This is a genomic window from Microcoleus sp. FACHB-831 (assembly GCF_014695585.1).
Taxonomy (GTDB): Bacteria; Cyanobacteriota; Cyanobacteriia; order Cyanobacteriales; family FACHB-T130; genus FACHB-831.
In genome coordinates, this window is sequence record NZ_JACJON010000010.1 from 1 (window position 1) to 115,343 (window position 115,343).

At 45.2% G+C, this 115,343-nt stretch carries 102 protein-coding genes and 1 pseudogene (1 of these 103 running past the window's edge); 45 read left to right on the forward strand and 58 right to left on the reverse strand.

Going from position 1 to position 115,343, the window contains the following annotated elements; all coding sequences use genetic code 11:
- The first annotated feature begins 150 nt into the window (after positions 1–150).
- From H6F77_RS00720 to H6F77_RS27680, 3 genes are all read left to right on the forward strand, one after another.
- Positions 151–315 carry a hypothetical protein gene (locus tag H6F77_RS00720; protein WP_190484317.1) on the forward strand — a complete coding sequence of 55 codons (165 nt, stop codon included), beginning with the start codon at positions 151–153 and terminating at the stop codon, positions 313–315.
- A 407-nt stretch (positions 316–722) separates the two neighbouring features.
- Positions 723–2,633, forward strand: coding sequence for a methyl-accepting chemotaxis protein (locus tag H6F77_RS00725; RefSeq protein ID WP_309228778.1), 1,911 nt, complete (start codon positions 723–725; stop codon positions 2,631–2,633).
- Positions 2,634–2,816: 183 nt separating this feature from the next.
- Complete coding sequence (locus tag H6F77_RS27680; protein ID WP_242021804.1) at positions 2,817–3,230, forward strand: hypothetical protein; 414 nt, start codon at positions 2,817–2,819, stop codon at positions 3,228–3,230.
- 129 nt (positions 3,231–3,359) lie between these two features.
- Here H6F77_RS27680 and ilvC read toward each other — a convergent pair whose 3' ends face one another.
- The 3 genes from ilvC to H6F77_RS00745 all read right to left on the reverse strand — a co-directional run bounded on the left by ilvC (position 3,360) and on the right by H6F77_RS00745 (position 5,938).
- Positions 3,360–4,376, reverse strand: a complete 1,017-nt coding sequence (gene ilvC, locus H6F77_RS00735; protein WP_255515676.1) for a ketol-acid reductoisomerase — start codon at positions 4,374–4,376, stop codon at positions 3,360–3,362.
- 74 nt (positions 4,377–4,450) lie between these two features.
- Positions 4,451–5,137, reverse strand: a complete 687-nt coding sequence (locus H6F77_RS00740) for a hypothetical protein (RefSeq protein WP_190484591.1) — start codon at positions 5,135–5,137, stop codon at positions 4,451–4,453.
- A gap of 24 nt (positions 5,138–5,161) precedes the next feature.
- Positions 5,162–5,938, reverse strand: coding sequence for a hypothetical protein (locus H6F77_RS00745; RefSeq protein ID WP_190484325.1), 777 nt, complete (start codon positions 5,936–5,938; stop codon positions 5,162–5,164).
- A gap of 218 nt (positions 5,939–6,156) precedes the next feature.
- Here H6F77_RS00745 and H6F77_RS00750 point away from each other — a divergent pair, with 218 nt between their 5' ends.
- The gene (locus H6F77_RS00750) at positions 6,157–7,116 is read left to right on the forward strand and encodes a DUF4349 domain-containing protein (protein WP_190484328.1); all 960 of its coding nucleotides are present in this window, start codon (positions 6,157–6,159) and stop codon (positions 7,114–7,116) included.
- Between the two features lie 36 nt (positions 7,117–7,152).
- Here the strand turns inward: H6F77_RS00750 and H6F77_RS00755 are convergent, their stop codons facing one another.
- Positions 7,153–7,689 carry a pentapeptide repeat-containing protein gene (locus H6F77_RS00755; RefSeq protein ID WP_190484330.1) on the reverse strand — a complete coding sequence of 179 codons (537 nt, stop codon included), beginning with the start codon at positions 7,687–7,689 and terminating at the stop codon, positions 7,153–7,155.
- Between the two features lie 251 nt (positions 7,690–7,940).
- On the opposite strand from H6F77_RS00755, the gene H6F77_RS00760 reads away from it, so the two are divergent.
- Together H6F77_RS00760 and H6F77_RS00765 are read left to right on the forward strand one after the other, a co-directional pair.
- Positions 7,941–9,494: a SagB/ThcOx family dehydrogenase gene (locus tag H6F77_RS00760; protein WP_190484574.1), complete on the forward strand. Its 1,554-nt coding sequence runs from the start codon at positions 7,941–7,943 to the stop codon at positions 9,492–9,494.
- A gap of 318 nt (positions 9,495–9,812) precedes the next feature.
- Complete coding sequence (locus H6F77_RS00765; RefSeq protein WP_190484332.1) at positions 9,813–10,631, forward strand: ribonuclease III domain-containing protein; 819 nt, start codon at positions 9,813–9,815, stop codon at positions 10,629–10,631.
- Between the two features lie 120 nt (positions 10,632–10,751).
- On the opposite strand, the gene H6F77_RS00770 is transcribed toward H6F77_RS00765, so the two are convergent.
- Positions 10,752–12,356 (reverse strand): alkaline phosphatase D family protein, encoded by a 1,605-nt coding sequence (locus H6F77_RS00770; protein ID WP_190484334.1) that lies wholly within the window; start codon positions 12,354–12,356, stop codon positions 10,752–10,754.
- A 338-nt stretch (positions 12,357–12,694) separates the two neighbouring features.
- Here H6F77_RS00770 and H6F77_RS00775 point away from each other — a divergent pair, with 338 nt between their 5' ends.
- The gene (locus tag H6F77_RS00775) at positions 12,695–13,060 is read left to right on the forward strand and encodes a response regulator transcription factor (protein ID WP_190484337.1); all 366 of its coding nucleotides are present in this window, start codon (positions 12,695–12,697) and stop codon (positions 13,058–13,060) included.
- Positions 13,061–13,071: 11 nt separating this feature from the next.
- Here the strand turns inward: H6F77_RS00775 and H6F77_RS00780 are convergent, their stop codons facing one another.
- Both H6F77_RS00780 and mnmE read right to left on the reverse strand, forming a co-directional pair.
- Entirely contained in the window at positions 13,072–13,695 is a 624-nt protein-coding gene (locus tag H6F77_RS00780; RefSeq protein WP_190484340.1) for a class I SAM-dependent methyltransferase, read from the reverse strand.
- A 174-nt stretch (positions 13,696–13,869) separates the two neighbouring features.
- Positions 13,870–15,255, reverse strand: a complete 1,386-nt coding sequence (mnmE, locus tag H6F77_RS00785) for a tRNA uridine-5-carboxymethylaminomethyl(34) synthesis GTPase MnmE (RefSeq protein ID WP_190484343.1) — start codon at positions 15,253–15,255, stop codon at positions 13,870–13,872.
- A gap of 84 nt (positions 15,256–15,339) precedes the next feature.
- Here mnmE and H6F77_RS00790 point away from each other — a divergent pair, with 84 nt between their 5' ends.
- A complete protein-coding gene (locus tag H6F77_RS00790; RefSeq protein WP_190484345.1) occupies positions 15,340–16,326 on the forward strand; it encodes a mechanosensitive ion channel family protein in 987 nt (328 codons plus the stop codon).
- A 49-nt stretch (positions 16,327–16,375) separates the two neighbouring features.
- Positions 16,376–17,410, forward strand: a complete 1,035-nt coding sequence (locus tag H6F77_RS00795; RefSeq protein WP_242021805.1) for a mechanosensitive ion channel family protein — start codon at positions 16,376–16,378, stop codon at positions 17,408–17,410.
- Between the two features lie 69 nt (positions 17,411–17,479).
- On the opposite strand, the gene dndE is transcribed toward H6F77_RS00795, so the two are convergent.
- The 3 genes from dndE to dndC form a co-directional block, all read right to left on the reverse strand.
- Positions 17,480–17,884: a DNA sulfur modification protein DndE gene (dndE, locus tag H6F77_RS00800; protein ID WP_190484351.1), complete on the reverse strand. Its 405-nt coding sequence runs from the start codon at positions 17,882–17,884 to the stop codon at positions 17,480–17,482.
- Positions 17,885–17,908: 24 nt separating this feature from the next.
- Positions 17,909–19,888 (reverse strand): DNA sulfur modification protein DndD, encoded by a 1,980-nt coding sequence (gene dndD / locus H6F77_RS00805; protein WP_190484354.1) that lies wholly within the window; start codon positions 19,886–19,888, stop codon positions 17,909–17,911.
- Between the two features lie 126 nt (positions 19,889–20,014).
- A complete protein-coding gene (gene dndC, locus H6F77_RS00810; RefSeq protein ID WP_190484357.1) occupies positions 20,015–21,589 on the reverse strand; it encodes a DNA phosphorothioation system sulfurtransferase DndC in 1,575 nt (524 codons plus the stop codon).
- Between the two features lie 87 nt (positions 21,590–21,676).
- Between dndC and H6F77_RS00815 the strand changes: the two genes are divergently transcribed.
- The gene (locus H6F77_RS00815) at positions 21,677–22,834 is read left to right on the forward strand and encodes a DNA sulfur modification protein DndB (RefSeq protein ID WP_190484360.1); all 1,158 of its coding nucleotides are present in this window, start codon (positions 21,677–21,679) and stop codon (positions 22,832–22,834) included.
- 26 nt (positions 22,835–22,860) lie between these two features.
- Here the strand turns inward: H6F77_RS00815 and H6F77_RS00820 are convergent, their stop codons facing one another.
- From H6F77_RS00820 to ndhC, 8 genes are all read right to left on the reverse strand, one after another.
- Positions 22,861–23,352, reverse strand: coding sequence for a DNA phosphorothioation-associated protein 4 (locus tag H6F77_RS00820; RefSeq protein WP_514131581.1), 492 nt, complete (start codon positions 23,350–23,352; stop codon positions 22,861–22,863).
- A gap of 171 nt (positions 23,353–23,523) precedes the next feature.
- Positions 23,524–25,479, reverse strand: a complete 1,956-nt coding sequence (locus tag H6F77_RS00825; protein ID WP_190484363.1) for a DUF3370 family protein — start codon at positions 25,477–25,479, stop codon at positions 23,524–23,526.
- Positions 25,480–25,798: 319 nt separating this feature from the next.
- The gene (locus tag H6F77_RS00830) at positions 25,799–27,859 is read right to left on the reverse strand and encodes an AAA family ATPase (protein ID WP_190484365.1); all 2,061 of its coding nucleotides are present in this window, start codon (positions 27,857–27,859) and stop codon (positions 25,799–25,801) included.
- On the reverse strand, positions 27,856–28,029 hold the full coding sequence (locus tag H6F77_RS00835) for a hypothetical protein (RefSeq protein ID WP_190484368.1): 174 nt from the start codon (positions 28,027–28,029) through the stop codon (positions 27,856–27,858). The genes H6F77_RS00830 and H6F77_RS00835 overlap by 4 nt, the downstream gene beginning before the upstream one ends.
- Before the next feature lie 187 nt (positions 28,030–28,216).
- Complete coding sequence (locus H6F77_RS00840) at positions 28,217–29,617, reverse strand: DNA phosphorothioation system restriction enzyme (protein ID WP_375335908.1); 1,401 nt, start codon at positions 29,615–29,617, stop codon at positions 28,217–28,219.
- A gap of 334 nt (positions 29,618–29,951) precedes the next feature.
- Positions 29,952–30,452 (reverse strand): NAD(P)H-quinone oxidoreductase subunit J, encoded by a 501-nt coding sequence (locus tag H6F77_RS00845; protein ID WP_309228779.1) that lies wholly within the window; start codon positions 30,450–30,452, stop codon positions 29,952–29,954.
- Complete coding sequence (locus tag H6F77_RS00850; RefSeq protein ID WP_242021807.1) at positions 30,445–31,191, reverse strand: NADH dehydrogenase subunit K; 747 nt, start codon at positions 31,189–31,191, stop codon at positions 30,445–30,447. Before H6F77_RS00850 ends, H6F77_RS00845 begins: the two co-directional genes overlap by 8 nt.
- A complete protein-coding gene (gene ndhC / locus H6F77_RS00855; RefSeq protein WP_190484380.1) occupies positions 31,188–31,550 on the reverse strand; it encodes a photosynthetic/respiratory NAD(P)H-quinone oxidoreductase subunit C in 363 nt (120 codons plus the stop codon). Before ndhC ends, H6F77_RS00850 begins: the two co-directional genes overlap by 4 nt.
- A gap of 217 nt (positions 31,551–31,767) precedes the next feature.
- Between ndhC and H6F77_RS00860 the strand changes: the two genes are divergently transcribed.
- The 6 genes from H6F77_RS00860 (at position 31,768) to H6F77_RS00885 (ending at position 34,068) form a co-directional block, all read left to right on the forward strand.
- Entirely contained in the window at positions 31,768–32,103 is a 336-nt protein-coding gene (locus H6F77_RS00860; protein WP_190484382.1) for a rubredoxin, read from the forward strand.
- An 80-nt stretch (positions 32,104–32,183) separates the two neighbouring features.
- Entirely contained in the window at positions 32,184–33,188 is a 1,005-nt protein-coding gene (locus H6F77_RS00865; protein ID WP_190484385.1) for a photosynthesis system II assembly factor Ycf48, read from the forward strand.
- A gap of 150 nt (positions 33,189–33,338) precedes the next feature.
- Positions 33,339–33,587, forward strand: coding sequence for a cytochrome b559 subunit alpha (gene psbE, locus H6F77_RS00870; protein ID WP_190484388.1), 249 nt, complete (start codon positions 33,339–33,341; stop codon positions 33,585–33,587).
- Between the two features lie 48 nt (positions 33,588–33,635).
- Positions 33,636–33,770, forward strand: a complete 135-nt coding sequence (psbF, locus tag H6F77_RS00875) for a cytochrome b559 subunit beta (RefSeq protein WP_190484390.1) — start codon at positions 33,636–33,638, stop codon at positions 33,768–33,770.
- A gap of 9 nt (positions 33,771–33,779) precedes the next feature.
- Positions 33,780–33,902, forward strand: a complete 123-nt coding sequence (psbL, locus tag H6F77_RS00880) for a photosystem II reaction center protein PsbL (RefSeq protein ID WP_190484393.1) — start codon at positions 33,780–33,782, stop codon at positions 33,900–33,902.
- A gap of 46 nt (positions 33,903–33,948) precedes the next feature.
- Positions 33,949–34,068: a photosystem II reaction center protein J gene (locus H6F77_RS00885; protein ID WP_190484396.1), complete on the forward strand. Its 120-nt coding sequence runs from the start codon at positions 33,949–33,951 to the stop codon at positions 34,066–34,068.
- 102 nt (positions 34,069–34,170) lie between these two features.
- Here the strand turns inward: H6F77_RS00885 and psaI are convergent, their stop codons facing one another.
- From psaI to H6F77_RS00920, 7 genes are all read right to left on the reverse strand, one after another.
- Positions 34,171–34,287: a photosystem I reaction center subunit VIII gene (gene psaI, locus H6F77_RS00890; RefSeq protein ID WP_190484399.1), complete on the reverse strand. Its 117-nt coding sequence runs from the start codon at positions 34,285–34,287 to the stop codon at positions 34,171–34,173.
- Positions 34,288–34,464: 177 nt separating this feature from the next.
- Positions 34,465–38,217 (reverse strand): hypothetical protein, encoded by a 3,753-nt coding sequence (locus H6F77_RS00895; protein ID WP_190484402.1) that lies wholly within the window; start codon positions 38,215–38,217, stop codon positions 34,465–34,467.
- Positions 38,218–38,458: 241 nt separating this feature from the next.
- On the reverse strand, positions 38,459–39,742 hold the full coding sequence (hisS, locus tag H6F77_RS00900; protein ID WP_190484405.1) for a histidine--tRNA ligase: 1,284 nt from the start codon (positions 39,740–39,742) through the stop codon (positions 38,459–38,461).
- A 30-nt stretch (positions 39,743–39,772) separates the two neighbouring features.
- Positions 39,773–40,102 (reverse strand): hypothetical protein, encoded by a 330-nt coding sequence (locus H6F77_RS00905; RefSeq protein WP_309228780.1) that lies wholly within the window; start codon positions 40,100–40,102, stop codon positions 39,773–39,775.
- 59 nt (positions 40,103–40,161) lie between these two features.
- On the reverse strand, positions 40,162–41,292 hold the full coding sequence (locus H6F77_RS00910; RefSeq protein ID WP_190484407.1) for a hypothetical protein: 1,131 nt from the start codon (positions 41,290–41,292) through the stop codon (positions 40,162–40,164).
- Between the two features lie 193 nt (positions 41,293–41,485).
- Entirely contained in the window at positions 41,486–42,262 is a 777-nt protein-coding gene (locus tag H6F77_RS00915) for an RNA polymerase sigma factor SigF (protein ID WP_190484410.1), read from the reverse strand.
- 473 nt (positions 42,263–42,735) lie between these two features.
- Positions 42,736–43,569 (reverse strand): photosystem II manganese-stabilizing polypeptide, encoded by an 834-nt coding sequence (locus tag H6F77_RS00920; RefSeq protein ID WP_190484413.1) that lies wholly within the window; start codon positions 43,567–43,569, stop codon positions 42,736–42,738.
- 337 nt (positions 43,570–43,906) lie between these two features.
- On the opposite strand from H6F77_RS00920, the gene H6F77_RS00925 reads away from it, so the two are divergent.
- The 3 genes from H6F77_RS00925 to rdgB all read left to right on the forward strand — a co-directional run bounded on the left by H6F77_RS00925 (position 43,907) and on the right by rdgB (position 46,593).
- Positions 43,907–44,260 (forward strand): hypothetical protein, encoded by a 354-nt coding sequence (locus H6F77_RS00925; protein WP_309228781.1) that lies wholly within the window; start codon positions 43,907–43,909, stop codon positions 44,258–44,260.
- Positions 44,261–44,422: 162 nt separating this feature from the next.
- The gene (locus H6F77_RS00930) at positions 44,423–45,868 is read left to right on the forward strand and encodes a phosphoglucomutase/phosphomannomutase family protein (RefSeq protein ID WP_190484419.1); all 1,446 of its coding nucleotides are present in this window, start codon (positions 44,423–44,425) and stop codon (positions 45,866–45,868) included.
- A gap of 140 nt (positions 45,869–46,008) precedes the next feature.
- Positions 46,009–46,593: an RdgB/HAM1 family non-canonical purine NTP pyrophosphatase gene (gene rdgB / locus H6F77_RS00935; protein WP_190484422.1), complete on the forward strand. Its 585-nt coding sequence runs from the start codon at positions 46,009–46,011 to the stop codon at positions 46,591–46,593.
- 248 nt (positions 46,594–46,841) lie between these two features.
- Here rdgB and H6F77_RS00940 read toward each other — a convergent pair whose 3' ends face one another.
- The 3 genes from H6F77_RS00940 to thiD form a co-directional block, all read right to left on the reverse strand.
- Positions 46,842–47,180 carry a P-II family nitrogen regulator gene (locus H6F77_RS00940; RefSeq protein WP_190484426.1) on the reverse strand — a complete coding sequence of 113 codons (339 nt, stop codon included), beginning with the start codon at positions 47,178–47,180 and terminating at the stop codon, positions 46,842–46,844.
- Positions 47,181–47,355: 175 nt separating this feature from the next.
- On the reverse strand, positions 47,356–47,967 hold the full coding sequence (locus H6F77_RS00945) for a hypothetical protein (RefSeq protein WP_242021809.1): 612 nt from the start codon (positions 47,965–47,967) through the stop codon (positions 47,356–47,358).
- Positions 47,968–48,078: 111 nt separating this feature from the next.
- Positions 48,079–48,906, reverse strand: coding sequence for a bifunctional hydroxymethylpyrimidine kinase/phosphomethylpyrimidine kinase (gene thiD / locus H6F77_RS00950; protein WP_190484430.1), 828 nt, complete (start codon positions 48,904–48,906; stop codon positions 48,079–48,081).
- Positions 48,907–49,225: 319 nt separating this feature from the next.
- On the opposite strand from thiD, the pseudogene H6F77_RS00955 reads away from it, so the two are divergent.
- Positions 49,226–49,822, forward strand: a pseudogene (locus H6F77_RS00955) (DUF4291 domain-containing protein).
- Between the two features lie 80 nt (positions 49,823–49,902).
- Here the strand turns inward: H6F77_RS00955 and ftsZ are convergent.
- Together ftsZ and H6F77_RS00965 are read right to left on the reverse strand one after the other, a co-directional pair.
- Positions 49,903–51,189, reverse strand: a complete 1,287-nt coding sequence (gene ftsZ / locus H6F77_RS00960) for a cell division protein FtsZ (RefSeq protein WP_190484432.1) — start codon at positions 51,187–51,189, stop codon at positions 49,903–49,905.
- A 194-nt stretch (positions 51,190–51,383) separates the two neighbouring features.
- Complete coding sequence (locus H6F77_RS00965) at positions 51,384–52,226, reverse strand: cell division protein FtsQ/DivIB (protein WP_190484436.1); 843 nt, start codon at positions 52,224–52,226, stop codon at positions 51,384–51,386.
- A gap of 754 nt (positions 52,227–52,980) precedes the next feature.
- Between H6F77_RS00965 and H6F77_RS00970 the strand changes: the two genes are divergently transcribed.
- Positions 52,981–54,330, forward strand: a complete 1,350-nt coding sequence (locus H6F77_RS00970) for a P-loop NTPase fold protein (RefSeq protein ID WP_190484439.1) — start codon at positions 52,981–52,983, stop codon at positions 54,328–54,330.
- A 373-nt stretch (positions 54,331–54,703) separates the two neighbouring features.
- On the opposite strand, the gene H6F77_RS00975 is transcribed toward H6F77_RS00970, so the two are convergent.
- A complete protein-coding gene (locus tag H6F77_RS00975; RefSeq protein WP_190484442.1) occupies positions 54,704–54,847 on the reverse strand; it encodes a hypothetical protein in 144 nt (47 codons plus the stop codon).
- Between the two features lie 90 nt (positions 54,848–54,937).
- Here H6F77_RS00975 and H6F77_RS00980 point away from each other — a divergent pair, with 90 nt between their 5' ends.
- Positions 54,938–59,857, forward strand: a complete 4,920-nt coding sequence (locus H6F77_RS00980; protein WP_190484445.1) for a WD40 domain-containing protein — start codon at positions 54,938–54,940, stop codon at positions 59,855–59,857.
- A gap of 59 nt (positions 59,858–59,916) precedes the next feature.
- Positions 59,917–61,041: an ABC transporter ATP-binding protein gene (locus H6F77_RS00985; protein ID WP_190484448.1), complete on the forward strand. Its 1,125-nt coding sequence runs from the start codon at positions 59,917–59,919 to the stop codon at positions 61,039–61,041.
- Here the strand turns inward: H6F77_RS00985 and H6F77_RS00990 are convergent.
- From H6F77_RS00990 to mtnA, 5 genes are all read right to left on the reverse strand, one after another.
- Positions 61,033–61,587: a type IV pilin-like G/H family protein gene (locus tag H6F77_RS00990; protein ID WP_190484451.1), complete on the reverse strand. Its 555-nt coding sequence runs from the start codon at positions 61,585–61,587 to the stop codon at positions 61,033–61,035. The two genes, H6F77_RS00985 and H6F77_RS00990, sit on opposite strands and share 9 nt — an antisense overlap.
- A gap of 107 nt (positions 61,588–61,694) precedes the next feature.
- Positions 61,695–62,279: a type IV pilin-like G/H family protein gene (locus H6F77_RS00995; RefSeq protein ID WP_190484453.1), complete on the reverse strand. Its 585-nt coding sequence runs from the start codon at positions 62,277–62,279 to the stop codon at positions 61,695–61,697.
- 61 nt (positions 62,280–62,340) lie between these two features.
- Positions 62,341–62,856, reverse strand: a complete 516-nt coding sequence (locus H6F77_RS01000) for a rhodanese-like domain-containing protein (RefSeq protein WP_190484456.1) — start codon at positions 62,854–62,856, stop codon at positions 62,341–62,343.
- 231 nt (positions 62,857–63,087) lie between these two features.
- Complete coding sequence (locus H6F77_RS01005; protein ID WP_190484459.1) at positions 63,088–63,864, reverse strand: sterol desaturase family protein; 777 nt, start codon at positions 63,862–63,864, stop codon at positions 63,088–63,090.
- Between the two features lie 40 nt (positions 63,865–63,904).
- Positions 63,905–64,966 (reverse strand): S-methyl-5-thioribose-1-phosphate isomerase, encoded by a 1,062-nt coding sequence (mtnA, locus tag H6F77_RS01010; RefSeq protein ID WP_190484461.1) that lies wholly within the window; start codon positions 64,964–64,966, stop codon positions 63,905–63,907.
- A 154-nt stretch (positions 64,967–65,120) separates the two neighbouring features.
- Here mtnA and H6F77_RS01015 point away from each other — a divergent pair, with 154 nt between their 5' ends.
- Positions 65,121–65,450 carry a VOC family protein gene (locus tag H6F77_RS01015; RefSeq protein WP_199321112.1) on the forward strand — a complete coding sequence of 110 codons (330 nt, stop codon included), beginning with the start codon at positions 65,121–65,123 and terminating at the stop codon, positions 65,448–65,450.
- Positions 65,451–65,476: 26 nt separating this feature from the next.
- On the opposite strand, the gene dxs is transcribed toward H6F77_RS01015, so the two are convergent.
- Both dxs and H6F77_RS01025 read right to left on the reverse strand, forming a co-directional pair.
- On the reverse strand, positions 65,477–67,381 hold the full coding sequence (gene dxs, locus H6F77_RS01020; RefSeq protein WP_190484464.1) for a 1-deoxy-D-xylulose-5-phosphate synthase: 1,905 nt from the start codon (positions 67,379–67,381) through the stop codon (positions 65,477–65,479).
- A 47-nt stretch (positions 67,382–67,428) separates the two neighbouring features.
- Positions 67,429–67,665: a hypothetical protein gene (locus tag H6F77_RS01025; protein ID WP_190484467.1), complete on the reverse strand. Its 237-nt coding sequence runs from the start codon at positions 67,663–67,665 to the stop codon at positions 67,429–67,431.
- 397 nt (positions 67,666–68,062) lie between these two features.
- Between H6F77_RS01025 and H6F77_RS01030 the strand changes: the two genes are divergently transcribed.
- On the forward strand, positions 68,063–69,157 hold the full coding sequence (locus H6F77_RS01030; protein WP_190484470.1) for an ATP-binding response regulator: 1,095 nt from the start codon (positions 68,063–68,065) through the stop codon (positions 69,155–69,157).
- A gap of 179 nt (positions 69,158–69,336) precedes the next feature.
- On the opposite strand, the gene H6F77_RS01035 is transcribed toward H6F77_RS01030, so the two are convergent.
- Positions 69,337–69,990, reverse strand: coding sequence for an HD domain-containing protein (locus H6F77_RS01035; protein ID WP_190484473.1), 654 nt, complete (start codon positions 69,988–69,990; stop codon positions 69,337–69,339).
- A gap of 131 nt (positions 69,991–70,121) precedes the next feature.
- Between H6F77_RS01035 and H6F77_RS27685 the strand changes: the two genes are divergently transcribed.
- Positions 70,122–70,340 carry a transposase gene (locus H6F77_RS27685; protein ID WP_242021811.1) on the forward strand — a complete coding sequence of 73 codons (219 nt, stop codon included), beginning with the start codon at positions 70,122–70,124 and terminating at the stop codon, positions 70,338–70,340.
- A gap of 70 nt (positions 70,341–70,410) precedes the next feature.
- Positions 70,411–70,656: a hypothetical protein gene (locus H6F77_RS27690; RefSeq protein ID WP_242021812.1), complete on the forward strand. Its 246-nt coding sequence runs from the start codon at positions 70,411–70,413 to the stop codon at positions 70,654–70,656.
- 259 nt (positions 70,657–70,915) lie between these two features.
- On the opposite strand, the gene glcD is transcribed toward H6F77_RS27690, so the two are convergent.
- The 3 genes from glcD to miaA form a co-directional block, all read right to left on the reverse strand.
- Entirely contained in the window at positions 70,916–72,391 is a 1,476-nt protein-coding gene (gene glcD, locus H6F77_RS01045) for a glycolate oxidase subunit GlcD (RefSeq protein WP_190484476.1), read from the reverse strand.
- Positions 72,392–72,500: 109 nt separating this feature from the next.
- Positions 72,501–73,157: a carbonic anhydrase gene (locus H6F77_RS01050; protein WP_190484478.1), complete on the reverse strand. Its 657-nt coding sequence runs from the start codon at positions 73,155–73,157 to the stop codon at positions 72,501–72,503.
- A 143-nt stretch (positions 73,158–73,300) separates the two neighbouring features.
- A complete protein-coding gene (gene miaA / locus H6F77_RS01055; RefSeq protein ID WP_190484480.1) occupies positions 73,301–74,209 on the reverse strand; it encodes a tRNA (adenosine(37)-N6)-dimethylallyltransferase MiaA in 909 nt (302 codons plus the stop codon).
- 153 nt (positions 74,210–74,362) lie between these two features.
- On the opposite strand from miaA, the gene gyrB reads away from it, so the two are divergent.
- From gyrB to cobW, 3 genes are all read left to right on the forward strand, one after another.
- Positions 74,363–76,324 (forward strand): DNA topoisomerase (ATP-hydrolyzing) subunit B, encoded by a 1,962-nt coding sequence (gene gyrB / locus H6F77_RS01060; protein WP_190484483.1) that lies wholly within the window; start codon positions 74,363–74,365, stop codon positions 76,322–76,324.
- A gap of 184 nt (positions 76,325–76,508) precedes the next feature.
- Entirely contained in the window at positions 76,509–77,225 is a 717-nt protein-coding gene (locus H6F77_RS01065; protein ID WP_190484486.1) for a biliverdin-producing heme oxygenase, read from the forward strand.
- Between the two features lie 173 nt (positions 77,226–77,398).
- Entirely contained in the window at positions 77,399–78,442 is a 1,044-nt protein-coding gene (cobW, locus tag H6F77_RS01070) for a cobalamin biosynthesis protein CobW (RefSeq protein ID WP_190484488.1), read from the forward strand.
- A 325-nt stretch (positions 78,443–78,767) separates the two neighbouring features.
- Here the strand turns inward: cobW and H6F77_RS01075 are convergent, their stop codons facing one another.
- The 3 genes from H6F77_RS01075 to mfd form a co-directional block, all read right to left on the reverse strand.
- A complete protein-coding gene (locus tag H6F77_RS01075; RefSeq protein WP_190484490.1) occupies positions 78,768–79,049 on the reverse strand; it encodes a cupin domain-containing protein in 282 nt (93 codons plus the stop codon).
- 20 nt (positions 79,050–79,069) lie between these two features.
- Positions 79,070–79,399: a Mo-dependent nitrogenase C-terminal domain-containing protein gene (locus tag H6F77_RS01080; RefSeq protein WP_309228782.1), complete on the reverse strand. Its 330-nt coding sequence runs from the start codon at positions 79,397–79,399 to the stop codon at positions 79,070–79,072.
- Between the two features lie 635 nt (positions 79,400–80,034).
- A complete protein-coding gene (gene mfd / locus H6F77_RS01085) occupies positions 80,035–83,577 on the reverse strand; it encodes a transcription-repair coupling factor (protein WP_190484494.1) in 3,543 nt (1,180 codons plus the stop codon).
- Between the two features lie 353 nt (positions 83,578–83,930).
- Here mfd and H6F77_RS01090 point away from each other — a divergent pair, with 353 nt between their 5' ends.
- The 6 genes from H6F77_RS01090 (at position 83,931) to H6F77_RS01115 (ending at position 91,077) form a co-directional block, all read left to right on the forward strand.
- Positions 83,931–85,190, forward strand: a complete 1,260-nt coding sequence (locus H6F77_RS01090; RefSeq protein ID WP_242021813.1) for a hemolysin family protein — start codon at positions 83,931–83,933, stop codon at positions 85,188–85,190.
- Positions 85,191–85,475: 285 nt separating this feature from the next.
- Positions 85,476–87,167: an MBOAT family O-acyltransferase gene (locus H6F77_RS01095; RefSeq protein ID WP_190484498.1), complete on the forward strand. Its 1,692-nt coding sequence runs from the start codon at positions 85,476–85,478 to the stop codon at positions 87,165–87,167.
- A gap of 1 nt (position 87,168) precedes the next feature.
- Positions 87,169–88,236: a hypothetical protein gene (locus H6F77_RS01100; RefSeq protein ID WP_190484500.1), complete on the forward strand. Its 1,068-nt coding sequence runs from the start codon at positions 87,169–87,171 to the stop codon at positions 88,234–88,236.
- Between the two features lie 154 nt (positions 88,237–88,390).
- Positions 88,391–89,071, forward strand: coding sequence for an alpha/beta hydrolase (locus tag H6F77_RS01105; RefSeq protein ID WP_199321113.1), 681 nt, complete (start codon positions 88,391–88,393; stop codon positions 89,069–89,071).
- Positions 89,072–89,332: 261 nt separating this feature from the next.
- The gene (locus H6F77_RS01110) at positions 89,333–90,115 is read left to right on the forward strand and encodes an ABC transporter permease (protein WP_190484502.1); all 783 of its coding nucleotides are present in this window, start codon (positions 89,333–89,335) and stop codon (positions 90,113–90,115) included.
- Between the two features lie 89 nt (positions 90,116–90,204).
- Complete coding sequence (locus H6F77_RS01115) at positions 90,205–91,077, forward strand: aldo/keto reductase (RefSeq protein WP_190484504.1); 873 nt, start codon at positions 90,205–90,207, stop codon at positions 91,075–91,077.
- A gap of 99 nt (positions 91,078–91,176) precedes the next feature.
- Here H6F77_RS01115 and H6F77_RS01120 read toward each other — a convergent pair whose 3' ends face one another.
- The 4 genes from H6F77_RS01120 to H6F77_RS01135 all read right to left on the reverse strand — a co-directional run bounded on the left by H6F77_RS01120 (position 91,177) and on the right by H6F77_RS01135 (position 95,719).
- Positions 91,177–93,183, reverse strand: a complete 2,007-nt coding sequence (locus tag H6F77_RS01120) for a serine/threonine-protein kinase (RefSeq protein WP_190484506.1) — start codon at positions 93,181–93,183, stop codon at positions 91,177–91,179.
- 174 nt (positions 93,184–93,357) lie between these two features.
- A complete protein-coding gene (locus tag H6F77_RS27700) occupies positions 93,358–94,311 on the reverse strand; it encodes a YsnF/AvaK domain-containing protein (RefSeq protein WP_190484508.1) in 954 nt (317 codons plus the stop codon).
- 64 nt (positions 94,312–94,375) lie between these two features.
- Positions 94,376–94,582 (reverse strand): acetyltransferase, encoded by a 207-nt coding sequence (locus H6F77_RS01130; protein ID WP_190484510.1) that lies wholly within the window; start codon positions 94,580–94,582, stop codon positions 94,376–94,378.
- Positions 94,583–94,798: 216 nt separating this feature from the next.
- A complete protein-coding gene (locus H6F77_RS01135) occupies positions 94,799–95,719 on the reverse strand; it encodes a DUF2382 domain-containing protein (RefSeq protein WP_190484512.1) in 921 nt (306 codons plus the stop codon).
- A gap of 130 nt (positions 95,720–95,849) precedes the next feature.
- Between H6F77_RS01135 and H6F77_RS01140 the strand changes: the two genes are divergently transcribed.
- Positions 95,850–96,488: a bifunctional 4-hydroxy-2-oxoglutarate aldolase/2-dehydro-3-deoxy-phosphogluconate aldolase gene (locus H6F77_RS01140; RefSeq protein ID WP_190484514.1), complete on the forward strand. Its 639-nt coding sequence runs from the start codon at positions 95,850–95,852 to the stop codon at positions 96,486–96,488.
- Between the two features lie 324 nt (positions 96,489–96,812).
- Positions 96,813–97,358 (forward strand): L,D-transpeptidase, encoded by a 546-nt coding sequence (locus tag H6F77_RS01145; RefSeq protein ID WP_190484516.1) that lies wholly within the window; start codon positions 96,813–96,815, stop codon positions 97,356–97,358.
- A 64-nt stretch (positions 97,359–97,422) separates the two neighbouring features.
- Here the strand turns inward: H6F77_RS01145 and H6F77_RS01150 are convergent, their stop codons facing one another.
- Positions 97,423–99,018, reverse strand: coding sequence for an Hsp70 family protein (locus tag H6F77_RS01150; RefSeq protein WP_190484518.1), 1,596 nt, complete (start codon positions 99,016–99,018; stop codon positions 97,423–97,425).
- 354 nt (positions 99,019–99,372) lie between these two features.
- Between H6F77_RS01150 and H6F77_RS01155 the strand changes: the two genes are divergently transcribed.
- Positions 99,373–99,600 (forward strand): hypothetical protein, encoded by a 228-nt coding sequence (locus H6F77_RS01155; RefSeq protein WP_190484520.1) that lies wholly within the window; start codon positions 99,373–99,375, stop codon positions 99,598–99,600.
- Between the two features lie 156 nt (positions 99,601–99,756).
- Here H6F77_RS01155 and H6F77_RS01160 read toward each other — a convergent pair whose 3' ends face one another.
- The 3 genes from H6F77_RS01160 to H6F77_RS01170 all read right to left on the reverse strand — a co-directional run bounded on the left by H6F77_RS01160 (position 99,757) and on the right by H6F77_RS01170 (position 102,699).
- Entirely contained in the window at positions 99,757–100,227 is a 471-nt protein-coding gene (locus H6F77_RS01160) for a hypothetical protein (RefSeq protein WP_190484522.1), read from the reverse strand.
- Positions 100,228–100,850: 623 nt separating this feature from the next.
- Entirely contained in the window at positions 100,851–101,639 is a 789-nt protein-coding gene (locus H6F77_RS01165; protein WP_190484524.1) for an ABC transporter permease, read from the reverse strand.
- 73 nt (positions 101,640–101,712) lie between these two features.
- Entirely contained in the window at positions 101,713–102,699 is a 987-nt protein-coding gene (locus H6F77_RS01170) for an ABC transporter ATP-binding protein (protein ID WP_190484526.1), read from the reverse strand.
- A gap of 260 nt (positions 102,700–102,959) precedes the next feature.
- On the opposite strand from H6F77_RS01170, the gene H6F77_RS01175 reads away from it, so the two are divergent.
- From H6F77_RS01175 to H6F77_RS01185, 3 genes are all read left to right on the forward strand, one after another.
- Positions 102,960–104,339, forward strand: coding sequence for a VWA domain-containing protein (locus H6F77_RS01175; protein WP_190484528.1), 1,380 nt, complete (start codon positions 102,960–102,962; stop codon positions 104,337–104,339).
- Complete coding sequence (locus H6F77_RS01180) at positions 104,321–105,307, forward strand: ARPP-1 family domain-containing protein (RefSeq protein ID WP_190484530.1); 987 nt, start codon at positions 104,321–104,323, stop codon at positions 105,305–105,307. Before H6F77_RS01175 ends, H6F77_RS01180 begins: the two co-directional genes overlap by 19 nt.
- Before the next feature lie 430 nt (positions 105,308–105,737).
- On the forward strand, positions 105,738–106,388 hold the full coding sequence (locus H6F77_RS01185; RefSeq protein ID WP_190484532.1) for a class I SAM-dependent methyltransferase: 651 nt from the start codon (positions 105,738–105,740) through the stop codon (positions 106,386–106,388).
- A gap of 71 nt (positions 106,389–106,459) precedes the next feature.
- Here H6F77_RS01185 and H6F77_RS01190 read toward each other — a convergent pair whose 3' ends face one another.
- The gene (locus tag H6F77_RS01190) at positions 106,460–107,434 is read right to left on the reverse strand and encodes an aldo/keto reductase (protein ID WP_190484534.1); all 975 of its coding nucleotides are present in this window, start codon (positions 107,432–107,434) and stop codon (positions 106,460–106,462) included.
- Positions 107,435–107,591: 157 nt separating this feature from the next.
- Between H6F77_RS01190 and H6F77_RS01195 the strand changes: the two genes are divergently transcribed.
- Positions 107,592–108,053: an acyl-CoA thioesterase gene (locus H6F77_RS01195; protein WP_242021814.1), complete on the forward strand. Its 462-nt coding sequence runs from the start codon at positions 107,592–107,594 to the stop codon at positions 108,051–108,053.
- 255 nt (positions 108,054–108,308) lie between these two features.
- Here the strand turns inward: H6F77_RS01195 and H6F77_RS01200 are convergent, their stop codons facing one another.
- The 4 genes from H6F77_RS01200 to H6F77_RS01215 all read right to left on the reverse strand — a co-directional run bounded on the left by H6F77_RS01200 (position 108,309) and on the right by H6F77_RS01215 (position 113,185).
- Positions 108,309–108,518, reverse strand: a complete 210-nt coding sequence (locus H6F77_RS01200) for a hypothetical protein (RefSeq protein WP_190484536.1) — start codon at positions 108,516–108,518, stop codon at positions 108,309–108,311.
- A 448-nt stretch (positions 108,519–108,966) separates the two neighbouring features.
- Complete coding sequence (uvsE, locus tag H6F77_RS01205) at positions 108,967–109,890, reverse strand: UV DNA damage repair endonuclease UvsE (protein WP_190484538.1); 924 nt, start codon at positions 109,888–109,890, stop codon at positions 108,967–108,969.
- Between the two features lie 413 nt (positions 109,891–110,303).
- On the reverse strand, positions 110,304–112,151 hold the full coding sequence (gene ftsH3, locus H6F77_RS01210) for an ATP-dependent zinc metalloprotease FtsH3 (protein WP_190484540.1): 1,848 nt from the start codon (positions 112,149–112,151) through the stop codon (positions 110,304–110,306).
- A 137-nt stretch (positions 112,152–112,288) separates the two neighbouring features.
- Positions 112,289–113,185 (reverse strand): aminotransferase class IV, encoded by an 897-nt coding sequence (locus H6F77_RS01215; protein WP_309228783.1) that lies wholly within the window; start codon positions 113,183–113,185, stop codon positions 112,289–112,291.
- A 235-nt stretch (positions 113,186–113,420) separates the two neighbouring features.
- Here H6F77_RS01215 and H6F77_RS01220 point away from each other — a divergent pair, with 235 nt between their 5' ends.
- Both H6F77_RS01220 and H6F77_RS01225 read left to right on the forward strand, forming a co-directional pair.
- A complete protein-coding gene (locus H6F77_RS01220) occupies positions 113,421–113,729 on the forward strand; it encodes a ribbon-helix-helix domain-containing protein (RefSeq protein ID WP_242021816.1) in 309 nt (102 codons plus the stop codon).
- Between the two features lie 88 nt (positions 113,730–113,817).
- A protein-coding gene (locus tag H6F77_RS01225; protein ID WP_190484546.1) for a hybrid sensor histidine kinase/response regulator crosses the window boundary here: on the forward strand, positions 113,818–115,343 show its 5' portion. The gene runs 577 nt beyond the window's last position; the window shows 1,526 of its 2,103 coding nt (coding positions 1–1,526); the start codon lies at positions 113,818–113,820; its stop codon lies off the right edge, out of view.

Consider the following 115,343-nt stretch of genomic DNA (forward strand, 5'->3'; position numbering starts at 1 on the left):
GTTGCTGTGGAAGAAATTCTTGCCCAACTTAGCCAAACAGTAATTGCTTCGGTGACGGGATGGGATTTTATTCTGGAAGCTTTATCTGTATCAGGAATTTAGTGAAATGGTATTAATAGTCCCACCATCAACGCACAATTGCTCAATCGCATGCGCCCCAATCGGATCGGCAAACGGCTGAAGATGCAGCAAGTGCTGTTGGGTTTTGGCAGAAATACGAATGCCCCTCAGCTACTCGATATGTCCGTTGTGCTTGTTCATAGGACACACTTGCACTTAAACGCACACAATCGTTCTCTAGATGTTGACTCCTAAATTTGCTCAGTGACGGGCAACTCGATTTCTTCGAGCGTTTTCATTGCTTGTGCCTCGCTGTGGTCATATAAAATTTAAGCGCTCGCTTTGAGGTGGGCTTGGAGACTTTGTGCTTTATCAACAGTCCTAGCGGCAGTTGCTATAACTTAATACTTATATCCTTACCGCTCTCGCCTTACCTCCCAAAGGTGAAACGCTCCCGTAATAGGTTTCTTTGCAAGTTGGATGATCCCTTGCTACTTGCGGGTGGAGTTCGGGGCGAGGCGAGTATGATTTTGGTTTTCTGCAACTATACTTTAGTTTGATACATAGGTTGGCATATGTTTAACAAAAAAAATATTACTGACAAATATTCACATTTTAAACCAACAGGATCTATTACGCGGAAAACACTTTCCCAGATCGGAGTGAGTGTTACTATCGTGGTTGCTTTTGCTACGACAATAAATTATTTTCAGCTACTTTCAACCTTGAAAACTCAGAAATTAGAGCAACTAAAAGAGTATGTAATCGAACGGGTTGAAAGAGAAAAATTTATTTTTGCTCTTGCAGCAGACAATGAAGCAATCCTCAACCAAGAAATTATCCGAAAATATCAACAAAGGAGCAACGTAGATCCAAAAGTTCAATTCGACAATTTATTTGCTAGATCAACAGATGGAGTCATTCGCAATCGACCCGAAAGATTTGATGGTAAACGGCAAGCCGGGGTGTATATTGGCAAGTCATTAACTATTACTGCTGATATTCGCCGTCGCGTACTCGATTTGAAAGCTTTGTTAGAATCTTACGGGCCTGCATGGCGCAACCGTTTTCAAGATCTCTACGTTATGACTCCTGAGAACATCATAGTTATCTATTGGCCTGAAATTCCTAACTGGGTTCAGGATGCACCTGCTAATCTTTATATTCCTAAAGAAGAATATTACTTTGTTGCCGATCGCGAACACAATCCAGCTAGAAAAACTGTTTGGGCTGGTCTTTATTATGAGGAAATTAGTAAAGTCTGGATGGTGTCGTGTCTAACGCCTGTAGATATAAATGGCAGGGAAATTGCAATTATTGGCCAAGATGTGATGCTCAATGACTTGATGCAACGAACAGTTAATGACCATATTCAAGGTGGATATAACCTGATCTTTCGGGGAGATGGTCGCTTGATAGCCCACCCCAAGTTAATGGATAAAATTCTGAAACAAAAGGGGAAATTTAATATAGTTAATTCTGATGACACCCCCCTAAAAAATATTTTCCAATTAGTAAAAAATGCGCCAAATGGTAAAGTCATCATTGATAACATCAATGATGAAGAGTATTTAGCGGTAAGAAAAATTCCAGGCCCAGATTGGTATTTTGTAACAGTTTTTCCCAAGTCTTTATTGACAAAACAAGCAAGGGATTTAGCTGTATCCAATTTGTTGATGGGTATTGGCGTACTCTTAACATTGGTAGCAGTGGTATTTGTGGTTTTAAACAAGCAAGTTGCTGCACCCTTAAGACAACTGATAAATGCAACTAACCAAATTGCTGGAGGAAATTATAATATTTCTGTTGAAGATAGCAGGCAAGACGAACTAGGCTGCCTTGCTCGATCGTTTAACATCATGGCTTCTGAGATAGCAACCAGAAGTAAAGAATTGCAGAACGCACTTGAGCAACAGGCGATTTTAGTGCAACAAGTCACCACCACACTTGAGCAACAGGCGATTTCAGTGCAGCAAGTCACCACCACAATGGATGAATTAAGTGCCTCTTCTGGTATTTCAGCAGAGCAAGCTAAAGCTGCTGCTGCTGGAGCTAAACAGGTATTGTTTTTGATAGAGGGCGATACAGATAATTCAGCTATGAAGGGGAAGTCTAGCCTGAGAGAAAAAGTTGGGCAACTAGCTCAAGAAATATTACGTTTAAGTGACCAAACCAGTCAAATTGGTACGATTTCAACACTGGTTAGCGATCTGGCTAATCAAACGAATATGCTAGCCCTTAATGCTGCTGTTGAGGCAGTTCGGGCTGGTGAACATGGAAAAGGCTTTAATGTTATAGCCACTGAGATTCGCAAACTGGCAGATCAAAGTAAAACATCAGCACAACGGATTAATGCTTTGGTTCGCGATATTCAGAGCGCTACTAATTCTACAGTAATGGTTACGGAGGAAAGTAAAAAGAACGTTGAAAGTGTTGTAAATGCTGTTCACAAAATTACTTTAAACTCTCAACAGATTTCGCTGAATGCTAACCAGCAAGCTATTGCTATTGGGCAGGTAGTGGCGGCGATGAACAACCTCAACGAAGTGGCAGCACAATATAGGAAAAAATAGCTGTTGGCAGAATTAGGGGTTAAGAGGATATCAGGTTAGCTCGCCAATTAGCCCGTTGAGGTAGGCAAAGGGAAGCGCTAGCACTTGAGGGACCTTTTCCGCGATCGCTTGCGTTCGTCAGATGCGAACTCCTAAATTTGTTGATGATGGTCAACTAGATTTCTTCGAGCCTTTGGATTGCTTGTGGCTCGCTTGGAGCATATAGAATTTGAGCGATCGCTTCTAGATCGGCTTGCAGGCTTTATGCTCAATCGGCAGTCCTTGCAGCAGTTGTTGCTTTCGGCTTGCGTCCCAAAGGTGACATACTCCCTATTGCTGGGGACAATATTAGTAGTCAATCAATACACTTATCCCGATTTAGCTATGCGTGCCAAAACATTTTTTACGCTTTGCTTTATTCTGTTTCTGATCTTTGTCTTTATCGGCGATAAAGTTCTACCCAAACCCCTCAGTACCGCCAGCCTGCAAACCCGCACTACGATGAATAACTTCTTATTGGGCTTGTTTCCCACCAAGAGTAAGACAAAAGACCTTACTCAGGAAAGGGAAAAAAAGCTAGAGCAACAACTAGAGCAAAGCGGCAGCAAGAAGAAGTGATATCAGGTCATTGAAAATGGGGCATTGGGAAGAAGGAAATTGGGGTATGGGTATTAGGAATAGGGAAGAGGAAAGAAATCCATTCTACTCTTCCCTATTACCAATTACCCATTACCAATTCACTAATAACTAAACCTTCTTCAGCCAGCTGAACATGGCGCGTAAATCCTTACCAACTTCCTCAATGGGATGTTCTGCTTCCTGACGGCGCATTGCTGTGAATCCTGGTTTGCCAGATTGGTTTTCTAACACAAATTCACGGGCAAATTGACCTGATTGAATTTCCGTGAGGATTTTACGCATTTCAGCGCGGGTTTGGTCGTTTACGATGCGGGGGCCGCGAGTATAATCTCCATATTCGGCAGTATTGGAGATACTGTCGCGCATTTTGGCCAAGCCTCCCTCAACAACCAAGTCAACAATTAGTTTGACTTCATGGAGACATTCAAAATAGGCTAATTCTGGCTGATAACCAGCGGCGACGAGGGTTTCAAATCCAGCTTTAATTAAGGCACTCAAGCCACCGCACAACACTACTTGTTCGCCGAATAAATCTGTTTCTGTTTCTTCGCGGAAGCTGGTTTCTAGGATACCAGCTCTCGTGCCGCCGATACCTTTAGCGTAGGCCATAGCGCGATCGCGTGCCTGTCCAGACGCATCCTGATAAACGGCAAACAGCGCAGGAACGCCTTCCCCCTGTTCGTAAGTCCGCCGCACCAAATGCCCTGGCCCCTTGGGTGCAACCATCACCACATCTACATTAGCAGGGGGGACTACCTGACCAAAGTGAATGTTGAAGCCGTGAGCAAAAGCTATTACCTTGCCATCGGTCAAATTCGGCTCAATTTCGTTTTTATAGACAGTTTTCTGCACCTCATCTGGCAGCAGTATCATAATGAAGTCAGCCGCCTTAGCTGCGTCAGCCACATTATGCACCTTTAAACCAGCGCCTTCTGCTTTCTGGGCTGACTTACTGCCGGGATACAGCCCGACAATGACGTTAAGGCCACTATCTTTGAGGTTGAGGGCGTGGGCGTGACCTTGAGAACCATAGCCGATGATGGCTACTGTTTTTCCGGCTAATAAATCTAAATTGGCGTCGTTATCGTAATACATCCGAGCCATAAATGCGTCTCCTTCCAGCAAGCGTCGCGATATTCTGCAAACTTTTTATATTACCCCAAAACCCCTGCAAGACTCTAGCTGTTTAAACTCTATTGCTATCTCAAAGCAGTCCAATATCCCAATCCCAGTCCTAAGCCGCAAGTTGCAGCCAAAATTAGGAAGGTGTGGAACTTAGTGAAAGATTGTTTTAGTTTTGCGCCTGCGATCGCGCTTGGTACAACAAAAGCGGCAGCTAGAATCACTTGCGCTATAACATACACTAAAAATCCACCAAATATAAGAAATTTTTGCTCTTTTATAGTTATATTGATTCCCCAATACAAATAAAGTGCAGTAAAGATGATGATGCTGGCAAAAACAGGTGCGATCGCCAAGATTTTTTTATAATTTCCTTCCTGCTGTCGCCAAGGTCGTGTAACTGCTACGCATACGACTCCGCCAAGCTTAGAAAAAACCAAAATAGCAATTACTTTAATAATCTGATTAATACCTAGCCACTCATTTATTATGGAGGAGCCAGTTTGTTGCAAATAATACATGGCTATGCAAGTATCTGCCACAGCTAAAATAAGTATTAGCCACCAAAACGACATCAAAATAAAAGAACTTTTAGGTCTGGCGTTAGTACCGTAAAAAGCCGCTATTAAGCCAACTGGTAGTAGTAAAAAGTTTGGTACAGACGCAAATTTGACTAAAATAAAACTAAATAGTGTATAACTAAAAAATAATAATATTAGCCAAATGTTGGGAAATTGCGTAGGGCGATCGCTTGGTGCTGGCATATGATAAAACTCCTTGGCTAATCTCTATGGATAGATTAAATTTAGCAACCATCCCCCTCCCAATCCTAATCCTGAAATTACAGCCAAAATCAGAAAGGTGTGGAACTTAGTAAAAGATTGCTTTAGCTTTGCCCCAGCCCTTGCAGCTGATACAACAATTGGGGCAACTACAAGCACCTGCACTATGCTGTAGATGAAAGCCAAAGCAGTTGCAGTAACAGCTACCAAAGTTAACTGTCTAATAGCAGTAGAGGAAAACAACGTAGCTTGATAAAGTTCGGGAAAAAGATGCCAATGCCAAGAAGCGGCTGCTGCTGTAGGTATAGCAACTAAAAAAGGAATAACCCAAACTAAAAGCCGTATAGGTTGGGAGGTAAGCTTTGATAATTTAGAATAAATTACCCTAGTTATAGGAAAAAATACAATCATAAAAAACTTAACCACAACTAATATTGCTAAGCCGATAATAACAGGCGCGAGATCGAATAATATAGAACCAGTACTAGGGCGGGGCCAACGTAGAGGCTTGCTGTAATATAAAATAGTTGAAGCAACAAAAACTTCTACTAAAGATTCTAAAAACAACAGCCACCAAATTGTGTAAAAGCTGAAAGACCATTTAGGTTTAGCTAAAATACTGTAAAAGCCTGTGGCTATGGCAATTAAAAAATACCAATAAGGAGCGATAGCTAGTATTTTTCCTACTACCGCATAGCTCGCCCATAGCACTATAAACCAAATCCAAGGTATCCTTCGGAACGGTTTGCGAAATTGCGAATCTCGATCGCTGGTTGATGGCATAGTTTCTTTGTTTTGGACAGCTAGTAGCTGTTTAATTCCCAGATTGTTTTAAATTTAGCCCTACATTAGGTAGGGAACGCAGCTTGTTACATTTCCTCCAGCCAAAGCCTGAAATTAGCCTCTGAGCGATCGCATTTGTTGCCGATTGTGCAACAACAAGCGCATCCCCTTTCCTCTGAGACATACTAGCAATTAACTAAAACTACTGGGGCTATGCGATGAACGGCTCTGATCGTGCAAAATTCAAACCATCTTTATTTTTAACTGCTGTACTGGGAAGCCTAGTTTTGGTAAGTTGTTCCTCTTCTTCTCAGCAAGCTGAACCCGAACAGCAGATGGAGGCAGCACCTCAACTTAATGCAGCGCCAATGGCAAGTCCTGCAATGCGGCCACCTATAGTAGCCGCGATGCGAAGCGCACAACTGGAGGCATCAGATGCAGCAGTTGCTCAAGTGCCTAAACAGCGCCCCCAATTGATTAAAAACGCAGAACTATCTCTTAGTGTCGCGTCGATTGATAAGCTGGTTCCAACAGTATTGCAAATCGTCAAACAAAAACAAGGGGATTTGTTTAGGTTTGAAGATAATAAACCTGAAGATAACACCACGCGACACACCGCATCTATGGAAATCAAGGTTCCTCAACAAGAATTGGAACCTACTCTCGATAAGTTAGCAAAATTAGGAACCGTACAGCGTCGCACTCTAACTGCTGAAGATGTAACCGATCAGATTGTTGATAGCGATGCGCGTCTGCGAAACTTGCGGAAGCAGGAAACAACTTTACTCAAAATTATGGAGCGTTCCGGGTCGGTTAGAGATGTCCTCAGCGTAGCTCAAGAACTCAGCAACGTGCGGCAGAATATCGAGCAGATTGATGCTCAGTTGAAAAGCTTAAAAAATCGAGTGGCTTACTCTACTATTAACCTCACAATGGAAGAAGCGATCGCTCTTGCACCCACTGGGCAGCCTGTTGGCGTACAGGTTCAGGACACTTGGAACCAAGCTAGCGACTCGGTTGGCAAATTCACTGTCAATTTAATTCGTTTGAGCGTTGCGTTACTTGTCTGGAGTCCGTATTTACTACTTTTGGCAGGTGCAGCCTATGGCTTTAATCGTATTAGAAAGCAAAAATTCCGCTCTTTGCCTCCACAATCTCAACCACCCAAGGAACATTAATTGGTAAATTTCCCCATCTACTGTGCCTCTCTGCACTTAGCGATTATCCCAGCGGTGTCCGTCTGGATAAATTGTAGTGCGATCGCACTCAGCCGACGATAAATTAATCTTCTGTGCGCCAAACAAGTTCGCACCCTTTAGATTGGCACGCTCTAGATTAGCTTTATCCAAAATAGCCTTACTCAAATCAACATCGCTCAAATTCGCTTCAGTCAGATTTGCATTATATAAGTTGGCTCCCTGCAAATTAGCACCAGCTAAATTAGCTCCGCGCAAATCAGCATTACGCAGATTCGCTCTAAACAAATTTGCTTTCTCAAGGTTCGCGCTCGACAAGTTAGCCTGGTAAAGTTGGGCATCGCTCAATTCTGCTGACTGAAGTTGGCACGAGCGCAAATTCCCCGCACTAAGATTGGCGTAAGGCAGGTAAGTTTGCCTCAAATTGCCGCCGCTAAAGTTAATTTCCCGCAAATTGGCAGCAAACAAATATGCCTGGGTAATATCAACTGCGCTAAAGTCTCTTTTACCGCTAGCGTATTCAGCTAGTAATTCCTCCGCGCTTAACTTCTGCATTTTGGCCTACGTTTCTGGAAGCTTCCACTGCCGCTAGTCTGACTTGAGTATTTATGCTTACCTACTTTTAAAATGTAAGGCTTTGTAGCGTCAGGCACACTTGCTATAATCCTTTTTTAAGATTTGTAACTATAAGGGTGGGTTTTCTGGAGAGATTATCGATTTTCTCACACGGATATCTGCGATCGCCCGCCCCTATAGGACAGGTAATGTCAAAATCGATATCGAAGCTAGTGCCTATTGAGACTTATATGCCAGAACTGCAATTATCGATTGCCCAGCACTACCACGAACGGACGAAATATGACCCCCAAACTATAGTGGCTAAAAGTCAGGGTTTGGACTTCAGCCGTCAGCCAGTGCCTTTCAAGGAATACAAAGTAGGGGCTACCTTTGACATGAAGCCCTACATGAGAGAGAACCCAGAAGCGGTTGCCTACGAACAGGAGGAATTTTGGTGGCGGCGGCTATCACGGCTGCTGTCGTGCAGCTATGGGCTGACAGCACGGGTGCCGACGATGGGAATGCCGATGTATCTTAGAACAGCACCTTCTGCGGGTGGACTATATCCGGCTGAGGTATATTTGATTTCGCGCGGTACGCCGTTATTGCCTTCGGGCTTGTATAACTATCAGCCTCATACTCATACCCTAATTCATTTTTGGGATAGCGACCTTTGGGCAACTTTGCAAGCCGCCTGTTTTGGTCATTTAGCTTTAGAAAATACATCTTTGGCGCTACTGACAACAGCTATTTTTTATCGATCTGCTTGGCGTTATCAAGATCGCGCTTATCGGCGGATTTTTCTAGATACGGGGCATTTGCTGGGCAATATTGAATTAGCCTGTGCAATGAGCAAATATCGCCCTCATTTAATTGGTGGCTTTGTGGATGAGGCGGTTAACCAAATGCTTTTTGTCGATCCAGAGCAGGAAGGCACCATTAGTGTAATTCCCCTAGAAGATTTGTTAGATAGTAATCTCAACAAATCGGTGGGTACAACTGCTTTGCCCTCGGCGACACAGACAGATTATCCCCGCATCCCCGATGGTGAACTGCTGAATTACTTCCACAAAGCAACGCAGATTCACACATCCAATCAGCCGCCAGCTGCGGGAGTGTTGGAGGGAGAAACATCTCTTGATGATAAATACAATTTTCCTTTCTGTTTAAAGGTTTCGACTGCTACTGCACCAATTCTTTGGGGAGAAATTCTTACAGGAGCTTCTGAAAAACCTTTAGAAGCCTTAGAAGGCACAATTCTCCAGCGACGATCCACGAGGGCTTACACTGGTGCAAATCTAACATTCGATGAACTCAAGGCTTTGCTTGATTTCACATATCAACCCCAGCATTATACCCACCAAGGTTTGGATGGTTCGCCAGATTATTTTGACCTAAGTTTAATTGAAACTTTTATCGCCGTATCGGGGGTAGATGGGCTGGAGGAGGGGTGCTACTATTACGCACCGAAAGCTCAAGAGTTGCGACAAATTCGGTTTAAGAACTTCCGACAGGAGTTGCATTATTTGTGTTTGGGACAAGAATTGGGGCGAGATGCGGCGGCGGTGCTGTTCCATACGGCTGATTTGAAGACTGCGGTGACGAAGTATGGCGATCGCGCTTACCGCTATCTTCACATGGATGCGGGTCATCTGGGGCAAAGGCTTAATTTAGCTGCTATTGGCTTGGGGTTGGGTGTTAGCGGTATTGGTGGCTTTTTTGACGATCAAGTAAATGAGGTTTTGGGCATTCCTGCTGATGAGGCGGTTCTTTATATTACGACGCTGGGGCGCCCTCGATGAGTTTTGAGTTTTGAATTTTGAATTAGAAGCACAAATTTAACTCAAGATTCATAACTCACCACTTAAATAAAGTTATTTAGTTTGAGCCTATTCGGGATGCGGGTAGTTGGGAAAACACCATTTTACAAAGAAAAGATTTATCTAAACGATCTTAGTTATACCAATTTACTAAAAGCTTGCTACGCATCCTGTTTTTGTAGAGACTAGCGATCGCTGTCTCTATAAGTTAAGTTGTAGCCGAATTAAAAAAAGCAGTATTAACCTTTGACTAAAAATAGTTAGTCGAGAATGGTTGAGCCGCAATTTCAGGGTAAAAATATGATATGGAATTCTGACAAAATCGAAGATAAAATTGGCTTTAGCTTTAGGGATAAAAATCTGTTACGTTTAGCTCTAAGCCATCGTTCTTATGCTAAACAATCTGATAACCCAAACCAGCATAATGAGCGGTTGGAATTTCTGGGCGACGCTATTATTGATGTGGTTGTTGCTGATTATCTTTATGAGAATTGTCGTTATTTGGAGGTAGCGAAAGTTTTACGCTTGCGAGATAAAGTTGTAGGCGATCGCATGCTTGTTACTTTTGCTCATCAGCTCGATCTAAAAGAGTTTATGTTGCTGGGACGCTCAGAAGAATCTAACGATTTCCGCAATGCGTCTAAGAATGTTCTGGGTGACGCATTCGAGGCGCTAGCCGGAGCGATTTATCTGGATGGGGGTTTTGAACGGGCGCGTAATTGGTTGGTTAAAAAATTCATTAATCCGCTACTGGCACGCGATCTGAAGAATTTTAAGGCTCGCCCGTCACCAAGTATGCATCTGCAATTTTTAGGCGATATTATTCTTAAGGCTGTTGTTAGCGATTTCGTTTATTCTCAGCTACCCGCTGCGGATGAAGGTAAGCTTTCAAAGGTAAGGGAGCAGTTTGTATCTTCTCCTAGTTTGGCTGAATTTCAGTCGGAAATTACACCCGAAGATTTGAATTTGGTTGGGTGGGATAGTGATAAGCTGTCCGGCTTATCTTTTAAGGCGTTTTTGGCTGAAATTTACCTAGCGCTGGAGTTTGAAGAAACTTGTAATTGGTGGCGCGATCGCTTACCGACGCCGACGCGCGATCGCAGTTTGAGAAATTTATAAATCAGGTTGTGGGGATGGCTATTTTGGGTTAAGCGTGGTGGCGATCGCAAGTTTGGTTGTGGAACTTATAAGCCCTGGTTTTCAACACGCTTCGTTTCCTCAATACCAATCCAAAATCCTCTAAGTTTCTGGCGGCAAATCCACGCTGTAGATAATTTTACCTTCTAGGTTGTGCAAGGCTACTGTCATTAATTGAGTTGAACTATCAATTTTAACAGTGCCAAAGTACTGCATACCTGCTGAAGGAGGCTGGTTGCTTTTCATTCCTGGCGTTGCAGTTTGAAACTTCACTTGTGGCCCAAAGGTATTATCGAGTGAATTCGGCCCATAATTTCCAGCATGGAGCGGCCCTGCGACAAATTCCCAGAAAGGTTTAAAATCGGTAAACTGTGCTTTGCCAGGATCGTAAAAGTGGGCGGCGGAGTAATGCACGTCAGCGGTCAGCCAGACAAGGTTGCGGATGTTGTTTTGTTTGATAAAGCGCAACAAATCGGCAATTTCGAGTTCTCGTCCCAAGGCTGGCCCATCTCCATTGGAAGCATTTTCATAGGCGGTTTTTCCATCCCGAATCACCAGTCCAAGCGGCATATCGCTGGCAATTATTTTCCAAGTTGCCTTAGAAGCGAGTAACTTATTTTTTAGCCACCGCACTTGCATACTGCCCAAAAAAGCTGTTTCTTCGCTTGCCACTGTCTGGCGATTGGCGGTGTTTGGCCCCCGGTAGCTGCGCTCGTCGAGCATAAAAACTTCCAAGCTAGGGCCATATTGATAGGAGCGGTAAATCCGTTCTGGATCGTTGGCATCAAAGCGAATTGGGGTGTACTCAAGGAATGCTCTTTTCGCTCTGGCCGCAAGAAGATCGCAGCTTTTGACTATTTTGTAGTTGGGATCGTCATCGGAGAGCATCTGACCGGGCGACCAGTTGTTCCTCGTCTCGTGGTCGTCCCACTGTACTAACTGCGGTACTTGGGCGTTGAAGCGCCGCACGTTTTCGTCTAGCAGGTTATAGGTGTAGTTACCCCGAAATTCGGCTAATGTTTCGGCTACTTTTGATTTTTCTGGTGTGGTGATGTTTTTCCAAATGCTGCCATCGTCCAGTTTGACTTCAGCTTTGATGGGGTTATCGGCGTAAATATAATCGCCGGAGTGGATGAAGAAGTCTGGATTTAGCCGTCGCATTGCTTCGTATATTTTCATACCGCCCCATTCTGGATTGATCCCCCACCCTTGTCCGGCTGTGTCTCCTGACCAAGCAAAGAATATATCTCGGCTGCGTTCTGGTGCGGTGCGGAAGGTACCGAGGTAGGGGGCGCTGTAAGTGTTTGTATAAGCGAGATCCTGAAAGATAACGCGGTAATATATTTGCTGTCCTGGGGGCAGATCGGAAAGGTAAATCCGTGCTGTAAAGTCGCTGTTTTCCAGGGCTGCTGGGCCAACTACACGCTGTATGTCGCGGAAAGCTTCGCTTGTGGAATATTCTACGATCGCGCGTGCGGGGCGATCGCTACGACTCCAAATTACTGCACCCGTATTTGTGATATCGCCGCTGGCAACTCCATAGGGTATTGCTGGACGCATCTTGTCTGATGTGACAATACCTGGAGTTACAGCTTTTGCTAGTAATGATTTGGACGCTATTTCTGTGGCAATGAGTCCGCCCCCAGTCAAGGCAGATCCCAGCAAAAACTGACGACGGTTAACGCGCTGTGAAAATTTTCGTTGCATAAGTTTAAAAACACTAGGTTTCACCGCAGCCTAGATCTTAAATTGATTAAGGGGATGTTTTGGGCAAGTTTGTTTCTGCACCAATATAGCTTTCTCGACAGCGATGGTGTCAATAGATAAAAATTAATAAAAATATAGGCAGAGTTGACAATAGATTGCGCCAAAACCAGGTAGCTAACAAATTAGGTTTATGTCAACTGGGATTTTGCGGATATTTTTGATATGGTGATAAGAAACCGCTCGGATGTGGGTAAGCTCCATTTAACGTAGAGCAATTCCCATCGGGATAAACTATCCTTTGCCCTTAACATTTAAACCCAGTAATTAGGTAGGGAGTTATGACTACGGTTCTGGTTGTGGAAGACAGTCAAACGCAGAGGGAGATGATCTCAAACCTCCTGCGTGGCAGTGGGCTAATTGTTAGTGTGGCTTGTGATGGTGTGGAAGCCCTAGAGCAAATTGAGGGTAATTGTCCCGATTTAGTGGTTCTGGACATCATTATGCCCAGGATGAACGGTTACGAAGTCTGCCGCAAGCTCCGCTCTGACTCCAAAACCCAGAAGGTAGCCGTAGTTATGTGTTCGGCGAAGAAAGAGGAATTCGATCGCTACTGGGGTATTAAACAAGGTGCAGATGCGTATATTGCTAAACCCTTTGAGCCTCACGAGCTAATCGGAACCGTTAAGCAATTGCTGCGGGGGTAGCCGTCTGTGAACTATTTTTCGTTTTCACTATATCTAAGTTTATAAAATCTTGCCCGCACGCGGTTATATATAATCTCGTCGAGGCAAATCCATCCCCATTCTTCTCTTAAGTGAGGACGCTTGTTAGGTGTAAATATCGCCATAGAGTGTGTAATTAGGCTCAGTTGGTAGAGGAGTATGGGGAGACGTGACTCGGCTACTAAATGCATAGCAAAGCTACAAATGATTAAACTATAATTCCTGCCGCAGAGTTGTCCTGCTGCAATGTCCTCGAAGGTGTAGGCTTCAGCTTGCTTTCCCGTCCGTTTCAAATATGCGTTGTAGGTGTATGGATCTATGCCATCAATGTTGACGCATCCCAACTTTTGCAAGGCTATTGTGATTTCGCCGCTTCCACACGCTAAATCTAATACTTTGTCTAAATTTAGTTTCCAATTTTCGACAGCTAGTTGCAAAATTTGCCCAATTTCCTGTTCGTGTGGGTTGCTATATTCGTCCCCAAATTTTTCATAAAAACCTTGGACGCTATGTTCTTCGTATCCTTTTCTTATGGAGCGATCGCTAGCCCATAACTCTGATTTTGTTGGTGTAAGTCTGCTATTAGGTATACGCTGATGTACCGATATTTTTTTCATTTGACGGGATCTATATTAGTTTTTAATGCATTAATGATGTCTATCTAGTGTATTATTTAAATAATAGGAATATTTTGACTTGTTGATGAACGCCAATATTTTCCTTATTAGATTAGTTTAATAGTATATTTATTTATGCAAATAAGTATACCAAAAAAAGCCGCGCCGCAACAGCTATTTACCAATGCAAAATTGACTAAAAATTCGGTCGAGTACTGACTCTGTAAGTTCTTCCCCGGTGATTTCTCCTAGTGCTTGAATTGCACCGCGCAAGTCAATTGTCCAGAAGTCGAGGGGGAGTTGATTGGTAATTGTAGCGATGACTTGATCGAGAGAACCTTTAGCGCGGGTTAAGGCGGCTGCTTGTCGCTGATTAATTGCTAAATCGAGATCGGCTGCGGTGAGTTTTCCAGCGCGGGCGGTATCTAGAATAGCTTGTTCTAAGGCATCGATGCCTTGATTTATGGCTGCGGCTGTGCGTACAACGCTGTTAATATTATCGGGTAGCGACAATTGATGAATTTCCCCCACAAGATCGATTTTGTTGATGACGAGGATCAGCGGGCGATGCTGCACTTGTTCGTAGATTTCGCGATCGCCTGATGTCCAACCAGCTTCGGCGTCGATAGTTAATAGAACTAGATCTGCGGCTTGGGCGGCACTGCGCGATCGCTCTACTCCTATTTTCTCTACTCTGTCTTCTGTTTCGCGAATTCCGGCGGTATCGAGAACGAGTATGGGAATTCCGCCTACAACTAGCTGCGATTCTACTACGTCGCGGGTGGTTCCGGGCAAGTCGGTAACGATCGCGCGATCGCTCTTACTCCACGCATTTAATAAGCTGGATTTGCCCACATTCGGGCGCCCGACGATTGCAACTTTTAACCCAGTTCTTAATAGTTCTCCTTGAGCAGATGTTGACAGTATTTTTGTTGTTTCTGCCAATACATCCTCAATTTGAGCTATTATAAATTTTTCATTTAAGGGGGGCAAATCTTCTTCAAAATCAATTCTCGCTTCGATTTCTGCGAGAATATTTAAACAGCTAGCGCGTAGCTGACGAATAGGTTGCGCTAACTTACCTTGCAATCCTGCTAAAGCAGCTTGTGCGGCGGCGGGAGATTTTGCACCCACCAAGTCAGAAATACTCTCAGCTTGGGTTAAATCGAGACGCCCGTTGAGGAAAGCGCGGAGGGTAAATTCGCCGGGTTGAGCTAGTCTAGCGCCGGATTCGAGGCAAAGCTGCAATACTTGTTGCACCGCCATGATACCGCCGTGACAGTGGAATTCTACAACATCTTCGCGGGTATAAGAGCGTGGGGCTTGCATGATTAGCAAGAGGGCTTCATCAACAAGTTGTTGAGTTTGGGGATGGCGGATGTAGCCGTAAAGAATGCGGTGACTTTCCCATTTTTGATGCCCTGGAGAGTGGAAGAGAGTACGAGCGATCGCTATTGCTTCTAATCCGGATAATCGCACAATGCCAACGCTACCTTGTTGCGGCACAATAGCGGTAGCGATCGCGGCTATAGTTCCTCCCTGTACGAACATTTTAGACATCTTTGGATTTTATATTTTGGATTAGTTTGCCCACCAATTAGCTAGCATTTTGCTACAGTATCAGTTGATCGAGTGGAGCTTACAATGGGTGATTCCTTTCTGGCGCGTGTAATTTCTCCCCAAGTAGAGTCAGCATATCAGAAAGTCGTTAAGCCTTACGAGGGATTGCTCGGGGTTGTGGTTGGGCTGGCTGCAATTGACGCTGCCATACACTTAATTACTGTAGATCGACGTTCTAATATTATAGAAATTCCAGTTAGTTTAGGGCTGGCGATCGCGGCTAGCTGGCTAGGCTCCCGTTGGTTCAAACAAATTTTTGATATCTATATTTTAGATGCTGCGATCAACAGCGGACGCAAACTCAACAGCGAATTTCTGATTCTCGCTAAATTGCTGGCAAATTTACTCATTGTTGTCCTCGCGATCGTTATCTTCGCGGAAACTCATAAAATTAACATTTTTGGATTAGTAGCCAGCTTAGGAATTGGGGGTTTAGCAGTAGCCTTTGCGGCTCAAAAAACCTTAGAACAATTATTAGGCGGAATTGTTATTTATCTAGATCGTCCCTTTGTGGTCGATGACTATATCGGCTTGCCAGACGGAACCTTTGGCAGAGTCGAGTCAATCGGCTTGCGTTCTACCAAAATTCGTACTTCTGGTAAAGGAACGCTGGTAATAGTACCCAATAGTTCCCTTACCCAAGTGAACATTGAGAATTTTACCGGAGCGGGAAAAGTAATGGCTCTAATTTATTTAAATTTTTACCAGAAAATCCAGGACGAAGAACGCGCTTTAATTCGTCAAGTCATACTCGACAGTACGGAGGACATTTTTGGCATAGACTCCCGCAATACAGATGTTACGTTTAGAGATTTTACCAATAGTTTAGGAAGTAAAACCCAAGCCCAAGTTACCTTTTTTATACTGAGTTCTAGCGAAGTCTCGATGGAATTGCGCCGTCAACTCCTAAATCTCGCCAGTGAGAATATTAAAGATAAGCTGAAGGAGTATGGTATTGCCTTCAATATTGAAGAACCAACTATTTATGTGGATTCCCCCATTACTATCTAGTATACAAATTGCGGATATTCCTAAACCAGCCATATTTATACTATTTGTAATGCTGTCTGTTCTGCTTGGTAGATATACTCCAAGTGTGGCTAGATTAGTTATCCTCCGCTTGGCAAAAGAGCAGGTGACAAGTATTTATGAAAACCTGATTGAGCCAATAAAAAATCTGTTTAGAGTCGCGGGGACGTTAATCCTCATATCTCTTTGTTTAACGTGGCTTGAAGAATACGAATTTTTATATAAACTAATCAAGCCTTTTATAGATTTAGCTGTAGTTATTAGCGTATCTTGGCTAGTTTCGCGATTATTTAGACTATTTTTACGCGAGTATGGAGTCGATCTATTAGGGAAGTTTGGGCGGGAATTTAACGAACTGATCCTTGTATTCGAGACTCTGGCTAATATTGTAATCGGGTTTATCGCGATTTTGGCTTTTGCCCAGAGCCAGCAATTTAATTTGATTGGATTGATGACAAGTTTGGGAATTGGCGGTTTAGCTGTGGCGTTTGCTGCTCAAAAGACTTTAGAACAGCTTTTGGGTACGATCGTATTGTATTTAGATCGCCCTTTTGTTCCTGGAGATTATATCCGTCTGCCTTCAATTGGTAACGTGCCTGGAGGTTTATTTGGGCGCGTTGAGTCTATTGGGTTGCGCTCTACTAAGATCCGCACTGCGGCTAAAAGTACGTTGTATATTGTGCCTAATTCCACGTTGGCGAATATGGAAATTGAGAACGTGACGATGGGTAAGAAGGTGATGGTGTTGCTGTATTTGGATTTTAGTAAGCTGTTGGAAGAACGCGATCGCGCTTTGGTTGAGCAAGTCATCAATGAAAGTACAGAGTCACTTTTTGGTATAGATCCAGGCAGTACAAATATAAAGCTAACTAGCAATTTAGATAAGCAAACAACGAGAGCCAGAGTAACGTTTTTTATATTGGGTTCTAGCGAAAATTCTATTCAACTCCGAAAGCATTTGTTGGAATTAGCTAATGAAAAAATTTCTAAGCAGTTAATGGATTATGGAATAGAATTTATCATGCAGGAACCCACCATCTATGTTGAATCACCCGTCACTCTTTAATGTAGTAAAGTGAGCAAATTGCCCTTTTTGCTACTAAAGAAGCAGGTGGAGGTTAGGTTTTTTATCGATTTATTTAGCGGTGACTGTTGGTTCGCGCACGGCAATTTCAATCAAATCCTCAATCTTTTTGATATTAGGATCTCCAGCTAAATAACCAATGCCCCGATGTAAGTGTAGCCGAAATTGTAAGGCAAGAGTTTCGCGATCGGTACCGAAGCCATCATTGTGACAGCGTTGCTTCAAAGCTAATAGCAAAATATCCGATATATCTCCACCAAAAACGCGCCAACTCATCTCTACATTACTATCAGCAGGGATGGGCACTGGCGAGGGTGTAGTTGGTTCTGCCAGCGAACGACAAAACGCCCAGCGACATAAAATATTCCACTGCTCAATTTTGGTGATGCGCTTGAGCTTTGTTAGCTGCTCTTTGGCAGTTTGCGAGAGTTTAATGCGATCGATTGGTGATTCCATACACAAAGAAGTAAAGATATTGTATTACCAGAAGTATCCGGGCTGTACTGTTGTCTGGCGATCGCTAGTGTCATACTTGAGCAGATATTCCCGCGCGATCGCTTCATTATCCCGCAATTTATCCACTTCCTTTTTCCCTATTTCGGTATCTGTAGAAAGTAATATTACCTGATGGCTGGCAGAGGGAAAATATCGTTCTACTAAGTTAGCCCGGTGTGACGAATCCAAACGCCCTAATGGTGTATCGATGGCTATGGGCAATTTGCGCCCAGATACGCGGGCTAATCCCCAGAGAAACGCGATCGCTAGCAGTTGTTTCTCTCCAGCAGATAATCTGTGTTTCGGAACTGGTTTCCCTTCATTATCGTAGAGCGAAAGGCTGAATGTTTTGGCATCAATTATCACCCGATGGACTAAATCGGATTTGTGCAGGAGATATAAGAAAAATTCTGTGACGACTGACTCTAGTTGGTTGAGTTTGCGGAGTGTCAATCGCTCTCGGAATAGCTTAATTGTCGCTTGAACTTTTGCCGTCGCGGCGATAATATGCTCGTCATTTTGGCGGGCGATATTGCGATCGCTAAACTGTTCTAATTCTTTTTTAGCGTTAGCGATCGCATTAGCTAATCCATCACATTTACGCTTCGCTGTGTCGTAGGCAGTTTGAGCGTAGGCTAAGTCCAACCGCGACTGGTTAAGCGATTCTTCTAATTTCTCATAAACTTCGGGTGACGGTGCCGCCGCTAGTTGTCTCTCCGTAGAGATAATATCTTCTTCTAAGTTTTTTAAATTTGCCAGTTTTTCTTGTGCAGCTCGTTTCTGAGATGACAGTTGTTGGTTCAGGATAATAGACAGTTGATTCAAGCTTTCTACATCAGCCAATAACCAAGATTCATGGGAAGAAGCTTCTTGCTCTAGCTGTTGATTTTCCTCTTCTAGAAAGGATTCAATTTTGGCAATTTGTTCAGAGTGAATATCGAGATGAGCGATGCAATTTAGGAGACGTTTATCTCGATCTACCAATAAATCTCGCGCAATTTTTGCTTGTTGACAACGAGCCTCATTTTGTCCTTGGGTGAGAGTTTCACTTAACAGCGGTTCGATTAAAGTTAGGGGTAAAGCACTGGCACCTATTTCGCTAATCGACTGGCGTTGTGCTGCGGTATCTGCATTTAGCTGCCAAAGTTTTTTTTCTAGTTGGCTGCGTTCCGCTGCAATTTTGCCACCTTCTGACAGGAACTTTTCCTGCGCTTGATGGTGCTGTTCATGAGCAAATTTTAATTTACTACCTGAGTTTTCTAGCTGCTCTCTGGCGAGATTGCTTTCCTCTTGTAGCTGCTTTTGCTTTTGTTCAAGCGCTTCTATACTAAGGAGTTCTTTAGCATCAGCGATCGCTTTTCGTTTGCGGTTGACTAAAATATCCAAATCATAAGATAGACGTTCTGCTAATTCCAACCCTAAAAGCGATTCAATAGCGTTGACTACGACGGCTGGCGGTACATCCTGTTCTGCTAATTCTTTAACCTGTTCCCCATCAAATAGGAACAAGTTAGAAATTCCCAAAGGTAGCATATTTTCGATATGTTCATCCCATGTTTTAGTCAAGACGTCATTCGGCCAATTATCCACCATAACGCCTAAAAGATCTTTGCCGTCTTTAGGGTATTTATTCCAATACCGGACAATACGAAATTCTACAGCCACATCGTTGAGTATATTTTCAAAAGCCAGCTCGATGCGTGTATCCTCAGTTGGTGGGGTGTGTTTGTTAATCGATTGAATGAGGAACTCTCCATAACCTAAATTGCCCCTAGTAGAACACTGGGCGCGATGTCCGTAAAGTGCTAGGCGTATGGCATCTATTAAAGTAGTTTTGCCGCCACCATTCATCCCGCCAAATAGAATAATCGGTCGCGGATTATCATCAATTTGAGGAGTAAGATTGATTACTTGATGCCCGCGATAGGGGCCAAAATTTTGCAGTACAAGTTCGCGAAAAATCATGTTAATTTTTTATATCACTTCACAGATGCCCTGGCGAATCTAATTTGCGGCTGAACAAATGAAGTCCGCCTGCGCGGACTTCATTTTAAACCTACGAGGCGGGTTTTGTCTGTATAGCCGCGATTTTTAATCGTCTGGTGATGTATCCTCTGAATTTTTAGCTTGGAATTTGTAGTTTGCCCAAGTTAGTTGTTTAACTGCTGCAACGTCGCCAACACCCGCTGCATTTTTTAAGTCGCGTTTGTAATGGGCGTTAGCGATCGCTTCTTGCTTGGTGCGAGAACTTGTCTCAAAGCACTTCTCCAAAGCATCATAAATGCCATTTCGCCGCGCCCTTGTCCGATATTGGCGTTCTGTATCTAAAAGTTTCGCCATCAATTCTAGATGCATGGCATCATCGTTGCAGATTTCTTCTAGTACAGTCCATTCATCCCAGCCTAGTAGACTGTCGCCAGCACCAGGGCGCGGATCTCGGAAAACATTACCAGTTACTTCCCTATAAATGCGAGGCAGACTATCATCAAACTCGTGTTTGTCTTCTAGCCAAATGCGACGAATTTCACTAAGTTCTGCTGTGGTAATTAGGCTAATATCGCGCACATATTCTGGCCCATTTCGCTGGATTTCTGTTTGAGCTTCCAAAACTTTTTTAAGCCAAGTTTCCCGCCATTCTTTAGTATAAGGGCCAGGAATTGGTTCAACTTTGGTTTCACCATTGACATTGCGGTTAAAAAGTTGGACACTACCCCATATACGGCGGAAGTCTCTCTTGTCACGATCGTCCTCAACATCTAATTCATTGCGGATATCGAGTAGAGGCTGCATCCATTCTTTCTCCTCGTCATTCTGGATCATCGCCTCCATAGATTTATCCTGGTTCACCAATGTGCAAACCCAGCACCCAAAGCGAGAATCGCCACAGCTAGGGGTAGAGGTATCGACAACTAATGGGCATTCATTATCTGCCGTCGCACCCCGATACATGGCAAATAAGTCTTTGTTATTTTGTCCCCAAGGGTTCTGCCACTGCATTAAATAAATCCATACTTCATCATTACGCCAATCTTCGATAGGAGTGTATATGAGCGAGTTGGGCAAGCTGGAATTAGGGCTAAGGCGCTCGCGCACCCTACCGATTCTATGCTTTTCCATGGTGGCAGCCCGTTTGCTGCTTTCAGCCTTGCGAGTACCTAGCACAAGAATTGTTTCACCACTAGCTCGAACCATCTCGCGGATGAAGCGATTAGCTGGATTAATCTTTAAGCGCTGCGTACACCAACGAAACTGGTTCCGAGGTGCTGGGTAGCCCTTACCTATAAGGTTTACCCAGAAGGTATCTTGAATTTCTGGATAAAGCAGATGGGGTTCAATCGGCATTTCTTGCTCTTGAGCAGCAGTCTTCATCCGCTCTAATGACTTGCGTACCCATGCCGAAACTATGGGGTTTTCTACTAGCGTGTCTGTTGTAATTACATGGATGGTTTTGGTTCTTTTTTCTGGTGGAAGGGCGGCGATCGCATCCCATATTAGCTGCAATACTGTGCCACTGTCTTTCCCTCCACTCCAGCCGATTAGCCAGGGTATATCATCTAGACAGTATAATTCTTGGATTTCTTTTGTTAGTGTTTGTATATCTTCCACTAGCTCGTTAACGCTACGCTGACTCCGATTTTTATCGTTTGCCGCTTGTTCTGTTGTCATGACTAATTCCCAAATATACAATATTAGCTTATAATATTTGATTGACTTTATAACTGTCTTCAGTTTATTTATACGGGTAAACTTTGTATGGATGAAACTAATAAGTCGAGATATCCGCTGGATGGCTTGCTCGATCCGTACTTCTCGAAATATTACCGTAAAGCTGGGTGCTATCCAGGGCTGATTTTTCAGCAGGGGATGCGGACTATGCTGCAAATAAATATACCTGCTAGAGAATTGATCACCTTTTTGCAAGCCACTCCATCGACTGCCAACGATCCCAATTCCGGCAAAAATCGTCCTATTCACAAGCCTCATGTGGAGCAAATTAAAAAATATGTTCTTGAACGTGCTAGAGCAGGAAAGCCCTGGATTTTAGGCACAATTACAGCCAATGTAGATCCTAAACTTATTGAAGTTATCGATTTGGGTAGAGGTATTTGCTTAGTTGTTATTCCCAATGACGTGTCACTAGATATTACTGATGGGCAGCATCGTCATAGTGCCATCGATGATTTGGCAAGAGGAAGTGAAAAGCACTTAATTCTTGATGCTGAATTTCCTATTACTCTAGTTTTAGATGGGAATGAGCGACAGTGCAAAACAGATTTTCGCGATATGGCTCAAACCGAACCTTTACCTAAATCTTTGTTAGTGTCTTTTGGGGTTGTGGGTTGTGATTGGATTACTCAAGAGTTAATCGAGCGAGTGCCAATGTTTCCGGGAAAAACTCACAAAATAAAAGCTTCTCCTGGCGCTGATTTCATTTACACAAGCAAATATGTAGCAAAAGCTGTAAGTTGTGCTTTCACAAACGAGCCAAGTGCTGAACTTTTAGAGTACGACATTGAGTCATCAGTGGGGGCATTGACTGAGTGCTTTAATCAATTTTTCTCAGAATGCAGCCATACAAAGTACATTTTTGAGAAAGAGGCTAAGGAGTTAAAGCCGGATGAGATTAGTGCTTTTAAAGATAACTGTGTACTTGGCTTGAGCGTTGGGCTAGAAATTTTGGGTAAGTTGTTGTACTGGGCTTACGACAAAGACAAGAATTATTTTGATACTGAGAAAGTCTCAAAAATTGCTCAACTTGATTGGACACGAGAAAGCGCTCTCTGGCGTAATAATATTGTTAGAGTTGATCCTAACCCTAGAAATCCAGCCAATCCCTACAAAATATCTGCTGTGGCAAGTGCTGTAAGAACAGCAGTTAATGCAGCTAGAGATGAACTGGCATTTATGTAGAGCGTTACTTTTGATTCTAAGTAAATTTAAGACAGGAATTTGCTTAGATCAAACTCATCTTCTTGCAGCTCTTGCTTTTCTCGCTCCAAACTTAGAAGCAAGAGCATTCTCTCTGAATAATCTGCTGCCCCGATCAACTCTTCTCGCAAAATTTCCAGCCCCCCGTTAGCATACTCCTCAAAAATTTTGATACGCTCCTCTTCACTATTTTCGTCATACTGTAAAATTTGAGTATCTTTGGTATTTATAACTGCTAACAAATTAATTATGTAATCGTATCTCTTTGCAGCAAATATATCTTGTCTAATTGGATCTATACTTTTCGCTACTTGCGTTAGAGAAATACGCTTGTTATGCTTCGCTCCTAATGCAGCAGCAAACACCAGCACATCAGCATAAGTCTGGAAAGGCCCAGTTGTGTCAGATGAAACTATTAAAGCTTTTACCAATTCAGCCTTATCTTTAGCAACCTTAATCCTGCTATTGTCAGCCATTATTTTAATATCTAATTTATTCAACTACTGTATAAATTTTTTCAGCTCTCGCGAGCGCTCTTACAATCCAAAAATTTACAGTTTAGGTACATTATACTTAAACTGTAAATATATGGCTATATAAACCATAGCTCAATAAGCTTTTAAAGGAAAAGCGATCGCCGAGCTTTGCAATTAATTATTATTGATATCTGGCTAGGATGATTTTGCTGTTTTCACAGTTAAAACCTGTGGGGGAGTAGAGTCAGGAGGATAAAGAAAATCGACCTGTACAACCCTGCGATCGCCGGGGGGCATATTAAGCGTAACTAATGGCGATCCTGGTTGTCCGCGTCGCTGTACGAAATGCACCATTGATGTTTGCTCTTGTCCCTTATCATCTTGATAACGCACCCTCACAGTACCTCGAAAAAATACCTGTTTATCGCGCGGATTTAAGAACAAAAGTCTATCAGTTCCCCCCTTATCTTTTAAGGGTGTTTGTATCGACAAAGTAACTGTTTGCTGCTGATTGGTATCGTTCTTTAGTGGTAAAGTTAGATTGTACTCCACACCATAGTTACTATGGGCGAAATAAGCAGTATCGGCATACCGCTTTAGCATCTTAGCACTTTGAATTTGACCCGTACCAAGCGTAATTAAATGCACCGTACCTATAGGATAGGAAAATGCGCTTTCCGGCTGGGGAATAGTTAGATTATCCGCATTAGAATTATCTGTAACTAACGCTTTCCACTGCGCCCCTTCAGAGACACCAGCCACGCGGCCAAAAATCGTCGGTTCTGTGGGAGGCTCGAGAGGAGTCGGAGTTTCACCGCGAGGTTTTGCTAAACCACCCGCATCTAGCAATCTTTGCCATTCATTTAAGTTGGGTTCCCTGTAAGTACCATTGCTATTTTGGGGTGCTTTCATCGCCAAATTAGCAACATAAACCGCTCCATCGCTTGACAAGCGCATCATCGTGGAACGACCGTTAGAAGCAGGGGCGCTAGCAATAGGAATCGGCTGATTCATTAACATCTGGCTTTGCTTTGGTGGAATCACCAGTTGAGCCGGAAATTTTTCTTGCCTGACTCCCCGCATGATATTATTCATAGTGCGATCGCCAGGGCCAGAATAAACTGTACCTCTGGAATTTTCCACCATATCCGGCAATGAAATAAACGGCGCTTCCGGAGTACCAAGATAACTGGCAGCCTGCAATACTTGGACTGTAACGGGTTTATCATTGGGATTGTGTACGATAATTCCCTGATAAAGCGGGCGCGTTTGCGATGCATTTTCTGCTCTAGCAATGTGGTGAGAAAATAGATCGAATCGTCCCTGGAAGGGGAAGTTTAAATGCGCTTCCGGTACTTGTTTACCTGTTGGCGGGAAGGTAGAAAGTAAAATTCCTTCGCTTTGTATTAATTCTGGATTATTACTATTAAATGTAGGAATTGTATCGAGTTTTCCAGGCAGACGGCGCACTTGTTGGGGGTGTACTTCCACTCCAGCAATGTACTGCGGCGGTACGGCATAAATGTTTAAGGCGCGACACATTAATGTTGCCACTTCGCCTCTAGTAGCGGTTCGATTTGGATTGAGTTGTTTGATGTTGGGATAGTTGACAACCATGCTAGCAATTGATGCCGCCGCGATCGCATTCTTTGCATAGCCAGGAATCTGCGCTGCATCGTTAAAATATTGCCCCAAAACCGCTGTAGGATTTTCCGGTATGCTGTAATTCATCGCACCAGCTAGGACGCCTATAGCTTGCGATCGCGGTATTGGCTGGCTTGGTTGGAAAAGCCCGCCTGGATAGCCTGAAAAAAATCCCCGTCTGTATGCGTCTTGAGTCGCCTTGTAAGCCCAGTGAGTAGCGGGCACGTCTTTGAAGCTAGCCGCGCTGCGCTTTATTGGCGCGTTAGGAAACGCATTCAGCATCAAGACGGCAAACTCAGCGCGGGTGATGGTAGAGTCGGGACGAAAGCTGCCATCCGGGTAGCCACTTACTAGCTTTCGCGGTGCCATCTGGCTGATGCACTCTTTCCCCCAATGGCTTTGAATGTCAGTAAAGCCGGGAGTGCTGGGCGGTGAGAGACTCACTAGGGAAACAAACAAAATTGAACTAACTGACGGGTTTGCCAAAACTGTGAGAGATTCCACCATTAAAAAGCTTCAATGTCAACGAAATTCTTTGAAGCATTTTTGGGCAAATTTGTTGCCAGATGCTTTTTCATTGGGTAGCGACTGTTCCAGCAGCGATCGCTCCTACTGTAAAAAAGCAACAAGCTTGGTAAATTTTACCAAGCTTGTCAATTTAATATTTATATTAAACCATAATTAATAGAGAGTGTCAAGCAAATTTATAGGCAATCTTTTACAAACATTTCTATCGCTCATAGCCCCCCTTTTTAAGGTAAATCTCTCAAAAGCCTCCGTTAATGACGCGGTTGGGGGGACTTCAGCTTCCCCCAAAAACACACAATCAAAAATCTGAAACTTCCTGAATTTCAGTATATTCAAAATCATTAGGGCTTTGCTTCACCAAAGGATAGTTATTGCCAAATCTCTCAATAGAATCTTCCTGGCAATCAGCCTTAGAAGAATAATAAGTTAACACATACTCCTTACCAATTCTATTCTCCATTTCATCGGCAACTTCGCCGCGCCACTGAGTCTTAGTCACCAAAACCACCAACTGATTCGCCAATTCCGGAATAGTCTTAGCAATTTGCCGCCGATAAAGTTCATCCAAACTACCAAACGGAGAATCCATCACAATCGGAAACGTACTGCTATCAGGAACCATCATTTCCTCTTTACTCCACTCGCGCACCCTGTCAATAATGCCACCAATAAACGATAAACTGAGGATCTGATTCTCCCCCGTACTTGCTGCAACCTGCGCCTCGTATCCTGATGTATTTTCTATAAGTGTAAGCTCGTATTTATCGCTTAATTTGGGTAAATAAGGCTTAAAAGAGATAGAGGAAAAAATTTCTTGCACGCGCTTCTCCAACTGCACGCGAAAATGTTTATCTAAGCGCAATCTAAATTCAGTTAACCGCTCAATAGCATCCTGAGTTGCAGCAATGCGTCGCTGGGTAAGTGTTTGCCTTGCCTCGTTCATTTCGTGCTTAGAAATTTGCTTGCCAAGCAAGTCAATTTCGCTCTTAGCGTCAGCAATTTTCTGCTTATTTTCCCCCTCCTCTAAAGTTAGCTCCCGGATTTTTGCGTCGATTTCATCTAAGCGCTTTTGTAGATTGCGAATCTCCTCGCTCGGATCTTTTCTTAGCTGCTCCCGAATGTTATCCAACTGCGTCTCAATTTGAGAAATTTCTTGTCTTAATTGTTGGATGTTAGCTTGCTCGCGATCAACTTCTTCCCAAAATAAGGGCGCTTGTTTATCTATTTCATCAACCTGTGCGCTCATGCGTATAGCTGTTTCTTCGACTGCGGCTATCCCGGCTTTATCTAGCCAGTTTCTTACGGTTTCGTGGGGGTGGGTTCCCTCGTGCAACTCCGATCCGCAAATACAACGTTGTTGGTTTAGCAATTCGCTGACAAATTCTCGCGAAATTCCAGTAGTTAATTGCCCTTTCTGTTTTAAATCGTTGACGAGCAAGCGGAATGCTGATGTTGTATCTGAAAGTAAAACGGTATATGCTCTTGTAGAAATAGCGCGTTGCAGGGTTTCTTTACTTTGTTTGAGTTTATCTCGATTTGCTGATTTCTGCGCTTCTAGTTCTTTGCGTCTTTCTTCTAAATCTTTAGCGCCGCTGAGTTCTCGCAAACGGTTGCTAGTTTCTTTTTTAAGAGTTTCTTGGTTAGCTAATTCACCGCTTATTTCAAGTTGACGATTGGATAAGCGATCGCTCTCTTTTTCTAGTTTATCTTTACTATTCAATAATTTTTGAGTTTGCACATCGCCAATTATCTTTAATTCCTCTTCCAGGATTTTCTTAGTATCTCCCAAATGTCGGATAGAACGATTTACAACTTCAACCCCCAGCATGGTTTTAGTAGCTTCGGCAATTTCAATTTTATTATCAGAGCGAACAATCCGCTCAATCCGCTCTCCATCAAAGAAAAAATACTGATGCAGACTTTCAGGTAAAATTCTGCCAATAATATCATCTGGCTGTTGTTGTGGTAATTTCCACTTACCATCATCTCCAGCAATCTGCATATATAACTTACTTTCGCCTTGCTGGAGGGTTTCGCCTTTGTAACCCAAACACTGGCGTTTAGCTCGATAGCACTTGCCATCATGCTCCCAAATAATTTCCACCCAACATTCAATAGTATCTCCGGGTTTTGCTTCGGCGATCGCTCTCTTATTTACCAAGTGTTCTTCTGAAGCAAAAGCAGCACTAAATTTTTCATAAAGCACCCAAGTAAATGCATTTAAAAGCGTCGTCTTACCCGCACCATTATTACCGTGAATAATAGTAGTATTGCGCTCCTCTCCCATAGACAGCAAAATCTCAGGAGTCTTGCCATAAAAACAACGAAAATTACACAGCTTGATGGAAGTTAGCTTCATCGCACAGCTTCCTTAACAATAGCCAGAATATCATCATTAATATAGCGGGGAATCTTCATATAAAGCTTATCCTTTTCAGCCTGTTTTACCCGCTCAATAATTTGCCTCACCTCTGGCGGAGCAGAAGTAATCGGCTCTTGTACATAATGCATATTGAGTTCGTTACTCATTGGTTAACACCCCGCAGCTTCTCTGGATTTTATCTAATTTAGCGATAAACTCACATCTTGTAACAAACCTAACCTCTCAACCCTCTTAAGAGCAAGAGAAGAAAATGAAATTCTCGACTCCATCCTGCAAATCTTTACCTGGTAAGCACTAGAGGAGGCACAACCTCCCCTTCCTCGTTTTCCCCCATCAAATACCCAACAACCCATACCGCTTCTGTAAATCCAATAGTTTTACCCTAGCTTCTCCAGCGTTATCAGCTAAATCTGCAAACTCCACAAATCGCCGCAACTCCTTTCTGAGCAAATTTCGCTCTACTTCCAAAGCTTCTCTATCTAACTCTGGTGGTAACACTATCATGTCAAATAAAGTAGCGCGTTCCTTACCAGGATGAGGACGCAAAATTCTTCCCCGCCGCTGAATAAATTGGCGCGGATTGCTACTACTTGCCAAAATTACAGCAGTTTTAATTGCTGGAATATCCACTCCCTCATCCAAACAGCGAATTGCTACTAATCCCTGCAACTCTCCTGTTTCAAATTGCTGCCGCAATATCTCTCTTTCTGCTAAAGGTGTCTGCGCTGTATATGTACTAACTCGATAACCTAGTTCAACATCTAAAATATCTGCGACTGCTTTTAATTGTCGTCGCGCTTCTACGGAACCATCCCCGCAATAAAATAGGGTGTGATTAGTATCCAGCCGCTTGCTCATTAACTGTTTTAATGCTGTTAGTTTATTAGCGGCGGCGGCGATTAATCTAGAGCGCTCAATTAACAACGGTTTGAGTTTTTCACTCGTGTCGCCGTCTAGCTCGATTTCAGCTCCATCTCGTTTTTGAAATAGCAGCGCCCTGCCAATTTTTCTGGTTAACTTTATGTATGCGCGGCTTTCGGTTTCTGTTAATTCTACCAAAATGGGATAGTAGAGATAATGCACTAACGCACCTTGTTTAATGGCGTCCCCAAGGCTGAATTCTGGTTTTAATATTTCGCCAAAATAATCAAATAAGGCTTGCGTACCATCTTCATCAAAATGTCTTTCTGGCGTTGCTGACAACCCCAGCCGCAACCCTACATTTCGCGGTAAACTTTCTTCGGGACGCCGCGCCCCTAAATTATGCGCTTCGTCCCCTACAATTAGAGTTTTTTCTGGTAAATATTTCAGTTGAGATTGCAACCCACCGCTCATCAATGTACTGTTAGTGGTAACGATTGCTAAAAACCTCTGCTTGCCAGAACGCACGTTGTACAGTTGCGTTGATAGCTGACTCTGCCAAGTGCGTAGATTTTCAAAGGCTAATACTGGCTGTATGCCAAATTTTTCACATTCTCTCGCCCACTGCGCTACTAAATGTCGGTATGGGCAGACTACGAGCAATACTTGCAAGCCAATTTTATTGTAGAGTTCCGTAGCGATCGCCAGCGCCGTTATAGTCTTCCCACTCCCCGTCGCCATCTTCAGCGTACCCCTGCCTTTGTTAGCAAACCAGCTTGCTATGGCTTCGTGCTGATATTGCCTTAACTCAAGGTATGGCGGCATTTTGGGATATCCAACTGCGTCGCTATTCACTTCCCCCAGATGCACCATACAATCCCATTATCTTCGCAGGTAAGCATCTATTGTATTAGGGGGGTGCATCGCTTTTTATCGTATTCACCCAAGCTTTATCCAATCTTCTATTTATTTGTCTAATTAATTTACAACTGACTATATATGGGCGCACCTTCTCCATTGTTCTATTATATGTAAATAACAGAGTAAGAAAAGTAATATTTTATACAAAATATTTTATTTAAAAAACTCTAGCGATCGCGTGTTGTTGCATATTACGCATTAAAAAATTAAGCACCCACTTAGAAAAGTGAGTGCTTAAGCGAAGTAAAAATTGTTTCTTTTGCCTTTTGCCTGCTACATTCTGCCTTTAATAAGCATCCTGCAACTCGTAGAAGTCCGGCGAGACATAATCTTTCCGCAAAGGATATCCCATCCAATCTTCCGGCATCAAAAGCCGCTTCAGATTCGGGTGCCCTTCATAGACAATGCCAAACATATCAAAAGCTTCCCGCTCTTGCCAGTCCGTCGTCTTCCAGATCCAGTACAAAGAAGGCACTCTCGGATCTTCTCGCGGCAAAAACACCTTCACCCGAACTTCTTCAGGACGATCAGCATTATCGCTTAACTTGATCAAGTGGTAGAAGCTGACCAAGTTATCTCCAGGGCCAGCATCATAGCCACCTTGACACTGAAGATAATTGAAACCGTAGGCATAGAGGGCAGTAGCGATAGGAATCAAAAAATCCCGATCGACTTTAATTATCTCAACGCCAGAACGATCGGTCTCCAAAGACTCATGCTCAAACTCGTTTTCCGTCAGCCACTTGGAAACATTACCTGCTGTAACGATTTTAGCTTCTTCAGCCACGACGATCCTCCTGTTTTTCCTGTGCAGCAAGAGCCGGAGGAATTGGCATACCTACAGCCGCAGCAAGTTCAGCAGGCGGTGCTTGGCGGGATTCTGACTGTAAATATTTGCCAGTCAGGATGTCTGGCACAACTTTCATTTTGTGAGTAGTGCTGTAGTAGCGATGCGTTTGCTTCATGCGATCGCGCTCCTGCATGGAATCGTTGCCGATTTTCTTCCGCAGTTTAATAATCGCATCCATGATCGCTTCCGGGCGTGGGGGGCACCCAGGCAAATACACATCAACGGGAATCAGCTTATCCACGCCGCGCACCGTTGTAGGCGAATCAGCACTAAACATACCGCCAGTGATCGTGCATGCTCCCATAGCAATCACGTACTTAGGATCTGGCATCTGTTCGTACAGACGTACCAGTGCAGGCGCCATCTTCATCGTGATCGTGCCAGCGGTAATAATCAGATCCGCTTGCCTGGGGCTAGAACGCGGAATTAAACCAAAACGGTCGAAGTCAAACCTCGAACCAATCATCGCCGCAACTTCAATAAAGCAGCAGGCAGTTCCAAACAACAGCGGCCAGAGCGAAGAAAGGCGCGCCCAGTTGTAAAGATCGTCAACAGTTGTCAAAATGACATTTTCCGCCAAATCTTGAGTGACCTGTGGCCGCTCGCTCGGGTTGATAATCAGCTCTTTGAGCTGCCCGTCAGCGGTCACGTCTCCCGTCGTAATTTTAGAATTCATGACCATTCCAAAGCTCCTTTGCGCCATGCGTAGACAAGAGCGACCACGAGAATTGCAATAAAAATCAGGGCTTCAATAAAAGCCAAGAGTCCCAGGCGATTGAAAGCAACGGCCCAAGGATAAAGGAATACAGTTTCAACATCAAAAACTACAAATACCAAGGCGAACATATAGTAGCGGATGTTGAACTGAATCCACGCTCCCCCAATGGGTTCCATACCGGATTCGTAGGTGGTGCGACGTTCCGGGCCGCTCCCACTGGGTCGGAGTAGTTTGGCGGCAGTCAGCGCCAGGAAAGGAACGAGGCTGCAAGCAAGCAAGAAGCCTAGAAGATACTCATAGCCACTGAGGACAAACACGATAGTTAACTACCACTCAGCTGAAGGACTTGTGTTACTGGTTCTTTACATATTATAAAGGCGCACCTCTGCCACTCTTCTTCGCAGGGCACATATTTTACCTATAGCTTTGATATTCAATGCCAATGTGGGTTGACAGGCACGTAAAGAACTCTCACACTTATGCGATAATTTTTAACATAGATTTTAATATTGGCTTCTCAATTCTTTACAAGCCATGAGCAATCAAGCAGTTGATGCCAAACCGCTGGATCGGCACGAATGTCGAGCCTGTGGCTATATTTATGAGCCAACAAAGGGCGATGGCAAGAGCCAGGTTCCCGCCGGGACGCTATTTGAAGAATTGCCCGCTCGTTGGCGCTGTCCGATTTGCGGTGTGCCGAAATCGCAGTTTACAAACATTGGTGTGTCGGGTGCTCCCTCCGGATTCAAGGAAAATTTGAATTATGGGCTTGGCGTCAACCGCTTAACGCCAGGGCAGAAGAATATCCTGATATTTGGCGCTCTGGCTTTGGGTGTCTTGTTCTTTCTCAGTCTTTACGGCTTGCAATAAAACAGCCGGAGGCATGACAAACAGCCGACTTAGCACCATACCCGCCCGTTCTTCATTTCAAAGTGCCAGTTCTGGAGTTCATGGATTCAATTGTGAGATTTCTGAAACAAATTGTAATATTGCTGGTCGTTGCTCTATTTTGTGCCAGCTGTAGCAGCACCCCCTCAATGAGCAACAATCCCTGGCAACTCATTCAGGTGCCCACAAGCGCCAACTTGCAAGACATCGCTTTTACCTCAGACCCCAATCACGGCTGGTTGGTAGGTAGTGATTCCACAATTTTGGAAACCAACGATGGCGGCAAAACCTGGCAGTCTCGCGCCCTGGAACTGGAAGATCAGAAGTACCGCTTTACTTCCGTGAGTTTTAAAGGTGAGGATGGATGGGTTACTGGGGAGCCATCCATTTTGCTCCACACCACCGATGGTGGTAAATCCTGGTCTCGCATCCCCTTGAGCAGTAAGTTACCCGGTGCGCCCAATACGATTGTGGCTCTATCCGCCAACGAAGCTGAGATGACCACAAACGTTGGGGCAATTTATCGAACGGCTGACGGTGGTAAGACTTGGAAGGCGCTGGTGCAAGACGCAGTAGGCGTGTTTCGCAACCTAGATCGCTCTGCTGATGGTAAATATGTTGCGGTTTCCGCTAAAGGAAACTTCTACTCTATCTGGGAACCCGGTCAAAATTCCTGGGTACCGCATAACCGCAATAGCTCTCGCCGGGTCGAGAATATGGGATTTGGCTCAGATGGGCGGCTGTGGATGCTAGCGCGGGGTGGCCAGATTCAATTTAATGACCCCGAAAAACCAGATGAGTGGTTGGAGGCACAATATCCAGAGGTCTCCACTAGCTGGGGTTTACTAGATGTAGCCTATCGCACACCATCTGAGCTTTGGGTGACTGGTGGCAGTGGCAATTTACTGGCTAGTTTTGATGGTGGCAAAACCTGGCAAAAAGACCGCAATGTTGAGAATATACCTGGCAACTTGTACAAGATTATTTTTGTGACGCCCGAACAAGGATTTATCATTGGACAGCGCGGTATTTTGCTCAAATATGAAGGGGCAACGCAAGCAGCTTGATGGATAATATTTAATAGTTATTTGTCAGTTGCCCGTTGTTAGTTGGCTGTTGAGTGTTGAGTGCTGCCCCCAACAAGGAAGCACTATATAGCTAACCCCAACTCCACCCATGAATTTTGACCGCTAAGTGTTAATAGAGGAGGAATCTGAATGTCAGGTACTACTGGAGAGCGTCCGTTTTCGGATATTATTACGAGCATTCGTTACTGGGTGATTCACAGCATTACAATTCCAGCTTTGTTTGTTGCAGGCTGGCTATTTGTTAGCACAGGTTTGGCCTACGATGTTTTTGGGACGCCCAGACCCAATGAGTATTTCACGCAAACTCGCCAAGAATTGCCGATCGTGCAAGACCGTTTTGAATCTAAGCAACAAATCGAGCAATTTATCGAAAAGTAGATACGCCGATTTAACCCCTTGTGTGTCGTTTAAAAGTAGTGGCAAATTATGACTAGCAATACGCCAAATCAGCCGATTTCATATCCAATTTTTACCGTTAGATGGCTAGCAGTGCATACTTTGGCTGTGCCAACGGTATTTTTCTTGGGGGCGATCGCGTCCATGCAATTTATTCAACGTTAGGAGAAAAATATGGCAGAGCGTCCTCGCAACCCTAATGCCCAACCGGTTGAACTAAACCGGACTTCACTATTCTTGGGCTTATTGTTGGTTTTTGTTCTCGGCATCCTGTTTTCCAGTTATTTCTTTAACTAACTGGGTTTGACTGCATTAGCGTTTCAATAATTAGGAGGGAAAAGCTGTGTCTGGAGGTGGAAGAATCCCATTGTGGGTGGTAGCAACCGTCGCCGGTTTGGGTGTAATTACAGTGCTAGGCATTTTCTTTTATGGTGCCTACGCTGGTCTAGGTTCATCTTTGTAGTAGTTCTGACTGCTCCCATCTGGCGCCAAACATAATTTGTAGCCAAAGAAAAACGACCTGTCTGCATGAGACAGGCCGTTTTTTAGTTAAGTCAGTTTACGGTTAAATCCCTCTGGGGTCTTCGTGTTCGACGTAAAGGAAAAGGAAAGCCATTGCTAGCGCAGGGAACACCAACCCAGTCAGGGGAACCAAAATTGAAGGTAAAAATGAAGCTGCCATTACAAAATTTCCTATTTTTATTGGACAATTTCAAGATTGACTGTACCCCCCAAGGCGCCCCAAATAACTGACTTCTAAAAATTTGTAACATTTCCCACCCCTGTAGGGGATAGTGGGGTTCGGTACAAAGTTAGCTTTCGATCCCCACTTCCCAGGGCTGCTTTTAAGGACTCTCAGTTAATCCTCAAACTCATCAAGGTTCATTCCAGGCACGTCGGGGGGAAGAACTACACGGTAAACGCTGACTTTATGGCTTTCCCGCTGGTTGTATATATCAACCGCGATCGCCTCAAACCCGATCTCCACGCTGCCAAAGGGTACGGGTAACTGAGTCACCGTCTCCATATAGCCTGAAGTATTGGGCGTAAAATCCATCAACCAGCGCGGCCCATCGAGGACAGAGCGAGATTGTCGGTCTTGAATCCACAGTTTGACACCAGTCCTAGCAACAGTTGCAGGCAATTTTACCCATACTGTCACCTGTTCCCCAGCTGTGAGTTCGCCAGACGGCACCATAATTTCCGGTGTCGGTACGGGGATATATTCAAACACCTGGATAGGTAGCGGTTGTGATAAGGGTTGCTGCATCTGAGGTTGCCCCCCAGAAGCTTGTAGAGCTGGCAAAGACAGATCGTCGTCTACCACAATTTCACCACCCCATAAGTCCGCGCTGACATCACCTAGAGGCAGCGGTTCTGGTTCCGCCGCGATCGCTGTTTCCCACTCTTCTGCTGGCTCCAGGTCCTCTGTAGACCCAGAACCGTAATCTAAATACCTATCTGGAAACAGCTCGCTAATCAATGCCTCAGCGTCACCTAAGTCGGTATCAGGAAACATATCGTCTGCGGTGGGATCGGCCTCATCTGGCTCCTGCTCCTGCTCCTCCATCAATAATTCAGGTTCAGGTTCAGGTTCAGGTTCAGGTTCAGGTTCAGGTTCAGGTTCAGGTTCAGGTTCAGGTTCAGGTTCAGGTTCAGGTTCAGGTTCAGGCTGCACTTCCGGCTCTTCTATACTGTCCGCATCAGCTCCAAAAGCCTCACTAAAAAATGATTCGCTCTTGAGCCATTCTGACAACTCAGCATCGGTTGCTATAGTATTAAGCCGCCACCAAAAACGATCTTGCAGCCTCAACGCTTGAAACGAGTCCTCAACCGTACCAGGCTCCTGTGCAATTGGCTTGGCTACATCCTCTTGGGGTAGTTGAACCGAATCTTCAGAGCCTGCTGACTCCTCAACCAATTGGCGATCTAGGGCGCTAACGCCACTCTCAACCGCTTGTCCTTTCTCGTCGTATTCTGGAGTTTCAACCCCAACCGCTCCCACTTCACGCTCGCCTAACCCATCTCCTGATGCCGTATCCGCGCTTAGTGGCCAATAATTTGTATATATAGAGGCGGCTTCATTAGTAATTTGGTTTTCCCAAGGAGATTCCCCCAGAGCCTCCTCTACAGGTCTAGGCGTAAATTTAGGATCGAATACTCTGCCCATACTCGGGTAGGTTGTTCCCACATTTTGCCCGTTGGCTCCAAACTCTGAGGGAGGCTCAACTAAACTGTCTGTAGTATCTAATGAGTTTTGATTTATCCCGTCAGTGGGGAGCAACTTCATACTCTCCTCGACTGAAGGACTCCCCGCCTCTAAAGACGCGATCGCCTGCGGCTCCTCCTCCAAAGCTGGCGTTAGAGCTGGTGGATGCACTCCATGCTCGTTCCGCATTTCCATCGAGCCAAGGTCATCGTAGAAATCAACCATCTGGTTCCAGTTGTCTGGTGTAATCTCTGGCGCTTCAGGCTGGGGAATACTCTCGCTCGACTCTGAAACAAGGGTAATTGGTCTAGGTTTGGGAAGTTTCGGCAGTTGCAGAGATTTGGCTGCTTTTCTGATAGGAGCGGATTGATAAATTTGAGCTGGTAACGGCTTACTGGGCGCAGGCTCAAAAGATGGAGTATTTTTGGTTGCTTCTTCCAGGTTAATAAGATCCAGGTTCAAGCGTGTAGGTTCTTCATTCTCGCCCTGTAGTGATTTTTGCAGTTGAAGAGATGAGTTTTGTAGGGAAGAAGCATGGGCAGTAATATTTTGTAAGGGCAATCCATTTGTATCTAAATTTCTGGCTGAGGCAATAGCGTTTTGTTGCAAATCCTTCACCCCTTGAGTTAATGACGAAGAACTTTTTATGGTGATGGGGTCTGCTATTACCTTCTTTTTTTGTTTCGGTATGGTGCTGTCTGTTTTGGGTGCAGAGATCGCTCCGAGTAATTGCTGCAAATCAGCTGTAATGCTGAAGGGTTGCGTTGCCAATGACCTCCCGCGATCGTCTGCAAGCGTAACTTCTGCCAAAATCAAACGGATGCCGCAGTTTGCGGGAAGCTCAAAGCTAAAGCTAAACGGAAACGGCGGCACAGAGGGCGTTAATGGATGCCAACCTTCTAACAAAATTTGTGAGTTCTGCGGATCTCTTAACTTGTAGCGCAGCGCTCCTTTAAAAATAAAGCTACTAACGCTTTTATTGGCGCGATCGCCCACCCCATCAACATCCAAAATATCTACTTGCCCGCTCAATGTATGAGCCTCTCCTTGACGTGCCATGAGGTTTCCCTCATTTAAAGTCAAAACAAAGGCATATTGGCTGGCGTCTGATGTTGTTGATTGGTGAGGGTGAAATTCATCTAGTTTCTCTGCGGCTGTTGCACCTGTTAAACTTGTTCCTAAAAAGGCGTTTGTGGTAGGAGTAACAAGTTGTTTGGGCATTCCCTCAACAGCAGCAGATGCCAGATTTTCTCCGCGAGAAAATGAATCTGAATCGGCAGGTGGAGTTAACTCAAACTCTTCCCATACCGGGTCCATCAATTGCTGCAATATTTGTTCGGCCATCTGTCGCGATTGCTCCATCAGCTCGTTTGCTGACAGAAAAGGTGCTTTTTCGGGCACTTTCGCGAGTAGATTGCCTGTTTCGATGGTTTCCCCCTCAGTTGCCATGCTTTCGAGGGTTGTTTCTCTCATTTCAGTGCTATCCCCAGCAACTGATAGCGGTAGATTTGAGCGAAGTGACGGTAGATGCACTCCTCGCTGATTAGGAGCGATCGCCCAATTTTTTTTCTCTTGGAATGTTACCTGATTGTCTGATATTTCCTGTGAGGCAATTGCGGGCGTCTCATCCACATTATCCACACTCTGATTAGGAGCGATCGCCCAATTGTCTTCCTGTTGGAATGTTACCTGATTGTCTAGTATTTCCTGTGAGACAATTGCGGGTGTCTCATCCACATTATCCACACTCTGATTAGGAGCGATCGCCCAATTGTCTTCCTGTTGGAATGTTACCTGATTGTCTGGTATTTCCTGTGAGGCAATTGCGGGTGTCTCATCCACATTACCTTTAAGCTGATTAGAAGCGATCGGTTCCAACTCTTGCTCTGTCGAGCTTAGATCCTGGGATTTTTCATTTTGCTCTGGGGCGAAATTAAGTATAGTTTCAGACGCGATCGCCCCAGCTTTTTGCTCTTTCGATCCCTCAGCCGCCTGGTTTATCTCCTGTGCATCTGCTGGCGAGGCAACTGTTGGGGGCAAGGTCTCTCCGGGCTTTGGTAAAACCCGCAGCTGAAGGGCTTGCTGCCAAGCGTCGCCTAGCATATCAGACATGATATCGCCAGAGCAACGCAGATCCCAGATACCTGGTTTGATGTAGGTAAAGGGTACGATCGCAATTAAACCATCTGGGTTAGTGCGGCGCGATCGCTTCTGAGAACGGCGCTTGGGTGGATCTTCGTCTGTTGACTGATGGGTGATGCGAATTTCCACATCTGTGTTGGCACGGCTAGTGTGGCCAACTACCCGATATCGGCCTTCTTCAATTTCAACACTCGATGACGATTTTATGGAGCGCCAGGAGCGATCGCCCTCTCGCTGTAGTAAAAATTCCCAGGTATCCATAGGCTGACCGGAGTTGGTGAGTTTGGTAAGAGCCGAGTTACTTCGCCCTTAAAGATTTTTGGAATTAACTATAGAATTCCGTAAGGATAGCAATTTAGCAATCCTACACGCAAAAATCCCTCTCAGGCCTATTGTTTTAAGTTTTATATTGGATATTTGTTAGCGCTCGAGAGCCTGACAGCTTCTGTATTAACAATTATCAACACATCAGCTTAATGCGCTCTCCCATCCCCAATAACTCCTAGCGCCTACTATCTATCTGCTGTCGCATTTCCACAGTTTTATCCAATAGGTCAGCGATCGCGAGCGCTTCTTGTTCTTTTGTCGCCATCCACTTCAGCTTGACTGTTTGACTTGCTGCCTCTTCATCTCCCAAAATCAAGCAAGCGATCGCTCCACTTTTATCTGCCCGTGAAAATTGCTTCTTAAACGCACTGCCACTCAAGTCTAATTCCACGCTAAACCCAGCCCCTCGCAACTTTTGAGCTAAAACTAGGGCAAGAGACTCAGCGCGATCGCCCCTCGACACTAGATAAAAATCTAATTCGGATGTCGGTGCATTTGCTGTCTGTTGCAGCAATATAATTAAACGCTCTAGGCCAATAGCCCACCCGACAGCGGGGGTATCCGAGCCACCCAATTCTGCCACAAGCCCATCGTAGCGTCCGCCACCGCAAACAGTACCCTGGGAACCCAAGTTATCGGCATCGGAGATAATTTCAAAAGCTGTGTGGGTATAGTAGTCCAAACCGCGCACCAAGCGGGGATTAATTTTATAGCCAATCCCCAAATCGCTCAATAGCTGTTTTACTTGTTCAAAGTGCCGTTTAGAGTCGTCTCCGAGATAGTCCAAAATACTGGGAGCATCCCCGGCAATTTCCTGAGTGCGTTTATCCTTACTATCCAAAATCCGCATTGGGTTGCGAGTCAGACGATCTTGTGAGTCTTTGTCTAACTCGTCTTTATAGGGTGTAAGGTAATCTACCAAAGCTTGCCGATAAAGCTGTCTATCCTGCTGCTTTCCCAAAGAATTGATATTGAGTTGCAGATTTCTAAGACCGAGGGTTTGCAGGATATCCGTAGCGATCGCTATTACTTCTGCATCCGCCCGTGCAGCGCCACTGCCTATAACTTCTACCCCAAGTTGGTGAAATTGTCGCTGTCGCCCTGCTCCGGGACGCTCGTAGCGGAACATTGGGCCAGTATACCAAAGACGCTGGACGCCGCCTGCTGCAATGAGATTCTGTTCAATGACCGATCGCGCTACTCCAGCAGTACCTTCAGGACGCAGGGTAATGGAGCGATCGCCCCTATCCTTGAAGGTATACATTTCCTTTCCCACTACGTCTGTGGCTTCGCCAATGCCCCGTTCGTACAAATCCGTCTGCTCAAAAATCGGGGTGCGAATTTCCTGATAGGCGGCTTTGCCGAGAATTTCGCGTGCTACTGATTCTACCCGTTGCCAATAACCGACTTCAGAGGGCAGAATGTCCCGCGTTCCTCGTAAAGCTTGGATGGTGCCCATTGTCTTACTTTAGATTTTAGATTTTAGATTTTAGATTTTAGATTCTAGTCCATTATCGAAAATCATGGTATCAGCAATTTCTTCGCAATCCTGCCAAGGTTGATAGCGATCGCCGTAATAGGCCAAAATCTGATTTACGCGGTTTCTAGATTTAGCGTCAGCAGCTTTAGAATAATCGAGCCACAAGCCACCTACTTGGCTTTCGTTGTAATCAAACTGTTGCGATCGCGTTTGAATCAGACCGACTTCCATGCCTTGGACTTGCCGCAAATGGGCTGCCACTTCGCGATATATGGCTAGTGGCAATCCAGGAGAGCAAATATGCGATCGCTGCTTTTCTCCAGTTATACAAATTTGCACCCAATAAGCTCCTTCTTTAGCTACATGGGTACATTTTACGCTTCAAGCAACTGTTGATGTCACCCTTGCGCTGGGGGAAGAGCAGCAGTGGGCGCACCCGGTTGAGTTGGATCTGTGGGCGCTACTTTTTCCCCTACCCGTTTTGCTACCTCAACGCCGTATTGTTCGAGAATTACTACAGGGCTGGAAGCATCAGTCATTTCAATCCGCTTGACTAGCACCTGACCATTTGATAACCGCTCTCCCGGTGAGACATATCGGCTTGTTGTTTCATTCGGTGCTTTCACAATAGCCTGCGCTACATTACCCACTTGAATCACCCCTGAAACTTCGACGCCACGAGCCAGAGCTGGGTCTGGTAGCTGTGGCAGTTCTGGCCTAAATATTTGGGGGCCTGCTGCCAACGAAGGTGGCGAAATAGGAGGTGGTGTAATTGGACGAGCAGCGATGGTAGTTTTCGAGGGCGATTTTTTAGCGTTGTTTGGGGCTTTGGCAATAACACGCGGATTTAATGTGCCGGGTCTTCTAGCAATAACACGCGGATTTGACGTGCCGGGTCTTCTAGCAATAACACGCGGATTTGACGTGCCGGGTCTTCTAGCAATAACACGCGGATTTGATGTGCCCGATCTTCTAGCAATAGTGGGCTGACTTGTTGTGCTAGGACGAGAGCGACTTGGAACGCCAGCTTTTGGCGTCCGCGAAGATGGAGACGATATGTTCTTCCTAGTTTGCGCCGATGTCTTGCCTGTGGTTTGCCTATTAACTTTAGGCTGCTGTGGTATCCTCGGCACGGGCGGCACTCTTCTCGGAGTTGTAACCGGGCCTGGCCCTGCGCTGGGGCTTCCAGCTGGAGGTGTATCCGTTGGTTCAACGGTCAAAATCGGCTGCACGGGAATTACAGCAAAGGGGTCTTTGCGCCCTTTTTGAATTCCTACGCTACGCTGATCGCTGTTAGTTGATTGAATCAACCCATTAATCGGTACTTCAGTCCCTGGTTGCCTAGCAACCACTGGTGTGTTAAAAGAAGGCTGAATTTTAGTAGCTGTGGTTGGTGTTGCTGCTGGGGAGGCGACCGGCGTAGGAGACGGCGTAGCGGCAGTTGGTGATGGAGGAGACTCCTCGCCCGAACAGCTTCCCAGCAAGATAGCCAGCATTCCCACAAACCCAATTAATGAAATTTTTCGCATAACCATTCACCCAAGGTTTGACCTAATTACGCCGCAGACTTACCCTTTGCAATAACATCCTGATTTCGGCCAGATGTTAGGGTATATATGATAATTTTAGTCTTTAAAGCCTAGCGCTTCCAAATCCGAAAATTTACTGACTTTTATAGTTTGCTTCTCTTGGGTGAATTTACCGAATATTCCCTCTTGCCATTTAATTTTCAGCGCCTACCATTAGCTGCTTGAGGGATTCCAGCCCTTTTTTGACGCGACGCGAGACTGTGACGACACTGATATCTAACTGCTGTGCAACTTCCTTTTGTGTTAGGTCGTGTAGAAAAACATACTCTAAAATTTCTCTGGTTCGCTGTTCTAGCTGCACTAGAGCCTGTTGCAGGCGAATTTGATCTTCTTGGGCTAACTGGAAACTACGATAACGGTTATCTGGTACGATTTCGCTTAACGAAGTGGTGCCTTCCTCTCCCTCACTTACTGGCACGTCTAAGCTTAGAGGCTCACGATTTTGATAAGCTAGTTTAATTTCCTGCCATTGCGATTCGGAAATATCTAGAGCCTTAGCTAGCTCTGCATCGGTCGGGTTGCGGTTGAATTGCAACCGTAAATCGTGAGTAAATTCCACAGCTTGTCGTTGTAGGGTCTGCCATTGACGAGGAATGCGGACAGAGCAGCTCTTATCGCGTAGATAATGCTGAATTTCACCCCTAATGTAAGGAATGGCGAAGGAACTAAATGCAGTTCCCTTCGTTATCTCGAAACGTTCAATTGCTCTAATTAAGCCGATAGAGCCAACTTGCAGCAAGTCTTCGTAGCTTTCGGTACATTGGTTGACCCAGTGATGCGCTTCTTTTCTAACCAATCCGAAGTTAATTTGTACCAAACGATTACGGACATCTGCCGAAGGCGATTGCTGATATTCTCGCAATAGTTGCCAGCTTTCATGCTTCAGTTGGTTGGAGACGTTGGTAGACATAGCTAAGTTCAGTTAGGAGAGCAACGAGTGCTATAGGCTTAAGACTGTGCTTTATCTCTAGGTGGGATAAATAAAGATAAAGATTTACAGGAAGTAGTCTTATCCTCACCCTGGTTTAGGAGGAAGATCTATGAGGTTTGTTTCCTTTGTGGGGATTTTGGCCTTTTTCTCCCATAAGTCTATAATTTATCTACGTCTACCACAACAGCAATTCCACTAGGTCAACCTAGTGTTTCGATAACTAAATTAATACTGAAAACAGGCTAAAGGTAGTCAGCAACAAGGAAAATGACCTAACCTAGCCTTGTACAACCAAACGGGGCAATCGAGGTACTAAAAGGGTTTGTGGGGGGGGTCTTGAGTTTGGCAAAGGCAAAATATCATAAAAAAAAGGGGCAACAAGCCCCTCTTCTTTACGCCAGCATTCTTAATGAATTAGGCGTGTATGCATAAGTTAGTCTGATTCAGACTGCTTAACCTTGTGCTGGTTCAAGCCGTCCGTAGAAAATACCCCGAATCTTGACTTCTTCTGGCTCGTCAGCGCCCAAGTCGGTATCTGAGGGCTGTTCGCTCTCAAATGTACCTGCAATTTCCCCGGTGCTACTATCTACCTTGGCGACTTGTAGGGAAATCTTACCCTTTAGAGTTTCAGCACGCTTGATGTTGGCACGCGATAGCTCTTCGCTATCGGCTTCGGCGGGGAGTGCTACAGCATTGTCATAGCCACTGGCGACACCACGACCTTTAGGATCGAGGAAAACAGCGCCCCGGTAGGATGGGACGTAGAAATCTCCTTCAAAGTCGGTAGAAGTGTTGAGACTGTCCATACCAGCCTGGCTTTTGGCAACAAGACCTTTGATTGTGAACATAAAAGGTACTCGTTCGCCACCAGGGAGCTGGACGGTGATGGCTTGGAAGTCCAAACCATCTTTTTCAGTAAAGATCAGGCTCTTTTTATTGTCGATTTCGACAGTACCGCTGATCTGGTCCAGGGTGGAAGTATAACGTGTCAACAACTTGCCCTGAACAAATGTTGGCGCTTGCCGTTTATTAACCGATTCTTCTTTAACAAAGAAGGTGGTCGGCTGAAAGCACACGTCCTTCAGGGTATAGGACTGATTGGAATCTAGGGGTATGGAACCCCGTGTCGTTTCTGATAGGGATGGGCAGTTATTAGCTAGTCCGGTGCCTTTGATCTGGTCGTAGCTGAGTGGGGCACTGGTGGCATTTGCGGGTCCATCACTACAAGCGGTTAGCACCCCCAAGCACAAGGCCAAGAATGCAACAATTAAAGCGCGATACCTCATGGTCAACCTCAATCCTCAATATCTCATCTCAAATTCACTGCTGGGGTTATCTTGAAGCTGACTCTACCCAGGCAGCGTTAACTGCTGCTGTCCTCGATAAATGTCGAGGGCGGGGAGATTCTCAGGCGAACAAGACGCCCATGTTATATTGTCAGGCAAGCTATCGCTAAATGAGGGCTAAACCCCCATTGACGGCTGGCAGACTGAGCCAAGTTTTTGATAATGACACCGAATGCTTCGGTCAATCTCTAGAGAGCATTTTACATGGTTAGAGTCGCCTTTCCGCTGACCTTGTTGACCAGAGTCGGGTAAATTTAATTGAAACTCAATAATCAAAATGGATTGCATGAACCGCGACACAGATTTGGAGCTAGGGCAGCTACAGCCAGAATTGCAAGCGATCGCCTCGTCTGTACTGGCTGTAGCCCACACGCAGCAAAACAATACCTTAGCGCTGTTGGCCTTGCTGCGAACTTTGGAGCGGCTGCATCGGGAGATCTGCTGTGGCTTGTTTCAAACATCTTTACCCGATAACCGACAGGATCTTTATGCTCTCTTAAAAGATATTGAAGAAGAGGGAGGCTGGCCCTACATTGACCGCATGAAGCTGCGATCGCTCTTGGCAAATCTACCAGATGACTCGCCACCACCTGAGAACTCAGGCTCACTAACTCAGACTGAACTGAAATAGCTATGTGACTTTTCTACTTAATACACTAGGCACGGGTGATGTTAAAATCCTCCCGTATCCTCCCAAATAAATTGGAAACGATTTTAGATTTTTCGTTTGCACTAAACCTAAAATCACCAATTTCCACTCTCAAATCCCCAATTCCACCCACCCCCTTCTTTTATGTCGCTTGCTTCTCTCCCGATTAAGTTTGGTACAGATGGCTGGCGAGGTCTTATTGCCGCTGATTTCACCTTCGACCGTCTGGCTGTGGTTGCACCATTGGCGGCTCAAGTCCTGGCAGATGTCTATGGTGGCACGGCGGCAAACCGCACAATAATTGTCGGTTATGACCGCCGCTTCATGGCGGAAGAGTTTGCCCGCAAGACGGCTGATGTCGTTTGCGCTGCTGGGTTTGATGTTTGTCTGAGTCAAAGCTATGCGCCTACACCCGCCTTCAGTTGGGCCGCTTATGAACAGCGTGCCTTGGGTGCTTTGGTGATTACTGCAAGTCATAATCCTGGAGGGTATTTAGGGCTAAAAGTAAAGGGTGCGTTTGGTGGCTCTGTTGGCCCTGAAGTCACTTCGCAAATTGAGGCATTGCTGAGCCAAGAACCGACGCTGGCGACAACGCCTGGAAGTATAAAGCAATTCGACCCTTGGCCAAGTTATTGCGAAGCGCTACAGGCGAAAGTTGATATAGCCCAGATTCGGGATGCCGTAACTGGGGGAAAACTTACCGTCTTTGCCGATGTGATGCATGGCGCTGCTGCGGGGGGTCTAGGTCAATTGTTGGGAGTTCCTATCCAGGAAATTAATAGCGATCGCGACCCTTTATTTGGCGGCGGTGCGCCGGAACCCCTACCCCGTTACCTTTCCCAACTGTTCCGGGTAATGCGGACTCATCGACGTACCAGTGACGCTAAGTTGTCAGTTGGATTTGTTTTTGACGGCGATAGCGATCGCATTGCTGCTGTCGATGGACAAGGCAATTTCCTCAGTTCCCAAATTTTGATCCCGATATTAATCGAACACTTAGCAACTCGCCGAAAATTTAGTGGCGAAGTTGTCAAAACTATCAGCGGTTCCGATCTAATGCTTCACCTCGCAACCGCTTACAACCTACCTGTATTTGAGACGCCAGTTGGCTATAAGTACATCGCTGACAGAATGTTAGAAACAAAGTCGGTCATGCTGGGTGGTGAGGAATCAGGAGGCATTGGCTACGGAAATCACATTCCAGAACGGGACGGACTTTTATCAGCACTTTACGTGCTAGAGGCTATCGTTCAATCTGCTATGGATTTAAGCGATTCATATCGACGGTTGCAGGATCAAACTGGATTTAATTCAGCTTATGACCGGATTGACTTGCACCTAAGTGGGATGGAAGTGCGATCGCGCTTGCTCGAACAATTGCAAAATCAGCCATTGACAGAAATCAACGGACGTGGCGTAATAGATTGCTTGACTATTGACGGCTATAAGTTCCGCTTAGAAGATAATAGCTGGCTGATGATTCGTTTTAGCGGCACGGAACCAGTTTTACGACTTTACTGCGAAGCACCTACCCTGAAGCAAGTGCATCAAACGTTAAACTGGGCGAATGAATGGGCAAACAGATTTTAGATTTTACATTGTTAATTTAATACCAAGTAAAATCCAAAACTACCAATTTCTAGGTAATTAATAGTAATGTCATTCCTGCGATCGCAAGCAGGAAAATACACTACTACTGCTAACTAAAAACTCACAACTAAAAAGTACTAATGACATTGCTAGTCGTAGCAACAGGAAATCCAGGTAAACTGCGAGAAATGCAGGAGTATTTAACTGGATTGGACTGGGAGTTAACCCTAAAACCAGATGAACTGGAAATAGAAGAAACGGGCGAGACTTTTAGCGAAAATGCTTGTTTAAAGGCATCTCAAGTGGCGATCGCAACTGGAGAATGGGCGATCGCGGATGATTCTGGTTTGGAAGTGGATGCCTTGGATGGCGCTCCTGGCGTCTATTCAGCTCGTTACGGTAAAACTGACAAGGAGCGAATCGAAAGGTTGCTGTTTGAATTGGGCAACGAATTGAACAGACAAGCGCAGTTTGTATGCGCGATCGCTCTAGCGCGTCCTGATGGTTCAATTGCTGCACAAGCTGAGGGTAAATGTCAGGGGGAAATCATTCACGCTCCTCGCGGTAGCGGTGGATTCGGCTACGATCCTATTTTTTACGTTCCTGCGGGGCAAAAGACATTTGCCGAAATGACAGCACAAATGAAGCGATCGCTAAGTCATCGCGGGATGGCTATCAAAGCGATAATTCCCCAGCTAAAGAAAGTTAGGAATAACGAGTTATGAGGCGGGCACGATTTCCGCACAATTAAGATTTTTCATTGATGAGTAATGAGTATACTATTACCGATTTCACTCAAAACTCAAAACTACAAAGTTAGGAAGGATGACTAATAAGGCGGGCAGTTATTTCCGCACCATTAAGGTTTTCCGGTGATGAGTAATGAGTATACTATTACCGATTTCACCCAAAACTCCAAACCGGAGGCGGAGCAACTCCTGCTCCGCTCAAAACTCAAAACTCCTAAAATTTGTTATACAGCTTCGAGATCCTTTTCGCCTGTCCGAATTCGCACCACCTGATCGATAGGACTGATGAAAATTTTGCCGTCCCCAATTTCTCCAGTCCGGGCTGCGGCGATAACTTTTTCAACCACCATATCAACTTGGTTGTCCTCAACAACAATTTCTACCTTAAGTTTTTGCAAAAACTCAACGGTGTACTCAGAACCGCGATAGCGTTCAGTCTGACCTTTTTGGCGCCCGAATCCGCGGACTTCAGAAACTGTCATCCCCACAATGCCAGCATTCACTAAGGCGATTTTCACTTCGTCTAGTTTAAAGGGCCGGATAATTGCTTCTACCTTTTTCAATCTCTTAGCTCCTCACTGTCTTGTTTTATCTATCTGTTTCCAAACCAGCATGACACTTTCTAGCACCGTCAAAAGCTAGTTTTCGTAACTTTTAATACATTAGCGGCTTCTGTTGCCAATGCACCTGCTTTGATGAGCCGAGGGTGAACTGTTAGGGTTCAACCCAAAGGTGGTTCTAACGACCACCATTTAAAAGTGGGCGCACAATCAAAAAGCCAGTTCCAAATGCCGTCGCCACAATTAGAAAGATGGCTGCAACTAACCACAAGCCACTAATATCCCCTGCACGTTCTGGCGGAGTAGGGCGGCGATACCGTCCTTGTTCCTGTTCTGTAAACAATTTTTCAACAACAGGCGTGCCCTTCTCAGCTTCAACGGGATACGCAGGTACTGGAGGCGGAAGGACTTCAGCTGCTGGGCTGGGTACCGGTGGGGGTGGGGTACGACGCACATTTGCGGAGGGTGTAGGTTCGGGTCGAAATTCCGGCACAACTGGGGCTGCTTCGCTTCGACCAACTGGCTGCCAGGAAGCGACGACTTGCTGCGCTTGCATTGCCGACTGAATAACGCGGTCAAATTCTTGTCGCAGGTGTTGATTTTGTTTACTTAACTGCTGATTTTGAGCGTTCAGCGAGTCCAACATTGCCTGTGCTGCCTGCAACTCTGCTGCCAGTTCTCGGTAAACCGAAATGGGTACAGAGGGGCAGTAGGCGTTGGGTGTCTGCGGGGTCTGTGTGGGAGGGGTGACATTTCGCATGGGTGGTTTGATGCTGGGATTGTATGTCATGGGTTTCGCGCTTTGTTATGTTAGGCAAGAATAGTGGAAATTCAGGGGATATGGGAGCAATTATTCAATAAATTTGCTTTTTAATTTACCTCGAAATTGTCTGCATAAACATTAGTTGCGTGGGAATTGCAACAGGGGAAAAAAGTGCCCCACTGGCCCTTGGCCTTGGCCAATGTGTAAAGCGTACCTCAGCGCTGTTGTGACGTAATCTTTTGCGTGTAGGACAGCATCGAGGGGGTTTTTACCCAAAGCTAGATTAGCAGCGATCGCGGCTGCAAGCGTACAACCCGTTCCGTGAGTGTTGTTGGTATCCACAGTATCCGTTTTTAAGGTTTCCAGCCGATTTCCATCAAACCAGATATCGACACCCCGCAAGCTTCCCTCCATTCCCCCTCCCTTTACTAAGACGGCTTTCGCCCCTAGTTCATATATACATTGGGCAGCGGCTCTCATATCATCTAGATTATTAATCTGCAACCCCGCCAAGAGCTGCGCCTCGTACTTGTTAGGCGTCACAATATTTGCTTTTGGGATCAGCCTGTTCCGCAAAGAGGCTATGGCGTCATCATCAATCAATACTGCACCCGTGCGCGATACCATTACCGGGTCAACCACCAAATTTTTTAGACCTAAAGCTTCTACCCCCTCTGCTACGGCGTCAATAATCTCTCGGTTGAGCAACATCCCAGTTTTAGTAGCTGCAACGCCAATATCGCTAACTACAGCCTCGATTTGAGCGATAACTGCTTCTGGCGGTAGGGCGTCAACCCGCGTCACTCCTAGAGTATTCTGAGCAGTGATACAGGTGATAGCGTTGGTTCCGTGAACGCAGTGAAAGGCGAATGTCCGTAAATCGGCTTGAATACCAGCACCACCGCCGCTATCGGAACCTGCAATGGTCAAAGCAACGGGTACGCTTGATGGGGATTTTACTGTCATAGCTTTGTCGATGCATTGGCCAAGTAACAGAAGTAGGTAGAGATTCTTAATATTTACCAAATTTACCAGTTTGGCAAATTTGCTGTGCGTAGTTTTGCGCGCGATCGCCTCTAGCCGACAAATGCTAAAAAATTATGCATTTAGCCCGATTTGAGCGTGAGGAAAATTTGGCTATTTAAATAAACAATTGGGAACTTATAAATTTGCCAAGCTCTTAGATTATCAGCGAGTATGGGGAGACATTAGCTATCAATTTCCATAAGTCTACAAAGGCTTGAAGATTTTTACTTTTTATTTTTGTGCTACAAATGTAATAAATATGTCGCGCCAAATTTTTGCGAGTTATGACGCCGAAGGTATTTTTGTCTACCAAGCCTTCAAACACTCGATAGCTGATGAAGCGATTCGTCTGGGAAGGTTCGGAAAAGGCTTCAACATGGGGCGGATGACATAGATAAAGCCTTCCTTCGGCTGGATGCTATACAGATCTAAGTACGCAACTCAACACAGACAAGAGCGCATTCTCAAAATCAAACTCAGCCATGAGGGTTTTCAGAGAATACTTTCTGCGGGAATATCTACTTCATTTGAACCGAGCATATTCCCTACAGAAGAAGAGTGGCGTAAAGCGCTCGATAGTTCTCTAGTGCGGTATCAATGGGACCCGGATCGGGATATATGGCTGAGACGTTTGGAGAGACGTGCTATACAATTAGGCATTCGGGGCAGTGTTGTCAGAGACTATGCGAACGTTTGGATTATAGGAATAGAGGATGTTACTGAATTAGCGCAGGCGATCGCTACATCCGTCAAGAACCGCACAAAAGATAGTTCCTTAGCGCCCATCGAACAAATCTATCAAGTTAACACCCAGATTCAACAAACTTTAGCAATGATAGAAACAGCCAGCTGCTGATAAAAGCGGAGGCAAACTTAATAGTACCCTTGGGTTACTAATAGCTTTTGAGTGCGACCTTACTTAAGGAAAACCACCTACTATTCTCTACGAGGGGTACGTCGTCCGCGCAGAAACTCAGGAATATCCAACCCCGGTCTTTCATTTGGGTCAAAAGTCGGTTGCGGTGTTGGTGTTGTAGATTGAGGAGGAGGAGGCAGTGGCGTTGTTGGTCGCTTGGGAGGCGGAGCTACTCGTGCTGCTGGCGTAGCTTGAACTTCACCTGTAAAGCCAGTAGCAATAACAGTGATTCTCACCTCGCCTTGCATCCTGTCATCAATCACGGCTCCAAAAATAATATTGGCGTTGGGATCGACGACTTCATATATTGTTTCCGCAGCGGCATTGACTTCGTGCAGGGTGAGGTCGCTGCCACCAGTAATGTTAAATACAACCCCTCTAGCTCCTTCAATAGAAGATTCTAATAGAGGAGAGGAAATAGCAGCTACAGCTGCTTCTCTGGCTCTCGATTTCCCAGAGCCAACACCAATTCCCATCAAAGCCGAACCAGCATCTGCCATCACTGCTCTGACATCGGCAAAATCCACATTTACCAAGCCTGGGATAGTGATGATATCAGAAATGCCTTGAACACCCTGACGCAGGATGTCATCGGCAAACCGAAACGCTTCTTGAACTGGCGTGGTTTCTGAAATTACAGACAGCAGCTTATCGTTAGGGATAATAATCAGCGTATCCACACGACTTTGTAAAGCGGCAATGCCTTCATCTGCTTGGTTAGTGCGTCTCCGTCCTTCAAACATGAAAGGGCGGGTAACGACGCCTACTGTCAACGCTCCCATTTCTTTAGCCACTTCCGCAACAATTGGTGCTGCGCCCGTTCCAGTCCCGCCGCCCATCCCAGCGGTAATGAACACCAAATCTGAAGTTTCCAGGGCAGCCGCGATCTCGTCGCGGGATTCTTCAGCAGCTTTCTGGCCAATAGCAGGATTGCCACCCGCACCGAGTCCCCTAGTCAACTTTTGACCCATTTGCAAGCGTTTGGGGGCAGCTGACTGGGCTAGCGCTTGGGCATCGGTGTTGACAGTCCAAAATTCAACCCCACTCACGTCGCTGGCGATCATGCGGTTAACGGCATTGCCCCCACCCCCGCCGACGCCAATGACTTTAATTCTGGCAACGCTACCTGGCACGATGTTGTCACTCCTGGATTCTTCCCTGGGCGTTCCCTTGGTATCTTGAGCTTGGTTTAAATGTAACCCTGAGTTACTAAAGGGATTTGAGTTATCCACTGCAAGTGAATTACCCGCATATGTTGCGGTTTGGGAACTTTGATGGGCAAGCCCTAGTTTACTATTGAGCGTCATTGCAATAGGGAAGGGTCAATAAACAACTTTTCAATTTTAGGTAGCGATATGAGTCAACTATAGGGTAAGTTGATCGAAAAACCAATGAGCGCGATCGCGACGTTAATGTTCTTGAAGAGGTAATCAGCCAAAGGGCTAGGTACTAGGGATTTTAAATGATTTAATGTAATCTTCATAGTACTCCTTGCATGATTTTAAGGATTGCGCCGTTCTACTGTATCATTGGCTTTTGTCATTTGAATTGAAGGGAACTCTGGGTTTTTAAGGTCGATATACGCAATTTGGCTGGCTTTTAGATGGGTTGGCAATTCTCGCATTCTATCGAGAACGGTGAGTTGATAAGCAAATCGTGAACTGTAAGCACCAAAATGTACCTTTCCCAGCTCGGTTTTGAGAATTAAATTGGCTGGATCTTGGCAATCAATCTCTAAAACTTTGATGGGACTGTGGCTCACCGCCTGATAAAGTTCAGGCCAATAGGGGCGATATAGTTCGCTCAAGCCAATAACTTTTAGTTTCGGCAATGCCATAGAACTATTTAGAGCGGTGTAGCTATGTATTGGCATCCATACACCCTGGCGATCTAATAGTCCCACTTGCGAGGAACGAGATGAAGTTTTAGGGTTGGGCATACTTTGGGGCTGAGCGATCGCCACTGGCTGTCGCTCTTTCACTTGTATTGTCAAGCTCGGAGGTACGAGTTGGCGGGTAACTGTAGCATGGGCAATCGGAGCTTGAGACTCCAGCAATTCAGCAATTTCTTGCGGTTGCATCCGCCATAAAGACTGTGGATAAGAGAGGGTAAGCATCGACCTAATGGCTGATGCTCCTAAAAACTTATTGCCCTCAATGGCAATTTGCTCTGGTTTGCGGATCACCCAGCCGGGTAAAGTTGTCACCCAGACTACGCTACCTGCTAACCCCGTAAGAGCTAAACTTCGCCAAACCGCCTGAAAAGATTTAATCTGGCGCTGGCGACGCAACTTTTGACGCCGACTCGTCAATTCTGCTTGAGAGACTGATGCAAAGCTTGTCATCCTAAAAAAGTCAATTATGTGACTGTAAAGTTATGAATGGCAGTTGTACTTGTAGAAAAACCTAATAAAACTGCACAAAACCTGTGTTAATAACTCGCCTGTCTGCTCATAGCCAGCTATTTCCGAAATCAAAACCTGTCTTAAGGGTACTCCTACATCGGACAAGTGGAAGTATTAATTTGCTTTCCGGTTTGTGTGGAATTATTAGTTTTTCCCTAAGTGTTGTTTCTTTCATTCATCCTCAATCCTCACCCATCGGGAGGGTAATGCTGCCCCATATGTTCTAGCCGCTAGTCTAAATTCTAGAGTTTAAAGCCTAAAGTACCTTCTGTGCCCACGTATGCTTGATTTATCTTTAATTTGCAATGTTGCACGAATGCAAGCACTTCCCTAGCTAGCGTACTTTTGCATTTCGAGGCAAGCAGCCTGCGCGGATTGGGGTTAGGGCAATATCTGATATTAATAGTGGTACCAGACTGAGTAATTATGCCAGATGTTGTCAGTTTCCTGTGGGGGATTGACACCCCTCTTTAAGGGCAAGGTTTGTGGGTTCACCGCACAATAAGGATGTTCAGCTTGCCTTTAAGCTAGGAGAAATTTAAGCAATAGGCCAGACAGCTAATATAGCGATCGCTAATGTAAAATTTGCAACAGTCTTTCGCGCCCATAGCGCGAAGAGCAGTTTCTCCCAGTATCAGGACTGGGAGAAACTGGCCACCTGGGAACAACCAGACTCAAATCTATTGAGGGATCAATGAAACTGCATCTACCTTCCTTTTTCAAAGCGTGTAACCCCAGTAAAACCCTAATTTTCGGTAATCCAGAGGATCGTCAGTACTATATCGATTTTTCTGACGTGCGAGGTGGCAAAATTATCGAGGCTTTAGGGCGAACTATAGTTCGCATTTCACCCGATGAGCCTACCTGTCAGCTATTTACAGGACATATTGGCTGTGGCAAATCCACAGAACTTCAGCGGCTAAAAGCCCAGTTGGAGCAAGAGAAGTTTCATGTGGTTTATTTTGAGTCAAGTCAAGACTTAGATATGGCTGATGTCGATATCAGCGACATTTTGCTCGCGATCGCCAAGTCGGTGAGTGAAAGCTTGGAAGCCATAGGAATTATCCTCAAACCCACCTACTTCAACAACTTATTCAAAGAAGTCAAGGATTTTTTGCAGACACCCATCGAGCTTTCGGGCGAAGCTCAGTTGTCGGTTGGTATCGGCAAAATTACTGCCAAAACAAAAGAAAGCCCCAAACTACGGGATCATCTTCGTCAAATATTAGAACCTCGAACCGAAGGCGTGTTAAAAGCCATTAATGAAGAAATATTGGCAAAAGCACGCGAGCAACTGAAGTTACGCGGTCAAAAAGGTCTTGTAGTGATTATAGATAACCTGGATCGCGTTGATGCTCGACCGATGTCTGGTTCTGGGCGTACTCTCCCCGAGTACCTATTTATCGACCGGGGCGAACAGTTGCGCCGTCTGAACTGCCACCTAGTCTACACTCTCCCGCTGGCGTTAAATTTTTCAAACGAATACGAAGCCCTCAAGAATCGCTTAGGGGGTGGTGTGGCTCCCAAAGTGTTGCCAATGGTGCCGATTCAACTGCGTCATGGGGGTGACTATCCAGAGGGAATGGCTCTGCTGCGACAGCTTGTGCTAACAAGAGCTTTTCCAGATGTGGAGGCGACAGAGAGGCTGGGGTTGCTGCCAGAGCTTTTTGACAGTATAGAAACCCTGGATCGCTTGTGCCGCATTAGTGGCGGTCACGTGCGGAATTTGCTGGGGTTGCTGTTTAACTGCCTGCAACAGGAAGATCCACCCTTCTCTCGCAGCTGTTTGGAGAGCGTAATTAAAGGCTACCGCGACGATCTGGTTTTAGGGATTGATGAGGCTGAATGGGAGTTATTATTCCAGGTCGTGCAACAGCAGCTTGTGAAAGGGGACAAAGAATACCAAACCCTATTACGAAGTATGTTTGTTTTTGAATATCGCGATGATAAAGGCCGATGGTTCGGTATCAACCCAGCTCTTGCAGAAACCGAAAAATTTCAGTCTTTGGTAGTTGGGAAACCAATTGCGCCTGCCCGCTATTAGCTATTAGTTAATAGCTGATATTGGCTGGATTGAGTCAGGAATAGAGGATAGTGGGAGGTTCGCTATTCTCTATTCCCTAGTACCCATTTAAGCTTTTTGCCACTCCTTCCCATAGCTTTTTAAGAATGTAACGAAGCAGGCGGAACCAACACGGAGTAGACTTAGATAAGAGGAGTAATTAAGGCGACTTCATATCACTATAAAGATGTGATCCAGATCATATTATGTTGTGATATGAACGGTTCTAGTGCATGGAGGCTGTTAGGAATAACATAAGTGTGGTAAAAGAAATATATCTCGAATTGAAGATGATTTAGAAACGTACTTAAGGGGAAAATAAGGGCGAACGCTGCTTAAATCCTGGCTTTAAAAGCTAACAAAAGGATTGAGGAGAGCGATCGTTCTCCCCACAGTAGATAGCGATCGCTATAAGAGTTTTGAAACCTGCTCCTAGCCTCAAAAAGCGGCTAGGAATGCTAATGCTCTGGAAACTTAAATCCTTAGCAGTGTTTAGCATTTGGTCAAAATGTTTTTGTAGCGTTTAGCAATTAGCAATTAGCTAATATCTAACAGGTAAGATCGAACAGCTAACAGCTAACAGCTAATAATGACGGAGTTAGCCCAACCCGAAGAAGTAGCCGCGTCCAACGATCGCTCCTTGAAAACTTTATCAAGGGCAATTACTCTCTCAGTCGGGCAATTTGCACTAATTTTGGTGCGCTGTAACTATGCAGCCTTGCAGCAGCTTCAACAGCAGCGACTGCAAGAAATCTGCTGCGTCCGCCTGAGCCAGCTATTCCTGCCTTCGTCTATCAAGACCTTGTACACCACCATACTCAAAGCTTTGGCATCTGAGCCGACACCACAAATGGTATTCGGCTTAGAGTCAGTAACAGCAATTGACCAGGTGCTAATTTCTACAAACCAGGTACGGGACGAGTTTCGCAAAAACTTGACCTTCCCCTTAGTGTTGTGGGTGACAGATGAAGTGCTACAAAAGCTAACGCGGTTTGCTCCCGACTTCAAAAGTTGGGCAGCTACCTCTATTAAGTTTGAACTGGACAATGACGAGTTAATTGCTGTGTGGCGTCAAACGGCTTTGGAGCTGTTTACTACTATTTTGCAAAGCGGAGTTGGGGAGTTTCTGCCCAATCATGCTCTCGATCTAGCACCGGGTTGCCGCCGACGCGGGGAACTTGAGTCGGCGCAAAGAGATTTGGCATCTCGGGGCATCAGTTTAGAACCCATACTACAAGCTACCTGGGAATTTATACTGGGTCGAGATGCCTATGCCACCGACCAGTTGGACGATGCCTTAGAACATTATCGGCAGTCCTTGCAGATTGGGAATGGGCTTGAGTCTCTTGTCACTTGTCCGTCGTCCGTCGTCTTTCGCAGCCCCCAGCATGAGGCTACCAGCCCTTCATCTCTAACCCCTACTACCAATTCCCCAGCAGCGATCGCGGGGATAGTACTATTTCACATCGGGCTGTGTTATTCCCGTAAGGCTAGTATGGAACCAACACAGAGCGAAAATCACTGGGAGCAAGCCAGGGGGTATTTCCAGCAATCTTTAGAAACGTTTGAACGGCAAGATCGCCCAGACTTAGCGGCTGAAATTTACAGTCATTTGGGTGAGGTGCTGCGGCGTGGGGAAGCGTGGGAAGATTTGCAAGCTTTGGCTTATCGGTCGCTGACACAGGCAGAAACTTATAATAGTCCCGTGCTGCTGGCTCAGGCTTACGGCTTTTTAGCGTTCGTTGCGCGATCGCGGCAAAACTCTGTAGAAGCTGGTCGATTAGCTGAACTCGCTTTGGAACATTTGGCTCAATCCCCGACTGCACGAAGCCAGCAACGGGGGTTATATCTATTAATTGTGGGTTCATCTCTGCGGCAGGTAGGACAGCTAGAAGCAGCGGTTCATTACCTAGAACTGGCGCGAGACGAAACTGAGCCGCAAAAAATTAACCAGGGACTGGGGTTTAAACCAGGAGTAAGCCCGCAGCTTTATATTGATATTTTGGAAGAACTGCGATCGCTCTACTTCGAGATGGGCCAATTTTGGTCGGCGTTTCAACTCAAGCAAGAGCAAAGGTCAATCGGGCAGCAGTATGGGTTTTCTCCCTTTTTGGGTGCTGCTCCATTACAACCCCACCCGGCTGGATTGGGAGCAGCAAGCGCCCAAATTGCTGCCGCAGGTCGTCAGCAAGATGTCAATCGCTTGATCGAACGCATCAGCCGCAACGACCATAAACTAACAATAATTCACGGTGCTTCCGGCGTGGGCAAAAGTTCCCTGATTAATGCCGGGTTAGTACCGCAACTAAAGGTTAGCATCCTGGGCGCAAGACAAACATTGCCCGTAGTGCTGCAAGTTTACACAGATTGGTTAGCAGAATTGGGCAAGCGTTTGGCAGAAGCCAGAGGAGAACTAAGGAGTTTCTCGTCCGGCGACCTCCGTCAATACCAGCCTTCAGACGCCCAAGTTATTGTCAAACAGATCGAGCAAAATGCAGGGCAAAACTTGCTAACGGTGCTGATTTTCGACCAGTTTGAAGAGTTTTTCTTTGTAGGCGCTGGAACTGAGGCACGGCAGCAGTTTTATGATTTTTTAGCGCAGTGTCTAAATCTTCCTTTTGTGAAAGTTATTTTATCGCTGCGTACAGATTTCTTGCATTACTTGTTGGAGTGCGATCGCCATAGCAATCTGGATGTCATAAACAACAATATCCTCGATAAAGATATTCGCTACTGCTTAGAAGATCTTTCCCCAGAAGACGCCAAATCAGTAATACTCAGCTTAACCCAATGCCAGAACAGACCAGTCAGTTCTCCGCCTCTGGAACCGGAGCTGATAGACGCATTCGTGCGAGATCTAGCAAGAGAGCGGGGATCGGTTCGCCTGGTTGAGTTACAGGTAGTAGGCGCTCAACTGCAAGCAGAACAAATTAAAACTCTCGAACAATATCAGCAACTCGGAGCCGATCCTAAAGCAGCACTGGTCGAGCGATCGCTGCGAGACGTTATTAGGGATTGCGGACAAGAAAACGAAGATGCCGTATGGTCAGTCTTGTTCTCCTTAACCAACGAGAGGGGCATCCGACCCCTAAAAACTAAGCCAGAGTTGTTCATCTCATTATTCGCCATCGATTACCATGAAAAATCAACAATCAATAGCCAACAAGTAACCCTAGACTTAATTTTCAATATTTTGGTCGGCTCAGGCTTAGTGTTGCGCGTGCCAGAACAGCCAGAAAACAGATATCAACTCGTTCACGATTATCTGGTCGAACCAATCCGCAAGGTCTACCATCAGCGATCGCAATTGAACATGGCAGTACAGCTAGCCAGCAAAGAAGAGCAAGAGACGCAATTAATCGCCTCTCTGCATCGGGTTCGCAAACAAAAACTACGAGCCGTTGCTATTGGCATTACCATGAGCATTTTTGCAGTGGCAGCCGTTGCGTTTGCCTTGGGAGCCGAAACAGAAAGAAAACGGGCTGTTATCGCCGAAAACAACGCGCAACTAAGCGCTCGGAGCGCTTCTTCTGAAGCCCTGTTTGTCTCTCATAAAGAATTTGATGCGCTAATAGAAGGATTGAGAGCGGGGCGACTGTTACAAAAGTCATCAGGGGTAGAAACAGATACCAAGATACAAGTGCTGACCGCACTAGAGCAGGCGGTTTACGGCGTCAAAGAGCTAAATCGCTTAGAGGGCCATGCTGATGTAGTCTGGCATATTTGTTTTAGCCCCGATGGTAAAACAATCGCTTCAAGCAGTCGCGACAAAACCGTGAAACTCTGGCGAACAGACGGCACGCTCATAAGTACCCTCAAAGGGCATAAAGATAGCGTTACGAGTGCCAGTTTCAGCCCGGATGGTCAGAAAATTGCCTCTGCTAGTTGGGATAATACGGTGAAAATCTGGCGATCTGATGGAGTTTTGCTTCAAACGCTCCAGGGACATGGGGGTTATGTTTTTAGCGTTACTTTCAGCCCAGATGGTCAAAGTATTGCCTCTGCTAGTGCCGATGGCACGGTGAAAATTTGGACGGTTGGGGGCAAGCTACTCAAAACTTTAAAAAGTCATCAAGGAGGCGTTACCTGGGTAACTTTTTCACCGGATGGTCAGTTAATTGCCTCAGCTGGTGAGGACAAAACAGTAAAGCTGTGGGATCGCACTGGCAAAATGCTCAAAACCCTAGTCGGTCATACAGGCAAAGTCAACTACGTCAGTTTCAGTTCAGATAGTCAACAACTTGCTTCAGCCAGCGATGACAAAAGGGTGAAACTCTGGGATCGCACTGGAAAACTGCTCAAAACTTTCGACGGGCATGCGGCATGGGTATTTGGAACGAGTTTTAGTCCCGATGGCAAGATACTTGCGGGGGCGAGTAAAGACAACACGGTAAGACTGTGGCAGCGCGACGCCTCTGAAGAAGATGCACTGCCCCCACAACTTCTGCAAGGGCACGGCGATGGTGTAACCAGCGTACAATTTAGCCCGGATGGTAAGACTATTGCCTCAGCTAGTTACGACAAAACGGTGAGGATATGGGAGCGCAAAGAGCGCGGGCGCAAAACTTTAACGGGGCATAGCGATGAGGTTATAGATGTCAGCTTCTCGCCAGATGGTCAGACTATCGCTTCTGCTAGTGCAGACAACACTATTAAACTCTGGAACCGCGCTGGCAAATTGCTAACAACATTAAAAGGACATACAGATAAGGTTCTTAGCGTTACTTTTTCGCCGGATGGCAAGATGATTGCTGCTGCCAGTAGGGATAAGAAGGTGAAACTGTGGAGTAAGACTGGGAAGTTAATTAAAACTTTGATCGGTCATGCTGATTGGGTATTGGATGTTAGCTTTTCACCAGATGGGAAATTTTTAGCATCTGCCAGTCGGGACAAGACGATTAAAATGTGGAGTTCGACGGGCAGTTTGATTAAGACGTTGAAGGGACATGGCGATCGCGTTAACAGCGTCACTTTTAGCCCCGATGGTCAATTGATGGCTTCTACTAGCGATGACAAGACGGTAAAACTCTGGACATCTGAGGGGAAGTTACTCAAAACTCTCCAAGGCCATTTAAATTGGGTTTTGGATGTCAGCTTCAGTCCCGATGGACAGCAGTTGGCTTCGGCTAGTTATGACAATACGGTGAAACTGTGGAATCGCCGGGGTGATGAGTTGAGAACTCTGAAAGGGCCTAGCGATAGTGTGGCGCATGTGAGTTTCAGCCCGGACGGTCAAATTCTGGCAACAACTAGCTGGGATAACCGAGTGCAGTTATGGCGGCTGGACGACACGTTGATTAAAACGTTAGAAGGGCATAGCGATCGCGTCACGAGTGTAAGTTGGCGTCCTGATGGCAAGGGGCTTGCGTCGGCTAGTAATGACGGTACGGTAATTTTGTGGAATCTAGATTTGGATGATTTGCTCAAACAAAGTTGCAACTGGCTGCATGATTATTTACAGACCAACCCAAAAGTCCGCGAGAGCGATCGCCAGCTCTGCGATAATTGAATTTTCAATGATAAATTAATTGCATAATTTATCATTCCTAACTCCTAATTGGCACTGCAATGGCAAACGTTCGCTTAGAAGGAATTACGCGCACCTTTGGCAAAGTAGTTGCCATCGAAAACATTACCTTTGAAGTACCAGACGGGCAATTTTGGGTGATGGTAGGGCCATCGGGATGTGGTAAATCTACAATTATGCGGACGATTGCTGGTCTAGAATCGGCAACATCAGGCAATCTTTATATCGGGGATGTTCTAGTTAATGGGATTCCCGCACGTCAGCGAGATGTGGCGATGGTGTTCCAGAATTACGCGCTTTATCCGCATATGACTGTAGCTGAAAATCTGGCTTTTGGTCTGCGGATGAGGCGAGCTGATGATACAAAAATAAGGGAAAGGGTGGAAACTGTTGCGCGATCGCTGGATATTTCCCACTTGCTAGATCGCAAACCCGCTCAGTTATCTGGGGGACAGCAACAGCGGGTAGCATTGGGGAGAGCGATCGCGCGTCAACCAAAAGTTTTTCTACTAGATGAACCGCTATCTAATCTCGATGCCCAGCTTAGGGACGATACGCGGGCAGAATTAAAACAACTACATCAGAAAGTTGGAATTACTACTATCTACGTCACGCACGATCAAGTTGAGGCGATGACGCTAGCAGATAAAATTGTGGTACTCAAGGGGGGAAAAATTCAACAAATTGGCGACCCCCAATCTATTTATGCTCGTCCTGCTAATAGGATGGTTGCCACTTTCTTAGGCAGCCCGCCAATGAATATTTTACCTGTAACTTATACAGGGGAGATGTTCCAGTTAGGCGATCGCTCTTTAGCTTGTCCTGCGACTATTAAAGATAAGTTACAACCAAGGCAGGGCCAAGGTTTTGATTTAGGTATTCGCGGCGAGCATATATGGATTGACGAACCGCAGAGGAGCAGAGAAAACAGAGAAGAAAAGGAAGAAAACTATGGGGAACTGGTTGTTGAGGTTAAGGTTGTAGAACCTTTGGGGAGGGAGACTTTAGTGCGTGCTAGTTTGCCTGGGTTAGATGCGTTCGTTAATTTTCAAGTGGATGGTAATTGGCGGGGAAGAACAGGCGATCGCGTTTCTATTCACCTCGACCTAGATCGGTTGTTTGTCTTCGATCCTGCTACTGGCGATACTTTATATCCGTTAAGGTGAAATTCTCCTCGTTTCATCACCGCAGGTCATCACACCATTTTGATAACTTGGAACGCTAATTTTGCTGATATCCGCAGAATTAGCCTCACATAAAATTGTCTGTGTTGTCATCTGTATTGTCATATTATCGTTACCAGTCTTTGAATCTATATTGTTATCGGGTGTTAGGAACACGCCCCCAATATCACTTTTGAGACCCTTATTTTTAGCAATACCGTAATTAAAGGCAGCAGTTTTTGTACTTTTGGTTGAATACTGGTAGTTTGCAGTGCGAGGCGGAATGCCAACGCCCAAAGCCGCGATGGAATTGGAAAACTTTTCTTTTTCTGTATAGTAGGCTTGCTGTCCTTTATTTAGTGAGTATACATATGTTTTGGATTCTGACTTTTTGCTTGTATTTGCACAATTCAGAAAACTTGGCAAAGCAAGAGCAGCCAGTATCCCAATAACGAGCATAACAACAAGAAGCTCGATTAAGGTAAAGCCGCGATGCTGATGTTTGTTTAATAAATATTTCAATAATTGAACTCGGATTGCCATGTTCATTGGTAGACCCTCTGAGAAAAAAAGAAAAATAGCGATCGCGCTAATTTAATGAAAGCAATTTTTGCAGGAGCCGCACTTGTTATAATTTTACATCAAACCCATTATCGTCACCTCCTGCTAAGTTCTTTCGTTCCAGTACCGCAGGCTAAAATTCCCTTTTCATATGTTGGGTTCTCAAATTCGTTAGAAGTAGGGGAAGCCGCCTCGCATACAATTGTTGCGATACTTCCAGTTCCCGGATTGGCAACAAAGACTCCACCAACATAGCTTTTATGCTTATCTTTGCGGGATATTGCATAGTTAAATACAGCTTTATCGTTACTAGGAACAATTGCTAAGGTATGAGTTTTCGTCTGTGCTTTAATGCCACCATCTAATTTGTTGAGCGAATCAGAAAGTTCTTTTTTTTCTGAGTAATAGGCTTGCTGCGCTTTGTTCATAGCTTCAACAAATCTTATCCCTTCCCTGTGCCCGCATTTACTGGATACGTTAAGCAAACCAGGCAAAAAAATAGCAGTAATCACGCCCCCGCTAACTGTTATAGCTAGCAAACCAATCCAAAATAAACCTTTTTTATTAGCACCTATTGGCAGAGGCGTTGTAAATTCCGCTTTACTTCCGATAAGAGAGATATTCTCTTGAGGAGTTGCTCTTGCTTCTACCTTTTTTGGTTTATTTTCTCTTTTTAACATAATTATTCAGCCTAGAAACCTTGGTTATTTTATATTTGCTTACTGGCGATCGCTAACTGTTTCAATCTGTACGCTGTACAACAAACGGCGATAACACAGCTGTGTCTTTCTCTGCTGGTATTTCTTTTCGCCATGCTGTTATTCCGCCTGATAAAACTGCCATCTTTAAACCTGTTTCTTGTAGCAATTTATAGGCTTTGACGGAACGCGGGCCTTTAGCGCAATAAAGTACAAGCGTAGGCTGTGTTTGATTTGGCTTAACGCTTTTTTTTACAAGTTCGCGGATTTGCTCAACTCCTATGCCAGCTTCAATGTCAGTAATGGGTACGATCGGGCTTTTACCAATACGATCTTCAACATATTCTTCAGGCGATCGCACGTCAATCATTAATACTGGCTTCAGCTTCACAGCACGTAATTCTGCTACTGTAACTTGTTGGGGAAATTTACCAGTAAGTATCGATTCAATGTCTACACCCGTAATAACGGTAGCTGTCCCTAAAACACCAATACTAAAAGCGCCAATTCCCAACATTACAGGTAAAGGACGAAAATAACTTCGGATCTTAGCCAGCATTTATCTAGCACCCTCCAACCAGGAAAACTTTGATTTTTCCACCATAACAACTGCACTGCCCAGATGTCACTAGACAATTTTGGATTTCCCCTCATTCCAGGTAGAACCTGGGAACGCAGACTGGGAGAACCTACCTCGCTTCTTTACAAAGAGACAAAGCCTCTAGTTCTACTTAGGAACAAGAAACTATCGTGTTAATTAAGATTTAAAAATTCCCAGGGTTATATTCCCTTAAAAATTTATGTTTTTACGAGTGCGAAATGGATGTAAAATCTGCCCAATATAGCCAGAAGGAATGCGCTCGGATATACCATAGCGATCGGGCATTTTCCCCCCAGGCATATAAAGCGTTCCAAATATTAAATCTAAAAAAGGTAACTGGGCGGCGAAGTTTTTATTATAGGCTTTTTTATCTATACTATGATGCCAATGATGAAATTCTGGCGTGGCAACAAACCACTTAAACCATCGAAATTTCAATTTGATATTGGCATGAATAAAAAAAGCTATAAAAGCACTAAATATAATGTATCCAGCAAATGTCTCTTTAGTAAATCCTAAGATGTACAGGGGGATAACCTGAAACATCTTTGTAAATACTTGATCTATAGGATGCACGCGCACGGTAGCCAACCAGTCTAGCTGTTCAACACTATGGTGAACTGCATGAAATTTCCAAAGCCAGGGAATTGTATGGTTTAGTTTATGAGCTGTATAATATCCAATATCTGATATTAAAACTGCTTCTATAAACTGCAACAAAAGTGGTTGAGAAGCAACTAATATTTGTAGTTGAGTATTTAATAAGCCTTTAAAAATATGTCCGATTAATAAAACGCTAATTGCTAGTTGGGTTCCTCTCCCAATAAAATAGCCTAAAAAATAATAAATGGCATCAGTTGTCCATGCTTGACGAAATATTTTTTGTTCGTGTAATGCAAATATTCTTTCTATAGGAACCAAGATAAAGAACAGGATAAGGAATCCTTTTATAACATCAGTAACCATAGGGGTTAAGCATGGGGTGGGGACTGCCCACCCTACTTTTCTAAACAACTTGCTCGATCTGAGTCTGTTTTAACTCACCGGGAGCAACTGCGCCATACTCTGTAATAATTGCTGTAATTAAGCTGGCGGGGGTGACATCAAAAGCGGGGTTGTAAAACTCTACGCCAGTTGGACAAATGATGGTGTCGCCAACTTGGTATATTTCAGATGGGTGGCGTTCTTCTATAGGAATTTGGCTGCCACTGGCTAACTCAAAATCAACTGTAGAAAGGGGCGCTGCTACGAAGAAGGGGACGTTATGAGCTTTGGCGACAAGTGCAAGGCTGTAAGTGCCAATTTTATTAGCGGTGTCACCATTGGCGGCAATTCTATCAGCACCAACGACGACGGCATCAATCAAACCCTGCTTCATACAATGAGCAGCCATACTATCAGTAATCAAGGTGACTGGAATGCCTTCTTGGACGCATTCCCACGCGGTTAGTTTGGCACCTTGTAAACGAGGGCGAGTTTCATCTGCATAGACTCGCGCTAGGCGATTTTCGCGCCAAGCGGAACGCACGACACCCAAGGCTGTACCATAGCCTGCCGTTGCCAATGCCCCGGCGTTACAGTGGGTAAGAATAGTCAGTTTAGCTGGATTAGCGGGTAGGACTTTTAAACCGTTGTCGCCTATTGCTTGACAGGTTTGGATGTCTTCGGCGTTGATAGTTTGGGCGGTTTTGAGTAGAGTTGTTTTGAGTTCTTCTACTCCCCCAAGGGACTCGTAGGCGGTTTTGAGCATGCGCGCGATCGCCCAAAATAAGTTAACAGCCGTTGGACGAGTTTCCCGCAACATCTGGGCAACTTTCTCCAACTGAGTCAAAAACTCATGCCTGTCTTGTGTCTCAATTTCTCGCGCCCCCAGGTACATTCCGTAGGCAGCAGCAACACCAATTGCAGGTGCGCCCCGAACTATCATGGTTTTAATTGCCTGCGCCATGTCCTGGCTACAGCTAATTTCGACAAAGGTATATTCGGTGGGTAGACGGTTCTGGTCGATTAGTAAAACTCGGTCTGCGTTCCAAATTACGGGATACACCTGGTTGGCGGAAGACGACATATCAGTTGTTGGTTGTTGGGGGTTAATATGCTAGTTTCTAACAACTTAACTCATATTTACTCGTCTTTTCCAAAAGTTTATGGCCAACTAGCATCTATGAAAGTTGATAGTATTGACCGCTACGTTCTTACCGTCCATAACATAGGGTTAACTTGTGAATTCTATTCCCGCGTGTTGGGAATGCAAGTTGTCACCTTTGGGGAATAACCGTAAGGCGCTGAAATTTGGCCATCAAAAAATTAACCTTCATCAAGTTGGGCAAGAATTTCAGCCAAAAGCTTTAAACCCGACTGCTGGTTCAGCCGATGTTTGTTTTATTACAAATATGCCTTTGAAACTGGCGATCGCCAGAGTTAAGTCAAGTGGTATTGAAATTATAAATGGCCCCGTCACAAGGACAGGAGCCATAGGAAGTATTGAATCTATCTATGTGCGCGATCCAGACGGTAATTTAATCGAAATCGCGAACTATTTAGAGTTATAAGGTGGGCAATTGCCCACCCTATCTACTTACTTAACCGCTGACAATTGACGGCTAAAAGATTTCCGCACTCGGTCGGCAATTTGAGGGGGTGTTAAGCCCAGTTCTGCCATAGATTGTTCTGGCGTTGCATGATCTACTAATACATCAGGTACGCCAATTCGCATCACTGGCACTAAGATGTCATTATCTAGCAAAGATTCAGCGATCGCGCTCCCAAATCCTCCCATCACGCAGCCTTCTTCCAACGTCACAACGCGACCAATTTTTTGAGCTAAAGGCAAAATCAACTCAGTATCCAGAGGCTTGGCAAATCGCGCATTAATAACAGTAGCTTCAATGCCATGTTCGCTCAAAATCTCCGCTACCTGCATCGCTGGATAAACCATCGAACCATAGCCCAGCATCAGCACGTCATCGCCTTGCCGCAAAATTTCTGCCTTACCGATGGGCAGTTCTTCCCAGCCTTCTTCCATCAACGGTACGCCGTAGCCATTGCCGCGTGGATAGCGCATCGCAATCGGGCCACTCGTATAGTTTACTCCCGTCGCAACCATCTGCTGAAGTTCTGCTTCATCTTTAGGAGCCATCAGCACCATATTAGGCAGACATCGCAGATAGGAAATATCGTACATTCCCTGGTGAGTCGGGCCATCAGCACCGACAATTCCAGCGCGATCTAGACAGAAGAAAACGGGCAGATTTTGGATGCAAACATCGTGAACAATTTGGTCGTAACCGCGTTGTAAAAAAGTCGAGTAAATCGCTACAACTGGGCGAATTCCCTCACAAGCCATAGCCGCAGCTAAGGTAACAGCGTGTTGTTCGGCAATCCCTACATCAATGTATTGCTTCGGTAATTTTGCGTGGAGTTTATCTAACCCCGTTCCGGTTGCCATTGCCGCCGTAATACCGACAATTTTAGGGTTACTTTCGGCTAATTTAACTAAGGCGTGGGAGAAGACTTTGGAGTAGGCGGGTGGCTTGGGTGAACTTGCGGGGATGGCTTTGCCAGTCACTAGGTTAAAGGGTGATTGGGCGTGATAGCCTACTTGGTCTTTTTCAGCTATTTCGTACCCTTTGCCTTTGACGGTTGCAACGTGAACCAAGACTGGCCCTGGCATCTGGTGTGCCTGCTTAAAGGTGGCAATTAGTTCCTCTAAATTGTGCCCGTCTACTGGCCCCATGTAGGTGAAGCCGAGTTCCTCAAACACCGCGCCGACTTTGGGAACTGCCAGACGCTTCATCCCTTCTTTGACCCGTTCCAGTTCTGGGGATAGGGATTCGCCAACGAAGGGAATGTGCTTGAATTGTTCCTCTAGGTTATCCGTGAGGAACTGCATCGGCGGGCTGAGGCGCATTTTGTTGAGGTAGCGGGGAATTGCGCCGACGTTGGGCGAGATAGACATCTCGTTATCGTTCAGCACTACTAGCAGCTTGGTTTTGGGCAAGTGTCCTGCATGGTTGATGGCTTCTAATGCCATACCACCAGTAAGTGCGCCGTCGCCAATTACTGCCGCTACTTTGAAGTTTTGGCCTTTGAGATCTCGCGCTAGCGCCATGCCCAAAGCGGCTGAAATACTTGTGGAAGCGTGACCAGCACCGAAGTGATCGAATTTGCTTTCGCACCGCTTGAGGTATCCGGCAACTCCGTCTTTTTGCCGCAGCGTGTCGAAGCAATTGTACCGCCCGGTGATTAGTTTGTGTGGATATGCTTGGTGTCCGACATCCCAGATTACTTTATCGCGGTCTAAGTCTAATGTCTGGTATAGGGCTAAGGTTAGTTCTACGACTCCCAATCCCGGCCCCAAATGTCCGCCATACGTGGCGACGGTTTGGAGATGCTTTTCCCGAATTTGACGAGCAATTTGCTGGAGTTGACGAATCGAAAGACCGTGCAACTGGTTGGGATGGGTAATTTCACTCAGGTGCATTCCTGGTTTCCCTCTGAAGCTTTAAAGATGGGTTTTTTCTTATCTCTTTAAACTTTAATGGATTTGGTGCGATCGCCCTCGATTGGGAAATGTTTAATTAGGTGTAATTCCCCCCTCCCCCCATTTTCCACTAAGGCGATCCCCTTGTGCTGGGCGCAAGCGGCTATAGTTCCTGACATTTTGTAGGCGAACAGCCGCGTGATGATGCTCTTTGTGGCAAAATGCATTCGTCGTCTACCTACAATCAGAACTAAAATATTTTTGGGCAAGCGGCGATTTCTCATATCGCTCCGATACAAATATCTATTGAATTACCACAAATTAACGCAATAGTAATGTCTTCTCAACATTTATTTTTGGCAGTAACTCGAAATCGGCGCGATCTAGAACTTATAAATAATTTTTATTATCCGGGAGAATATTCGGGTATCGGTACTAACAACGTATATTCGCTAAATCAACCTATTAGCCAATTCAAATATATTTTTTGTTGGTGGATAGTGAATATTTGGAGTTATTGCCGGATAGGGGAAATAAATGCGATCGCGCTAGGTAAGAAGGCAAATTATCTTTGTCTTACTCTAGCCCTGCAAAAGTATCACCTCGCAGCATTATATTGTTTAATCCCCGTGCGGTCGAAGAGTTGCTGTAAATTATTCTGAACCTGATAAATTAGCCAAAATGAAACGAATTTTACTGCTATTTCTCGATAATAATGAGAATAGCCGCCTATTGTTGGAATGGTTGACAAGCCGCTATGAGATTATAGTACCCAATTTGACGGTAGAGGCTGCTGAACTACTTGATGAATCTTTTGATTTGTGCATTTTAGATGGTGGGGCTTTAAACCTTTTTGCGGAACGGGTGCGAGTTAGGAAAAAAGCTTCTCTTCCTGTATTTCTTCCCTTTCTTTTAGTAACTTCTACGCCAGATGAGGCGGCGATCGCGGGGCAACTTGGGCAGAGCTTTGATGAGGTAATAGTTAGTCCGACTGAGAAGTTACAATTGCAGGCACGGGTAAGAATTTTGTTGCAAAACCGCCAACTTTCTCTAGCTATCCATAATGCCAATCAAGAAATCAAAGGTCTCAATGAGGTAAAATCTCGCATGGTATCGATGGTTTCCCACGAGCTACGAAATCCTCTAAGTGCAATCCTTTTCTCTGCTCAGTTGCTACAGCAATTCGGCGATCGCTGTCCGCCAGAGGCAAAACGCAAATATTTCAATTTAATTCAAGAGCGCGTCGAGTACATGACTGGACTGTTAGATGATGTGCTAATTCTGGGATATGCAGAGTTGGCGATGCAGTTAAACCCACAATTGCTGGAGCTGGAAACTTTCTGCGGCAATCTCATAGAAGAGATCCAGCTGAGTGCTAGCGAGAAGCACGCGATCGTTTTTACTTTTGATAGCCGATACAGCCTGGTTTACCTCGATGAAAAACTGCTGGGTCACATTCTCAGTAATTTGCTAACCAATGCTATCAAATACTCGCCTGAAGGTGGCAAGGTAAGCTTGGAAGTTTCTTGCCTGGAGCGCGAGGTAATTTTCCGGGTTACAGATGAGGGTATTGGCATTCCCTCAGAAGACCAACTCCAACTATTTGAGTCATTTCACCGAGGCGCAAATGTTGGCAAGATTCAGGGGACTGGACTGGGCTTGGCTATAGTTAAACAATGTGTTGAGCGACATGGTGGCGCGATCGCCCTAAACAGCGAAGTCGGCGCAGGTACAACTTTTATTGTTACTCTGCCGCTTTCCTCAGCTATAAGCTAGACTGGGACTATATTTGAGCGATATGAGGAGAATCCGGCGATCGCTCTTAATATATCTTTATTTCTATCTAGTGATGGAATTTGTTATGGTGTTTTAAGTCTCAATTAAATAGTAGCAAAAAGTCATATTATTAGCAACCCCCTGGTAAATTAACTTTTTTACTAATATTTTGCATAAGGTTATAAGGATAATAAATATTGGATTTCGGTTTGAATATTGCCTCTAGCGTTAATTTCCAGTGTGGCAAACATTGTGTCAGTTAGGTAGATTCTGGGACGTTGCAAGATATTTTGTAAAAATTTAAGCCTGCCAACTTGATAAGATTCGTCGGAAACCCAGGAATATTCTTGACGGATTGCTTGGGAATAACGGCGATAGTTAGATACATCTGCGCCTAATATAGACAAGTCAGCATCCATGAGAATTTGGCTATCGATGTCGTTATCGGGGTAGCGATGAGTTTTTGTTTTCAAGATAAGGTTAGTCACAGAATTTATCAGCTTTGAGGATAATTTGAAGTAGTTTAAGAGGCTGGCGGCATATTCAGCACTTTTTTCTTCGTTATCGTTAGATTTAGCGTCATAAATAACATCGTGAAACCAGGCAGCAAAAGCAATTGTGTCAGGTTCGAGAGCTAGCGATCGCAACAACTCTATTACTTGCAAAACTTGGCTAACATGATCGAGATTATGATAAAAGCGATTTGGGCTGGAGTATAAATTTGCTATATCGAGAAATGTTTGGCGAGCGATCGCGCTATTAACGCCAAAATTTTGCAGCAAGTTTTGCCAACTTAATTCGAGGCTTAAAAACAAGGTACAAAATTCAGACATATATATAGATAGGTTTTGGGGATAGAGCGATCGCAGATGTAAAATCAGAGGTTTGCTCGTTCCCAGGTAGAACCTGGGAACACTAATTTAGAGGCTACTGCCTCACAAATCGCTCATTGCCAGGTAATAAAATGGGACGCAGCCGCTACCACGTACTAGGAAATCAGCCGCACTTTCTTACCTGTACGAGCGTCAATTGGATACCGTTATTCAGTAAAGTTGAGCTAGCACAAATTATTTTAGACTCCTTAAGTTTTCTGCAACGGCAGCAACGACTGGAATTGTACGCTTATGTAATCATGGAAAATCACATTCACCTGCTGGCATCTGCTACAAACTTGTCTTCATGAGATGCGTACCTTTAAATCATTTACAGCACGATCTATTGTTGACTTACTGGAAAAAACTCAAGCGAACTATATGCTAGAGCAGTTGAAGTTTTACAAACTACGACACAAAACAGACCAGGATTATCAGGTTTGGCAAGAAGGATTCCATCCGCAGGCTATTTTGAGTGAGGAAATGTTTATACAAAAGTTAGAGTATATTCACAATAATCCGGTTAGACGCGGCTATATAGACGATCCGGCTCATTGGCGGTATTCTAGTTACCGCAATTACATGGGACAGCCTGGTTTGTTGCAGGTAAAATTGCTCGATTTGTAATCTTTTTTCTCGTTACTCGTTTACTCGTTTACTCGTTTACTCGTTTACTCGTTTACTCGTTTACTCGTTTACTCGTTTACTCGTTTACTCGTTTACTCGTTTACTCGTTTACTCGTTTACTCGTTACCAGGTTCTACCTGGTAACGCAGTCTAGAGGCTCTGCCTCGCTTCAAAGTTAGGAGGCAGAGCCTCCCGAAGGCATTCCCAGGTAGAACCTGGGAACGAGGAACGAGGAAGCCTGGGAACGGGGAAGGAGGGGTTAGAAGAGATCTACTTTGTCGAATTTCTTTTCAGCCTGAGCGCGTGCTGCTTCTCCACAAGTGCGAGGAGTAGGGAATATCTTCCCAGGATTTGCTAAACCCTTGGGATTAAAAACTTGCCGCACCCACTGCATTGCTTCCAAATCAGACTCGGTGAACATATCAGGCATATAGCACTTTTTGTCTGCACCGATGCCGTGTTCTCCAGAAAGACTCCCCCCGACTTTTACGCAAAGCTTGAGGATTTCCCCCCCTAATTCTTCTACTTTCTCCAAAGCACCATGTACTGAATTATCGTAAAGAATTAACGGGTGAAGATTGCCATCCCCGGCGTGGAAAACGTTAGCGATAGTATAACCGTACTTCTGACTAAGTGCCTCAATTTCTTGCAAGACAAATCGCATCTGAGTCCGAGGAATAACCCCATCTTGTACATAATAATCTGGACTTAAATGACCTGCGGCGGCGAATGCTGCTTTGCGACCTTTCCACAATTTTAGGCGCGTTTCGAGATCGTTGGCAGTCGTAATGTTCCGCGCACCGTTCTTGAGACAAAGTTCCGCAATATGCTTTTTATTTGCAGCAACTTCCACTTCTAAGCCGTCTATTTCCACTAGCAAAATTGCAGCGGCATCGCGGGGATAACAACCAGTTGCTACAACGTCTTCGACGGCGTTGATGCTAACGTTATCCATTATTTCCATACCGCCAGGAATTATGCCAGCGCTGATGATATCAGAAACAGCTGCACCTGCATCTTCTATGCTGGTAAAATCTGCCAATAGAACGCAAATTGATTCGGCTGTTTTAAGAATTCTTAGAGTAATTTCTGTGGCAATTCCTAGCGTACCTTCAGAACCTACAAATAAACCTGTCAAGTCGTAGCCTGGTAGTTCTGGAATTTCCCCGCCAACATCTACAATCGAACCGTCTGGAAGAACAAGTTTTAATCCTAAAACGTGATTAGTGGTGACTCCATATTTAAGACAATGAACGCCGCCGGAATTTTCAGCAACGTTACCGCCGATAGAGCATACAATTTGACTTGATGGATCGGGAGCATAATAGAATCCTGCACCGCTTACAGCTTGCGTTACCCAGTTGTTAATTACTCCGGGTTGTACGACTACTCGCTGATTTTCTAAGTCTATGCTGATGATTTTTTTCATCAAGGCGGTGACGATGAGAACGCAGTCTTCAACAGGTAATGCACCGCCTGATAGACCTGTACCTGCGCCTCGCGCTACCCAAGGTACGGAGAAGCGATCGCATATTTTTACCACCTCTGCAACTTGTTCTGTTGTTCTCGGTAGGACTACGACCGCTGGTTTTTGTCTGTAGCTGGTTAAACCATCGCATTCGTAGGTAATCAATTCTTCCCGACGTTGCACTACGCCATTCTTACCGACGGCGGCTTCAAATTCTTTGATTATTGGTTGCCAGTTGCGCGTTGAGGTTTTGTCTTGGGTAATCATTAAGTGTTTCCTAAAGGTACTAAGTATTTTATAGGCTGTTTAATTCAGAGAGTATGTTTCTCTGATAGCGCGATCGCTGTTTTTCACATCCCCTATCTTTGAGCTAATTTTATGCATGAGGGTGATCCATTTCATAGATAGCATACTCTAAAGGTTGCCTGGGAAGATTGCATCGTTCTGTACTGTAAACAAATACCGAGCCTGTCTCAATTTTATATATCCAGGCGTGGAGGTTGAGTTGACCGTTGTGGATTTTGGAATGGATTGCGGGATAGGTTCGCAAATTTTCAATTTGCGTTATAACATTCTCCTCAATCGTAACGTTTAAAAGTTCTTCACCCTCTAATCCCTTATAATTTTCCTTGATCATCCTGCGGGTAGCTTCTGCGTGTTTTAACCAATCGCAAACTAAGGGCATATCTTCAGCAAGTGTATTCAGTTGCAATAATCCTCTCATAGCGCCGCAATCGGAGTGACCGCAGAGAATAATATCCTTAAGTCCTAAAGCTTGGACAGCATATTCTATAGCTGCACCTTCACCGCCATTTGTCGAACCATAAGGGGGAATGATATTGCCAACATTCCGCATGATGAATAATTCACCAGGCTTTGTTTGAGTAATTAAACTTGGATCGATCCGCGAGTCAGAGCAGGTGATAAAAAGTGCCCTTGGACGCTGTTTAAGTGAGAGCTGCTTGAACATCTCTCGGTTTTCGCTGAAGTAGTTAGTTTGGAAATCGTGCAGACCTTTAATTAACTTCCGCATAGGTCAGAATTTTCTAGGTACAAAAACAATATCTTTTACTTTATTTTTAGACCCGATGCGAGTTCGGTATCCTGTGCATCAGTTCAAAAAAATATTCGCTTTTTGGATATTATCCCCCAGAGTTGCGATCGCTTTCCCGATTACTACTTGCTCTTTTTGCTCTTGACAAACTCCTGCACTCGCTTCCAAACCTTCTCCAACAAATCAGAACTCTCTGCATCAAACCACTCAATTTCAGAATAAGCTCGAAACCAAGTAACCTGCCGTTTGGCAAATTGCCGCGTGTGCAAAACTGTTAATTCTTTCGCTTCTTTTAATGAAATCTCCCCTGCTAAATATTGCTTCATTTCTCTATAACCAAGAGTATCCAAGAGGGGCAGATCTTTACCGTATTTCTCACAAAGAAATTTTACTTCTGCTTCCCACCCAGCCGCTAACATTTGCTCGGTGCGCTGTTCGATGCGATGGGTGAGATGAGCGCGATCGCAATCTAAGCCAATCTGCAAAATTGGATAATCTGGTGGATTCTCTCCTTGCTGTTCCGAAATAGGCCGCCCGGTAACATAAAATACCTCTAGCGCTCGTAAAGTTCGCACCGGATCGTTGGGATGAATCTTCGCTGCCGCAGACAAGTCAACTTGTTGCAACATTTGATATAATTGAGTTTGAGCGAGGGAATAAAGTTGCGATCGCAACTCCATCTGCGGTGCTACCCTCGGAATCTTCAACCCCCGCGTCACCGCCTTAATGTATAAACCAGTACCACCAACCAGTAATGGAATGTCTCCCTGTTGATGCATCTGGTTAATCAAAGCTTGCGCCTGCTGCTGATAATCTGCCACAGTCAGAGTTTCCGTAGGATCGCAGATATCAATTAAATAGTGAGGAACAAGCTGTTGTTCTGCGACTGAGGGTTTAGCCGTGCCGATATCAAACTTGCGGTACACTTGGCGCGAATCAGCACTGACGATCGCAGATCCCAATCTTTGAGCCACAGCCAAGGCTAACCCAGACTTACCCGTTGCAGTAGCACCACAGATCGCGATTAGCATTTGACTCCTGCTTAAGTGGGTACATCCCCTGTATAAATTGCTCTTAAAACTGCCCTACGGTCGCCCTTAACCCTATTGTGCTATAATTTTGGAGTATTTTGTCATTTCAGAGCCGCTTATTGGCTCTAAACTCATTATCGGAGAATCCCTTGCATGACGAGCAGTTACAGCGCCAAGCAGCCTGATTACGGTGCGGATCAGATTCAAGTTCTGGAAGGTCTTGAAGCCGTCCGGAAAAGACCGGGGATGTACATCGGTTCGACGGGGCCGCGCGGACTCCACCATCTAGTTTACGAGGTAGTGGACAACTCGATTGATGAGGCTCTGGCTGGCTACTGTACCCATGTGGAGGTAGATCTAAACGCCGATGGTTCCGTGACGGTGACAGACGACGGGCGCGGCATTCCTACAGATACTCACTCCAAGACGGGCAAATCAGCCCTAGAAACAGTAATGACAGTCCTGCACGCCGGGGGCAAATTTGGTGGCGGTGGCTACAAAGTCTCTGGTGGTTTGCACGGCGTAGGTATTTCTGTTGTTAACGCCTTGTCCGAACGGGTGGACGTTACGGTGTGCCGCGACAACCGGATTCATACCCAACGATTTGAGCGCGGCATCCCCGTCACGGAACTCACCTCGAAACCCCTTAAAGAAAACCGCAGTGGAACATCAGTTACTTTCAAGCCCGATACGCAGATATTCATAACATCGGGAATAGAGTTTGATTATACTACTCTAGCCAGCCGCCTGCGCGAACTTGCCTACTTAAATGCGGGAGTAAAAATAACCTTTACCGACCATCGGCTAGAATTGCTCAAAACCAACGAGCCGAAGGTAGAAACTTACTGCTACAAGGGGGGCATTCAAGAGTATATCGCGTATATGAACGTCGATAAGCAGCCTCTCCACGAAGAAGTTATCTATGTATCGGGGGAGCGCAACAACGTTCAGATAGAAGTATCGTTGCAGTGGTGTAGTGATGCTTACACAGACCAGGTGTTGGGGTTTGCGAACAACATTCGCACGGTTGATGGGGGGACGCACCTAGAAGGTTTGAAAGCCGTCCTGACTCGCACCATGAATGCGATCGCTCGCAAGCGTAACAAACTCAAAGAAGGAGAGCCTAACCTCGCTGGTGAGAATATCAGAGAAGGTTTAACGGCGGTAATTTCTGTTAAAGTACCAGACCCCGAATTTGAAGGCCAAACCAAAACAAAATTGGGCAATACTGAAGTGCGGGGAATTGTCGATTCCCTAGTAGGCGAAGTATTGACCGAATATTTAGAGTTTCGCCCAAATGTTGCCGATGCCATTTTAGAAAAAGCAATTCAGGCATTTAAAGCAGCAGAAGCCGCCCGTCGCGCCCGCGATTTAGTGCGTCGTAAATCTGTTTTAGAATCTTCACCTTTACCAGGTAAATTAGCAGATTGTAGTTCAAGAGATCCTTCAGAATCTGAGATTTATCTAGTAGAAGGGGATTCTGCTGGTGGCAGTGCGAAACAAGGGCGCGATCGCCGCTTCCAAGCCATCCTCCCCCTGCGCGGTAAAATCCTCAACATCGAGAAAACCGATGACGCCAAAATCTACAAAAACAACGAAGTCCAATCGTTGATTACAGCCCTCGGATTGGGCGTCAAAGGTGAGGAATTCGACTCCTCACAATTGCGCTACCACCGCATAGTAATTATGACTGATGCTGATGTAGATGGAGCGCACATTCGTACTCTGTTGCTAACTTTCTTTTATCGCTATCAACGAGCGCTAATCGAACAAGGTTACATCTACATCGCCTGCCCTCCACTATATAAAGTAGAGCGCGGCAAAAATCACGATTATTGCTACAGCGATCGCGAACTGCAAGAATTAATCCGCCAGTTCCCAAGCAACGCAAAATACACCATCCAACGCTTTAAAGGCTTGGGTGAAATGATGCCTACGCAACTGTGGAATACCACGATGAACCCGGAAACTCGCACCCTCAAACAAGTGGAGATTGAAGATGCTGCCGAAGCAGATCGGATCTTTACCGTCTTGATGGGCGATCGCGTTGCACCCCGTCGCGAATTTATCGAAACCTACGGTTCCAAACTAAATCTCGCCGAGCTAGATATTTAGCCCAGCGGGCACTACCCGCCCTACAACTTGTCACTTTCTAGAGGCGCACCTAAGTGCGCCTTTTACTTATGTAAAAAATCTTAATGAAAATTCTCAGCAAATCGATCTAATGTTACGTTTTAGACGGTTTTCGATCCGGATTGAAACCAAGCTCCTCAATCAACTTTAGGGACAGTAATTTAGCATGAGCAGTAATTTAGCGACCAAACTGCGCGAAGGAACAAAAAAATCCCATTCGATGGCAGAAAACGTCGGTTTTGTCAAGTGCTTTTTAAAAGGCGTCGTTGAAAAGACCTCTTACCGGACCCTGGTAGCCAACCTTTACTTCGTCTATTCAGCGATGGAAGAAGAGATGGAAAAGCATCGCCAGCACCCCATCCTCTCGAAAATTTACTTTCCCCAGTTGAACCGGAAAAAGAGCCTAGAGCAAGACCTCACCTTTTACTACGGAACCAACTGGCGCGAACAAATCGCCCCCTCTCCAGCGGGTGAAGCTTACGTCCAGCGCATCCGGGAAATTTCTGCCTCAGAGCCAGAAATGTTAGTCGCCCACTCCTACACCCGTTACCTCGGAGACTTATCGGGCGGCCAAATTCTCAAAGGAATTGCTCAACGGGCAATGAACCTCTCCGACGGACAAGGCATCGCCTTCTACGAATTCCCAGATATTGCCGACGAGAAAGCTTTCAAGGCAACCTATCGCCAAGCCATGAACGATCTGCCCCTTGGTGATGACGTAGCGGATAAAATTGTTGACGAAGCCAACGCTGCTTTCGGCATGAACATGAAAATGTTCAACGAACTCAATGGCAACTTGATCAAAGCTATTGGTCAGATGCTGTTCAATACCCTGACACGCAAGCGCACAAAGGGCAGCACCGAACTGGCAACCGCTGAATAATTTATCAATTGTCCTATCTCAGATCGCATTAAATTGCTTGTAGCAATCCTGGAAACTGGGTGATGGTGCAACAGTCATCATCTAGTTTCCAGGATTGCCAGCTTTTAAGGGGTATGCTGCCTGTGGTAATATCGCTTCCGCTTCTAAGCGATGAATTCAAAACTATTTATAAAATGGCTGCAAAACTCCCCGTTACAGTAATTACCGGATTCTTAGGCAGTGGCAAGACGACTCTAATTCGCCATCTGCTACAAAACAACCAAGGGCGACGCATCGCCGTGTTGGTGAACGAGTTTGGCGAATTGGGCATTGATGGCGAACTGCTGCGTTCTTGTGGATATTGCCCAGAAGATACGGATAGCAACAGCAATATTGTTGAGTTAACCAACGGCTGTCTGTGCTGTACCGTCCAGGAAGAATTTTTGCCTACAATGCTGGAGTTGTTGAAGCGACGCGACAAGCTAGACTGCATTTTGATCGAGACATCGGGATTGGCGTTGCCTAAGCCGCTAGTTAAAGCTTTCCGGTGGCCGGAAATTCGCAATGCTGCTACAGTAGATGCTGTAATTGCAGTCGTCGATTGCGAAGCAGTAGCCGCTGGGACATTTGCCGCCAATCCAGAGGCGGTGGATGCACAGCGACAGGCAGACCCCAATTTGGAACACGAGACGCCCCTACAAGAACTGTTTGAAGATCAGTTGGCGTGTGCAGATTTGGTGATATTGAACAAGACAGATTTAGTCGATGACCAGAAGCTGAGTGCTGTTGTCGATTTGGTTAAACAAGAGTTGCAGAGTTCGGTGAAGATTGTAGAGAGCGATCGCTCCAGCGTAGACCCTTCTGTTATCCTCGGCTTACAAGCAGCAGTAGAAGACAACTTAGACGCACGTCCCAGCCATCACGACACCGAAGAAGACCACGACCACGACGAAGAAATTACCTCAACCCACGTAATTTTCAACCGTGCCTTCGATCCCCAAGCGTTGCAAAAACAGTTAGAAGCTATCGTGCAGCAGCAAGAGATTTATCGCATTAAAGGCTTCGTCGCAGTCCCCAACAAACCGATGCGTTTGGTATTGCAAGGTGTAGGAACGCGCTTCGACCAATTTTATGACCGACCCTGGCAACCCGAAGAACAGCGGCAAACCCAGTTAGTGTTCATCGGTCAGAAACTCAATCCTGGGCAAATTGAATCGCAGTTAGCAGCGCTTAACTAATTTTCCCTTCTCAACAAGAAAGAGGCAGCAGCCCACCAAACCTCGTTTCCAGGTTCTGTGGGTTGCTGCCTCTTATTGATACTGGTGCAAGATTTCAGGGCTACAGGGCGATTGAGGTAGCGTGTCCAATTGCTATTACTGAAGCGATCGCGTTTTCTTAGGGGAAATACTTCTACCCTTGAAGGAAAACAAGCTTACCAGTGCTACTCCGCTGCGGTTGCGAAACTTAGACAATAATCAAACCAAGAGCCTGCGGTGTACGGTTTGTGGGGAGGAATGATACTAGCGCCGCAGCATTACAGGGTGGGCTATCGGTTATCGAGTACTAAACAGATCGTCCAAACTTATAGTGCTTTCTGACATCGCTGCTAATCTTCCAAGTGCAGGACATCCCAGCCGGAAACCTTACTAAGTCGCCTTTGCCCATTTTGACGGACTTTCCACCTTTAGGCGTTACTACTACATCGCCCTCTAAAAAGTAGCAAGTTTCTTGCTCGTCATAAGTCCAGGGAAATTCCGATACTTCCTTCGTCCAAATCGACCAAGTGTATACGCCCAAATGGTTAAGCTGTTCTTGGCTAGGCTGATGCTCGATTTTTATTTCCATGCTGTGCTTCCTCTACTTTTTTAGCAGTAGGATGTGATATCCATTCCACACTCATCGACCAAATAACACAAAGCGCGAAAACGCAAGCCAACCAATTCCTCGTAAAGCGGATTCAGTTTGCACAACGGTGGAATGTGCCCTACCTTGCGACCAAACAGGATAATATCGCGCTCAAACGGACATTGAGCAGGAATAGCCTTGGCGAGAAACTCAGCCATTTCGGCGTTGCGAATCTCAATTCCATCAACCCATTGGCGTACTGGACGCAGCAGATCAAATTTGAGTTTGGGAAGCTTAAAGCTCTTGCTGGCTCGTGGAGTAGCTTCAGAATTTGGGGCTATACGAGTCACAATGATCGATTGATTGTCTGTGCAGATCGTGGCCATAATTTCTCCTTGTGATTCCACTAATTGCGATCTTGCTTCAACTACTTCTATTTACCAAGATACAAACTAAAATCATTTGTTCCGTAAAAATGAGACTAATATTTCTTATCTCACAGTAAAGTTTTCATAAATTCCCCCTTGTTCTCTCTCACACGAAAAATTACACTTACTAAGCCATGCAAGCTTAGTAAATATGAGAGTTTTTCACTCACTTTTTAAGGTTAAAAATCCCTATCAAACCTAACCCAGGCCGAGATAGATTAGATAATTTAATTTAAGCGATCGCCCGACAGTTATCGAATTTCCTGTGCCCTGTCAACTAGCCCTACTCGGCTATCAATACTTATTTAAATATATATTAAGCAGAGCCATCAGTGCCGAATGGAGTAAATTTTTTAGGGCGCGGGGCTGATTGTCGTCTTCCCTAAGAAGAACATATGTAGCATAAGTAACCATTTAACTAAAAACTCAGCCGTAGGCGCACAGACGACTGAGGATTTTTAGCCGAATTATTTGCAACGATAACGAGGGTTGGAACGCAAGCGTTGCGGACTATTCTCACAACCTTCCAACACATTTTAAAAGTAGTACGCCCAGCATTAACTAACCATTGCTGGTTCTGGAAGCGCCCCTTGCATTTTACCCAGCCAAGTAATTAAATTGTCCATCTGTTGGTCTGCGGGCACTGCGCCCAAACCCCGAACCGTAACTTTGCCAGAAGAGTAGACAAAGCGAGAGTGCAGGTGTTCTGGCAAATTACCCTTAAGCAAATTCCAGGCGGGTTCCTCCATAGGCGTTTCTAGGATAACGTGCTGCTTGCCCTCTGGCTTAATGCGCGAAAAACCCAGTTTCTTAGCCAGTTGTTTCAGTTCAACAACGCGCAGGAGTTGCTGGGCGGGTTTGGGGATATCACCATAGCGATCGCGCAACGAAGCCGCAATATTAGCTAATTCTTGCTTAGAACTCGCCGCCGCAATAGAGCGATAAGCGCTCATCTTTTGATCCAAGTCCGCAATGTACTCGGCTGGGATAAACGCCGTCAAATTCAAATCGATCTGCGTATCGTCAACTGTAGGAATTTCCTGTCCGCGAATTTCCCTAATCGATTCCTCCAGCATTTCCATATACAGATCGAAGCCAATTGCATCCATCTGTCCGGACTGTTCAGCCCCTAAAAGATTGCCCACGCCGCGAATTTCCATATCGCGCATCGCCAATTGGTAGCCAGAACCTAGCTGCGTGAATTCCTGAATCGCTCTTAAACGCTGACGCGCAGCATCTTGCAGCCTTGAATTTTTAGGATAAAACAGCCATGCGTGGGCTTGAATTCCAGCCCGTCCAACCCTTCCGCGCAATTGGTACAACTGAGAAAGACCAAATTTTTGGGCATCTTCAATCAGAATAGTATTAACGCGGGGGATATCCAAACCCGATTCAATAATTGTTGTACAAACAAGGATATCCGCCTCGCCATTACTAAAAGTTAGCATCGTCGATTCTAACTCTGATTCATCCATTTGACCGTGAGCGATCGCGAGTCTAGCACTCGGTATCATCTCCCGTAATTTAGTCGCCGTTTCCTCAATTCCGTCAACTCGCGGCACGACATAAAACACCTGTCCGCCTCTATCTAATTCTTGTCTAATTGCAGTGCGGACAGCTTCGGGATCGTAAGGCGCTAAATGAGTTTTAATCGGACGACGCGACGGCGGGGGTGTCGTAATCAAACTCATTTCTCTGATCCCCGATAGCGCCATATAAAGCGTGCGGGGAATAGGCGTAGCCGAGAGAGTCAGCACATCCACTTGCGCCCGCAAAGATTTTATTTTTTCCTTTTGATTTACGCCAAATCGCTGTTCTTCATCCACCACCAGCAATCCCAAATCGCGGAAATTTATTCCCTTTCCTAATAACTGGTGAGTGCCAACAACCACATCTAATTCGCCCGTTGTCAGACGTTTTTGAATGTTACGGCGTTCCTCAGCGGAACGGAAGCGATTGAGCAAACCTACCTCAATTGGATATGGTGAAAAACGCTCTTTTAAAGTGTGATAATGTTGTTGAGTTAGGATAGTGGTAGGAGCAAGAAAAGCAACTTGTTTCCCAGCAGTAACCGCTTTAAAGATAGCGCGAATAGCAACTTCAGTTTTCCCGAAGCCGACATCGCCGCAGACCAAACGATCCATAGGGCGATCGCTCTCCATATCCCGCTTTACATCTTGAGTCCCCTTCAACTGATCCGGCGTCGGCTGATACGGAAAAGAGTCTTCGAGTTCCTGTTGCCAAGGCGAATCTGCTGGATAGGTGAAACCTTGCTGCTGCGATCGCTGCGCGTATAACTTCAGCAAGTCTACCGCCAATTTCTTAATCGCTTTGCGGACTTTATTCTTAGTTCCTTCCCAAGCCTTGCCAGACATCTTATTAAGTTCTGGCGGCTTACCTTCAGTTGAGCGAAACCGCGATAACGACCCCACCTGATCTGCCGCAACACGCAGCAACCCATCAGCATACTGAACAACCAAATAGTCGCGGGTTTCTTTATTAACAGTCAGACTTTCCAACTTAAGAAACTTTCCAACCCCGTGATTTCTATGAACAACATAATCACCCGCTTGCAGCTTGTTAGGGTCAACTTGCTTAGAAGCCGCGCGACGGCGCTTGCGGATATAGCCGTGTGTAGCGAGAGTATGCTGACCGTAAAACTCGCGGTCGGTAACAACAACTAAACGGAAAGTAGGGAGGATAAATCCTTCCAATTCAGCTAGACCGGAGTATTTTACCGCGATAGGCGTGTGCTGAATTTGCAGCTTATCAATAGCTGGATAATCGCGGGGGTTGGGTACGAATTGCGCCGGACAGTCGTGTTCTTGTAATAGAGCTACAGAACGAGTAGGTTGAGCAGAGACAAGGAAAATAGAAAAATTGCGATCGCGCTCTTTTCGCAGAACATCAGCAAGTTTAGCAAACTGATGAGGTGTAGTCGGTACAGAACGGCTGGCAAGATTTATCCCTTTCCCTTCTTCCACCAACTCAGATAAATCTACACGATTAAAATCAAACGCCTGCTCCAAAGATTCATCAAAAGAACGATGAATTTTAGGTAATTCTTCATCTCCATCAACAATCAACGAGGAACCACGAACAATTTGCCATTGTTCTTCAGCGTGTTCCACCCAGCGATCGCTATGCGCCCTACACTGATCCGGCTCATCAATAGCAATTAGCGTATTTTCCGGCAAATAGTCTAGAAGAGAAGCTGGCTTATCAAAAGCCAAACCCAGAAATCGGCGCACTCCGGTCTCTTCCCTCTCCTCCTCTGCTGCGAGTGGGGGCGGGTTCGTCTCATCCAACGCCGCCCTAATGATAGGACTAAAATTAGTAGGAGTTAAAACTAAGCGCTCGATCTTATCAAGCGATCGCTGTGTCGAAGGGTCAAACTCCCGCATCTGATCTAGCTCATCGCCAAACCATTCCAAACGCACGGGCAACTCAGCCGCAACGGGGAACACATCGATAATATCGCCGCGACGACTCCACTGCCCTTCCATTTCCACAAGGGGAACGCGACCGTATCCCAAAGTCGCCAGTTTTTGGCTAAAAGAGTTTAAATCTACCGACTCACCTCGTTTTAGGGTGAGACAATAAGGGCGGAAAACCTCTGGCGGTGGAAGATGCGGTTGGAGCGATCGCTCTGTCGCCACAACCGCCATTCTAGATTTTGGATTTTGAATTTTGGATTTTAGATTATTAGACTGCTCCTCAGATGGCGTAGCCTCTGGATGCTCGCCATTAGACCCCAATCCCAAATCGACCAAATCGGCGAGGACCTGCATTTGCCCCCAAGTCATCTCAGATTCAGGGTCATAAGGCTCGTAAGGGGACGACTCGGAAGTAGGGTAAAAATGCACGGTGTTCCAGCCCATCGCTTCGAGCTGGGCAGCCCAACGTCCGGCTTCTTCCAAAGTGGCGCAAACAACAAACAAATTGCGTCCCTCAGTTTGGGCTAGGGCAGATGCCACCAGTCCTTTAGGGAGGCGGGAGATACCGTTGAGCAGTAAGAACCGGGAGCGGTTTAGCTTAGAGAGGAGTTCTGTAGTTAGCGCCGATCGCCCTAAGCCACGAATAATAGAAGAAAAAGCCATGAGTTAGATAAAATGCTTAACTCGTTCTGATAAAAAGCAGGAGTGTATGTCCCTACCTTCATAATTCTAGAAGGCTATTCGCATATGACCGTTCTAACGACAGATTTCTACTATAGACAAAATGTTACTTTCTCTATAGCTAGAAGTTTTTTGTCGGGCTTGCGAACGCTATTCGATGCATAGCCGCAGGGGTTAGGTAGTTGGTGGACTCCCTAAACATCCCTGAAAACTTGAAGCTAGGAACGCAAAATCCACCTTTAGGTAACGTTAACCGCCGATACCAGTCCCTTTAGTCCCTAATTATGGAATTTCTCATTCTTTTACTACTGACCCTTGTTAACGCTCTTTTTGTTATGTCAGAACTGGCGATTGTCTCTTCGCGGAAGGTGCGGCTGCAACAGGATGCCAACAAGGATGCTAAGGCAAGGGCTGCTTTGGAACTGGCTAACGACCCGGATAAGTTCCTTCCCACAGTTCAGGTAGGGATAACACTCCTCATAATTGTGTCTGGTGCTTTCGGTGAAGGAACGATATCTCAGAAACTAGCACCCGTGTTAGCTCTTGTCCCCATAGAGCAAAGGTATAGAGAAGCGATCGCCTCCGGCGTCGCTATTTTGATCGTCACGTATGTCACCCTAATTATTGGCGAACTGGTACCCAAGCGGTTGGCATTAAACAACCCAGAACCAATTGCTGCGGCTGTCGCCATCCCCATGCAGATGTTCGCCCGCTTCGCTTCCCCCGTTGTTTATCTATTAAGCGCTTCTACTGATATGGTGGTCAGGCTCTTGGGTATTAAACCCTCCACAGAACCACCCGTCACACAAAACGAGATCTCGGACTTGATCGACCAAGCGACGGAGGCGGGAATCTTTGAAGAAGCCGAACACGATATGGTCGAGCAGGTGTTTCGCCTGGGGGATAGGCGAGTCAGCGCCTTGATGACGCCGCGACCAGATGTTGTTTGGCTTGACTTGGAAGACTCAGCCGAGGAAAACAGAGAAAAAATGATTGACAGCGCCTATTCTCAGTTTCCCGTCTGTCAAGGCAGCCTTGATAATGTATTAGGCGTATTGCAAGTCACCGATTTGTTAGCTCGCAGTCTCACAGGTCAGCCGCTTGACCTGACAGTATCGTTGCGACAGCCATTATTTGTCCCTGAAAGCACGCGGGGATTAAAAGTTTTGGAGTTGTTTAAGCAAACTGGAACCCACATTGCCTTGGTCGTAGATGAGTACGGCGTCACTCAGGGATTGGTCACGCTCAACGACATCTTAATAGAAATTGTTGGTGATGTTCCCTCAGCTGATGAACAGCAAGATCGGCCAATCATAGATCGCGGCGATGGTTCTTATTACGTCGATGGAATGTTGTCTGTCGAGGAATTCTTCGAGCTGTTGAATATTGAAGAATTGCCCGAAGAGCAAAGAGGAAACTATCACACAACGGGCGGCTTTGTGATGACTCATTTGGGGCGCATCCCTGCTGCTGCCGATCGTTTTGAATGGATGGGCTGGTGTGTTGAGGTGGCGGATATGGATGGCAACCGAGTTGATAAAGTCTTGGTGATGCCGATTCCCACACACTCAGGCGATCACCATTCGGCAAATTAATAGATAACCCGTGCAAAATTTAATTTGCCTATAAACACTCTTTTGCAGGACAGTCTTTTAACTTTTGACTTGCTTAATTGGCTGTTATGGGGTGAGGTGCTTAGGACGAAGCCTGTAGGGTAGTTCTCTTGAGCATCCCCCCTATCTACCAGCCGCGAAGCTTTTGTTTATGCCGCCTTTACAGTGCTTATAGCGAAATATTTTGCTTCCCTCTTAAGTTAGATTTTGTTAATCTTCTCTAAGTATAAAGTAGGAAGCAACAATTTCTGCTATGGAAGCATCGTTATGGTTTTTAGCTCCTATGAGTTTATATTTTTATTTCTCCCCATCACACTTTTAATATTTTTTCAGATTGGCGGTCGAGGATATTATCAAATTGCTAATGCTTGGCTCGTAGCCGCCTCAGTAATTTTTTACGCATGGTGGAACCCTGCTTATCTAGTAATAATGGTGGGTTCCATTTTATTTAACTATTTTATTGGATTAAGTATTAGCCGCTCTTCCCAATCTACACTTTTAGGCCTTACTAGAAAAAGCTTATTAACGTTGGGAATTATTGGAAATATCGCGTTGCTGGGATATTACAAATATACAAATTTTCTGCTTTCAACCACAAACAAACTGCTAGGAACATCGTTTAACTTACAGGACATCATCCTTCCCTTAGCAATTTCTTTCTTTACCTTTACACAAATTGCCTATCTAGTAGATGTCTATCGCCAAGAAGCCAAAGAGAATAATGCCGAAAGTAACAGCGTGTCAGCTCTTAGGGTACAAGAGTCGGGAGGTAGGGAAAGTTTTTCAACTGCTGCCACTATAAGCAATGTTGAAAGACCTAAGCCCTATAGCTTCTTAAACTACTGCCAATTTATCACCTTCTTCCCCCACTTATTAGCTGGCCCTATCGTTCATCACAAAGAACTGATACCGCAATTTGAGAACAAGGCAATATACACAGCGAATATTGAAGATATCGCCGTAGGATTAACTATCTTTGCTAGCGGATTATTTAAAAAAGTAGTGTTTGCCGACAGCATTGCTGTCTATGCAATTCCAGTGTTTGAGGGAGCCGCAACGGGCGGTTCGCCGACATTTTTTGAGGCGTGGGGTGGAGCGATCGCCTACTCATTGCAGCTTTACTTTGACTTTTCCGGCTACTCAGATATGGCAATCGGTGCAGCGAGGATGTTTGGTATCAAATTCCCGCTTAACTTTAACTCCCCTTACAAATCTCTAAATATCATAGAATTTTGGCGACGGTGGCACGTTACTCTTTCCCACTTCCTGCGCGATTATCTCTACATTCCTCTGGGTGGAAATCGCAAGGGAAAACTACGACGCTATATTAATTTAACAATTACTATGCTGCTGGGTGGCCTTTGGCACGGCGCGGGATGGACTTTTGTATTATGGGGCGGGTTGCATGGAATTTACCTAGTAATCAATCATCAATGGCATGGGTTCCGGAAATCTCTAGGACACGATTTAAATAAAACTCGCTGGTGGAGTAGAGCATTATCTTGCCTGGTAACGTTTGCAGCTACAGTAGTTGCATGGGTTTTGTTTAGGGCAAAAAACATGACTGCTGCGATCGCTATCCTCAAGGGAATGGTAGGAGGTAATGGTATTGCTATTCCGGAGGCTATTGTTAATCAAGTAGCGCCAATTAAACCATCGTTAACGGCTCTAGGTGTAACTTTTCTCAATGAGGGCGGACAAACGATGATGTTGACTTATTTTTGGATATTGGCTCTTTTGTTTGTTGTTTGGTTTACCCCTAACACGCAGGAATGGTTGGAACGTTACAATCCCGCCCTAGATCATGTAGTAAAAACTCCTGGCTGTTGGAGCGATCGCTTTTGGCAAAAACTTCAATGGCAACCCAATAAAATATGGTCTATTTGCGTGGGCGCGATTTTTGGGCTAGGAATAATCTATCTTGTTAGACCTACAGAATTTTTATATTTTAACTTTTAATATGAAAAATAATTATAAATCTTACATTAAGTTTTTGCTAATAATAGCAATTTCTTTAGTTTGCGTAGTTCAGTTAACATCAATTATTATAGATCCCTATAATGTATTCGGAATAACTAATTTTAATAAGCGAAATTTCCCCCCAAACACAAGATACTTAAAAATAGAATACCTAGCCAAAAAAAATGAATATAATGCTTTTATTTTAGGAAACTCTAGAGCATATTTTTATAATGTAAAATCTGCCAATCAATTATCTAATAATACCTATAATTATTATAATATGGCAGTGGTTAGAGAAACGGTAAAAGGTTTAAGGCGAAGAGTAGAATGGTTGGTTGCTAATAAAAAGGTAAAAAATTTAATTTTAGCCCTCGACTACGATTTAGTTTTAACCAAGATAAACCCTCTAGAATTATTAGTGCAGGATCATCCTAAAGTTACGGGTGAGTCGTTGAGAAGCTTTTATTTTAAATATAGTTTATTTCAGCCAACTAGCTTAATTAATTGCATTAAGGAAAATCTAAGAAAGGAGGAAGTATATGTATTTGATATATCTACAGGTCAAATTCAACTCCCGTACAATAACTATTTAATGAATAAAGATCCAGAAAAGTATTTAAAGGAAAAATTTGTATATCCTATTAAAATAAAAGAAACAGTAAATGCTAACGAAAATGGAATTGAAGAAATTAAAAAAATCGCGTATATTTTAGCTAAAAATAAGATAGACGTAACGGTTATAATAAACCCAAACAATCACCACAATTCGGGTAGGTGGGAGAGTGAAAGTTATACAAAATGGCTAAAAAGAATCGTAGAGATATTTGGTGAAGTATGGGATTTTTCAGGATTCAATTCAATTACTACAAATGACAGACTATATTATGAGCCGAACCATTTTAATAACTACGTTGGCGATTTAGTGTTGAGTAGAGTATTTAATAATAAAACTATAGTTAAGCAAATCCCAGAAGATTTTGGGTTTAGGATAATCAAAGATAACCTAGATATTCATATGCAACGTATAAAAGAAGAATATAACCAATATTATCAAACGTATAAGTAAACAAAGCCAAAGCTAGTTCATAAGTAAAGAAAGCTAGTTATTTTTAAGGGTTAGAACGGCTGTAAGTACATCATCGCTCAAATGTAGGAATTGCAGATCGATTGGGAAAAGTCGATCGCGATCGCCATAATTTATCTGATGCAGGGAGGCTGTCGTGGAGGAAGACCAAGAAGTATTAGAGATGGTGATTCATGCCATTGAACAAGAACCACTTCAGGAAGACTACCGCGCAGTTAAACTGGTGACAAATGTTGGCGACATTGACTATCGCTACTACACAGCAGCAGGTGCTAAACGTGGTGCTATATTCGTCGGCGGCGCTGGCGGCGGTTGGGACACCCCGGCGAAAGGAGTGTTGTATCCCCAGCTTTGTCAGGAACTCAGAGGGGAAGCGATCGCCTGTCTCAGAATACGCTACCGTTACCCGAACAGGCTTGAGGAATCAGTTCTGGATGTTCTAGCAGGTATCACCTTCCTGGAAAGCGAAGGAATTGAGGCGATCGCTTTACTCGGACACTCCTTTGGAGGTGCTGTTGTCATCTGCGCGGCTGCTATCTCTCAAAGCGTCCGCACTGTAGTCGCACTCTCCAGTCAAACCTACGGTGTCAAACCAGCATCGCAACTAGCACCTAGATGCTCCCTATTACTGATTCACGGTACAAGCGATCGCGTGCTTCCAGCATCCTGTTCGCAGTATATCTACAGCATTGCTGGCGAACCCAAGCACTTAACCCTGTACAATGGTGCGGATCATTACCTGGATGAAGTTGCTAGCGAAGTGATACTTGAAGTGCGCCAGTGGATAGTAGATAAACTGAACGCGATCGCTCTTTAATTTCAACTAATAACTATTTGTCTACAGTATGCAGCTCTTCGACAAAGCCGAGCCAAACATTTGACAGTAAAAACTAACATACAACAGCCCTTCTATAGGTACTAAATCTAATCGCAGTGGCTATTGGTTGCGGTGGTGGGATGAAGCAGGACAAATGTTATTGTGGGGAACGGAACTATTGCAGCAAGAACGGCAACTGCGGGAGCGAATGGCAGCCAAAATAAGGGAGTTAGGAGGAAATCCAGATGAGGTTTGAATCCAATGAAACGATACTTGCGCGTTTTGGGGTTATTTTGGAGTGCGGCGATCGCTGCGGAACTTGAATATAGAATAAATTTTGTGCTAGCAGCACTTAGCAGCTTGGGAAACCTTGCGGGAAGCTTATTTTCACTTTTCCTTTTTTACCGCACTGGCTACACTTTTCAAGGTTGGAAATGGGAAGAAGCTTTAATAGTACTGGGTGTTTTTACACTCCTTCAAGGCTTTTCTGCTACCTTCCTTAGTCCTAACTTAAACCGTATCGTCAGCCACGTCCAAGAAGGCACTTTAGATTTTGTACTCCTCAAACCTATAAGCAGCCAATTTTGGCTTTCCACGCGCACGGTTTCGCCTTGGGGTATGCCAGATTTAGCGTTTGGAGGAATATTAATTGGCTATGCTGGCGATCGCCTTGGTTTGAGTATAGGCGATTATTTATTAAGTACAGTTCCCATCGCGTTTGGATTGGCGACTCTATACTCGCTTTGGTTTATGCTGGGCGCTACTAGCATTTGGTTTGTCAAAATCTATAACGTAACTGAGGTACTCAGAGGTTTGCTAGACGCTGGAAGATATCCTATGGTAGCGTATCCTGCTGCTTATAGATTCTTTTTTACCTTCGTGATTCCCGTCGCTTTTCTGACTACTATTCCCGCCGAAGCGATGCTTGGTAGAGGTGAATTAGGCTGGATAGTGGGTGCAGGAGGATTGGCGCTCGCGCTGGTATTCGCTTCGCGTTTATTTTGGCTATTTGCCTTACGCTTTTACACCAGCGCTTCTAGTTAAAATTAACCGTTAGACAGACGACAAAACATCGTATTTTTGAAATCAATTAAAGGGAAAGTCAAGCAAGAACGACGGAAGCGGGTTTAAAGATGGAAACGAAACAACTGGGAAATACTGGTGTAACAATAAGCGCGATTGGGCTTGGTGGTATGCCAATGTCTTTAAGTAACAGACCCCCAGAATCGCAATCAATAGAAGTCATACACCGCGCCCTCGATCTCGGCGTCACTTTGATTGATACGGCTGACTCATATTGCAAGGATGAATCAGACAAACACCACAATGAAGAGTTAATTGCTAAGGCACTTCAGCAATATTCTGGTGATACGAGTCATGTAATTGTTGCCACAAAAGGTGGATTGATGCGTCCCAATGGTAGCTGGACGCGCAATGGCAATCCGAAGCATTTGCGGGAGACAATTCGCGCCAGCTTTAAGGCTTTGGGTGGCAATAAACCCATCGATGTTTGGCAGTACCACGCACCGGACACTAACTATACTATTGAAGAGTCGTTAGCACCTGCAAAGGAAGCAGTTGATGAGGGTTTAATTCGGTTTGTTGGCGTTTCCAATTTCTCAGTAGAACAGATAAAACGCGCCCGCGATGTTGTGGAGATTGTATCAGTTCAGAACCAGTATAATCCCTGGTATCGCGATGCTGAAATTGATGGAGTTATCGAGTATTGCGAACGGGAAAAACTGACGTTTCTGCCTTGGAGTCCGCTGGGTGGAAGTCGTCGCGTTGGTAAACTGGAAGATATTACAGCGATCGCGGATTTAGCTAAACAAAAAAGCGTCTCTGTCTACTCGATTGTACTTGCATGGTTGCGCTGCGAATCACCCTGCATCGTGCCTATCCCCGGCGCGAGTAAGGTATCCAGCATAGAAGACTCGGTGAAGAGTCTTGAAATAAAACTGTCAGTGGAGGATGTGGCAAAAATCGACCGTGCAACAACTCCGTAGTATCTGCAAGTATAAGATGGCGATCGCCTAGAAAATGAGCGATCGCCTATTCACCAATTCTAATATTTGATTAAAGTGCGGCAATGTCCATCTTAAAAATTAGTTCGGCACTCGCCAGATTTTGATAGTCTTGTCGCCGCTACCAGTAGCAATAGTCTGCCCATCCGGGCTAATCGCAAGGTAATTAACCCAGTTATAATGCCCCTCTAGCGTGCGAATTTCTCGCCCGTTTAATAAATTCCAAATTTTAATAGTCTTGTCAGCACTCCCACTAACTAATTTTTGCCCATCGGGGCTGATCGCCAGATAGTTTACATAGTTAGTATGGCCTTTCAAAGTGCGAATTTCTTGCGCTGTATATATATTCCAAATTTTGATAGTTTTGTCAGCACTCCCACTAGCAAGACTTTCCCCATCAGGGCTTATAGCAAGCGCATTAACATAGTTAGAATGTCCTTTGAGCGTGCGGATTTCTTTCCCCGTGTAAAAATTCCAAATTTTGATAATCTTGTCAGCACTTGCACTAGCCAGAGTCTGTCCATCCGAGCTAATTGCCAGACAATTAATAGGGCTAGAATGCCCTTTAAGCGTGCGGATTTCTTTCCCTGTACGCAGCTCCCAAATTTTGATAGTGGTGTCAGCGCTTCCACTAGCAAGAATCTGCCCATCCGGGCTAATGGCGAGGGAATTTACAAAGCTAGAATGACCTTTAAGCGTGCGGATTTCTTTCCCTGTACGCAGCTCCCAAATTTTAATTGTTTTGTCTGCGCTGGCGCTAGCAATAATTTCTCCATCGGGGCTAACAACCAAATAATTAACATAGCTAAAATGACCCCTGAGCGTGCGAATTTCTTTTGCTGTCGATAAGTCCCAAATTTTAATTGTTTTGTCCGCGCTGGCACTAATTAATTTTTGCCCGTCAGGGCTAATTACAAGGTAATTAACAAAGCTGGAATGGCCGACGAGCGTGTTGATGAGAGTCAAATTTTCAGAGATAATAAATTGAGGCTTGTAGCGGTTGTAAAGCTGCCAACCTCCATATCCTCCTAATAGCCCAAGCAATACTATAGCCCCTACCACAATACCTTTGTTTTTAGCCTCTGCAATTTTTGTGGGTGGTAGCGCAATGTTCGGCGGGGGTTGGGTTATGATATTGGCATTAAGATTAATATTTAGTTGCGGCTGAGACACTTGAAGCGAAATATTAGCTAGTTCGTCTAAAATTTCTTGAGTATTCTTATGCCGCGCCCCAGCGGTGGGAGCCATCAATTTATCGATAAAATCAGCTAGCATCGGTGAAATATCTGGGGCATATTTGCGCCAATCGGATTTATCAGTTAAAGGTTCGTAAATATCTTTATCTGTTGCTTGCTTGGCTGTTAGTAAATAAACAAAAGTTCGCCCCAAGGCATAAAAATCAGACTGCGGGACTGCATGGCCTTTTTCTTGCTCTGGAGGGGTGTAACCAGCTGAACTAATCCTCGTTAAGGTACCTGCTTTACCGACTTCAGCGAGGTAAGTATATGTCATTTCTCTAGCTGTGCCAAAGTCAATTAACACTAGCTGTCCGCTGGGGCGGATCATAATATTTTGTGGCTTAATATCGCGATGAAAATAATTTTTTTTGTGTACTATATGCAAGATCTCTGCAAGCTGTCTTAACCAGTTAAGAGCTTGAGTCTGGTTGATGGGCCGATCGCCCTGCTGATTCATCCACTGCTTTAAGTTAAGCCCATCGATCTTTTCCATGATTATGCAATGCACCGCCTCTCTTCCATTTCTGGGTAGAAACTGGAAGTATCCCTCTGATTCCACTTTGGGAATGCCTGGATGGTTGAGACAGCTTAATACAATTGCTTCTTGCTGAAATAACTCAACGACTTTAGGATTTTTGTTGTAATTTTCTTTGAGAATTTTTAATATTTTGGGTGTTGCGCCATCGTAGGCTTCATAAATGTTGCCGAAGCCGCTGTTGTCACTCAGCAGGCGCATCACCTGATAACGCCCTTGCAATAACAATTCTGAGCCACAATGGCGACAAATGTGGCTTTTAGCGTTGGCGGGATTGTTTGGGCTGGGACAGCTGGGGTTGATGCAGTAGCTCATAGCTGCCTACGAAGTTGCAATATCCCCAATATAAGATCGATCGCCAACTATCTAGCCAAACTCAGGCTCAAGGCGTTGGATTGTAATAAAAAAGGACGGGTAACATACCCATCCACAAGACAACTATATACGTGGCGATTACCTGTTACTTGCTCGTACACAATCGCGATGCTATCACTTGCCAGAACAGCGATCGAACCACTCTTGATAAGTTTTTAGATGTTCGTCATTTTCGAGGACGATTTCAATTCGTACTTTTTTGCAACCGTGACGCCGCTGCATGGCGATCGCATCTAAAAGATGGCTGGCTGCTTTAGCTGAGGGAAATTCGCCGCTGACTGTTAACCCCTTGTCGCGACTCGCAATCGGCTGGCTTTCTTCCCTGACAACTTCAGTCACATCAAGTCCAGAAACTTCTCCGTGCCCTAATTCAATTTCTGATAGGTGTTTGTATTCTGGGCTGACTTGTTCAATAATCAGTTTTTCGTACCTGACTGGAACCTGTACCATCCGCGTTTCGATTTGTTTGCGGACAATTACTTCGCCCACTTTTCGTTTGGTAGTGCCAATGACTAATCGTTCTTCTAGTAAACGAATAACCTCTTCTGTCACCACCTCTGAATTTTCATCAAAATCTATCGCATCATCCATCTCAGATTCGTCGTGAATATCTTCTTGTTCACCTATAACTGGCATTGACGAAGCAGGAGAGTTGATATCTTGCCTAATTGCATTCTCGTCAAACATCCCAGGATTTAGCATTTCTGGACTGGATGGCTGTTCTGAATTACCGACTCGCGGCTTCGTCGGCACATACTCTGGCAACTGGTCTATTTCCGCTTTGCTAATGTCTACTACAAGCGATTTTGCCGAAGAATCAAGTCGCTGTATGTAGTTACTTCTTAATAAGAAGAAGCGATCGCCCTGGAAACTATCCTGCTGATAGATGACTAGGTTGAGTGAGCGATCGCTATCTAGTTTTGCATCTTTCACCTGCCCAATCTGATGGCCTAGCCGATCGACAACGGTAAAATCCCTCAGCTTAGTTCTCAGTTTTTCGAGCAATACTTTGAGCCGAAGATTGGTTTTACCAGATTCCACCTTGGTTGCAGATGTTGGGTTGTCCATTTTCCAGATTTCCTAAATGACTTTGACCGTTTTGTATTTAAATCTGCCACGCTAGTCTATAGAATCAGGATTGGTAATTTACATCCATCCAACAGCGCGGTAAGCTTTCGCCTGAAGGAAAAATTAATTGCTCTTTTTCAAAAGACGCTGGATCTTGTTCCTCTTGTCCAGCTTGATCTTTTCCATGCACCGCTTTTTCATTAGGGTTGAACAGCGCCTCAATATTGAGAACTTTTATCAACTCGCCAGATTCTTTGCTTTTTAAAAACATAGTTACTCCCTGAGTACTCTACAAATGCAATTGCTTATCTATCAAATTTCCAACAAATCTGTGTAGCTTAACCCCAGCTACGCCAACAGATACACTTACACAAAAATTGAGGTGAGTTTAAAAAAGTACAGGCAGAGCATAAGATCTGCCCCGCCTGCACAGTTTTTAATCAATCAGGCCAGTTAGCTAACTCAATATTTGTGTTGAGCGGGCTATTTACAAACGGTCAGAGCGGATTTGATCGCCGTCGCGTACAACTGGTTGACCATCGGTATTAATGTCTAACTCTTCGCGACGAAGGGTTTCTTCGGCGTTAACAGTGTCGCGATCTACGACTTTCTTGACTCGGACTTCTTCACGTACAAAGGCTTCTTTGTGAATATCAGGAGTTTCTTCGTAGACTTCGATTCGTGCTACTTCACCTTCGCCAAACGCAACTTCCCCAGGAGCAATTACTGCTCCGGCGTCGGTAGGTGTAACTCGCTCGATGACAACTCTTTCTTTTTCGATAGGCACTGATGCGCGTGCAGTTTCAGTTTCAACGCGCTTGCCAACTGCTACTTCCCCTGTCTTGACGCGGGTTTTGTTGGCAATAAGCCGTTCTTGGTAAAGTTTGAATGTTTGATGATCGCGATCGTTCAGCGCGTAGAGATCTGGTTCGCGATCGTAGTTGTAGGTGTCGCGATCGTATGTATTGCCGAGCGTTCCCGGTGTAGTAGCAAAAGATTCTGCTGTTGGTGCTGCTGCTTCTGCTGGCGTGCTTCCTATGCCAGCGGGGTTGCGATATACGCCCCTAACTTGTTCTTCATGATCGTAATCAAGAGCCAGACGCTCGTTAAACTCCGGCAAAGCTTCCGCTTGCTCTTTGCTCATGCCTAGTGCATATACCCGATGAGAGTTATAATCTACACGAGAACGCCCAATGGGTAGCATTACTTTTTTGCCAAAAACCCAAAATCCGAGGTCTACTACTAAATATCGGAAATGGCCTTGTTCATCCACTAAAACGTCTGTAACCGAACCAATTTTTTCTTCAGTTGCACTTGCGTCTGTGTAAACATCAAGCCCCTTGATGTCATCGCCACCAAAAGTTTCTTTATAGTCTGGATCGAAGTCTTGCAGTTTTAAAAGAGCCATATGTTATTGTTACTCCGTTGATTTATACAAACCATTATTAAAAATTTATAGGCATGACTTCATCTTTCTATCGACTGATTAATGGAGTTTTAATATTGAAAACGATTGTTAAGAATTGCATCATTTTTTAATGTCTAATCCTTCTTGGCTATCTCTAATGGAACAGCACCGCGCGATCGCTGTCATTCGTTCTCCCGAATTGGAAAAAGGGCGGCAAATGGCTCATGCTGCGGCATCTGGAGGGATGCGACTGATTGAGATTACTTGGAATAGCGACAAGCCAGCAGAGCTGATTAGTCTGCTGCGCGATGAGTTACCCAAGTGCATAATTGGCACGGGAACCCTCTTAAAACTAGAGGAGGTGGAGAATGCGATCGCCTGCGGTGCCCAGTTCCTCTTCACCCCCCACGTTAACCCCACTCTCATCAAAGCAGCCGTAGATGGGGGCGTGCCCATCATACCGGGCGCACTCTCGCCGACAGAAATAGTGACAGCGTGGCAAGCGGGTGCTAGCTGTGTAAAAGTGTTTCCCGTTGAAGCAGTCGGGGGAGCAAAATACATCAAAAGTTTACAAGGCCCGTTGGGTGACATCCCCTTAATTCCTACTGGCGGCGTGACCCTGGAAAATGCAAAAGAATTTATACAAGCAGGAGCGATCGCAGTTGGTCTTTCGGGCAGTTTATTCCCCAAACACTTAGTAGCAGCCGGGAAGTGGGAAGCCATGCAAAAGCTAGCTCAAAACCTTATGCACGGTTTGGCAACTTGCTAAGCAAGCCCAAAGTTAAAAGGTAAAAGGCAAAATAAAGAAAAATTATGCCCTTCAAAAATTTTGGCCAGTGCGGGGGCAAATTAAATGTGGGACACCTTAAAAGGGGACATAGAAAAGTTATGAATTATGAATTATGAGTGATGAATTATTAATTCATCACTTAACAACCTTAAAGCTAAAAACTTTTCCCGTTGTACCATGCCTCTAATCCCCCGGCTCCCTCAAGCCAAAAAATTATAAAAATTAATTTTTTCCTGGTTGCAAATTAGAGCGCCAGCTTGTAAGTTAAACTCAATCTAGCGGGATTTCCTCAAGGTTCATAACATGAAAAGCCTAATATTTTCGGCTTGGTTGCGTCGGTCTGTAGGTTTCTGGTTTGGTCTAGCACTAATATTGACGGGTTTGTTTTCCTGGTCAACAATGCCAGCTGAGGCGGCGTCGAGATCTTCTGTACGGGCACGGCAGGCTTCGGTACAGAAAAACAGAATTAAAAGAAAAGCTGCCAAAGTGCGTTCTCAGCGTCGCTGGATTAAAGTTGACCTTTCAAGCCAGCGGTTAGTTGCTTACGAAGGTGGAAGACCAGTTTATTCAACCCGCATTTCCAGCGGCAAGCGCTCGACTCCTACTCCCACCGGAACCTATACAATTCAAAATAAGCTGCGCTCAACTCGCATGCGTGGCCGGGACTACAATGTTCCCAACGTTCCTTATGCAATGTTTTACTCTGGTAACTATGCTATTCATGGAGCTTACTGGCATAACCGCTTTGGTACGCGAGTGAGTCATGGCTGTGTTAATTTGCCTGTCTCTCAAGCCCGCAAAATTTATAACTGGGCATCGCCAGGTACAAAGGTTGTAATCCGTCAGTAGGAAAATTTTGGATTTGGGATTTTAGATTTTGGATTTAATTGCCAATCCAAAATCTAAAATCTTTTTAGCTTAATTGAACTACAGCCCGATCTTCTAACAAGGTTTGGTTAGTTAGCAAATCTTCAACAGTTATTCGCAGAAAACGCTGGGCATCAACGCGAAAGAAAAGTTTGATGCGATCGCTCCCTGGAAACCCCGGTGGTGTCAGTTGGGCAATAGTACGCGCACCTTCTCTGTCGTTGAGCGGTTGCACTGGTATTTCGCCTGTAAATGGTCGGCGAGTGACTAAGCGATCGCCTTCAAAATAAACTTCGGTTCCGCCACTTTCAGAACCCAATTCGCCCATAATTAATTCTATGCTCGGCTGGTTTTCTACCGATGCTCCTAGAACTAATTCCACTGGCTGATTCATAGGATATGCTTGCCCAGCTTTAATCAAAGAATGCCAGGAATGGCGATTATTTCGGCGATCCCAATAACGAATTCCGTAACTGTGATAGAGAAAATCTTGCAGTTCGACGCCTTGACTAAGTTGGAGTGCCCCTTGAGCGATCGCTTCAAACGGTTTTTCACACCTAATTTTGCTTTCCTCAAAGTATTGCTGCACCCAAGTTTTTACGGCTGGAATTTGCACGGTTCCGCCAACTAATAAGACAGCATCAATATCTCCAACTTCTATCCCCTGTCTTCGTGCTTGCTGCAACAACTGAGTCATTGACTCATCTAGGTTTTCAAAAAACTCGTGTTCTTTGAGGATGGAATTAAAGCGATCGCGGTCTAATTCTAATTCGTAACTCTCAAATGTCTCGTCGTTGAAATAAACCTCGCTTGCTTTATCTTGCGAAGAAAGCTGAATTTTTAATCTTTCAGCCAAGCGAGTAGTTAGGGGCGATCGCGCTAATCCTTGAGTATCGGCAAAGTAATCTACCAGCCAGTTATCGATATCAGAACCACCCAAATTTTGCCCAGCTTTGGCCAAGACGCGGGCGGTTTTTGGCTTCTGTGCGGACTTCTCGCCCAACTGTTTGTTACCCCATTTAAGGATAAAACCCAGCGGTTTCTTAGCTGCTGTACTATCTAACCGCACTAGGGAAAGATCCAGCGTACCGCCGCCGAAGTCTATCACTAGCAGCAGTTGCTTGTCTGCCATGCCGTAGCCCAAAGCTGCTGCTGTGGGTTCATCCAACATTTGCACTTGTTGCACTGCTAACCCTTGACACACTTTGCCCAGCCAGTTGCGGTAGGCTTCAAAGCTGTCAACGGGCACGGTTAATATTAAAGACTGGCTGCTGTCGGGGTTGTCGGCGTTGAGTTGTTCAATTAGTTGGGTAAGGAACCACTCTCCTACTTGTTCAAAAGTAAGTATCTGCCCGTCGAGTTCTGGGATGAATCCTTGGATATCGGCACCGATACCTCGTTTGAAGTTGCGGAAGAAGCGGGGGTCGGTTTTGAGATCCAAACCGCGATCGCGCACTTGCTGTCCTACCACAACTTTTCCCAGCGAGGCGTCCTCAACATAGAGCAAGCTGGGAATCAGGGGTGGATTTTCAGCTATTTTGAGCGATAAGCCAGGTAAACTAAGGGTTTCTGGCTGCTGGGTGGCTGAGTTCCACCGCGTAATTACCGTGTTGCTAGTTCCAAAATCAATTGCGATCGCCATGAGGCTTTACTTTACGAAGCAAGGGTCGATAACTTCCTCAATGGATTTTAGCAACGAACCTTCCTGTTTCCATGCACATTACGCGGTTTAGTTGTCTATGCTCTCAAACCTTTGTCGCCTGAAGGCTGCGGTGCCATGTCAGATCTAGCCTAGCAGGGCATTCCGTTACTTAATATACATTTTCTTGCCTTTAGAGTACATCTATGGTATTTTGCAACTACTTCTTTGGACGCAGGGCAAGTAAATGAAACATTTTTTAACATAGTGGGTAAGGGGGAGTAAAGAGTTATAAAAACGCTCCAGCCCTGGATTGGTAGAAAATCTGCAAATCATTAACTAAAAAGGGCTGAAATAATGAATAACGAGCAAGGAACAGAAGCTACGGATTTTTTGACAAGTCTAAAAAGCGGTATCTGGCTTGTGGGTGTATCCTCATGGCTGTTTGGAATTACGGATAGAAGTATCGCTTCGTTTTCTGATGGCTATTTGTCTTCTTTGGATCTGGTGCAACTATTTACGGCTTCCTTCTTTTTTGTGAGTTGGTTGTTTTTGAAGCCAGCATCTAGGGTAAAAAACTCATAATTTCCGTGGGGAAGAAGAAGAGATGATGAAATTAGCGATCGCAGAGTTCGGGGGGCGATCGCTTATAGCATTTTAAGAACAAATACTCCTATAAATGCAAAGTGAGAGCGCGAGCGTGGAGCGTCTTCGTAGGAGAATCTCATTTATCCTTTTTTATTACATCCTGCCTAACCTGCTACGCAGTCTAGTCACTACAGGTCTGTTTGGGTTGTTTAAACCTATCCTATAATCTGTCAAAGGTACACGAGAGCCGTTACCTTCTGCTACCGTAACTATAAAAGTAGCAGTCCGATTCGGAACTTTAACTATTTTGTCAATAAATTGATTTTGTATTTGCCTTGCGCTCAAAGCTCTTGTTTCTCTAAAGCCAGGTCTAGAAATACAAAAAATTGCCGAGCCATCTTGATATCGACCTGCATAAAACAAATAATCCTGAGCGTTAGCCCTAATCTGTGAACTGTAGAAAACTTTGAATCTGTCCTCTTGTGGCAATGACTGGTTTCGACGGCAATTATTATCTATATATACTTCATCAGCAGAGGCAGGCTTCGATAGATATATAACCGTTCCAACAAACAAAGTCAAAGTTGTTAAAGTAGCATTTACAAACCTGTTCAAACTAGGCATATCGAATTTGATCCCTCTTAAACTGGTAATCGCGCTCTAAGTCTGGGAGATACATTGATTTTAATATAATGGAATAATGACTTTTTTGTTGGCTTACCGTTTGTTTGGTGGAGAAGCAGTACAGCCAGCTGCGTTAAACTGCTGGATAATTAGATTTTTATCTTGGGAACCACTTACATATGAACTTATCATCTGTAGAGGTTACAGCGGTTTTGGATTGTTCGCAGGAATCCCGTCAATAAATTTTGGTTTATTATTCTAAAAAAGGCTCTACCTAAATAATTTCCATGCTTAAAAATTACTTCCCCGTCAGGGGTGCGTATCTGTTTATTAGACACAGAGCCTAAACTAAAACTGCCCGAACCTTCCCCAGTAACAATTATGCACGCTCGACCTTTAACATTTGATGGTTAAACTCGACCCAAAGTCAATTAGCGATCGCGCTTTCATCAACCTTCTCCCCCTTCGCGTTAACCTATTTAGAGCGACTAAAGGCAATTCAACAGGGAATAAGGACGGTGAATACCATGGATGAATTGCGACAAATTACCTGAAAAATGGAGTAGAGGTGGTCACTGCCCACCCTACTGTAATCCCAATTGTTACTCAAAACTCAAAACTCTTTAAGCCCCCATCCCCGAATATTGTTTTAACCCCTGACGCCACAGCCAGCGATTCCAGATAAAAAACAGCAAACTCCAACCCAACATCGTCAAAAATCCCCGCACTAAATCAACTGGCAAACCGACTAAAATTGCAGCCGGGAAATGTACTAAATAAGGAAAAGGCGTCCACAATACAACCTCGCGAACATTTGGGGGGAATAGTTCGAGGGGTGCAATTAAACCAGACAAAAATAGAAAAAACAACATCCAAAATTGCTCGATCGCAGCAGCACGTTCTATCCAAAAAGAGAACAAAGCAAAAGTGTATTGGATGACAAAGCGCAGAGCAAAAGCCATCGCAACTGCGATCGCAAACAATACAACACGCCCAAAACTCGGCAACCAAGCAGCCTGGGGATACAGCACTATAAACAACACCACCAACCCGATAGCAAACGGCATCCTTGCCAACCGTTCAGAAAGATGCGAAGTAACATGATGCCATACCGGATCTAGCGGCTGAAGCAAGCGGGGAGATAGCTTCCCTTCCACCACCTGCCTTTCAAACTCCCAGATCACCCAAACTGCGGTAAACTGGCGCACAATGAAAACTGCCAAAAAATACCTGGCAAAGTCCACAGGTGTTAGCCCAAACTGTCCGCCTTGCGCCGCCTCCATCCACACGCCCATGAGGATAAGCGGCAAAGATCCCGACAATGCCCACAAAATTAGCTCCGCCCGGTACTCCAGCATATAGGCGTAGTAGGCAACTAATAATGTTTTCGCAATTCTAATAGTTCGATTCATAGCGCTTTTGGATTTTGCCCAGGCGGAGTTTCGCCGCAGGGATGATTTTGGATTGCATAAACCAATCTACAATCTAAAATTCCACCCCCCCAGCGCGGAATACTCGCCCAATCACTTCTTCCACTGGCGGATCTGTCACAGTCAGATCTATTACTTCCAACTCTGCGAGAATCTTTGCAACCGTGCGAGTTAGTTCCTCGCGCCGCACCAGCAACCGCACCTCCCTACCTTGAATTGCTTCCAATTCGCCGTAGTCCAAAAGCTTGACTTCTGGTACTGGAGTTGCCAACTCTACCTTAACCTCGCGGTAGGGAGCAAACCGCTCCATCAACCCATCCAGGCTACCGTCATATATAAGTTGCCCTTGGTGAATTAGCAACACTCGCTGACAGAGTGCGGTAATGTCCGCCATGTAGTGACTCGTCAGCAGTACCGTTGCTTGGTAGCGTTGGTTGTACTCGCGCAAGAAGTCGCGCACTCCCACTTGGGCGTTGATATCTAGGCCGAGAGTTGGCTCATCTAAAAATAGCACTTGGGGATGGTGGAGGAGTGCCGCAAGCAACTCAGCTTTCATGCGTTCTCCCAAGGAAAGTTTTCGCACTGCTTGATTGAGTTTGCCTTCAAGCGATAGCATCTCAACGAGTTCGCCGACTCGCTTTTTAAACTCATCTTCGGGTATGCCATAGACGGCGGCATTTATTTTAAGCGAGTCTAGGGCTGGCAAGTCCCAGATGAGTTGCTGTTTTTGCCCCATGACGAGGGTGATTTGTTGCAAAAATGGCGTTTGTCGGCGGAAGGGTACGTGTCCGGCGACGCTGACTTTACCAGACGAGGGATGAATTAACCCTGTGAGCATCTTCAGTGTCGTAGTTTTTCCCGCACCGTTAGCACCCAAAAATCCTACTACTTCGCCCGGTTCGATTTGAAAGGAAACATCCTGAACTGCTTTCACCTCGCGGTAGGTGCGGTGCAGGAAGTGTTGCAATGTTCCCTTGAGTCCTGGTTCTTTGACGGCGATCGGGTAGACTTTGCTCAGGTTTTCAGCTACGACGATTGGCATAGGTTTTACTTTACTTGATTCTTTGGCCTATCTCTATTTTTGCCAGTCGCTTGACGTTTTTGTAGTATTTATGTAGTATAAATATAACAGCGATCGCTTCTAATCTATTTACCTCCAAACTTTTGCCCCCTCGTTATGGGTGAAGCCACATTGGTAAAGTACCAGTGAAAAGGCAGTGCTTTTTGCGCGGGGGTAATTTTATCTTGCACTCGTTGAGGTTTCCGCTTAGAAACGCTCAACTATTATTTGGGAGCAGTCAAATGGATGCAAGCAACCCAACACTCGCAAGTTTTCTAACAAATCTGCGTACTCAGAATGAGCCGTTTATCTTGCGGTACAACGGCAAACCACCCCAGTGGAGCGATGAAGCTTTGCACCGGGAAATTTATAATCGCAATCCAGAGCTTTATGCACTGTTGGCCATAGCGGAATCAGTGCAACCTTGGCAACAGGTGCGGATTTTATTTCAACTGTTGCAGCGATCGCGCAAAGGTATGGCTAAAGAAGTTCGCCAAACGTGCGATCGCGTGACGGATTTACTATTAGCAATTCTTCACCCGGATCGAGTGCTAACCGTGTTTTTGGCACTGCGACGAGTGCGTGCAAATCATAAGCATACATCCAGAGCAATTCTCAAGTATGTTCTCAATCATCCTCAGTTTGAGGATATGGCTTTGCGCCGTCGTCCTGCTGTTGTCGATTCCCTAGAACACGCACTGGGTAAGAATGTGGCGCGGGGTTCTATCAGCATGCTTTCCGAGCAAACAGTTGAGGAACCATATCTGCGTCGCCATATGCTGAAATTTGCAGGCGATCGCTCCAAAGTAGCAACCATTTTACCGTTTCTATATCGAGCGCCTTTAGGCACTGGTATTGTCCCCGCTGTTGGCGAAGTTAAATACGCGCAAGTTCATACAAAATACAGCGAACTTCTGGAGACTAAGAAGGAGCTTCCTAAAACTATCACGGCAACAAATCGCGGTGACATTGCTGCAACCTTAGTTCATCTTTACCGGGGTGGCACTTCCGCAGAATTGCAACAAGCTTTAGAGCGCTATGTTGAAGATGCAGCAACAAAGTTACCAAAATTTAATGGCAACTTGGCTTTAGTTTTGGATGCTTCTGCATCTACCAAAGGCTATGGCGAACGCGAATACTGTTGCATTGCTCAGTCCCTAGCCTTGCAAATGGTGCTGCAAAAATGTGCTAATTCCAAAGTTTATAACGTTGGTGGCTCTGGACATTTGCCAATGCCAGAAGGACACACGGATCTAGCTGGTGCAATGCTCGACGCACTCGAAAGCAAGCCGGATTTAGTAGCTATAATCTCCGATGGTTACGAAAATGTTTATGCCGGAGATTTGCAAAGAGTCGCCGCTACTTTACCCAAAGTTGGTATTAACACGCCAGTTGTCTTCTGTCACAGCAAATTTACCAGCCAAGATGACTTAGAATTACGGCGTCCTGCTGGCAACCTTCCCCAACTAGAATTCTGGCATCAAAACGATTTTGAAGATTTGCTGATGTCGCTGTTTTCGACAGTTCGGGGAAATGAAAGCGAAGCCAGCTGGCAAGAATTTCTGCTGCGAAAACTGAGTAAGGTCGAAAAGGAGTTAGATGCATGGACTATAACAAATTAGTACCCCGTGAATTTGACCTTTCCCCCTACCGTTTCGGTATGCCTCAAGTGTCGGGTGCGATGACAGTTGTCCCAATTTTCGGTTCGGATAGTAATGGTAAATTCACGAGTCCTTTGTCTGGAATTAAGCTAAATCTCGTCAACGGCTATGGAAATATGGAACTTTCCAATCCAGCCGAAAAAGGTTTGGCGATCGTTCCCCTGCACATGGGTTACATTCAAGATGGGGCGCAAAATCACGCTTTGTGCAGATCTGGTTTTATTGCAGCTGGACAACAACTAATGTTTGAGGATGCTTGCTGCGTGCAAGCGGCTCAAGGTGGTTATTTGGAAGGACGAGAACAGTGGTTTTTCATTCTACCTTTGCCACTGCGGGAGGAAGCGCTAAAGCTGCGATCGCAGAAAAACTACAGCAAACTTTGGGACGCAATCAGTCGCCTGAATCAGCAATTTGAGTTGCCAAATCGGGGACATTTAGAGGAAATTCTCAGCAAGAAAAGAGCGTTTTTGACGCAATATCGCAGCAGGTTTGAGTTGCTTTCCGGCCAAACTGGAGCGCTGTTTTTAATTAGGGATAAGTTAGTTGGCGTGGAAATTGCGCCTTCTGCTGCTTATTTCCAAGAATTGTGGATGCCTTTAGTTTGCTTCTGCTATGGTGCTGCTGCTATGTATGAGGAGCAACACGTTAAGCAGCCTGAGAAGGAGTTAGTTCCATTTGCTGCTAGCAATCTCCAAGAACTGCGATCGCAGTTGCATCAAAGCCGTCTGGAATTGCAAGAACAGGTGCGAAAGACTCTCGCCAATACTCCTGCGGAAAGCTTCCAGACGCAGGAAGAAGAACGCTTCTTAGAACTGCGCTTGCAAACTGTTATTGGCAATAATTTTGCTGGTCAGTTTGTGGAAGAAGAAGGTAATTTGGTCTACGCTTCGCTGTTTGCCAAGCCTGGATATCTTTATCAAAATGCTTGACACTAATTGCGGTTGTGTATTATGATGTATTACATAAGGAACTGAGTTAGGCAAAGACGATTTCATAATGATCCCATGTCATGGAATATGAAACGTCGTCGCGCTAACCGCCCGTCCTTATGTAATACCTTATTTAAGCAGCCGCTAACAGCGTAATATAAAGTTTTGCAGCAGGAACTGTGTTAGGTAGCGACGTTGTTAACCACCCTGATTCCAAGTTTGGGAAGCTGTCGTAAAGCAGTAAATGCACGTTGTTTCGCTAACCGCCTGTCCTGCTGTTTTAAATTTATTGTCAGAGAGCTTTTTGCTCATTTCCCTTTAATAAAAAAGCAATATCAACTATCAAATTCACCTAAATAGGTGTGGTTGGCTAACGTCTGGGTTCTCTACAATTTTGGGTAGAGTAAACTTTGATGAGAAGCTAATTGCTATGGAATTGCCAAGTGCTGTTTGTCCGTGCTGTTGGAACAAACGCCTATTTGCCTGGTTACTAGCCAATGGTAATGCTGAATATGAGAAACTGGTGAGCGATCGCAAACGCTCTTTATTTTCCAACTTGCACGGGAATGTGTTAGAAATTGGCCCCGGAACTGGTGCCAACTTCCCCTATTATCCCAAAGAAATTCGTTGGATTGGCATCGAACCCAATTCATATATGCATCCCTATCTCAGGACAGAGGCAGAAAAATTTGGCTTCAGCAATGCCGATATCCGCAGCATAAGTGCTGAACGGCTAGAAGCTGAAGATAACAGTATGGATGTAGTTGTAAGTACTCTTGTTTTGTGTTCGGTTCCAGACTTAACCGCAGCATTGCAAGAAATTTTGCGAGTCCTCAAACCTGGAGGAAGCTTCTTATTTATCGAACACGTCGCCGCACCGCAAGGTAGTTTATTGCGACGAGTACAGCGCGGAGTTCGTCCGGTGTGGAAATTTCTTGCTGATGGTTGCAACCCGGATAGAGAAACATTAATAGCACTGGAAAAGGCTGGTTTTGATAGTCTCAATTACAACAAATTTGAGCCTCCAATTCCTATTGTGACTCCCCATATTTCTGGGGTTGGAATTAAGAAAAGAAAGTGAGAAAAAGAAATTAGAGATCGGGAAGAGAAAGGATTTGCCTTCTTCTCTTCCCCAGCCTCCATTACCAAATACTAAGTCCAAGCACGGAAGAAGGTATTATCTTGCCAAGCGGCGAGGGTGCGTTGTTCGATTTGCGCGATCGCACTCTCATCTAGCGGTTTAAAAGCTCTGGCCACATTTACGTTAGATTCTAATTGAGCTACCGTCTCCGCCGCGATAACGCAACAATGCACTCCCGGTTGCGATAGTGTATATCCCATCGCCTGATGCATTCCGTCAAGTACGCCAGCTTTAAATAAACGTCCGTAAGCTGGAACTTTCATTGCAATAACGCCTATATTTTTCTCGCGAGCTAATTGCAACACTGAGGTAATAAAGGGACGGGGATGATGCTTTTCTGCGGCATTAATGGGAATTAAAGTTGTATCAAAATTATACCGCCGTAAACCTTCAGCGATGATAGTTGGTTCGTGGTGTCCTGTAATGCCAGTAAAGCGAATAAGCTTTTGCTCTTTTGCCTCTTCGACGGCTTTAATTGCGCCTTTCGAGCTAAATATAGTATCGATTTCTTGTTGAAGAGAAACGTGGTGTAGTTGCCACAAATCGAGGCGATCTGTTTTAAGACGTTTGAGCGATCGCTCTAATTCTCGCCAAGCACCATCTCTATCCCTAGCTGATGTTTTGCTTGCCAAAAATATCTTCTCGCGATGCGGCGGCAGAACTTTTCCTAAATAATCTTCACTCGGCCCGTATTCAGAAGCTGTGTCAAAATATTTAATGCCCAATTCTAGCGCACGTTCGATAATTGCCACAGCATCTCGCTCGTGGTTATCCCATGATAACGGCGTCTGACCCGCACCACCCAAACCAAAAATAGGCACGCGCACGCCAGTGTTGCCTAACACTCGTTCTGGCATTGCTGAAGGTATAGCCTGGGATTTTTGTGCAGATGTCAGATTTTGTTTTAACGCCGTACCGCCGACAATTCCACCAGCAACAGCAACGCTGGAGACAATAAACTTCCGTCGTGTCGTTTTTCGGGTCATGTTAAAGCTTCCCTTGGCTAATGGGGAAATACAATTTTGGCACGAGCGCTTCTGCCAAAACATCTATCTTAATGATGCCCTGTCTGGTATTGTTACTTATCAGGAACCGGGTTAGATTTTTGTAGCGCCGCGATCGCGGTATTTCGCACTAAACTTGTTGTGGAAAACTTCTGTTTACCTTCGCGCGATCGCCATGCAAAAATTTATCACCCAGTTACGAGTCCGCTACCACGAAATGGATGCACTCGGACACGTCAACAACGCCGTTTACCAACATTATCTAGAACAAGCCGCCGTTGAACACTCAGAACATCTCGGCTTAACGATGGAACGCTACAAAGAATTAAACGGCGTTTTCCTAATGCGACGGATCGAGATGGAATATCTCCGTTCAGCCGTTGCGGGTGATACTCTCGAAGTTACCACATGGCTGCAAGAAATGCGCGGCCCTCGTGCCATCCGTCGCTACGAAATCCGCAAACAAGGCGACGATCAGATATTAGTTACAGCAGAGGCGACGTGGGTTTGGGTGGATATGACTGCGATGCGTCCAAAAGCTATCCCCAAAGTGCTGATAGATGCTTTTGAGCAAGCAAATCAACCAAATTTAGCTAGCTGAATAATTTTATGGTTGATAGTTGAATAGCAAAAGCTACGAAGAATGTACCAATCCGGGGAGCAGATTAGCTAAATCCATATTAAAGTTGGGGATTTTTCCCTAACTCTATATAGTATCGATTAAATTGCTTTTGATATCGCTGCTGCTAATTTTAAACTTCTGCGATCGCCAAAAGTAAAACTAGCAGTTATCTAAAAAAGCCTTTTATCAAAACTAGCGCCAATTCAGCTATAGCGTGACGTAACTAAAATTCAGCTACACTATTTCCACCCATTTCCGCCGCAATGCGTAAAAAAGTCTGTTAAGTAGCCGTTCTTCGTCTTCGCTGAGGGAACTTTGCAACAGTGCTGTCATTAGTGCATAGCGCTCGGAGAGGGTTATTTTTCTAGAGGTAGTTATTTCATAAAATAAGTCAGGTATTGCAGATGGCAGCAGACAGGCTTGAGGAAATTGAGAAGGTTTCATGATTTAAAATTTGTATTCTATACCAGCAAGGTTATTGCTGCTTGAAGGAAACATAATCAACCTGCGGTTAGAAACATGACGCCTTTTATCCCCTCCTTCGGAGACAACAAAATGTTGATATTTAGTCTGCCATTTGGGGTAAACGCTCTGAGCTGTAATTGCTAGAATAGGCAGTTTTAACCGTCAATATTTTACTAAGTAGAGGGACATACTTCTTTGTAGTATAGTTATAGTTAAAACCACCAAACCCTTGCTGTTGTTGGGTTTGGTACCTCAAACTAACTTACAATATGACTATACTAAGCAGTTTTAAAGGTGAATATTTCACTACAGCAATAGTAAATATCAATATAAAGCGCGGTCAGCAGGAGTTGGCGATCGCTACTCATAATAAGTGGGGATTTTATCCCCATTACCGCTTCGCTCAAACTCCGTTGCAGTCTTATTTTCAGACTGTCGCGGCTACCTTCGTGGGTGCAACCATCAGCCACTCTTCCCGGAGTTTTTGGATTGCTTGTTCTTTAAGCTTGGCTTCCACCTCAATCCAGGGAGCATCGCGATAGCAAGTTGGCATCGTTGTAATCAAATCGCTATGATGGCGATCGCCGAACTCTGCCTCGCCGTTGGAGATATGGACTAGCTGCCATTCTGGTACTGGCCAAGTCGTGCGTGCCGCTGTTAATATTTCAGCAACGCTAGGGTGTTCATAAGTATCCAAATGCTCGTGAATGACGTGGTGGTGCGCGTCAAATACCATCGGCACCTTAGCAGCGTGGCAAACCTCTAAAATCTCTTGTGCGCTGTAGGCGTATTCGTCGTTTTCTAGTGCCAGTCGAGTGCGAATTGCATCTGGTAAATCGCGAATGACGCTAATTAATCTCTCTGAGCGATCGCTCTTACCACCGTGTATCTCCATCATCGCCCAAGGCGATCGCTCTAACCCCAATTTATCAAAAATCATCGCTTGCATTGCGAGAATTTTGATGCTGTTCTCAATCACATCAGGGTTATCTGAACTGAGGACAACAAATTGATCTGGGTGTACAACTATTCTAATTCCCAGATTTTTCGCGCGATCGCCTGTTAGCCGCAACTCTTCATTAAACTCATCCAGCACCGCCTCACCCACTGGCGTATCTGCAAAGGGAAATATCGCCGATGTGACTCTATAAAGCTTTATCTCATTATCGACACAAAAATCAAGCGCTTTATTCAGCCGTTGCAAGTTATCTTGATATAATTGCCGCAAGAGTTGCGCTTGTTCTGCATCGTTGAATTGCAACAACCGCTTGCGGGTGAGAGCGCGATATCGCACTTGGTTCGACGCTGTGATGCATACCAAACCAAGTTCCGGTAATTTAATATTCTGCATAATTTACATTTTTTACTACATTCACAGCAGATCGAGTCACGATATTTTTTATTTTTGTTCTTAACACTTATAGTTTACATCTCTCTCTAGTGTGACCAATATTCAATGTGCTAAGCCTTAAGTCATAATGCTGAAGTCTTTATACCAATTTAGTTTGAAGCCATAATTATTCTAAAAAATTATCTTTAACTGTGTCTAAATTTTTATCTTTATCTACAAATAACGGTAATTTTATTAAATTTCTTAATTCCCATAAAAAGCTCGGATTAATTTAAAATTCTAAGCTCTAAATCGCAAAAAAATCGCCGTTGTAAAAATAAAAGGACAGATACTTTTGTATCTGTCCTCTTCCTTATTTGGATAGCGGGTAGCGCCCACCCTACTTTAGATTTAATCTAAAATCCAAAATTAGATTAAGCTATCGCTGCCATTCTTACATCATTATTGGCTAGCAATTCTTGCAGTTCTTCAGAGTCAACTGTCTCTTTCTCAACAAGCATTTGAGCTAATTTGTCCAAGACGTGCTTGTTATTCAACAGCACTTCTTTAGAACGGCGATAAGCTTGCTCAACTAAGCCGCGAACTTCATCATCAATTGCAGCAGCAGTTTCTTCCGAGAAATCGCGCTCCGCCATGATATCGCGACCGAGGAACATACTACCTTGCTGACGACCTAGCGCAACGGGGCCGAGGCGATCGCTCATACCAAACCGCATCACCATCTGACGCGCCACACGCGCCACCTGTTGCAAGTCGTTAGAAGCACCAGTTGTTACCTCTTCCTCACCGAAGATGATCTCTTCAGCAATCCGACCGCCTAAAGCCACTGCCATCTGATTTTGCAAATAAGAGCGGCTGTACAGTCCAGAATCCATCCGGTCTTCGCTTGGAGTAAACCAAGTTAAACCACCAGCGCGACCGCGAGGAATGATGCTGATCTTCTGCACTGGGTCATAATCTGGCATCAACGCACCAACCAAGGCGTGTCCAGCTTCGTGATAAGCTACCAGCGTCTTGCGCTTCTCGCTCATCACGCGATCCTTCTTCTCTGGGCCAGCCAGGACGCGATCGATCGCATCGTTGACTTCATCCATTGAGATTTCTGTCAAGTTGCGACGTGCAGCCAAAATTGCTGCTTCGTTGAGCAAGTTTGAAAGGTCAGCACCAGTGAAGCCAGGAGTACGACGGGCAATCTTCTCTAGATCCACATCTTTCGCCAGTGTTTTACCCCTCGCGTGGACGTTAAGAATCTCAAGACGACCGCTATAGTCGGGACGATCCACGACAACTTGGCGGTCAAAGCGACCCGGACGGAGCAAGGCAGAATCCAAAACGTCTGGACGGTTGGTTGCGGCAATAATAATGATGCCCGTGTTGCCTTCAAAACCATCCATCTCGGTTAGCAACTGGTTTAGGGTTTGCTCCCGCTCATCGTTACCACCACCTAAGCCTGCACCGCGCTGACGACCAACGGCGTCAATTTCATCGATAAATACGATACAAGGCGCATTAGCTTTTGCTTGTTCAAACAAGTCGCGCACGCGGGATGCACCGACACCCACGAACATTTCGACGAATTCGGAACCTGAGATGGAGAAGAATGGCACGCCAGCTTCGCCAGCTACAGCACGCGCTAGCAGGGTTTTACCAGTTCCCGGAGGGCCAACTAGCAGCACGCCTTTGGGAATTTTGGCTCCAATTTCCGTGAAGCGATCGCTGTTCTTCAAAAAGTCCACAACTTCATTGAGTTCCAGTTTGGCTTGGTCAATGCCAGCCACATCGCCAAATGTCACCTGCGTTTGCGGCTCCATTTGCACTCTGGCTTTCGACTTGCCAAAATTCATCGCTTGGCTGCCTGGGCCGCTCTGAGCGCGTCGCAGCAAGAAGAACAAGCCGACTAACAGCAGAATTGGGAAAAATAGACTGCTCAAGGCTCTGAACAAGAAACCTTCGTCGGTCGGCGGTGCAACGGCAATGTCTATGCCTTTGGCTGTCAGGATACTGACCAGTTCTGGATCGTTAGGCAGGTTAACGACAACTTTACTGTCGCTTGGCCTATCTGGATCTGTGAACTGCGCTTTAGTGCGATCGCCGCTGAGAATGACTCTCTCGATCCTGCCTTCTTGAACTTTTTGAATGAACTCGCTGTACTTCCAGGTTGTTGGCCCCTGGCCTTGTTTTTCTAAATATGTTGTTGCTAAGGCGATGACCACTATTGCTAGCAGTGCATACAGTCCTGCGTTTCTCCACCGCTTATTCACACTAATCCTCCTAATCTTTAGGATGTTGAGACTTTGAGAGCGCTTCTTATATTAAATAATGTTAACCTTTCTCAGGATCACTTGACACAGAAGCGGTCAAAAACTCTCTATATACTGATACTAAACAACAAAACAGGCTAGGGTTTGCCAGCACCACCGTCCTGAAACAGGCTCCGCAGTTGCTCTAAGCTGCTGTGGAAAGGATTGTAGCTAATTGTGCCCGTCTCCTGGATGACACTAGCGATCGGAACCACTTCCACAACGCTATTTGTATACGCGATCGCCTCCAACCCCCTCACAAAGCTGGGAGTCCAAGGGTCTGCACCCACAGCTACATTCTGACTTTCCAGCCAGCCGATTAGTTGCGATCGCGCTGTTCCCGGCAAAATTCCCGCGTTTAGGGGTGGCGTCCACCACCGACCATCGCGCCAACCCCAGATATTGCCCGTGCTGCTTTCTAGCCAGTTTCCCGACGAATCTATTAAAATAGCTTCCTTTGCCCCCAAAGTCTGAGCTTTGCTCAATGCTAGCCAAGCAGACAAGTAGTTACCCGTTTTAATATCTGGTATCGAGCGCCGGAATAGATTATCTTCCGCCAGCCAAGCTGTAATCCCATCCTTCTGGCGTTCTGTTAAATCAGGTGGTAACACTCTCCCAGTTATCCACTCGCGCCCATCGGGAAATATCACTATCCTGAGAACGGGGAAGTGCGGTGTCAGCAACAAAGCACCTTGGCGGCATAGCTGCCAGTCTGGTTGCTGCCAGTTAAAGGTTTTTAAAGAAGAACGGAGGCGATCGCAGTGTGCAGTCCAGTTTGTCAGTTGACTATCTAGCGACTGCTGATACACTCGCAGTGTAGTAAAAACTGTAGCGCCGTAGAGCAATCCCGGATCGTCAACAGGCAATTCCAGCGATCGCGATTGAATCAATTTGCCGTTATACCAAAACAAATCATCACCTTTGGATGAGAAAGCCAGCTCCCATTGTGGGGTAAACCAATAGCTATATGCAGGGTAATCTATGAGCGAGGCCAAAATAAATGCGGCCTTGCTTAATGGGAATATGAGTAACCCCCACACCCCAACCATTCTCCCCGCGTGAGAAGGAAGCTAGAAAATCATCTTTCCTCTCCATAGAGTGACGGCGTAGGGGTAACGCGGGCGGCGAAAGTATTCCAGGGTATAGCTTTTCTTTCTTTTGCATAACAGCCTTTTGCTTTAACTTGCTTATCCCCAAAGGTATCGTGCCTTGGTTTATCGTGAGTGAGTTATGATGCATCTTCCTGTAGACAGAAGCCTGGGTAATGAATTTTTAAGTAAAATTTACGCAAAACAAATAGCGATGTGCGGGTGTAGTATGGGCAATGTAAAAGAAAAAGTGCGTCTGAGCCTAGATGTGTCGCTCGAACTCAACCAGACCCTAGAGGATCTAGCGGAAAAAATTGGTGGAACCAAAAGCGAGGTGCTTCGTAAAGCGATCGCCCTTATGGAGGTAATGGTAGAAGCCAAACAGCAGGGTAAAAGGGTCGGGATTGCCGACAAAGATCAGCCCCTAGCGACGGAAATTGTTGGAATATAAGGTTAAGGGCTGTTAGGACCCCAACACATCAAAACGACCATTATCTGCCCGTGCAGCTAAATTACACCTTGTAAAGTCAACTTTTGCCATGCCATACCAAAGCGAGGAGATACCTCCAGATTCAACAGTCAATATTCTCCTAGTTGACGACCATCCGGAAAACCTACTGGCTTTGGAAGCTATCCTTGAAGGTCTCAATCTGAATTTGGTGAAGGCAAATTCTGGGGAACAAGCGTTGAAATGTCTGCTAAAACAGGATTTCGCGCTGATATTGCTAGACGTGCAAATGCCAGGAATGGATGGATTTGAGGCGGCTAGCCTAATTCGACAAAGAAAGCGATCGCAGTACACCCCGATTATTTTCCTCACAGCCTTCAGTACAAGCGATGATTTAGTATTCAAAGGATATGCGCTTGGTGCAGTAGACTACCTCTTCAAGCCGCTGAATGCAGAAATTCTGAAATCGAAAGTTGCCGTATTTGTCGAACTATTCAAAAAGACCGAAGAGGTAAAACGACAAGCCACTCAACTCGTAGCCGTAAACGCAGAACTCAGCGAAAGAGAAGCACGGTTTCGTTCATTGAGTGCCTGTTCGCCCGTCGGCATTTTCCTCACCGACATTCAAGGTCGCTGCACGTACACTAACCCGCGTTGCGAAGCTATCTGCGGCTTTACTCAACAAGAAAGCTTAGGGATTGGTTGGTCCCAGCTAGTGAGGACGGAAAATAGCGAAAAGGTAATGGCAGAGTGGTCGAAGTGGACGCTTGAAGGTCAAGAGTACTCGCAAGAATTTTGCTTCCAAATTCCTGAAGAAACTCCTCGTTGGGTTCACATACGCATATCCCCAATGGGGGGCGATCGCGGCGAAATGAGCGGTCATGTCGGAACAATCGAAGACATCACCCAGCGCAAGCAGGCTGAGGAAGCCCGCGCCCAGGTTATCCAAGAACAGGCAGCACGACAGCAGGCACAGGAGGAAAACCGGAGGAAGGATGAATTCCTAGCAACCCTCTCCCACGAACTACGCACGCCCCTCAACTCAATGCTAGGCTGGGCGCATCTGCTTCGGACGCGATCGTTCGATCAAGCAACTATTATTAAAGGTCTGGAAACAATTGAGCGCAACGCGAGGCTGCAAACACAGCTTGTAGAAGATCTCCTTGATGTCTCGCGGATGATTCGGGGCAATATTCAGCTCAACGTGTATCCTGTCAACCTTGCATCTTTGGTTCAAAACGGGATTGATTCGATCCGTCCGGCAGCCGAGGCTAAAGGGATTACTGTTGAAAGCTTCGTTGACGACTCTTTAGAGTTAATTCCAGCAGATCAAGCCCGCTTGCAACAAATTGTGTGGAATTTACTCTCCAATGCGATCAAGTTCACGCATTCAGCAGGAAAAGTTCAGGTACGGCTAGAGCGTGCTGGCACTTACGCCCAACTTAAAATAAGCGATACGGGCATGGGAATTCCCCTAGATGTTCTTCCCTACATTTTCGATCGTTTCCGTCAGGCTGACAGCTCAAGTACAAGGTCTTATGGCGGACTGGGGTTAGGGCTAGCGATCGTCCGACACTTAGTAGAGTTGCACGGTGGGACTGTATGTGCAGAAAGTCT

What these genes read in the sequence shown, in the direction of transcription:
- H6F77_RS27700 (WP_190484508.1), bottom strand. Translation starts at nt 94,311, where the DNA reads ATGGACAACCCAACATCTGCAACCAAGGTGGAATCTGGTAAAACCAAT.
- H6F77_RS00815 (WP_190484360.1), top strand. Translation starts at nt 21,677, where the DNA reads ATGGATGAAACTAATAAGTCGAGATATCCGCTGGATGGCTTGCTCGAT.
- H6F77_RS01120 (WP_190484506.1), bottom strand. Translation starts at nt 93,183, where the DNA reads ATGAGCTACTGCATCAACCCCAGCTGTCCCAGCCCAAACAATCCCGCC.
- H6F77_RS01170 (WP_190484526.1), bottom strand. Translation starts at nt 102,699, where the DNA reads ATGCCAATCGTCGTAGCTGAAAACCTGAGCAAAGTCTACCCGATCGCC.
- hisS (WP_190484405.1), bottom strand. Translation starts at nt 39,742, where the DNA reads ATGGGCACCATCCAAGCTTTACGAGGAACGCGGGACATTCTGCCCTCT.
- ftsZ (WP_190484432.1), bottom strand. Translation starts at nt 51,189, where the DNA reads ATGACGCTCAATAGTAAACTAGGGCTTGCCCATCAAAGTTCCCAAACC.
- H6F77_RS00860 (WP_190484382.1), top strand. Translation starts at nt 31,768, where the DNA reads ATGAGCAATCAAGCAGTTGATGCCAAACCGCTGGATCGGCACGAATGT.
- H6F77_RS00745 (WP_190484325.1), bottom strand. Translation starts at nt 5,938, where the DNA reads ATGCCATCAACCAGCGATCGAGATTCGCAATTTCGCAAACCGTTCCGA.
- H6F77_RS00910 (WP_190484407.1), bottom strand. Translation starts at nt 41,292, where the DNA reads ATGCGAAAAATTTCATTAATTGGGTTTGTGGGAATGCTGGCTATCTTG.
- psbE (WP_190484388.1), top strand. Translation starts at nt 33,339, where the DNA reads ATGTCAGGTACTACTGGAGAGCGTCCGTTTTCGGATATTATTACGAGC.
- H6F77_RS01145 (WP_190484516.1), top strand. Translation starts at nt 96,813, where the DNA reads ATGAAAAGCCTAATATTTTCGGCTTGGTTGCGTCGGTCTGTAGGTTTC.
- dndE (WP_190484351.1), bottom strand. Translation starts at nt 17,884, where the DNA reads ATGGAATCACCAATCGATCGCATTAAACTCTCGCAAACTGCCAAAGAG.
- psbF (WP_190484390.1), top strand. Translation starts at nt 33,636, where the DNA reads ATGACTAGCAATACGCCAAATCAGCCGATTTCATATCCAATTTTTACC.
- H6F77_RS00925 (WP_309228781.1), top strand. Translation starts at nt 43,907, where the DNA reads ATGGATTGCATGAACCGCGACACAGATTTGGAGCTAGGGCAGCTACAG.
- H6F77_RS00850 (WP_242021807.1), bottom strand. Translation starts at nt 31,191, where the DNA reads ATGAATTCTAAAATTACGACGGGAGACGTGACCGCTGACGGGCAGCTC.
- H6F77_RS01065 (WP_190484486.1), top strand. Translation starts at nt 76,509, where the DNA reads ATGAGCAGTAATTTAGCGACCAAACTGCGCGAAGGAACAAAAAAATCC.
- H6F77_RS00790 (WP_190484345.1), top strand. Translation starts at nt 15,340, where the DNA reads ATGGGTGATTCCTTTCTGGCGCGTGTAATTTCTCCCCAAGTAGAGTCA.
- H6F77_RS01130 (WP_190484510.1), bottom strand. Translation starts at nt 94,582, where the DNA reads ATGTTTTTAAAAAGCAAAGAATCTGGCGAGTTGATAAAAGTTCTCAAT.
- H6F77_RS00920 (WP_190484413.1), bottom strand. Translation starts at nt 43,569, where the DNA reads ATGAGGTATCGCGCTTTAATTGTTGCATTCTTGGCCTTGTGCTTGGGG.
- H6F77_RS00930 (WP_190484419.1), top strand. Translation starts at nt 44,423, where the DNA reads ATGTCGCTTGCTTCTCTCCCGATTAAGTTTGGTACAGATGGCTGGCGA.
- H6F77_RS27690 (WP_242021812.1), top strand. Translation starts at nt 70,411, where the DNA reads ATGCTAGAGCAGTTGAAGTTTTACAAACTACGACACAAAACAGACCAG.
- H6F77_RS00915 (WP_190484410.1), bottom strand. Translation starts at nt 42,262, where the DNA reads ATGTCTACCAACGTCTCCAACCAACTGAAGCATGAAAGCTGGCAACTA.
- rdgB (WP_190484422.1), top strand. Translation starts at nt 46,009, where the DNA reads ATGACATTGCTAGTCGTAGCAACAGGAAATCCAGGTAAACTGCGAGAA.
- H6F77_RS01155 (WP_190484520.1), top strand. Translation starts at nt 99,373, where the DNA reads ATGAATAACGAGCAAGGAACAGAAGCTACGGATTTTTTGACAAGTCTA.
- H6F77_RS01180 (WP_190484530.1), top strand. Translation starts at nt 104,321, where the DNA reads ATGGACTATAACAAATTAGTACCCCGTGAATTTGACCTTTCCCCCTAC.
- cobW (WP_190484488.1), top strand. Translation starts at nt 77,399, where the DNA reads ATGGCTGCAAAACTCCCCGTTACAGTAATTACCGGATTCTTAGGCAGT.
- H6F77_RS00965 (WP_190484436.1), bottom strand. Translation starts at nt 52,226, where the DNA reads ATGACAAGCTTTGCATCAGTCTCTCAAGCAGAATTGACGAGTCGGCGT.
- psbL (WP_190484393.1), top strand. Translation starts at nt 33,780, where the DNA reads ATGGCAGAGCGTCCTCGCAACCCTAATGCCCAACCGGTTGAACTAAAC.
- H6F77_RS01075 (WP_190484490.1), bottom strand. Translation starts at nt 79,049, where the DNA reads ATGGAAATAAAAATCGAGCATCAGCCTAGCCAAGAACAGCTTAACCAT.
- H6F77_RS01190 (WP_190484534.1), bottom strand. Translation starts at nt 107,434, where the DNA reads ATGACCCGAAAAACGACACGACGGAAGTTTATTGTCTCCAGCGTTGCT.
- H6F77_RS01160 (WP_190484522.1), bottom strand. Translation starts at nt 100,227, where the DNA reads ATGCCTAGTTTGAACAGGTTTGTAAATGCTACTTTAACAACTTTGACT.
- mfd (WP_190484494.1), bottom strand. Translation starts at nt 83,577, where the DNA reads ATGGCTTTTTCTTCTATTATTCGTGGCTTAGGGCGATCGGCGCTAACT.
- H6F77_RS00990 (WP_190484451.1), bottom strand. Translation starts at nt 61,587, where the DNA reads ATGAACATGGCAATCCGAGTTCAATTATTGAAATATTTATTAAACAAA.
- H6F77_RS00945 (WP_242021809.1), bottom strand. Translation starts at nt 47,967, where the DNA reads ATGACATACAATCCCAGCATCAAACCACCCATGCGAAATGTCACCCCT.
- thiD (WP_190484430.1), bottom strand. Translation starts at nt 48,906, where the DNA reads ATGACAGTAAAATCCCCATCAAGCGTACCCGTTGCTTTGACCATTGCA.
- H6F77_RS00825 (WP_190484363.1), bottom strand. Translation starts at nt 25,479, where the DNA reads ATGGTGGAATCTCTCACAGTTTTGGCAAACCCGTCAGTTAGTTCAATT.
- uvsE (WP_190484538.1), bottom strand. Translation starts at nt 109,890, where the DNA reads ATGCAGAATATTAAATTACCGGAACTTGGTTTGGTATGCATCACAGCG.
- H6F77_RS01100 (WP_190484500.1), top strand. Translation starts at nt 87,169, where the DNA reads ATGAAAAATAATTATAAATCTTACATTAAGTTTTTGCTAATAATAGCA.
- H6F77_RS00835 (WP_190484368.1), bottom strand. Translation starts at nt 28,029, where the DNA reads ATGAGTAACGAACTCAATATGCATTATGTACAAGAGCCGATTACTTCT.
- H6F77_RS01150 (WP_190484518.1), bottom strand. Translation starts at nt 99,018, where the DNA reads ATGGCGATCGCAATTGATTTTGGAACTAGCAACACGGTAATTACGCGG.
- H6F77_RS01175 (WP_190484528.1), top strand. Translation starts at nt 102,960, where the DNA reads ATGGATGCAAGCAACCCAACACTCGCAAGTTTTCTAACAAATCTGCGT.
- dxs (WP_190484464.1), bottom strand. Translation starts at nt 67,381, where the DNA reads ATGCACCTGAGTGAAATTACCCATCCCAACCAGTTGCACGGTCTTTCG.
- H6F77_RS00765 (WP_190484332.1), top strand. Translation starts at nt 9,813, where the DNA reads ATGATATGGAATTCTGACAAAATCGAAGATAAAATTGGCTTTAGCTTT.
- H6F77_RS27685 (WP_242021811.1), top strand. Translation starts at nt 70,122, where the DNA reads ATGGGACGCAGCCGCTACCACGTACTAGGAAATCAGCCGCACTTTCTT.
- H6F77_RS00830 (WP_190484365.1), bottom strand. Translation starts at nt 27,859, where the DNA reads ATGAAGCTAACTTCCATCAAGCTGTGTAATTTTCGTTGTTTTTATGGC.
- H6F77_RS00865 (WP_190484385.1), top strand. Translation starts at nt 32,184, where the DNA reads ATGGATTCAATTGTGAGATTTCTGAAACAAATTGTAATATTGCTGGTC.
- H6F77_RS00995 (WP_190484453.1), bottom strand. Translation starts at nt 62,279, where the DNA reads ATGTTAAAAAGAGAAAATAAACCAAAAAAGGTAGAAGCAAGAGCAACT.
- mnmE (WP_190484343.1), bottom strand. Translation starts at nt 15,255, where the DNA reads ATGTCTAAAATGTTCGTACAGGGAGGAACTATAGCCGCGATCGCTACC.
- H6F77_RS00840 (WP_375335908.1), bottom strand. Translation starts at nt 29,617, where the DNA reads ATGGTGCATCTGGGGGAAGTGAATAGCGACGCAGTTGGATATCCCAAA.
- H6F77_RS00760 (WP_190484574.1), top strand. Translation starts at nt 7,941, where the DNA reads ATGCCAGAACTGCAATTATCGATTGCCCAGCACTACCACGAACGGACG.
- H6F77_RS01140 (WP_190484514.1), top strand. Translation starts at nt 95,850, where the DNA reads ATGTCTAATCCTTCTTGGCTATCTCTAATGGAACAGCACCGCGCGATC.
- H6F77_RS01000 (WP_190484456.1), bottom strand. Translation starts at nt 62,856, where the DNA reads ATGCTGGCTAAGATCCGAAGTTATTTTCGTCCTTTACCTGTAATGTTG.
- H6F77_RS01035 (WP_190484473.1), bottom strand. Translation starts at nt 69,990, where the DNA reads ATGTCTGAATTTTGTACCTTGTTTTTAAGCCTCGAATTAAGTTGGCAA.
- psaI (WP_190484399.1), bottom strand. Translation starts at nt 34,287, where the DNA reads ATGGCAGCTTCATTTTTACCTTCAATTTTGGTTCCCCTGACTGGGTTG.
- dndD (WP_190484354.1), bottom strand. Translation starts at nt 19,888, where the DNA reads ATGATTTTTCGCGAACTTGTACTGCAAAATTTTGGCCCCTATCGCGGG.
- H6F77_RS01050 (WP_190484478.1), bottom strand. Translation starts at nt 73,157, where the DNA reads ATGCGGAAGTTAATTAAAGGTCTGCACGATTTCCAAACTAACTACTTC.
- H6F77_RS00975 (WP_190484442.1), bottom strand. Translation starts at nt 54,847, where the DNA reads ATGCTAAACACTGCTAAGGATTTAAGTTTCCAGAGCATTAGCATTCCT.
- gyrB (WP_190484483.1), top strand. Translation starts at nt 74,363, where the DNA reads ATGACGAGCAGTTACAGCGCCAAGCAGCCTGATTACGGTGCGGATCAG.
- H6F77_RS01095 (WP_190484498.1), top strand. Translation starts at nt 85,476, where the DNA reads ATGGTTTTTAGCTCCTATGAGTTTATATTTTTATTTCTCCCCATCACA.
- H6F77_RS00755 (WP_190484330.1), bottom strand. Translation starts at nt 7,689, where the DNA reads ATGCAGAAGTTAAGCGCGGAGGAATTACTAGCTGAATACGCTAGCGGT.
- H6F77_RS01185 (WP_190484532.1), top strand. Translation starts at nt 105,738, where the DNA reads ATGGAATTGCCAAGTGCTGTTTGTCCGTGCTGTTGGAACAAACGCCTA.
- H6F77_RS00780 (WP_190484340.1), bottom strand. Translation starts at nt 13,695, where the DNA reads ATGAAAAAAATATCGGTACATCAGCGTATACCTAATAGCAGACTTACA.
- H6F77_RS01220 (WP_242021816.1), top strand. Translation starts at nt 113,421, where the DNA reads ATGATGCATCTTCCTGTAGACAGAAGCCTGGGTAATGAATTTTTAAGT.
- miaA (WP_190484480.1), bottom strand. Translation starts at nt 74,209, where the DNA reads ATGCTAATCGCGATCTGTGGTGCTACTGCAACGGGTAAGTCTGGGTTA.
- H6F77_RS00740 (WP_190484591.1), bottom strand. Translation starts at nt 5,137, where the DNA reads ATGCCAGCACCAAGCGATCGCCCTACGCAATTTCCCAACATTTGGCTA.
- H6F77_RS00970 (WP_190484439.1), top strand. Translation starts at nt 52,981, where the DNA reads ATGAAACTGCATCTACCTTCCTTTTTCAAAGCGTGTAACCCCAGTAAA.
- mtnA (WP_190484461.1), bottom strand. Translation starts at nt 64,966, where the DNA reads ATGTCGTCTTCCGCCAACCAGGTGTATCCCGTAATTTGGAACGCAGAC.
- H6F77_RS01110 (WP_190484502.1), top strand. Translation starts at nt 89,333, where the DNA reads ATGAAACGATACTTGCGCGTTTTGGGGTTATTTTGGAGTGCGGCGATC.
- H6F77_RS00895 (WP_190484402.1), bottom strand. Translation starts at nt 38,217, where the DNA reads ATGGATACCTGGGAATTTTTACTACAGCGAGAGGGCGATCGCTCCTGG.
- H6F77_RS01200 (WP_190484536.1), bottom strand. Translation starts at nt 108,518, where the DNA reads ATGAAACCTTCTCAATTTCCTCAAGCCTGTCTGCTGCCATCTGCAATA.
- H6F77_RS00985 (WP_190484448.1), top strand. Translation starts at nt 59,917, where the DNA reads ATGGCAAACGTTCGCTTAGAAGGAATTACGCGCACCTTTGGCAAAGTA.
- H6F77_RS00770 (WP_190484334.1), bottom strand. Translation starts at nt 12,356, where the DNA reads ATGCAACGAAAATTTTCACAGCGCGTTAACCGTCGTCAGTTTTTGCTG.
- H6F77_RS01025 (WP_190484467.1), bottom strand. Translation starts at nt 67,665, where the DNA reads ATGAGAAATCGCCGCTTGCCCAAAAATATTTTAGTTCTGATTGTAGGT.
- H6F77_RS00750 (WP_190484328.1), top strand. Translation starts at nt 6,157, where the DNA reads ATGAACGGCTCTGATCGTGCAAAATTCAAACCATCTTTATTTTTAACT.
- dndC (WP_190484357.1), bottom strand. Translation starts at nt 21,589, where the DNA reads ATGACAACAGAACAAGCGGCAAACGATAAAAATCGGAGTCAGCGTAGC.
- H6F77_RS01165 (WP_190484524.1), bottom strand. Translation starts at nt 101,639, where the DNA reads ATGAATCGAACTATTAGAATTGCGAAAACATTATTAGTTGCCTACTAC.
- H6F77_RS01135 (WP_190484512.1), bottom strand. Translation starts at nt 95,719, where the DNA reads ATGGCTCTTTTAAAACTGCAAGACTTCGATCCAGACTATAAAGAAACT.
- H6F77_RS01005 (WP_190484459.1), bottom strand. Translation starts at nt 63,864, where the DNA reads ATGGTTACTGATGTTATAAAAGGATTCCTTATCCTGTTCTTTATCTTG.
- H6F77_RS00775 (WP_190484337.1), top strand. Translation starts at nt 12,695, where the DNA reads ATGACTACGGTTCTGGTTGTGGAAGACAGTCAAACGCAGAGGGAGATG.
- H6F77_RS00980 (WP_190484445.1), top strand. Translation starts at nt 54,938, where the DNA reads ATGACGGAGTTAGCCCAACCCGAAGAAGTAGCCGCGTCCAACGATCGC.
- H6F77_RS01030 (WP_190484470.1), top strand. Translation starts at nt 68,063, where the DNA reads ATGAAACGAATTTTACTGCTATTTCTCGATAATAATGAGAATAGCCGC.
- glcD (WP_190484476.1), bottom strand. Translation starts at nt 72,391, where the DNA reads ATGATTACCCAAGACAAAACCTCAACGCGCAACTGGCAACCAATAATC.
- H6F77_RS01115 (WP_190484504.1), top strand. Translation starts at nt 90,205, where the DNA reads ATGGAAACGAAACAACTGGGAAATACTGGTGTAACAATAAGCGCGATT.
- H6F77_RS00795 (WP_242021805.1), top strand. Translation starts at nt 16,376, where the DNA reads ATGCTGTCTGTTCTGCTTGGTAGATATACTCCAAGTGTGGCTAGATTA.
- H6F77_RS01090 (WP_242021813.1), top strand. Translation starts at nt 83,931, where the DNA reads ATGTCAGAACTGGCGATTGTCTCTTCGCGGAAGGTGCGGCTGCAACAG.
- H6F77_RS00720 (WP_190484317.1), top strand. Translation starts at nt 151, where the DNA reads ATGCGCCCCAATCGGATCGGCAAACGGCTGAAGATGCAGCAAGTGCTG.